This is a genomic window from Mesorhizobium sp. ES1-4, assembly GCF_020164745.1.
GTDB lineage: Bacteria > Pseudomonadota > Alphaproteobacteria > Rhizobiales > Rhizobiaceae > Mesorhizobium.
The window spans coordinates 398,078-487,080 of the sequence record NZ_JAIUGV010000002.1 but is presented as its reverse complement, the minus strand read 5'-3'; the positions used below and the strand labels follow the sequence as shown (position 1 = coordinate 487,080).

Sequence of the window (89,003 nt, the reverse complement as noted above, 5' to 3'; positions counted from 1 at the left end):
GGGGTGGAGCAGCCCGGTAGCTCGTCAGGCTCATAACCTGAAGGTCACAGGTTCAAATCCTGTCCCCGCAACCAATTCTCCCTTTCCATTTGAGTCATGAACGCACGAAGCCGTTCGCGACGGCACCGTGATGGGCCGGTCTCGCGCTCCGCCTTGATGCCGGTCTTGGTCTGTGCGAGCGGCGTGTTCGTTGTAAGCGCCAAATTTGCCCCCGTGTTTCGGCGACCGATGAAAGGCGCGACACTTCCGCGATGATTCTTCGCGGGAGGACGGATTGCAGCCTGCACCCAAGCCCAGACTTGAAAGCTTGCCCGTCATCGAAGGTGTGGCCGCTCGGCTGGACGCTCTGGGCGCCGGCCAAGGAAGGCTGGCAGCCCATGTTCGTCAAAGGCGACGGGGCCCGCGACCCGAGCAGGTGTCTTCCGCCGCACCGTGGCGCGGTGACCGAGGAGATCATGATCAGCGGTTGGGACGGGCTCGCCGACTGCGCCCACTTTTTTCGGGGTGGGACACGCAGGTGGAAAGAGGTGGAGACCGGCGGAAAGCCAGAAGCCAGCCAAAAAAGAGGAACTGGTCTGTCTATGTTCCGTTGAATATCGCTGGGTGAACACCGACTTTGACGCATTTGTTGCGACACGCTGCAAGAACAAGGAGAATTCGATGTCGGACCGCTATCGACCCCACCTCTTCGCCGTTCCGCTGATCGCGGTCATCTTCGCGCTTTACGGGACGGTCATGCCCTGACCGTGGTGACCGCAAGATCATCGTCCCTGGATCACGACTGGCCTCCCGACGGCGCCCTGCCGGGCCAACCCGCCATCTAGCCTGGCGCAGTCGTCGGGAGCAAGGCGACCCTGACCCACGGAGCAACGGATGACTATCGCATCCACCGGCACGCCCGATCTCTATCTCGGATTCACGCTGCTCGTTATTGTCCTGCTGGCGGTTGATTTTTTCGTGCTCAGGGCCCAAGGCGACCACCGGGTGAGCGTGAAAGAAGCGGGCGCTTGGTCGGTGGTGTGGATTGCTGTCTCATTCGCCTTCTGCGGCTGGTTCTGGTGGTACCTGGACGTGCGCTTTTCGCGAGAAGTGGCGAACGAAAAGGCGCTCGAATACCTCACCGGCTATCTGATGGAGAAGTCGCTCGCCCTGGACAATGTCTTTGTCTGGATCACTCTCTTCAACTTCTTCGCGGTGCCTATAGAATTTCAAAAGCGGGTGCTTCTCTACGGTGTACTCGGCGCAATACTGATGCGCGCCGTGCTTATCTACGCCGGCGCGCTGCTGCTCGCCGAGTTCCACTGGATACTTTACGTCTTTGGCGCGATCCTCTTGTTCACTGGTATCAAGATGCTGATTTTGGCTGAGCGGAAGCCCGACCTGGAGAAGAACCCGGTCTTGCGGTGGATGCGCCACCATATGAGGATCACCAACGAATACCGTGGGGAGAAATTCTTTGTGGTGAGAGACGGCCTGCGCCATGCCACACCCCTGTTCCTGGTGCTCGTCGTGGTGGAGGTGACCGATCTCATCTTCGCGGTTGACTCGATCCCAGCAGTCTTTGCGATAACCGATGATCCGTTTATCGTGTTCACTTCCAATATCTTCGCCATCCTTGGGTTACGGGCGATGTATTTCCTATTGGCTGATATGGCGGAGCGCTTTCACCTGCTGAAGTACGGTCTGGCAATCATCCTGATGGTTGTCGGCGTGAAGATGCTGCTGCTCGACGTTTACAAAGTTCCGGCCTGGATCACGCTGGGCGTCGTCTCGCTTATCTTGTTGGCGTCAGTGGCGGCGAGCCTTCTCACGTCGCGGCCCACCGAACGGGAAGCGGGGTCTGGCGGTGACTGACATGGTCCAAGCGCGGCAAAGCAAGTGTTTACAATAACAAGCGAGTTCCTGGTTCTCGCTGCAGTCGGCTTCCTTGCACAGCTCGTGGATGGCGGTCTCGGGATGGCGTTTGGCCTGATCACAACGACCGCGCTGTTGTCGCTCGGAATACCACCCGCGCCGACGAGTGCAGCGGTCCATTCGGCCGAAGTTGCAACCACAGGGGCGTCCGCACTATCCCACCTGTTCCACAAGAACGTCGACTACAGGCTTCTTCTGACGCTCGGCGTACCTGGAGTGCTCGGAGGGATTCTGGGAGCACACGTCCTTTCGAACATCGACGGGGGGACAGTCCGTCCCTTCATTTCGGCCTACTTGCTCGTGATGGGACTGTTCATCGTCCTGAAAGCGGCGAAATCGGGCCCACCCAAGACGGATGCGAAGATCGGATACGCCGGTCTGCTTGGTCTGGTCAGCGGGTTCTTGGATGCGATCGGGGGGGCCGGCTGGGGACCGATTGCGACCTCAACCCTTCTTGGATCAGGTCATTCGCCGCGGAAAGCCATAGGTTCGGTCAATGCGGCGGAATTCTTCGTCACCCTAGCGGTGGCGACGACATTCTTCATCGAGTTGGCAACGGCCCACGTCGAGCATATTGCCGCGCTGATCATCGGTGGTTTGCTTGCCGCTCCCTTTGGCGGTTACGTCGCGCGCCACGTACGCCCCCGTGCCTTGATGGCTGCCATCGGTGTGTTGGTGAGCGCGCTTGCTTTGTACCAACTTTTCGAAACGTTCGGCTAAGGCATCGTCAACCAACCAGGCTCATCTGCCATATGAGTGTTGGACGAGGTTTTGCAGGCGGTGGCTGACGTACTCGACAAGATCACGACGGCCGCTGCAAAGTAGACAGCGCGGATTGAGCACCCCCGTCACCGGTTCCATGTCGATTGCCCAGAGCCAGCAAATGGCATCACAGTGGACGATAGAGTGTTACACATTCAGTTGCACAGTCCTTGGTTTTCCGAATTTTATGCTATGATCGATAGATTCACTGATAGCTGGACGGACTCACAACCTGAAGCGCTGGTCGTCACCGGCGACAAGCCCGTCGGCAATAACTTAAAACGCGTCTGCGCGCTCTCCGCCATCGCCACCGGTCGCGAGCCGCTGCCGGCGCTGCGTACCGCCCCGGAAGCGGTGGAACGGAACCATGCATCGTCGCCGGCGGCAAAATTCGCTCTTCCCGATGTCTATGCGTCGCCAGCCATCGCGGCGCGAAGCCATACGACGATGGCATCGAGGTCGATCGGCTGCGTCGTGTCGACGTCGAACAGCGGCCCTCGCCGTAGTGGTTCGGCGCGCTTGGCCAGTTCAATCAGTTCAGGAATATAGGCGGCGCCGGGATGGCCGGGGAGACGCTCGCCGAGACGAGCGCCATAGCGTTCCGCCAGCACCTCGCCTGGCGCGTGGCACCAGATCTCGACTGTGTCTTGGACACCGGCGTCGCGCAGATGATCTTCGAGCACTTGCCGCGGCTGGAAACCGAACCACGCATCGACGATGAAGGTGCTGTCCGCCGGAGCGTCGCCGACAAGCGACCAGATGACCTGGTAGCTGGCACGGCCGAGCGTGCGGTTGAATTCGCGGTCGGCGCCGCCGAGGATTTCGAGGAACGGGTTCTTGACCGTATCAAGTGCAAGCAGCGGCCATCCCGTGCGGTCGGCTATGCCGCGTGACACGGTGCTCTTGCCGCTGGCCGGGATGCCGTTGACGAGCACGGCGCGCCTGGCGCGGCCAGGCTGAACGGAAAGCGATGTCGATGCCGGCGCCAAAAGCGCCTGCAGCGCGGCGCCGATCACACCGGCATCGTCGCCGAGCCGCGCCGGCTGCACCGGGCATTGGTACCATGGCGCCAGTGCCGGCGCGTGGCCGAGCGCTCGGTGCGCCGCCAGACCAAGCCCACCGCCAAGGAGGACGAGATCGGGGTCGAACATGGCGACGGTGGTGTCGATCGCGGCGCGCAGCGGTCTTGCCCAGGCTTCCAGTATGCCGCGCGCCTTCATGTCGCCGTCCGCGTCGCGGGCGAACAGCTGGTCGACCGTGACGTCGGGGCTCAAGCCGGCACGCGCGATGTGGCGGCCAAGTGCCGTGCCGGAACTGGTGGTTTCGACACAGCCGCGCCGCCCGCAGGCGCAGACCTCGCCGTCGACGTCAACGGTGATGTGGCCCAGTTGCCCCGCCGTTGCCCGGCCACGCGTGATCCGTCGGTTCTGGACGACGGCGCCGCCAATGCCAGTGCCGATGGTGAACATGGCGACGTTGTCGTGGCCCTTGCCGGCACCAAGCACCATCTCGGCGGCCAGAGCCATGTTGCAATCATTGTCGAGGATAACAGGCTTGCCGGTCATGCTCTCCAGACGCTGCGCGAGCGCGACCGAGGCGAGGTTGACGTAGCCCCCCGACAGCACTGCGTGGCGGTGCGCGTCGACGCGGCCGGGAACGCCGACGCCGATTGCCGCCACGTCGGGGGCGTCGAGAAGGCGCACCATGTCTGTGATGCGGCCAAGCACCAGTTCAGGGTCGGGCGCGCTTTTTTCGGAAAGGCGTTCGAGGATTTCCCCTGTGGCCGAGACGCGGGCGGCGCGCAAATTGGTGCCGCCGATATCGATCCCTACGGCCGTCGACTGTTGTGGCATGACGTCCTGCACGTGCCGGTGATCCAACGGATGTCAGGCAGCTGCTTTCTGCCGATAGTGCCCGATCACCGCCTGTATCTCGCGCAGCCGGGGCACCGCGATGGTCTTAAGCCTTTCGCGCTGAATGTCACGGTCGAGCGAAATGCAGTCTTTCCACAGCGAACGGCCGGCGATCACACCGGAGGCGCCATTTTGCATCGCGATCTCGACCTGCCCGAGGAAGGTGGCGTGGTTGACGCCAGCCGAAAGCACCGCCCACGGCACTTCGCCGGCCATTTTTGTGATGTTGGCGCAGGCTTCCGGCGTTCCGGGGTAGGGCAGCTTCAGCACCTTTGCGCCGCATTCCAGCGAAATCCTCGTACCCTCCTCGACCAGCCAGGGCGTCTTGGCCGCATAGTCCTCAGGGCTCTCCCCTTCGAGCTGATAGGTCAGGAATTCGACGACGAGCAGCAGGTCCTCCTTGCCGAAGTCGGCGATGCATTGGCGCAGGATGGCGATGTTGTGTTCGTTGGCGTGCGGCTTGTCGGCCCTGAGATACACCATGATCTTGCCGCCAGTGCCGCCCAGTTCGCGCACGCGTCGCGCATCGATGCCGGGAACCAGCCGCGACAGGCGGTAGCCTTCCGGCGAAACGTCGAAACCGGACGCATCGAGGCCGATGAGGAGTGCGGTATCCCGGTTCAGCACGCCCTCGTCGACCACCCTCGGCACCGCGCAGAGCGGATCGAGTAGGACGCAGGAGGCAGCGCTTGCGAGGTAGCGCGTGATGTCGGCCTTGGTGTCGCCGAGCATGTCGTTGGTGATCCTGGCTTGGTCAGCGGGGTCCGACGCCAGCAAGGTGCGCATGCCGCCGCGCTGGTCGCAAGCGATGGCCACCATGGCTCCGTCCTTGCCGCATATCTGCTGGTAGCCGCGCAGTTCCGCGGTGGTCATCTTCGTCATGGTTGTCTTCTGTCCGATGTTGGCGCTCTCTCGCCGAGGGCGCGGATCCCGTGGAAACCAATGGTAAGTTTGCCCGCCTGCCGGCAGGAAGCTCTTGCCGCCTGATGCATCGCTTGCTGCTGGGATAAGCAGCCTTGCCGGTGCGCGGCCTGGTATGGCCAAGTTGCGAGTTCACCGGATTTGCGCAATAACTCCCGTCGGCGTATGCGTGTGTAACACGTTGCTGAAAGGAATTGCAAGCTGTCTGTTCCCTCCGTCCAGGACGCGACCGCATCGCGCACGATGCTGCACACGGTTGCCAAGCTGCACTATGTGGAGGAGATGTCGCAGGTCGATATCGCGCGGCAACTCGGGGTGTCCACCGCGACGATTTCGCGCCTGCTGCAGCGGGCGCGGGCCGAAGGCATCGTGCGCATCGAGGTCATCGACCTTGCGACGCCGGAGGATATCACAAGGCAACTGGTCGACGGGTTGAAATTGCGGGATGCCGCCGTTGTCGAGACGCCGGCGGCAGGCGCGTTGACAGCGCTTTCGGCTCCGCTTGGCGCTTTGCTCAGGCAGGCGCAGCTGGTGGCCGGCTCCGTGGTCGCCATCGGCTGGGGGCGCGCCGTGCGCGAGGTCATTCGAGCCGGCCTGCCACGTATGCCGGGCGTGCTGACGGTGGCTGCAACCGGCGGCATGCAGCAGCACGCGGCGCATTTCCAGGTCAACGAATTCGTGCGGCTAGCCGCGGAAGAGTTCGGTGGCGCGCCACGTTTCATCCACGCTCCCTATCTGCCGTCGAGCGAGTTGCGTGAGGTCTTCCTGCGCGACACGGCTATTCGCGATGCCGTCGCGCTGTGGGAGAGAACGGATGTGGCGATCGTCGGCATCGGCCTGCCGCATGCCATCAACGCGCCCGAGGCGAGTGCCGCCACGCCGAGCGAGCAGGCGCTGGTTCACGCTGCCGGCGACGTGCTTCGTCATTACTTCGATGCGGAAGGCGCCCTGATCGGCTGGGAAGGGGAGAGCCGGATGATCGCCATGTCGCCGGCGCAGCTTCGCGCCGTGCCCCTGGTGATCGGCGTCGCCGCCTCGCCGGAAAAGGCGACGGCAATCATCGGCGCCGCTCGTTCCGGGCTCATCAACGCGCTGGTGACGGACACCAAGACGGCGCAGGCCATCCTGGCGGTTCTTGCAACGCGATAGCGGCAGACATGCCGGGCCTGATGCTGCTGGTCTGTGCCGGCGAAGCCCGTTGCGAAATCGATTGTGTCGGAGGGAAGTCGGGGCGATAGTTCGCCGGGGCTCCAAGGAGCAGTCAGATGGTGTCTGGAAAAGCCGGCGTTGCGGCTTCGCAAAAACCGAGTTGCAATTTATTTCTGCAAAGTGTTACAACCTATGGACCCGGCCTGCTGGCGTGCCGGGCGGTTCCCTGACCTCACGGAGGCGAGGAAAGAGAACGCGGCGATTGTGCCGGTCGACTCGACCGGCCGACATTTAGACTGAGGGCGCTTGGGAGGAGCTGCCCGCGAAGGCAAACAGGCGTACCCGGCCGTCGGCTCCTGCCTCGCGCGGATGACGGCCATCACAAAATCACCGCAAACGGCAGAACTGCCGACAATGAGGAGGATGTCATGAAGAAGATCGTTGCCGCGCTCGCGGCGTTTGCCGTCAGCGCCACGGTACTGATGGCGCCCGCGCAGGCGCAGGACAAGAAATACACCATCGCGCTCATTCCGGGCCTCACCACCGACGGCTTCTACATCACCATGCGCAAGGGTGCCCAGGCGGCCGCCGATGCGCTCGGCGTGAATCTGGTCTTCCAGGGTGCTCCGGACTTCAACCCGGTCACCCAGGTGCCGGTGCTCGACGCTGTCATCGCCAAGAAGCCCGACGCGATCCTGATCGCGCCGACCGACAAGGTTCAGCTGGTCGAACCGCTGCGCAAGGCCAATGACGCCGGCATTCCGGTCATAACCGTCGATACGTTCATCGGCACGGGCGTCTACCAGACGGGTGCTGGCGATGCCGACTTCCCGCTGGCCTATATTGCCTCGGATAATGTGCTGGGCGGCGAGATCGCGGCGCGCGCATTGGCAACCGCCATCGGCGACAAGGGCAAGGTCTACGTCTCGAACGTCAAGCCCGGCATTTCGACCACCGACCAGCGCGAAGAGGGCTTCAAGAAGGAGATGGCCAAACATCCGGGCATCACCGTGCTGGAGACCCAGTTCAATGACGATGATGCCAACAAGGCGGCCTCGCAACTGCAGGCTGTGTTCGCGCGCAATCCCGATCTCGTCGGCGTGTTCGGCGCCAATCTGTTCTCGGCCCTGGGCGCCGCCAACGGCGTGAAGCAAGCGGGACAGACGGGAACCATCAAGGTCGTTGCGTTCGATGCGCCGACCAGCATCGTCGACAACATCAACACCGGCCTGGTTGATGTGGCGATCGCCCAGCATCCGGCCGAGATCGGTTACTTCGGCGTCGTCTCGGCTTATGCCCACCTGACCGGTCATTCGATCCCGGTCACGATCGGCACCGGCTTCACGATTATGGACAAGTCCAACATCGCGGACCCGAACATCTCGAAGTATCTCTACTCCGAGTAGGTCCAGACGAGCTTGGCTCCTCCCGGTTTCGCCCGGGGGGAGCCCGTGCCGGTCCCCGAAAGGCGGGCCTGTTTGAAGGCAGCCGCGCCGCGGAGTACTCATGACCTCGACATCACCAGCCCAGCCGGCCGAGAAGCATGTCGCGCCCCAGGCCGATCATGGCGATCCGGCCACGAGCCTGATCGGACGCATCGCCGAAGGGCGCGCCTGGTTGTTCCTCGCCGGCCTGATCATCTGCTTCGAGATCTGGTCGAGGGTCGCCTTCGGCGCCACCTTCGTGCTCAACCCCTTCAACCTGCAATCCATAGCCATATTCGCCGTGGCGCCGCTGCTGCTTGCGACCGGACAGACCTTCGTCATCATCTCGGGCGGGATCGACCTGTCGCTTGGCTTCATCATGGGGCTTGCCGCCGTCATTGCCGCGCATGCCACCAACATGGCGGGCGCCGCCATTCCTCTGCCGCTGGCCATGCTGGCGGGTATTCTTGCAGCCGTGATCGTCGCCGGCGTGCCCGGCGTCATCAATGGTTTGCTGATCTCGCGGCTCAGGGTGCCGCCCTTCATCGGCACGCTCGGCATGTTCGGCGTCGCGCGCGGTGTGGCCTTCCTGCTTGCCGGCGGCACGACGGTGCCGGTGCGGAATTCCTGGTTCGCGCTGCTCGGCAACGGCAGGTTTTACGGCGTGCCTTATCTGGTCTTGATCGCCGCCGTCTTCGTCATCGTGATGCACTATCTGCTCAGCCAGACGCGGTTCGGACAGCACAATTATGCCATTGGCGCCAATGTGCAGGCGGCGCGGCGTGCCGGCATCGACATCAGGGGCCACATATTGCGGCTCTATGTGCTGTCGGCGATGTGCGCCGGCCTTGGCGGGGCGCTCTACGCGGCGCGCTTCACGGCCGGTGCGGCGCAAGCCGGCGAGCCGCTGCTGCTTGACAGCGTCGCTGCGGTCGTCATCGGCGGCGCCAGCCTGTTCGGCGGCTCCGGCACGATACTGGGCACGGTCGCCGGCGCGCTGGTGATCGCGGTCATCCAGTACGGGCTGGTCTTCGTCAATGTCGAGCCGTTCTGGCAGTTCATCGCCGTCGGCGTCGTCATCATCATTTCCGTGCTCATAGACCAGGCGCAGCGCCGGTTCAGTGGAGGCCGCCAGGATGAATAGCACCGACCAGAACGCCCCTTTGCTCGAAGTCCGCAACCTGTCCAAGCATTTTGGCGCCGTGCGTGCGCTCAACGATTTCTCCATGGCGGTGCGGCCGGGCGAAGTGGTGGCGCTTGCCGGCGACAATGGCGCCGGCAAGACGACGCTGATCAAGGCGATCTCGGGCGTGTTCCAGCCGACGGGGGGCGAAATCCTGCTCGGCGGCCAGCCGGTGGCCTTCGCGACGCCCCAGGAAGCGCGCGAAAAAGGCATCGAGACGATCTATCAGGATCTGGCTCTAGCCGACAATCTGTCGATCGGCGCCAACATCTTCCTCGGCCGCGAACCGATGCGCAAGGCGTTCGGCTTCCTGCCGGTGCTCGACCGCAAGGCCATGGCAGAGGCCGCCAGGGAGACGATGAAGCGGCTGGATTTTCACGTCAGCCGGATGAACGCCCCGGTCAGCAATTTCTCCGGCGGCCAGCGTCAGGCCGTCGCGATCGGCCGCGCCGTCTACTGGGATGCGCAGATCCTCATCATGGACGAACCGACCGCCGCGCTCGGTGTGCCCGAGCAGCGCAAGGTGATCTCGCTCATTCATCAGCTCAAGGCGCAAGGACGCGGCGTGATCTTCATCTCGCACAATCTGCAGGATATTTTCGCCGTATCCGATCGCATCGTCGTGTTGCGGCGCGGCGTCCAGGCCGGCGAGCGCAAGATTTCCGAGACCAACCATGACGAAGTCGTCAAGCTGATGGTCGGGGGATAGGTGGGTTCTCCGTGGATCCAGCTCGAAGAGCCGATCATGGTCTGTATCTGTTCAATCTGGGCGCGGCCGCCACCAGTGCCTTGCCGACGGCCGACTGCGGCAAGTCGATGACGGTTCGGGCATCGCCGCTCTCGGCAATCCGTCCTGCATCGAGAAGTATGACGCGATGAGCGACCGCCCGGACCACGCCAAGATCATGCGAAATGAAGAGAAAGGCGATCCGTTCCCGGCGCTGCAGATCGAGCAGGAGGTCGAGAATCTGGCCGCGCACCGAGACGTCGAGCGCCGACACAGCTTCGTCGAGCACGATCAGCGACGGCTTCGTGGCGATGGCGCGGGCGATCGCCACGCGCTGCCGTTGGCCGCCGGAGATTTCATGGATGGCGCGCGGTGCGAGGTCGACGGCCAGCCCGACGCGTTCGAGCAAGGCGGCGATGCGGCGCGGACGCTCGGTGCGCGGCGCGATGCCATGGACGCGCAAGGGGTCGTCGAGGACGCGCGCCACCGTGGCGCGCGGATTGAAGGCCGCCAACGGATCCTGGAACACCATCTGCAGGCGCGCGCGGCGGGCGCGCAGGGCGACCCCGCGCAAGGCGAGGAAATCGCTGCCCTCAAACTCGATGCGCCCGGCGTCCGGCTCGATCAGGCGCAGCACGAGCCGTGCGATAGTCGATTTGCCGCTGCCGGAGGGGCCGGCCAGCGCCAGCGTTTCGCCAGGCTCGATCGTGAATGAGACGTCGTCCACCGCCGCGACAGGCTTGCCGGTGCGGCGGTAATTCTTGGTGAGGTTGGAAACCGCGAGCAGGCTCATGCGGGGAGTCCGCTTCGGTTCAACAGCAGGTCGGCATCGAGGCCGATATGAGCATCGAGAAGAGTGCGCGTGTAGGCTTGCGATGGCGCATCAATGATCTGCCTGGTCGTGCCAAGCTCGACCAACGCGCCATGACGAAATACGGCGATACGTTCGGCAAGCTCGGCGGCCAGCGCAATGTCATGGCTGATGAACAGCAGCGTCATGCCGTCCTCGGTCACCAGCCGGCGGATCAAGGCGACGATCTCGGCCTGCACGATGGTGTCGAGCGCGCTGGTCGCCTCGTCGGCAATCAGAAGTTTCGGCCCGGCGGCAATCGCGGCTGCAATCGCCACACGCTGCTTCTGGCCGCCGGAAAGCTGGTGCGGGAAGGCGTGCAGGGCGGAGTCGGGATCGGGCAGGCGGACGCGTTCGAGGAGGGTTCTGGCCTTGGCACGAGATGCCGGCCAGCCGAGGCCGAGATGGGTGTGCACCACTTCGGCGATCTGTTTGCTGACGCTCATCACCGGGTCGAGGCTGGCCGATGGGTCCTGGAAGACGAAGCCGATGTCGCGGCCGCCGAGCGGCGGTGCAAACCATTCGATGCTCCCCCCGATCCTGGCAGACTTCGGCAACAGCCCAGCGATCGCAAGCGCCAGCGTGCTCTTGCCCGAACCGCTTTCGCCGATAATCGCCAGCCGCTCGCCCGCTTGGACATCAAGAGTAACGTTCTTCAGCGCCGCGACCTCGATGCCATCGCGGCGGTGGGTCACCGCCAGGTCGCGGATTGACGCCAGCACGGTCACGACAGGCCCCTGCGTACGGCCGTCGTCTCGACGATGCCTTCGCCTGCGAGATAGACGCCCAATACCGTCAGCACCAGCGCGATGCCGGGGACGATCGACAGGAAAGGCGCGGTGCGCAAGACAGTACGGCCCTCCGCGATCATGCCGCCCCAGGTGACGCGGTTGGGATCGCCGAGGCCAAGGAAGGACAAGGCCGCTTCGGTGAGGATCGCGGCTGCGACGATCACGGATGACATCGCCAGCACCGGCGGCAAGGCGTTGGGCAGCACTTCGCGAAAAGCGATCTCCAGCGGATGCATGCCGATGACGCGGGCACCGGCGACATAGTCGCGCTCGCGGATCGACAGCACTTCCGCGCGGGCAATGCGCGCCGGTCCCGTCCAGGTGCCGAGCGCTATCGCCGCGACGACGACGCCGAGCGAAGGGCCAACGACACTGACGAAGGCCAGCGCCAGCAGGAAGCCAGGCACGGTCTGGAAGGCGTCGGCGATGCGCATCAGCACCTCATCGACGAGGCCGCCGGCAAAGCCAGCCAGCGTGCCGACGACCGCGCCGATGACAAGGGCCGCGGCGGCTGCCGCGAGCCCGACCGCCAGCGAGGTGCGTGCACCGTGGAACAGTTCGGCCAGCACGTCGCGGCCGAGCCTGTCGGTGCCGAGCGGAAGCGACCAGTCCTGGAATGGCGGCAGCAGCGCGGGGCCGGCAATGGCCTGCGGGTCTCCGGGAAACAGCAGCGACGCCGACAGCGCCATGGCGAACAGCACCGCCAGAAGGATGGCGCCGGCAACCGCCTCGGGCGTGTGCAGAAAGCGGCGCAGACGGCTCACGTGCCCGCCTCGCTGGCGCCGACGCGTGGGTCGAGGAAGGCATAGGCGATGTCGACAAGAAGGTTGATGAGGATGACGAGGACAGCGCTTGTGAGGATGATGCCAAGCAGCAAGGGGGTGTCGCGCGCGGCCACGGCTTCCTGCGCCAGCCGGCCAAGGCCGGGCACCGCAAAGACGCTTTCGATGACGACGCTGCCGCCCAGCATCTGCGCCGATTGCAGGCCGAGCATGGTGACCAGCGGCAGCAGCGCATTGCGGGCGACATGGGCGAGCACGATGCGGCGGCGCGATAGTCCCCTGGCGCGGGCGGCCAGCACAAAATCCTGGCGCCAGGCCTCGGCCATGCCGGCGCGCATCATGCGCAGATAGAGCGCCAGGTAGATGAAGCCGAGCGCGGAAACCGGCAACACCAGATGGACAGCGATGTCGGCGGCGCGGTCGAGACCGGTCTTGTTGGAAGCGAGGGTCTCGATGCCGCCGATCGGCAGCCAGCGCAGGTCGACGGCGAAGATCACGATAAGCACCAGGCCGAGCCAGAAACCGGGCACCGCGTAGAGCGCCAGTGAAGCGACGGAGAGAAAACGGTCGCGCAAGCTGCCAGGCCTTGCGCCGGCATAGATGCCGAGCGCCGAGCCGAGGCCGAAGGAGAGCGCGGTGGCGCTGACCATCAGGATGAGCGTGGTCGGCAGGCGTTCCAGGATGACGTCGCGGATTGGCCTGGAGAACGTCACCGACCGGCCGAGATCGAGATGCAGCAGCGCCCAAAGATAATTGGCGAGCCGCGTCAGCTCCGACTGGTCGAGGCCCCAGCGGTGGCGTAGCAGTTCGATCATGCCGGCATCGCCGCCGGTGGAGACGATATAGGCGTCGACGGCATCGCCCGGGGCAGCTTCAAGCAAAAGGAAGGCGCCGATGACGACTATCAGCAGCACGAAGATGCTGCCGACGAGGCGACGGCGGACGAGCGTGAGAGTGCGGGTCATAGCAACCGGGCGCAGCTTGCAAACGACAGAGGGGGGCGCGAAGGAACTCTCACCGTGGAAGCTGAGCACCCGATTACGCGATGCGCAAGCCGGATAAAACGCTAGCCCGCCAAATACGTGTCCGCCCAGTTCGAGACCGCCCAGCGCGGATTGTTGGCGATGTTGCCGACCTTGTCACTGGCGACGCTGATAAAACTCCATTCGGCGACGTTGATCAGCGGCAGGTCGGCCGCGACTTGCCTCTGGAATTCCTTGTAGAGGTCGGTGCGGGCAGCGGTGTCGAGCGTTTCCGATGCCTTGGCGATCAGCGCATCGAGTGCTGGGTTCTTGTAGCCGCCCTGGTTGGAGAAGGGCACGCCGTCGGGAATGCCGCTCTGCACCAGGATGGTGGTCCAGATCGCCGGGTCGCCGCGGAAGACCGGCGGGCCGACGGCGAGGTCGAAGGCGTGGTCGGTGTAGACAGCCTTGATGTGCGCGGCCGAGTCGTTGTTGACCAGTTGCGCGTCGATGCCTACCGCCGCGAGCGCCTGGCGCAGATAGTCGCCGAACTGTTTTGTCTCGTTGAAATAGGGGGCGGGCAAGAGCTTGAGCGAGAAGCGGTTGCCGTCGGCGCCTCGTCTGTATCCAGCTTGGTCGAGCAGGGCGTTGGCCTTGGCGACGTCGAAGGGATAGGTCGGCACGTCGGCGGTGTAGAACTGCGGATCGTTCTTCGGCACCGGGCCGGTGGCGGTGGCGGCATAACCGAGGAATACCGTCTTGACGACGAAGTCCTTGTCGATGGCGTGCGCGATGGCCTGGCGCACCTTCAGATCGGCCAGCTCCTTGCGGCGATGGTTGATCTCGACGACGAGCTGGTAGGTCAGACCTTCATAGCCCTTGGTGATCACCTTCAGGCCCGGCACTTTGGAGATGCGGTCGAGGTCGGCCAGCGGTACGGCGGAGAAAGCTGCGAGCTGTATTTCTTCCGCCTCGAGCGCGGCAGCGGCCGAGGTACGGTCGGGCAGGACCTGATAAATGATCTCGTCGAGATAGGGTTCGTCCTTGCCCCAGTAGTCCGTGTTCTTCGTCAGCCGGTAATACTGGCCGGCCTTGTACTCGCCGAACTTGAACGGACCGGTACCGATCGGCGCGTTGTTGGCCGGATTATCCTCGATCTTGCCGACCTCGTAGACATGCTTCGGCACGACGCTGCTCAGCGCCGGCAGCGCGTTGCGGATCAGCTGGAACGGCGTCGGCTTGGCGAATTTGAACACGGCGGTCAGATCGTCAGGGGTGTCGACCGCGCTGAGATCCTTGAACACCGTGCGGCCGAGATTCTGCAGCGGCTTCCAGATCTGCAGCGCCGAGAAGGCGACGTCGGCCGAGGTGAATGGCTTGCCGTCATGCCATTTGACTCCGTCGCGCAGCTTGAACGTTGCCGAGAGCCCGTCGGCCGCCCCTTCCCAGCTCACGGCCAGCCGTGGCGCGAGCCCGTCCTTGCCGTCGAAGGAGGCTTCGGCCAGCGTCTCGACGATCTTGCTGGAGATGAAGAAAACGCCGTTGGAGGCGACGATCGCCGGGTTGAGGTTGCGCGGCTCGGAATCGGCGGCAAGCACGAGCCGGCCGCCCTTTTTCGGCGTCTGTGCCCAGCCCAATGTCGGCATGGCCGTGGAGGCCAGCAGCATTGCCGGGCCGGTAAGCATGGTGCGTCTGGAAATGGTGAAACCTGACATGATCGAACTCCGTCCTCTCCGCGCGACCCGACCGGGCGCGACAACACCCTTCGAATGCCGACGCGTGCATCGGCATCCTCGCGGCGGGGATTATGAGCTTTGCCGAGGGTTTCGCCAGAGATGGAATTGGCGCATCCTTGCTTGGCTTGGAAATTTTCGCCCGCTGGACCAGCTTAGCTCAGCTTGGCCAATGCGGCTTTCTGGTAAGACCAGAAATTGTGGATCGTGGACGAATGACGGTTGGGTGACCGGTAAGTCGCGCTTTCGAAATGTTTCTGGCTGGACCAGAGCGAGAAAAATGGTGCAGATTTAATCATGAGCCAGCGGATCGGGTGCGAAACAGCGCCGATCCCGGGGAATTCAGGGAGAGAGTGATGAACATTGCGCCGGGCAAGAATGCCGTCAGCAATATCCCGTTCGACCAGGCCAGGGTCGACCGGCTGATGGAGGAGGCCGGCATCGACGTGCTGGTCGCGACCTCAAAGCACAACACGCAATATCTTTTGGGTGGCTACAAGTTCATCTTCTTCGCCGCCATGGATGCGATCGGCCACAGTCGCTACCTGCCGATCGTCGTTTACGAGAAGGACGGCCCCGACCATGCGGCCTATATCGGCAATCGCATGGAAGGCGGCGAGCATCAGAACCATCCGTTCTGGACGCCGACATTGCATGCTGCCTGCTGGGGCACGCTCGATGCCGCCAATCTCGCGGTAGAGCATTTGCGCAAGATCGGCAAGGACGCTGCCCGCATCGGCATCGAGCCCGGCTTCCTGCCGTCGGACGCCTATGCGCTGATCCGCAAGGCGCTGCCCGACGCGAAGTTGATCGACGCGACCGGCATGCTGGAAACCATGCGCGCCATCAAGACCGATGCCGAGCTGGAAAAGCTGCGCACCGCCTCCGAGTTGATCACCGATTCCATGCTGGCGACGATCGGCTGGGCGCGCGAGGGCACGACCAAGGCCGACATCATCGAGCAGTTGAGGCGCGAGGAGACCAATCGCGGCGCGCATTTCGAATATTGCCTGCTGACGCTGGGCTCGAGCCACAACCGCGCTTCATCAAGCCAAGCGTGGAAGAAGGGCGAGGTGCTGTCGATCGATTCCGGCGGCAATTATCACGGCTACATCGGCGATCTTTGTCGCATGGGCATTCTGGGCGAACCGGACGCCGAGTTGGAAGATCTGCTGGCCGAGGTCGAGACGGTGCAGCAGGCTGCGTTCTCGAAGGTGAAGGCGGGCACGCTTGGCGGCGACATGATCGCGCACGCGCAGAGCGTTCTGAAGGCTTCCAAGGTCGCGCCCTACACGGATTTCTTCGCGCACGGCATGGGGCTGATAACGCACGAGGCGCCGTTCCTGATGACCAACCATCCGGTCGCCTATGAAGGCACTTACGCGGCCAGGCCGTTGGAGAAAAACATGGTGTTGTCGGTGGAGACCACCATGCTTCACCCGATGCGCGGCTTCATCAAGCTGGAGGATACGGTGGCGGTGACGGATGCCGGTTATGTGATGTTCGGTGATCGAGGCAGGGGCTGGAACAGGGGCGGGGTGGCTTAGCGCCGGCGGCGCGCGCCCTCACCCGGATTGCCAGCCGAATTGCGAAGGGCAATTCGGGCCAATCCGACCTCTCCCCGAGGGGAGAGGAGCCGGCGCTGGCGTTTTTCTCTTCTCCCCGCCGGGGAGAAGGTGGCCGCGAAGCGGCCGGATGAGGGGGTGTCAAACACTCAGATGGCGGCAAACATCACCTCCCGCCGGCCGGAATCAACCTGAAATCCGGTAGCTCCCTCAGCCCAAGCTCCGGCCCGGCCGGTGAATAGACGACGAACAGTTGCATCGGGCCGTCGCCGGTGTTGAGCGTCGAATGGAAGCGGCTCTCGGGGACGTAGATGGTGCAGCCGGGCCCGACCTTCTCGACCACCGGATTGCCTTGTCCGTCCTCGACCATCTGTTCGCCATGGCCCGAAATGACGAAGATGATTTCCTCGGCACCCGGGTGGTTGTGGCGGGTATGGCCCTTGCCCGAGGGCAAGTCGACCACGCCGCCGGAAAAGCGGACGGCACCATTCACTTCCGGTGCAACGGTCAGGGACAATTTCCCCCAGTCGAAGCCGAAGGCGCTGACATCCTTCGGATAGACAAACACCTTGCTCTTGTCAGTCATCGCTCCTCATCCCTTCTTTTCCCGGCGGTCTTTTTCACCGCCGAGCGTAACCGCCTTGAAGTCCGCCGTCTGCCTGGCGATCGCAGCTTCCGCCGGCAGCCGTTCCATCGAGCTCGCGCCATAGAAACCGTGCAGGCCCCTGGCATGGGAGAGGATGTAACGCGCATCGTCGGGCATCGAGATCGGGCCGCCATGGCAAAGCAGGATGACGTCCTTGCGCACCGAGCGCGCCGCTTCGGCGATGGCGTCGATGGCAACGACGCAGTCGTCGAGCGACTTGGCCGAGGTGGCTCCGATCGAACCGCCGGTCGTCACGCCCATATGGGCGACGACGATATCGGCGCCGGCCCCGGTCATGGCGCGCGCCTCTTCGGGGTTGAAGACATAGGGGGTGGTCAGGAGGTCGAGCTTGTGCGCCTCGGCGATCATGTCGACCTCGAGGCCGAAGCCCATGCCTGTCTCCTCGAAGCTCTGCCGCATGGTGCCGTCGAAGAGACCGATGGTAGGAAAATTCTGCACGCCGGAAAAGCCCATCGTCTTCAGTTCGGCCAGCAGCAGCGGCATGATGACGAAAGGATCGGTGCCGTTGACGCCAGCCAGCACGGGCGTGTGTCTGACCACCGGCAAGACCTCGTAGGCCATCTCCTTGACGATCTCATTGGCGTTGCCATAGGCCAGCAAGCCGGCGGCCGAGCCGCGCCCGGCCATGCGGTAGCGGCCGGAATTGTAGATGATGATCAGGTCGATGCCGCCGGCCTCCTCGGCCTTGGCCGACAGGCCGGTGCCGGCGCCGCCGCCGACGATCGGCACGCCCTTGTCGATCATTCCCCGAAATTTCTTCAATATGTCCTTGCGCGGTATGGCCGGCATGTCTGGGTCTCACTGTCTGGCGATGTCGAGGAAGGCGGCGGTTGCCGCCTGGGCGAATTCGGGATCGTTGATGTGCAGCGGCAGGCGGGTGACGCGGCGCGTCGCATCCGGCCTGATGGTGCGCTCGATGGCGTCGAACAGGATGGCGTCGGCTTCCGGGTCGAAGAAGGGACCGCCTTCGATGTCGAGCGCGGAGACGCCTTTTTCCGGGATCAGGAAATGCAGCGGACCTTTGCAATGGGCGAGCCTGGTGCCGATCCATTCGCCGATCGCGCGACATTCCCGCGCGGTCGTGCGCATCAGCGTGACGTTCGGATTGTGCTCGTAGAACAACCGGCCGCGATAGCGCTCCGGAATGGTCGACGGCGCCCAGAAATTGACCATGTCGAGCGCGCCGACCGAGCCGACGTAAGGCAGGCCGGTGCGGGCGATGGCGCCGAAGCGATCCTGTGTCGCCGGCAGCACGCCGCCATAGAGGAGGTCGCAGACCTCGGTCGTGGTGATGTCGACGACACCAGACAGCAGACCGCTGTCGGCCAGTTTCTCCATGCTGCGGCCGCCTGTGCCGGTGGCGTGGAAGACCATGCAGTCGTATCCGGAGCGGAGTTGATCGGCGATCGCGGTCACGCAAGGCGTGGTGACGCCGAACATGGTGAGCCCGATCGATGCCTTGCCGTCCGCTGCCGGTGCCGGACTGGCCGCCATGCCGGCTATCGCCTGGGCGGCGTTGTGCAGCACGACGCGAGACAGCCGGTTGAGGCCGGCCATGTCGGTCACCGATGGCATCATGATGATGTCGGATACGTCCACATAGGGGGCGGTATCGCCCGAAGCCAATGTCGAGACCATCACCTTGGGCAGGCCGAGCGGCAGCGCGCGCATGCCCGCGGTGATGATCGACGTACCGCCGCCGCCGCCAATGCCGATCACACCCGATATGTCGGTCCGCGATTGGACAAAGCGTGTGAATGCCTCGGCCATCGCCGCGACCGATCTGCCTCGGTCATCGATGCCGAGCACCGCAGGGCGGCCATCGGGATGACAGGCGGCGACCTCCTCAGCCGATATGTCGACCGGCACGGTTGCGGCTCGCGTTCCGATATCGACGCGGGAAACGGCGGCGCCCGTCGCGGCGACCGCATCGGCCAGGAAGGCGAGTTCCTCACCCTTGGTGTCGGCCGTGCCGGCCACATAGATGCGCTTCATCAAGGGTTCCCCCAATCCCGGCGGCAGCGATGCGTGTGCCTCATCGCCAGGGCCGTGCTAAGACGCCATTGCAATTTTTTGAGACGCGCGTATCGTATTGGCATGGATGTCTCACGTCAACAACCGGCAACGAACGACGATACCGGTGAGAGGGCCGAGCGTGGACCGCGCGCGCGTACGAAACGGCTGATGCTCGAGACGGCGACAAGGCTGATGCAGGCGGGTATCACGCCGTCGGTCAGCGAGGTCGCGGAGGCTGCGGAAGTGTCCCGCGCCACCGCCTATCGCTATTTTCCGAGCCAGGCAGCCCTGGTGCAGGCGGTCGTCGACGAGGGGCTCGGACCGATCCTCACCTGGAAATCCACCGCCGCCGATGCCGAGCGCCGCGTCGCCGAACTGTTCGATACGGCCATGCCGCGCATAGAGGCCTTCGAGGCGACATTCAAGGCAGCGTTGAAGTTGTCGCTCGATCAATGGGCGCGGCGCCAGGCGGGCACGCTGGGCGGCGAGCCCCCCTTCACGCGCGGCCATCGCATCGAATTGCTGACGGAGGCGCTCGCGCCGCTCAGGGGCCGCCTGCCGCCACGCGACTTCAAGCGACTGGCGCAGGCGTTATCGCTGATCTTCGGGGTGGAGGTGCTGATCGTGCTAAAGGATATATGGGGTCTGGACAGCCGCCGGACGATGTCGGTCGCGCAATGGGCGGCGAGCGCGCTGGTGCGCGCGGCGATCGCGGATTTGTCCGCCGATACGCTGGAACGACGCTGACGACGATGCAGAAATAGCGCGTATCTGGTTCTACCAGATTTGAAACCCAATTGCTGATAATACCTGCAATGCAAATGCCCCGATAAGATCGAAGCGTATCAATCAGTAGGAAAATCCAGATAAAACAGGCGGATAAGTCTGGAATTCGCCGACTTTGTCCGGCATTATCGCTCAAGAAAGAGCTTGACTGGCATTCACAATTGGTAATACCAGATTGGAAAGAAAAGCGGATCGAAAGCGAGGGCGGCGATCCATTTCCGGACAGAGCGAGGAGGCTCCGAATTCGGAAAGCGCGACCACGGGAGGAACTACCAGGGCCGGCTCCGTCGCCGGCTCGCAAGACAAGGTAGAATGCGCACAAGGGAGGAAAACATTATGCGCAAGTTAGTGACCAGCATGCTTGCTGGTATCGGCTTAACGCTTGCCTGCGGAACGTCCGTCTACGCGCAGGAAAAGTCGCTCACCATCTTCTGGGCGGAATGGGATCCGGCCAACTACCTGCAGGAACTCGGCAACGAGTACGAGAAGGAAACCGGCGTCAAGATCACGGTGGAGACCACGCCCTGGTCCGATTTCCAGACCAAGGCCTTCACCGAGTTCAACGCCCATGGCGACGCTTATGACCTTGTCGTCGGTGACTCGCAGTGGCTCGGCGCCGGCTCGACCGGCGGTCACTATGTCGACCTGACCGACTTCTTCAAGAAGCACGATCTCGGCAACGTCATGGCGCCGGCGACGGTGAAATACTACGCCGAATATCCCGGCAACAGCGGCAAATACTGGGCGATCCCGCTGGAAGGCGATGCCGTCGGCTGGTCCTATCGCAAGGACTGGTTCGAGGATCCCAAGGAAAAGGAAGCGTTCAAGGCCAAGTATGGCTACGACCTCGACGTGCCGAAGGACTTCAAGGCGTTGCGTGATATCGCCGAGTTCTTCCACCGGCCGGACCAGAAGCGATACGGCATCGCCATCTACACCGACAATTCCTATGACGCGATGGCGATGGGCTTCGAGAACGCGCTGTTCTCCTATGGCGGCGAGCTGGGCGACTATTCGACCTACAAGGTCGACGGCCACATCAACTCCGACAAGGCGGTGGCCGCACTCGACGCCTATAAGGAACTCTACAAGTTCACGCCTCCGGGCTGGGCCAAATCGTTCTTCGTCGAGGACAACCAGGCGATCACCGAGAACCTGGCAGCGATGAGCATGAACTTCTTCGCGTTCTTCCCCTCGCTGATCAACGAGGCGTCTAACCCGAATGCCAAGAACACCGGCTTCTTCGCCAACCCTCCCGGTCCAAATGGCGATCAGTTCGCTGCACTTGGCGGGCAGGGCATCTCCGTTATCTCCTACTCGCAGAAGCAGGACGAGGCGATGAAGTTCCTGGAGTGGTTCATCAAGGACGAAACCCAGAAGAAGTGGGCGGCCCTCGGCGGCTACACCTGCAGCCAGGCGGTGCTCAAGTCGCCTGAGTTCCAGAACGCCACGCCCTACAACAAGGCCTTCTACGAGACCATGTTCAAGGTGAAGGATTTCTGGGCGGTGCCTGAATATGCCGAACTGCTGCAGCAGCTCAACCAGCGCATATATCCCTACATGATCGGCGGCAGTGGCACCGCCAAGGAAACGCTGGACGCATTGGCTGGAGACTGGAACGCGACCTTCAAGAAATACGGCCGCGTCCAATAATCGTTCATATCCCGCGGAGGGGGCGGTGTCGCCTCCTCCGTTTCTTTTTCTTGAACCGGGAGCAGGGTCTTGGCGACCACGATGATCACCACCCTCGACAGGTCCACGCGCGCCGCGGCACGCGGCCTGAGCGACATCTCGATCCGCAATCTCTTCATCATTCCGACGGTTCTGTTCCTGATCGTCTTCAACATCTTTCCGCTGATCTATTCGCTCGGCTATTCCTTCACCGACTTCCGCGCGTCGACCAACGCGCCGGCCAATTTCGTCGGGCTGCAGAACTATCGCGACCTGCTCAACGACCCCTATGTCTGGTCGAACTTCGCCATCACCGCGAAATACGTCATTGTCTCGGTCGTCGGACAGTTGCTTGTCGGCTTCGGCGTGGCGATGCTGCTAAACCGGGATATTCCCCTCAAGGGTCTTATCACCACGCTGCTGCTGCTGCCGATGATGCTGTCGATGGCGGTCGTCGGGCTGTTCTGGAAACTGCTGTACGACCCGTCATGGGGTGTCATCAACTATGCGCTCGGCCTCGGTAATTTCGAGTGGCTGGCCGACCCCAAAATGGCGCTCTACGCCGTTGCGTTGACCGACATCTGGATGTGGTCGCCCTTCGTAATGCTGCTGTCGCTCGCCGGTCTGTCGGCGGTGCCGAAGCATCTTTACGAGGCCGCCGCGATCGACCGCGCCGGGCCGTTCTACACCTTCTTCCGCATCACGCTGCCGCTGGTGGCGCCGATCCTGATGATCGCCATCATCTTCCGCACCATGGAAGCGTTCAAAACCTTCGACCTTGCCTACATCCTGACCAGCCAGCCGACGGCGGAGCTGATCTCGATCCGGCTCTACAAGATGGCGTTTCAGGAATGGCAGACGGGGCGCTCCTGCGCGATGGCCTACATCGTGCTGATCATGGTGCTGGCGATCACCAACATCTACGTCAAATACCTCAACAAGGTGAAGGAGCGCTGAGATGGCCGCCGTCCGCACTTCTTCCGAGATCACCGTCAACCGCATCGCCATCGTTGCCGTGCTGCTGGTGACGATAATCTTCCTGGCGCCGATCTACTGGATCGCCTCGACCGCCTTCAAGCCGCGCAATCTCGCCACCACCATTCCGCCGACCGTCGTCTTTCAGCCGGAGATATCCCCCTTCGTCAAGCTGTTCACCAAGCGCTCTCAATTGCGCAGTCCGCCGTCGCCGGAAGAGTACGCGGCGGCCCCATGGTGGGAGCGCGTCGTCTTCGACGGCGGCGAGAAGATCGTGCGCGACGGCAAGGGCCAGGTGCAATGGTCGGGCTATCCGAGCCGCTTCATGAATTCGCTGATCATCGCCATCACCTCGACGGTGCTGGCGGTCGGCATGGGCACATTCACCGCCTATGGTTTCTCGAGGTTCAAGGTGAAAGGGGAGGCGGACCTGCTCTTCTTCATCCTGTCGACACGCATGCTGCCGCCCGTGGTGGTGGCGATCCCGATGTTCCTGATGTACCGCGCCGTCGGGCTCAACGACACCCATATCGGCCTGATCATCCTCTACACTGCCTTCAACCTGTCCTTCTCGGTCTGGCTGATGAAGGGTTTCATGGACGAGATACCGAAGGAGTATGAGGAAGCGGCGCTCGTCGACGGCTATACGCGCATGGAAGCCTTCTTCAAGATCGTGCTGCCCGAGGCCGCCACCGGCATCGCCGCCACCGCCGTTTTCTGCTTCATCACGGCCTGGAACGAATATGCCTTCGCACTGATCATGACCAACCGCCGCGCCCAGACGGCGCCGCCCTTCATCCCGAGCCAGGTCGGCTCCGGCCTGCCGGACTGGACGGTGATCGCCGCCGGAACCTTCCTGTTCCTGCTGCCGGTCGCCATCTTCACCTTCCTGCTCCGCAATCATCTGTTGCGCGGCATGTCCTTTGGAGCGATCCGCAAATGAGCTTTCGCGCCATCAATCAGAAGTATCTGGAGCCCGGTAGCCAAGTGCTGATGGTGCTCGGCATCGTGGCGCTGTGCCAGCCCTGGAACATGACGCTGCACACCTATGGCTTGACCATCATCCTGATCGGGCTGATCGGCTTCAACATCACCTCGAAGATAGCGCCTGAGGAAGAGGCCGGCACCGGTCATGCCGCGGATGCGCGAAATCCGGGAGCGCAGCATTGACCCAGATCGAGCTTCGCGGCATCCAGAAGTTCTTCGGCGCCGTCCAGGTCATCAAGGACCTCAACCTCAAAATATCGGACAATGAGTTCATCGTGCTGCTCGGCCAGTCTGGTTGCGGCAAGACGACGACCTTGCGCGCCATCGCCGGGCTGGAAACAATCGACGAGGGCGACATCCTCATCGACGGCAAGCCGGTTCAGCATTTGAAGGCGGCCAACCGCGACATCGCCATGGTGTTCCAGTCGTTCTCGCTCTACCCGCATATGAGCGTCTACGAGAACATCGCCTTTCCACTTCGCGCCACGCGCCAGAGCAGGGCGGAGATCGACTCGGAAGTGCGCTCGGTCGCCAAGACGCTGCAGATTTCAGACCTGTTGGCCAAGAAGCCGTCGGCGCTATCAGGCGGCGACATGCAGCGCGTTGCCATAGGTCGGGCGCTGGTGCGGCGGCCGAAGGCGATGCTGATGGATGAGCCGATCGGCGCGCTCGACGCCAAGCTGCGCGAGGAGATGCGGGCCGAGATCAAGCGGCTGCACATCAAGCAGGGGTCGACGACCATCTACGTTACGCACGACCAGATCGAGGCTATGAGCCTGGCGGACCGCATCGTCATCATGCATGAAGGGGTGCTGCAGCAGGTGGGAACGCCCGACGAGGTCTATTCGCGGCCGGCCAACCTGTTCGTGGCGCAATTCGTCGGCAGCCCGGTGATGAACGTCGCCGACGCGGCCGTCGCCGAGACGGCGTCCTCCGTTTCGGTCTCGGTCGGCGGAGTGGCTTCCGGCTTCGAGTTTCCCCGTGCATTGCTGTCGAAGCTCAATGGCCATGCCGGTGGAAGCCTGGCGCTCGGCATCCGGCCCGAGGGCGTGCTCCTTCGCCGTGCCGCGGCCGACGGCTTCGTGCCCGTCGAAACGCAGATCGTCGAACCGCTCGGTTCTTTCGACATCGTCGACCTCAGGGTCGGCTCGGAAATGCTGCGGGCCCGCACCAAGAGCGGCTTCATTTCGGGCCCTGGCGAGAAAGTCTTTGCCAGGATCGATCCGACGCAGGCGCATTTCTTCGACAAGGCAAGCGGCAAGTCGCTTGAGGTGAGGCTCTGATGGCCCATATCCAGCTCAAGAACATCTCCAAGACCTTCGGTAACCACACCGCGTTGACCGGGCTCGATCTCGACATAGCCGATGGCGAATTCTTCGTCCTGCTCGGCGAGACGGGCGCCGGCAAGACGACGACGCTGCGGCTGATCGCCGGCCTGGAGAAGCCGAGCCAGGGGCAGGTCCTCATCGACGGGGTCGACGTCGCCGACTGGGGCGCCGCCGAGCGCGACGTGGCGCTGGTGCTGCAGCAATATTCGCTGTATCCACGCTACACCGTGCGCGAGAATCTCGAATTTCCGCTGAAGCCGAAGATCCGTCGGCTGCCGGACGCCGAGATCAAGGATCGCGTTGACCGCGCCGCCCGCACGCTCCGGATCGAGCACCTGCTCGACCGCAAGACCGATCGCCTGTCCGGCGGCGAGATGCAGCGCGTTTCGATCGGCCGCGCCATCGTACGCAAGCCGCGCGTGTTCCTGATGGACGAGCCGCTGTCGGCGCTCGACGCCAAGTTGCGCGAGGCGCTGCGCACGGAGCTTAAGAACCTGCAGATACAGCTCGGCGCCACCTTCCTGTTCGTCACCCACGACCAGATCGAGGCGATGTCGATGGGCGACAAGGTCGGTGTGCTCAACCATGGCCGCATCGTCCAGACCGGCACGCCGCACGAGATCTACAACAATCCGCGCGACACCTATGTGGCGAGCTTCGTCGGCTCGCCGCCGATGAATCTCATCGACGGCAGGCTGGTGAACGGCCGCGCGGTCATGGCGCCATTGAATTTCGAACTGCCTTTTTCAGGGGGAGCCAGGACTTTCGCGGGGGCGGAGACGAGCGCGGCGACCGAGGGGCGCCCGCTCGTCTTCGGTATCCGTCCCGAGGACGTCTTTCTGGAGAGCGGCGCACCGGTCGAGGCGCATGTCCACGACGTCGAGAACCATGGCGTGGAAAAGATCCTGACTTTGCGTGTGGGCGAAACCACGTTGCGCGCCACGGTGCCGGCAAGGACCGATGTCGCGATCGAGCAGCCGGTGCGCTTTGCCTGGAACCCCGACAAGGTGGTGCTGTTCGACAAGGGCAGCGGCGTCAATCTGCGCCACGCCTCGTAGGCGCTACTTCGATTCAGCGGACGGGGCCTGAACGTCAATTGGCCTGGCGGATCTCCGCCTGCTCCACGGCGCGGAAATGGCTGGGAGCCGAGCCGATGACGCGCTTGAAGGCACGGCTGAAGGCGGCGTCCGATTCATAGCCGAGACGGGCGGCAACGATCGATATTTTCATCCGGTCGCGGACCAGCCACTGCCTCGCCTGGTGCATCCTGACCTGGGTGACGTATTTTGCCGGCGTCTGGCCGACGATGGTGGCGAAACGCTCGGCAAAGCCCGAGCGCGAGGCGCCCATCATCCTGGCCAGCGACTCGACCGTCCAGTCGTGGTCAGGCTCGAGATGGATGGCGGCCAGAACACGGCCGATGTCGCGATCCCGGACCGCCGCGATCCAGCCGGAGGCGTCGCCGCAGCCGCGCTCGACCCATGAGCGGATGACGGTCGCGGCGAGCACATCGGCCAGCCGCGCCAGAATGCCGCCGGAGCCGACGCGCTCCAGCGTCACTTCGCGCGCCATCGATTCCAGGAGATGCGGAATGCCCGGTTCATAGGCTTCCAGTTCGTGCGTTCGCATCACCTCCGGCATCATGCCGAGCAGGGGATGAAGGCCATCGAGGTTGAAATACATGCTGGCGCAGAACAGCAGCGTTCCCGGCTGGCAATTCTTGCCGCACATCTCCGCGTTCGACGTGCAGTAGACGTCCTTGCAGACTTCCTCGAGCTCGTAGCCATGGATAGGCCAGGTCCGCGCACCCGGCTCGCTGGCCAGCACATGAGCCTCGCCGCGCGGCAAAAGCACCGCATCGCCGGCATTGAGTTGCACCCATTCGCCGGAGGGCTGCTTCAGCCAGCAACCCTTGCGGCCGATGAAATGGAACCGGGCCCCGGGCTGGGCCGGAAACTGAATGCCCCACGGCTCCTTCATTTCGCAGCGTCCATACTCGACGCCGTCCAGACGCAGCCCGCGCAATATGTCAGTCAACGGGTCGCCGGTAACAGGTATTTTGGACGAACGGTCATGCATTGTGGGGTTTGTAACATGGAAACTCCAGCCTGTCACTCCCTATGTTGCGGTGCAGCCAAATGCTGCGCCGCAACAGACCGAAGGCCGGATCATAGCCAAGCCGAGACGGCAGGCGTGTAACGGGTGGCCCGAGCCGGTCATTTTCTATGTGGCGCTGCAAACAGATCGGAGACTGACCATGGCCGAACCCACGACAGGCGTCATCGACGCCGCACTTCTGAACCCCGCAGAATCCGATGAACGAACCGAACCGGCGTGGGGTGCCGTGGTTTCGCTCGCCCTTGGCGTTTTCGGTCTTGTCACCGCCGAATTCCTGCCCGCCAGCCTGTTGACGCCGATGGCGCACGATCTGGGCGTAAGCGAAGGCGTGGCCGGGCAGGCGGTGACCGCAACCGCCATCGTCGGCGCCATCGCCGCCCCCACCATGGCCATCATCACAAGGCGCATGGACCGCAGGGTGGTGATGTGGATGCTGACGATGTTCCTCATCCTGTCCAACCTTCTCGCCACCTTTGCCTCGTCCCTGCCCATGCTCCTGCTGGCCCGCGTCGTGCTCGGCGTGGCCCTTGGCGGCTTCTGGGCAATGTCGGCGGCCATGGCGCTGCGGCTGGTGCCGATGCGGCTGATGCCGCGCGCCATGTCGATCATCCTGACCGGCGTGTCGCTGGCAACCGTCACCGCGGCTCCTGTCGGCGCCTATGTCGGCGACGTCTGGGGCTGGCGAACGGCATTCATGATCGCGACCATCGTCGGGGCGCTGGCTCTGCTGGTGCAGGTGGCCACCATTCCGAAGCTGCCGCCGGTCGGCGTCGCGAGCTTCCGCACCCTGCTCGAGGTGCTGGAACGCCCGATGATCAGGATCGCGTTGCTGGTTGTGCTGCTGGTCGCGTCCGGGCACTTTGCCGGCTTCACCTACGTCCGCCCTTTCCTCGAAAAGGTGCCGGCGCTCGACATCGAGACGATCTCTCTCGTGCTTTTGGCGTACGGCATCGGTGGCTTCTTCGGCAATCTTGCCGGCGGCTTCCTGGCTGAGCGCAACCTCAAGGCAGCCGTCGCCCTGGCGCCCTTGCTGATCGGGCTGGCGGCCGTCTCGCTGCTGGCTCTGGGTGCTTCGCCATTGGCGTCGGCAGCGGCAGTCGCCGTCTGGGGCTTTGCCTTTGGCGCCGTGCCTGTCGGGCTACAGACGTGGCTGGTGCGTGAGGCGCCGGATCAGGCGGAGAGCGCCGGCGGACTGATGGTCGCGACTTTCCAGGTGGCCATTGCGCTCGGCGCCATCTTTGGCGGCCTGCTGGTCGACCATACCGGCGTGGCAAGCGCCTTCGCCTATTGCGGCGCAGCGACGCTGGCGGCGGCTGTCGTGGTGTTCGTGATGGGACCGAAGCGCGCCCAATAGCAGCTCCAACAGCCATCCCTGACATATCCCGGCGGCCCGAGAAACCATCACGGTTTCGGGCCGCCGGATATGTTGTGATGGGCAAATAACGGCTGATGGGTGGGTTATCGGGACGGCTAGACCGCGCGCCCGTCGAAATCGAAGATCGACAAGGTGGCAGGATCGATGTCGGCAACGCAGTTGATATTGACGTAGGCGCTGCGTTCACTGCCTTCGCGGACGTCCTCGGCGAAAGGGTGGATGCCGCAGGTGCGGCAGAAGCGGTGCGCGATGGCGTGATTGCCGAATGTGTAGCTGCCTAAGTCATCGCCCCAGGCCAGGACCGTCATGCTCTCATGCGGGATGGCACACAAGAGCGTGCCCTTGCGCGCGCAGATCGAACAATTGCACCTGATGGCCCCGGTCAGTTCCGCCTCGAACTCGAAGGCGACCTTGCCGCAGTGGCAGCTGCCTTTGTGGAGCATCAATGTCTTCCTATGGCTGGCAGGTGCAAAGGCACGCTGGCCGGGTTATTCCTTCGGCAGGCTTAGCGGCTACCTGCCCTAAGGACGTTCTATCCTGGCGGAGTCCGACATCGACATGCAATCCATCCGTGACCGTCTCGAAATCATCCTGTCACGTCTTGCCAATCGTGCGGCCGACGAGAAGGTCTATGCCAAGCTCTATACCGACGCCGCACGCGCGGCAGCCGACGCCAGCGATGCCCGCAAGCGGGCCGGCGTGACGTTCGGCCCGCTCGACGGCACCATCGTCTCGATCAAGGATCTGTTCGATGTCGCCGGCGAGGCGACTATGGCGGGCTCGCTGATGCTCAGGACCGCCGCGCCGGCGCTGCATGACGCGGCCATCGTCAGCCGGCTGCGGCAGGCCGGCGCGGTCATCATCGGCAAGACCAACATGACCGAATTCGCCTTCACCGCGATCGGCGACAACATGCATTACGGAACGCCCGGCAATGCCGTCGACGCTAGGCGTATTCCAGGCGGCTCGTCATCCGGGGCCGGTGTGTCTGTCGGAGAGGGGACGAGCGAAATCTCCATCGGCTCCGACACCGGGGGCTCGATACGCATTCCGGCGGCGCTCAACGGCGTCGTCGGGTTCAAGCCGACGGCGCGGCGCGTACCGCTGACCGGCGCCTTTCCGCTTTCGGTTACGTTGGATTCGATCGGGCCGCTCGCCCGAACCGTCTCGCAATGCGCCGCCGCCGACGCCGTCATGGCCGGCGAGGTGCCGAGCGAACTGGCGGCCATACAACTCGCCGGGCTTCGTGTCGGTGTCCCGAGGGGCGTTCTTTTCGGCGACACGGAAGACAGGGTTTCCGCGGCCTTCGAGCTCTGCCTTGGCAAGATCGAACAGGCCGGCGCGCGCATTGCGGATCTGTCGATCGACGACATGATCGCGGAGCTGCGCGCGGCCACCAAGCGCGGCTCGATCGCCGCGATGGAAGGAGCCGAGGTGCACGCCGATTGGCTGGCGACCGGCGCATCGGTGCCGGTCGACCCGCATGTCAGCGGCCCTCTGTCGCGTGCCGCCCTTCTGCCGGTGCCGGTCTATGTCAGGGCGCTACGCCGCCGTGCCACGCTTGTCGCCGCCATGGACGAGCGGCTGGCGTCGGTTGACGTGCTGGCGCTGCCGACCACGCCGGTGACGGCGCCGGCCATCGCTTCGCTGGCCGAGGATGCCGAACTGCGCAATCGCATCGAAGGCCTGCTTTTGCGCAACACGCAAATTGCCAACCAGTTCGACCTCTGCGCGATCTCGTTGCCGATGCCCGATACGGCGATGCCGGCCGGTTTGATGCTGGTGGCGCGCAGCGGCCATGACCGGTATCTGCTGCGAGTTGCCGCCGAGGTGGAGAGACTGCTGGATGCCGATCGGCCGTGAGCAGCGAATTGCCGGATCAGTGCGATCAGCAGGGTTGCCTTCGCTGTCTTGGCGGTGCGCACGATGAGGCGAAGACCGGACATGGGCGGAACCTCGCGGAAAGTCGGGGGCGAAACCGCGCTGCGCTATATCTCGGTTGGAAACCGCCGCCGGTAGCGGTCGACCACTTCCGGATTGCGCAGATTGACCGGCAGCTTGCCTGCCAGCACGAGCAAGGCTTCGCCTGCCGCGCCGACGCCCATGCGCATCATCGATTCCTCGGTAATCCCTGCCATATGCGGAGTGATGATGACGTTGTCGAAGCCGAAATAGGGATGATCTGCCGCTAGCGGCTGCGTCGAGAAAACGTCAAGCGCGGCACCGCCGATGCGGCGCTCCCGCAAGGCCTCGATCAGCGCGTCGTCGTCGACCACCGGCCCGCGCGACACGTTGATCAGCAGTGCGTTGGGTTTCATGCGGGCGATGCGCTCGCGGCTGACAAGGCCACGCGTCTCCGGCGTCAGCGGACAGCAGAGCACGATGATGTCGCTCTGCTCGACCAGCGCATCGATCGACAGGAAGCCGACCTTGTCGGGCGCCGGCTGCATGCTGCGCGTGGTGGCCACCACCTTGAGGTCGAAGCCGTGCGCGGCGATGTGGCCGACGGCTTGCCCGACAGCACCAAGACCGACGATGCCGATGGTCTTGCCGGCGAGTTCGATGTTGGCGTTGGCATGCTCGCGGCCGGCCAGCCAGCCTTTCGTGCGCAGGTCGCGGTCGATCCTACGGAATTGCCGCAGCAGTGCAAGCGCTGTGAACATCACATGTTCGGCGACCGAGCGGGCATTGACCGCCGGCACGTTCGCCACCAGCACGCCGGCCGCAGCGGCTGCTTCCATCGGGATCATGTCTAGCCCGGCGCCATGGCGGATCGCGGCCCTCAGCTTCCAGGCGCCCTCGAACAATGCCGGCGGCAACGGCGCCCGCACGATGACGATATCGGCGTCTTTTGCTTCGGTGGTCAAGGTGGCGGCATCGAGCGCCGAGGCGACCACGAGCTGACCGGCGCCCGCCAGCTTGGCCGATGCCTGCGGGTGCAGCGGGTGTGTCGACAGGATCTTGGGCACGGTCTGGGCCACGCTCAGGCCTTTTCGAGCGCCGGACTGGAGGGCGCAACCTTGCCGCCCTCGATCAGCCCTTTCCAATAGCTTTCCGCGCCCTGCAGGTGGGCGCTCATCAGCGCCTGTGCGAGATTGCCGTCGCGGCGCAGCAGCGCCTCATAGATCTGCACGTGTTCGGCATGCGAACGCACGCTGCGTTCGGGATCGTTGAAGTAGATCGGCAGGCGCTGCTCGCCCATCAGATAGTAGACGCTGCAGATGTTGTGGAAGACGCCGTTCTTGGTGGCACGCACAATCTCGAGGTGAAACTCGCGGTCCTCCCTGGCGAGGCCTTCGCCTGCGGCGATGCGCTCCTCGGAGGCCTTGAGGATTTCGCGCAGCCTTTCGAAATTCTCCTCGGTCGCGCGCGAGCAGGCAAGCTCGGCGGCCTTGATTTCGTGAATCTTGCGCAACTCGACCGTTTCATAAATCTGCAAGGGATCGAGCGGCAGGCCGGCGCGTGCGAACAGCGCCAGCGCCTCGACGCTCGCCTGCTTGGTGTCGATGTAGATGCCTGATTTGGCGCGGCGCTCGAGGATGCGCATGGCTTCGAGGATGGCGAGCGCTTCGCGGATCTGACCACGGCTGACGGCGAAATGCTCCGCCAGCTCACGTTCCGAAGGCGTGCGTCCGCTCTCCTTGTCCGAGTGGGTGAACAGATAGGCAGCGAGTTCCGCGAGAAGGTTCTTTTCTTTCATCTTCAATTGCGTTGCGCGTGCGCCTCCAGGAATCGCTCGGAAATGGTGAATCCCAATCCGGGCTTTTCCGGGATCGCTATCATACCGTCCTTTGCTTCGACAGTCTCTTCGACCAGATCGTGGATCATCGGGTTGGCGCCGAGCGAATATTCGACCGTGAAACTCGAAGGCGATGCGGCACAGACATGCAGCCCGGCAAAGAAGCAGGGCGCGCCGGCCCATAGATGCGGCGCAAAGCGCAAATTGAAGGCACTGGCGATGGTGCCGATCTTCATCGCCTCGCTGATGCCGCCGCAGAAGGCCGGGTCCGGCTGGAAGATGTCGGCGGCCTTGAGCACGGCGAGGTCGCGGAAAGCATAGCGCGTCGCCTCGCTTTCGCCGGTGGCGATCGGAATGCGGCCGGAGGCGCGCACTTCAGCCATGCCCGGCTTGTCGTCGGCGATCACGGGCTCCTCGAACCAGGCGAGGTCGAGATCGCCGACGAGGTGGATGAAGCGTTTGGCTTCGGCGACCGTATAGGTGCCATGGGCATCGACCATGAGCTCGACGTCAGGGCCGAGCGCCTGGCGCGCGGCGCGCACGCGAGCCGCGGAAATGTGCGCCGCACCATCCATGGCGCCGACACGCATCTTCAACGCCTTGAAGCCGCCCCTGGCCATATAGGATTTCAATTGCTCGCCAATGGCATCGGCGGAGGCCCAGCCACCAGAGGCGTAGGCCTGCATGCGATCGACCTTGCGGCCGCCGAGAAGTCGCCAGACCGGCTGGTCCAGCGACTTGCCAAGGATATCCCAGAGCGCGATGTCGACGGCGCTGATGGCGGCAATGCTCATGCCGCGCCGCGCCAGTTGTGGCATGGCGTGGCCGGCGCGTGCCGCGCTGTCGTGGCGCACGCCATTGTAGAGCATCTCCCAGATAACGCCGATATCGGCCGGATCGCGGCCGATCAATTGCGGGCCGACCTCGTGGTTGAGCATATGGACGAGAGCGCCGTAGCTGCCGGCACTGCCGGCGGCGTTCTTGCCTTCGCCCCAGCCGACCAGCCCGTCATCGGTCCCGATGCGCAGGATGGCGGCGTCGAAGGTCGTCACCTGGCCGAAGTCGCTGCGATGCTGCTTCGCGGCTTCGATCGGGACGCGGACCCACCAGGCCTGGACTGTCTTGATGCGCATATTTTTCCCCAGCCCTGCCGCCGGCCAGGGCGGAAGGACAAAATCCCAGAGGCAGTCGACTACTTGATCAGCGGCAACAGCGTTTCGGCGGTGATGCGCATCTGGTCGGTGTAGAATTTCTCGGTGAGCACGCTGGAGCCGTGATCCTGGATGAACTTCAACTGCTCGGGCGAGATATCGACCGGGTGGCGCTCGACCATTTCGGGATAGGGGGCTGCCGGCGTGCGATCGACGGGAGCGACGAACTCATTGGTCAGCGCGCCGTCATAGCCAACTTCCTTCAAGGTCGCGACGATCCTGGGCCAGTCGATCTGGCCGAGGCCGGCGGCGAAGCGGTTGTTGTCGGCGACATGGAAGTCGAACAGCCGCTTTCCGACCTGCCGGATCGCGTCATGGACGTTAAATTCCTCCATGTGGATGTGGTAGGCGTCGAGGCAGACGCCACATTCGGGGCTGACCGCGTCGGCCAGTGCCAGCGCCTGGGCGCCGCGGTTGAACAGATAGGTCTCGAAGCGGTTGAGCGGTTCGACGGCGATCTTGACGCCGACCTTCTTGGCGTGGGTAAAGCATTCTCGGGTCGCGTCGACGACCCATTTCCACTCTTCCTCCTCGGTGCCGTCCGGCACCACCTTGCCGACGGTCGCCGGAACCAGCGTGATGATCTCGCCGTCGAGTTCGCTGACCATGGTCAGCACATCCTTGACATATTGCACGGAGCGCTCACGCTGGCCCTGGTTCCTGGCGGCAAGATTGCGCTCGCCCAGCATCAAGGTCACCGCGCCCCAGCAGCGGATGCCATGCTCCTTCAACAGCGCCCGCGTCTCCTTGGTCTTGTACTGCGCGGGCTCGCCGGAAATCTCGATCGACTCATAGCCGAATTTCTTGATGCGCTTGAGCGTCGTCTCCAAGGGTTCCGCGCGCATCCAGTTGTGCGTCGAAAGATGCATGGTCTATCCTTCCCAAATTCGTCCGTATGGTTTGCCTGCGACATGCATCGCCAAAAGGCGACGCAAGGGTTCCTCCCCAAGGCATCCCCAGCCATCTTCTTGCAAACTGGTTCGACCAATTGGGCCTGAGTTGAGGTCTACAGCAAATTCCATGGAACGGCAAGAAGTGTGGCAGCGCAGCTATGGATGCGAGTTACCAGATTGATTATGCTGCGATATATGTCGGCGCACCGAATACGCAAAGCACCTCGCCATTGGATTGTGAGGCTTGACCAAATTCCCCCATTTGGTAATACCAGAATGGCAGTGCCTGCAAGCGCCCGATGCGAAAGACCAAAGTGGCTGGCCCTGCTTCCAATCGGCGCTATGCTTGGTCGGAGAAATGAGGGAGGATGCCGATGCCGACGACAATGAAGGGGCCGGGACTGTTTCTGGCGCAGTTCGCGGGCGATGCCGCACCGTTCAATTCGCTGGCCTCGATCACCAAATGGGCCGCCGGTCTCGGCTACAAAGGCGTGCAGATCCCGACCTGGGACGCGCGCCTGTTCGACCTCGAAAAGGCGGCGTCTTCCAAGGCCTATTGCGACGAGGTGAAGGGCATCTGCACCGACGCCGGCGTCGAGATCACCGAACTGTCGACGCATCTGCAGGGGCAATTGGTGGCGGTGCATCCGGCCTATGACGCGCAGATGGACGGGTTCGCGCCTGCTTCGGTGCACAACAACCCGAAGGCGCGACAGAAATGGGCGGTCGAGCAGATGAAGTTCGGCGCCAAGGCGTCGCGCAATCTCGGGCTGAATGCCTCGGTGTCGTTCACCGGCTCGCTGGCATTCCCCTACCTCTACCCCTTTCCGCAGCGGCCCGCGGGACTGATCGAGGAAGCCTTCGGTGAACTCGGCAAACGCTGGAAGCCGATCCTCGATGCCTATGAGGACAATGGTGTCGATGTCGGCTACGAGATTCATCCATCCGAAGATGTGTTCGACGGGGCGACCTTCGAGATGTTCCTCGATGCGGTCGGAGGCCACAGGCGCTGCAACATCAATTACGACCCTTCGCACTTCCTGCTGCAGCAACTCGACTATCTCGACTTCATCGATATCTATCACGAGCGGATCAAGGCCTTCCACGTCAAGGATGCCGAGTTCAACCCGACCGGACGGCAGGGCGTGTACTCCGGTTATCAGAGCTGGACGAACCGCGCCGGCCGCTTCCGCTCGCTCGGCGACGGGCAAGTGGATTTCGGTGGCATCTTCTCCAAGCTGACACAGTACAACTACGATTCCTGGGCGGTGCTGGAATGGGAATGCTGCCTGAAGCATCCGGAGGACGGCGCGGCCGAAGGGGCGCCCTTCATCCAGCATCACATCATCCGGGTGACGGAAAGGGCATTCGACGATTTCGCCGCTGGCACCACGGATAAGAAACTGCTGCGCGCCATGATGGGAATTTGACACCGCTTTCGCATCCCCTCGGGGGAGGGTTGTCTCATATGAGGGAGAAAAACATGGTTGGCGCATCGAAGTCGGAAACGGGAAGCGGCCCGATTCGTTACGGCATGGTCGGCGGCGGGCAAGGCGCCTTCATCGGCGCGGTGCACCGGATCGCGGCGCGCATGGACAATGATTTCGTGCTGGTCGCTGGCGCCCTGTCCGCCGATCCGGCCCGTGCCAAAGCTTCGGCCGCCGAACTCGGCCTCGATCCGGACCGCAGCTATGCGTCCTACGCCGAAATGGCCAGGGCCGAGGCGAAGCGCCCGGATGGCATCGAGGCCGTCGCCATCGTCACCCCCAACAACGTCCATGTGCCGGCGGCCAAGGCCTTCCTGGAGGCCGGCATCCACGTCATCTGCGACAAGCCGCTGGCGACGACGCTGGCCGAGGCGAAAAAGCTTGCGGCGATCGTCGAAAAGACCGGCAAGGTGTTCGTGCTCACACACAATTATACAGCCTATCCGATGGTGCGGCAGGCGCGCGAGATGGTGGCCAAGGGCATGCTCGGCGACATCCGCATCGTGCAGTCGGAATATCCGCAGGACTGGCTGACGGAGGACCTCGCCGCGACCGGCCAGAAGCAGGCATCGTGGCGGAGCGACCCCAAGCAGGCGGGTGCCGGCGGCGCGCTCGGCGACATCGGCACCCATGCCTATAACCTCGCCCGCTTCGTCTCCGGGCTCGAACTCGACTCCCTGTCGGCGGATCTCGACGCCTTCGTGCCGGGCAGGCTGCTCGACGACAACGTCAACGTCATGCTGCGGTTCAAACCGACGGGAAAAACCCATTCGGCCAAGGGCATGATCTGGGCAAGCCAGGTGGCGCCCGGTCACGAGAACGGCCTGAAGCTGCGCATTTATGGTTCGAAGGGTGGGCTTGAATGGGTGCAGGCCGATCCGAACTATCTCTGGTACACGCCGTTCGGCCAGCCGAAACAATTGATCACCCGCAACGGGGCAGGCGCGCTACCGGTGGCAGGCCGTGTCAGCCGCGTTCCATCGGGCCATCCCGAAGGTTATCTCGAAGGCTTCGCCAACATCTACCAGGAAGCGGCACGCGCCATCCGCGCGGCGCGCCGCAAGGGTGGTAAGCCGGCAAAGGACGTCGTCTTCCCGACCATTCAGGATGGCGTCGAAGGCATGGCTTTCATCGAAGCCTGCGTGAAGTCGTCGAAGAAGAATGGGGCGTGGACGAAGCTGTAGTTTCGACTTCGCTGGGGGAAGACCCCTCACCCGGATTGCCAACCGAATTGCGAAGGGCAATTCGACCTCTCCCGAGGGGGGACAGGAGGCGCCGGCGCATATCTCTTCTCCCCCTCGGGGAGAAGGTGGCCGCGAAGCGGCCGGATGAGGGAAGTGGCGAAAACCGGCGGAGCCACCAGCCGGGCGCCAAAAGGGGAGAGCGTCGATGAAAATCGGCATGTGCATGTTCTTGTGGACGACCGCGGTGTCGAAGAAGCACGAACCGCTGCTTCGCGACATCAAGGCGACCGGCTTCGACGGGGTCGAGATACCGATCTTCGCCGGCACGCCGGACGACTACAGGAAGCTGGGCGAACTGCTCGACCGTATCGGGCTGGAGCGGACCGCCGTTTCAGCGATGGGCGATCCGGCGATGAACCTGATCTCGGCCGATGCGGCAACGCGCAAGACCGGCGTCGATTACATGAAATGGGCCATCGATTGCGCCGATGCGCTTGGTGCCGGCACGCTGAGCGGCCCTCTGCATTCGACGCTCGGCGCTTTTTCCGGCAGCGGACCGACGGCCGCCGAGAAAAAGCGCTCCATTTCTTCGCAACGCGCCATCGGCGACCATGCCGGCAAGAAGGGCATCACCATCGGTCTTGAAGCCCTCAACCGCTTCGAATGCTATCTCCTCAACACCATGGCCGACCTGTCGGAGCATATCGACGCCATCGACCGGCCGCACATCAAGGCGATGTACGACACTTTCCATGCCAACATCGAGGAGGCCGACCCGATCGGCGCCTATACCAGGCACCGGGGCAATGTCGTGCATGTCCATATTTCGGAGAACGATCGCGGTGTGCCGGGGCGTGGCAACATACCATGGAAGGAGACATTTTCGGCCATCCGCAAAAGCGGTTATGACGACTGGCTGACGATCGAGGCCTTTGGCCGCTCCCTGAAAGACCTGGCCGCGGCAACCAAGGTGTGGCGCGATTTCTCCGAGACGCCGGAGGCTGTGTATCGGGACGGTTACAGGCACATCAAGAACGGGTGGAGGAAGGCGGCTTAGCCGCCCTGCGCCTTGTCCATTTCCAATTTGCGTTCGCGGCGGTTGCAAGGTGGTTCCCCCACTCCGTCTCGGCTTCGCCGAGCCACCTCTCCCCCGTCGATCGGGAGAGAGGTGTCGAGCGAAGCTCGACGGAGTGGGGGTCGACCCTTTGGCGCAGAGGCGCACGCATCGTCTCGCCCGGCGGCTAACCCTGCCGGGCCTGGATCCTGTTGTAGTCGTGGATCGTGCGGCTCAGCCGGCGGCGCAGGAAGTTCGAGATGTTGTCGAAGATGAAGACGACCATCAGGATCAGCAGCACCATGTAAAAGACGTTGGCCCAGTTCGAGTTGGTGCGCATCGCTTCCCACAGTTTCAGGCCGATACCGCCGGCGCCGACGGCACCGATGATGGTGGCGCCGCGGGTGTTGGATTCCCACTGGTAGAGCGTCTGGCTGATAAAGACGGGTATCACTTCGGGCATCACGCCGTAGCGCTGCACAAGCAGACCGTTGGCGCCGGTCGAGAGCACGCCCTCGCGCGGCTTGTCGTCGATGTTCTCCAGCGCCTCGGAATAGGTTTTGCCAAGCGTGCCGATCTCGGTGAAGAAGATCGCCGCGCTGCCGGCCAGGGGTCCGGGACCGAAGGCGCGGGTGAAGAACAGCGCCCAGATCAGCATGTCGACGGAGCGCATGAAGTCGAAGAAGCGCTTGAGCACCTGGCCGAGCGCGCCGCTCGGCGTGATGTTGCGGGCGGCGAAGAAGGCGAGCGGGAAGGCAACAATGCCGCCGAGCAGCGTGCCGAGAAACGCCATGACGATGGTCTGCAGCAGCTTGGTCCAGACGTCACCGTGCTGCCACTGGGCGTTGTTCCAGATGTTGTCGCCGGCAAGTGCGAGGTTCGAGGTGCCCGGTTTCAGTTCGGGGCCCGACACGATTAGCGAGATCACTTCGCCGGCTGGCTTGCCGAAGAAGGGCGAGCGTGTGTCGAAGACGAAATTCGCCCAGCCGAGGAAGCGCTTGCGCACCTTGACGCGGTCGACGGTGACGCGAACCTCGCCGACGAAGCCCATCCTGGCCACCACCTCGTCATCATGCGCAGTGATCCAGTCCGGCACCTGGCCTTCGACCAGGGGTTTGCCGCTGGTCAACGAGACAGGGACCGTCTGCCCGTGGGCAACAATCGTCGCTTGCGCCTTGTTGAAAGTGACGGATCTCGCAGGTCCGTCGATCAGCACGGTGAAACTGCCGTCCGGATTCTTAATGACCCAGTCTGGGTTCGGGTTATCGCCAAGGGCTGAGAAGCGCGGATATTTCGGCGTGATCTCGGGTTGGTCGAGGCGGAATTCCGGCTGCAGATCGTAGCTGATCCACTGCGTCAGGAAGAGCGGCAGGCGGTCCCAGTGCGATTCCCTCAGCACCTGAGGCAGGCTGAAGAACCACATGGCATAGACGAGATACAAGATTGTTCCCAGGACCAGGAACAGCGGGCCGTAGCGCTTGTAGGCCGGGCGACGGAACACCTGTGGGTAGCGTTCCTCGATCGACAGCATCTCGTCGGCAGTCATTGTCGACATTATCTATGCTCCCATCAGGAAGGCTTGCTCACCGACCAGCTTACGGCGAAGCCAGGCGGAAAACTGGTCGATGATGAAGATCGTCGTGAACAGCAACAGCACCAATGCCAGTGTCTTGGCGCCGAAACCGCGCGAAATGGACAGTTTGAGTTCCTCGCCGATGCCGCCGCCGCCGACCGCGCCAATGATGGTCGACGCACGGACATTGATCTCGACGCGCAGCAGCGTGTAGGACACGAAATTTGGCAATACCTGCGGGAGGTCGGCGAAGCGCACCCGCTCGAACCAGTTGGCGCCGACCGCTCGAAGGCCCTCCTCGGCGCGCATGTCGATGTTCTCGTTGATCTCGTAGAACAGCTTGCCGAGGGCGCCGATGGAATGCAGACCGATGGCGATGATGGCAGCGATCGGTCCGATCGAAACGATGGCCGCGAACAGGCCGGCGATGACGATCTCGGGAAAGGCGCGCAGCAGTTCCATGAAGCGCTTGACGAGGAGCCTCAGCGCCGGATGCGGCGTCAGGTTGCGCGCGGCGATGAAAGAGAACGGCACTGCGAAGATGAACCCGACGAAGGTCGAGACCAGCGCCACATTCACCGTGATCAGCATCAGCTCGAAATATTCGGGGACATAAAAGGCGCCCCAGACATAGACGCGACCGAGTGGGAAGTTGAATTCCTGTGTGCCGGTGTCATGGGGCGAGGCGATGTCGAATAGTGCCCGCCAGACGTCGTTCCAGTCCTTGGGAACGAGCCAGCTCAGGAAATCCAGAAGGTGGGGGAGCCGGTCGAAGAAATGCCCGGCATTGGCTTCGTCGGCGAACCACATGCTGCCGAACATGGCGGCCAGCAGCAATCCAACGCCGAGCACCGTATAGAGGCGGCGCAGCGATGTCTGGCGCCGCCAGGCGTCGGCCACCGTGTGCGGCGTGCCGGAAGGGGCGGGAACGGAAAGGGTCATGATCGGACAAACAGAAAGGGCGGCGTCATTTCAACGCCGCCCTTTCCAATCTCGCCATTAGCCGCCGATGGCCGCCTTACGGGCTTCGACGATGACGCTGTAGAAGTCCGGCTTCACCGGAACGTAGCCGGTGAAATCGCCGCCTTCGACGCCTTCGAAGCAAGCTTTGTCCTTCTTGGGCAGATCGGTGAAGAACGCCGTGAGCTTTGCGGTCATGTCGTCGCCGATCGCAGTGCGCACGACCAGCGGGCCGTTCGGGATCAGGCCCGAGCGCCAGACTTCCACAAAGTCGTTAGGGTCGACGGCGCCCTTGGCGACTTCCTTGTGGAAGGTGCCGGAGGAGTAGCCGTTCTTGAAGTCGCCGATGCCCGAGGAATCGTCCACCGCGACATCGACCTTGCCGTCGCGCACGGCGAGCATGTTGTTCTCGTGGCCGCCGTTGAACTGGGTCGAAGCGAAGAACTTGTCGTTCGTCATGCCGGTGGTCTTTGGAATCTGCGTCAGCGGGATCAGGTAGCCCGAGGTCGAATCCGGGTCGGCGTAGCCGAGTTTCTTGCCCTTGGCCGACATGATGTCCTTGATGCCCGAGGACTTCAGCGCCATGCCGATCGAGTAGTAGCCGGTAGCGCCGTCGGTCTGCTGGGTGGTGAGGATCGGTGTGACGGCCTTCGGGTCCTTGATGTAGACGCTGGCATAGCCGGAAGCGCCGAGCTCGGCGAAGTCGAGCGTGCCGCCGAGCAGGCCCTGGATCACGCCATCATAGTCGGCGGCGGGGAACAGCGAGACCTTCTCGAAGCCGAACTCGGTCTTCAGGTGGTCGGCCAGGCACTGGTAGTTGCGCAGGCGGTCGGCCTCGTTCTCACCGCCGAGAATGCCGACGCGGAATTCTTTCATGTCGGCGGCATGGGCCATGCTGGTGGCCATCGCGAGCACCGAAACGGCGCCAAAAATCATTTTCCTGAACATATGACATCTCTCCTGTAGGTTCCGGCCCCGCGCCGGCAGCGTTCTTGATCTTGACGGTGCCCTTGACGCGGGCGGACGATCCAGTACGGCTTTTCTTGGCCCATGATCTTTCCCGAGAAGCGAAATTCCACTTTTTCGGGATATTGGGCTCAGTATCCCGGGAAAGCGGGTTCGAGCGGTCCGGCGGATGTGGCAATCTTTTGTTTGTAGGCAACGCTGGTCGAGGTGATGGCCTCGGAGATTTCGCTGCCATTGCTGTCAGCGCCATAGACAAGACGCACGGCGTCGCGGTCGAGCTCTTCCGGGGGACCGTCGAAGACGACCTTGCCGGCGGCCATGCCGATGATGCGGCTGCAGTAGGCGCGGGCGGTATCGAGCGTGTGCAGGTTTGTGACGACGGTTATGCCTTCGCGCAGGTTGATGTCCTGCAGCGAGTCCATCACCACCTTGGCGTTGAGCGGGTCGAGCGAGGCGATCGGCTCGTCGGCAAGGATCACCTTGGGCTGCTGCATCATGGCGCGGGCTATCGCGACGCGCTGCTGCTGTCCGCCCGACAGCGTGCCGGCAGGCTGAAGGGCCGTACGCGCGATGTCGAGCCGCTCCAGCGCCGCGACCGCTTCGGCGCATTCGGCGCGCGAGAACATGCCCAGAAGATTGGACAGGGTCGAACGGTGGTTCAATTTGCCGAGCAGCACGTTGGTCAGCACGTCAAGGCGCGGCACCAGGTTGAACTGCTGGAAAATCATGGCGCAGTCCCGCTGCCAGCGCCGCAGCGGCGAACCGCGGAGCGCGGAGACCTCGGCGCCGTCGAAAAAAATCGACCCCTGGCTCGGATCGACAAGACGGTTGATCATGCGAAGAAGAGTGGATTTGCCGGCACCCGAACGGCCGATGACGCCGACCATCTGACCCTGCGGGATCGAGATGTTGACGTCGCTGACGGCGGTATTCTTGCCAAATCGTCGGCTGATACCGCGAATTTCGAGCGTGGCAGAGGCTTCTGGCATTGCAGGTTCCAGTGCGGACCTATTGATCGTCAGGGCTCTCGCTAACGCAATCACATGAACCTGCCATGTCGCCACCATGTCAGTTTTGTTACGCTCCACAGGCGTGGAGACTGGCACCTTGCGGGCCCTTAGCCGAGCACAAGCAACTCCTCGAAATGCTTCATGTCGCGGAAGGCACAGAAGGCGGGGGGCTTGATCTCGATCACCGGCGCCTGGCGTGCGAAAAGCGCCAGGCAATCATCAGACAATGTCTGCCATGCGGCGGCCCGATCATCCGCAAGGCGCTGGACCTGATAGGCGAAGGTGATGTGGAAGACGTACGCGTCGTGATCGGGATGCCGGTAGCCGAACGGCACCGCGAGCGCGTCACGCCATTGGCGCATGATGCGCACATCCTCGTCCGTCGCGCCGGCAACGGTGAGACCGCTCGGCACGATCTCGACCACCTTGATGTTGAACGGGCCGGCGCCCTGGAAACCTTTCAGCCGTTCCAGATAGAGGCGGGTCATGGCGTCGATGCTGGTGTCGAGCGGTACGTCCCGCGGCCAGTAAGGCAAACGGCGGCGATATTCGATGATGCCCTGGAACAGTGTCATGTGCAGGCTGGAGACGGGCGTGAAGGCGAGGCGGTCGGCGTCCGGCATCGCCATCATCCGGTCGCGCACGGCGAGCACCACGGCTTCGGATGGCGAGCCGCCGACCAGATGGCTGACGACCGTGTTGCCGGGCTCCAGGAGAAAGTTGCCTGACGCGTCGTAGCGGGTGCCGAGATGCGCCGACGGTGCCGGATTGAAGCCGGCAAAGAATCCTGTGAGCGAGGGTCTGACTGTGTCGAGCATGGCGATCTCCTTGGGAGATGGCGTCCTGTCCGAATCGTGTGTCAGGGATATGAACAGGCCTGCCCCATGACGGCAATGTGAGAGCCATGTCTCCTTGCCTGACGCAGCTGCGAACGGACCACTTTTTCCTCGAATTGCCCTATCCCTCGTACTTCTCCAGGAACGCCGGGGCCGACAACTCGCGAAAGTCGTCGAGCGCGATGCGTAGCCTCGCATGGTCCCAGTCCCACCAGGCAAGTGCCTGGTAGCGTTCCGCGGTGCGGCGGTCGAAGCGCTCGCGGATCGGTCTGGCCGGCACGCCGGCGACGATGGTGTAGGGCGCGACATCCCTGGAGACCACAGCGCCGGCGCCGACGACGGCGCCATCTCCAACGCTGACGCCGGGCAGAACGGTCGAGCCGTGGCCGAGCCAGGTGTCGTGGCCGATGGTGACGCGCTTGGCGCGGCGCTCAGCGAAGAATTCGCTCTCATGCTCGGCGTCGTCCCAATAGTCCGACGCGCGATAGGTGAAATGATGCAGTGTCGGCCGCCAGGTCGGGTGGTTGGTGGCGTTGAGGCGCACGCTGGCCGCGATGTTGGCGAACTTGCCGATCGTCGCGCACCAGACGGCGCAGTCCTGCATCATGTAGGAATAGTCGCCGAGTTCGCTTTCCGAGACCCGGCTGCGGTCGGCGATCTCGGTCCAGCGGCCGAGCGTCGAGTTGTGGACCTCCGCAGTCGGGTGGACCAGCGGTGTCTCCGACAGTTTCCTGCTCATGCGGCGAGTTTTCCAGGCGCGAAGGCGGTGACGTCGACGATGCGGTCGGCCACCGCCTCGCGCACATCGTGGTCGTGGAAGATGCCGAGCAAGGCGACGCCCGCCCGCTTCTTGGCGGCAATGAGTTCGATCACCACGTCGCGATTGGTGGCGTCGAGCGAGGCAGTCGGTTCGTCGAGCAGCAGGATCGGATGTTCCGTGATGAAGCCGCGCGCGATGTTGACGCGCTGCTGCTCGCCGCCGGAGAAGGTTGCCGGAGGCAGCATCCAGAGTTTTTCCGGCAGGTTGAGCTGGGCCAGCAAGGCGCGGGCCTTGGCGCGGGCTGCCTCGCGCTCCTCGCCGCGTTCGACCAGCGGTTCGGCGACGACATCGAGAGCTGAAACCCGCGGCACGGTGCGCAGGAACTGGCTCACATAGCCGATCGTCTGCCGGCGAACGGAAAGCACGGTGCGCGGGCTGGCACGGGCGAGATCGATCAGCCCGTCCTGGTGCGTGACGATGATCTGCCCTTCGTCGACGGCGTAGTTGCCGTAGAGCATCTTCAGGATCGAGCTCTTGCCGGCCCCGGAGGGGCCGCCGAGAACCGTGCATTCACCGGTCTTGATCGAGAACGAGACGCCGGCGACGACAGGCAATTTGATGCCGTCGCGCAGATGCATGGTGAAGCTTTTGGCGACGTCGGAGACAACGAGTGGGGTCGGCATCGTTACACCTGCAAAATGGAAGAGACGAGCAATTGCGTGTAGGGCGCGCGGGGGTCGTCCAGCACGCGGTCGGTGAGGCCGCTTTCGACGACGCGGCCGTCCTTCATCACCATCATGCGCTGCGACAGAAGACGCGCCACGGCGAGGTCGTGGGTGACGACGATGGCGGCAAGGCCAAGATCGGTGACAAGGCCACGCAAGAGATCGAGCAGGCGCGCCTGCACCGAGACATCGAGGCCGCCGGTCGGCTCATCCATGAACACCAGGCGCGGTCCGGTGACGAGATTGCGGGCGATCTGCAGGCGCTGGCGCATGCCACCGGAAAAGGCGCGGGGTTCGTCGTCGATGCGGTCCTGCTCGATCTCGACGCGCGACAACCAGTCGACAGCCGTGGCGCGGATCTTGCCGTAGTGGCGGTCGCCGACGGCCATCAGCCGTTCGCCGACATTGGCGCCGGCCGAAACCGTCATGCGCAGGCCGTCCGCCGGGTTCTGATGGACAAAGCCCCAGTCGGTGCGCATCAGGAAGCGGCGCTCGGCTTCGCTCATGCGGTAGAGTTCGCGGAACTGGCCGTCGCGCATGCGGTAGCTGGCGGTGCCGGAGGAGGGCAAAAGCCGCGTCGACAGGCAGTTGAGCAGCGTCGTCTTGCCGGAACCGGACTCGCCGACGACCGCCAGAACCTCGCCCGGCCACAGATCGAAGCTGACATTGTCGCAGCCAACGCGCGAGCCGTAGAATTTGGAGAGCGCCGAGACGCGCAGCAGCGGTTCGTCGGTCATTGTGCCGGCTCCAATTTTTCGGAAGCAAGATCGGTTTCGGGGGCAAGATGGCCGCGATGGCCTTCTTCGCGCCGCTTCTCGCAGTAATCGGTGTCGGAGCAGACGAACATGTGGCCGCCATGGTCGTCGAGGATGACCTCGTCGAGATAGACGTTCTCGGCTCCGCACAGCGCGCAGGGCTGGTCGAAGGTCTGTATCTCGAACGGATGATCCTCGAAGTCGAGGCTGACGACGTCGGTGAAGGGCGGCACGGCGTAGATGCGCTTTTCGCGGCCGGCGCCAAACAACTGCAGGGCCGGCGAACGGTGCATTTTCGGGTTGTCGAATTTCGGCGTCGGCGAGGGGTCCATCACATAACGGCCCTCGACCTTGACCGGATAGGCATAGGTGGTGGCGATGCGGCCATGCTTGGCGATGTCCTCGTAGAGCTTGACATGCATGAGGCCATATTCTTCCAGCGCGTGCATTTTGCGCGTTTCGGTCTCGCGCGGCTCGAGGAAGCGCAGGGGTTCGGGGATCGGCACCTGATAGACAAGCACCTGGCCGGCGGTCAGCGGATGCTCGGGGATGCGGTGGCGGGTCTGGATGATGGTCGCCTTCGCCGTCTCGGTGGTGACGGCGACATTGGCGACCTTCTTGAAGAAGGCGCGGATCGAGACCGCGTTTGTGGTGTCGTCGGCGCCCTGGTCGATGACCTTCAGGACATCGTCGGGGCCGATGATCGAAGCGGTCACCTGGACGCCGCCGGTGCCCCAGCCGTAAGGCATCGGCATTTCGCGCGAGGCGAACGGCACCTGATAGCCGGGAATGGCGATGCCCTTGAGGATGGCGCGGCGGATCATCCGCTTGGTCTGCTCGTCGAGATAGGCGAAGTTGTAGGTGGCGATGTCGGTCGATTGCGCGGTCATTCCGCTGCCTCTTTCTTTTCTTCCGCCTTAGCGGGATTTTCGCGGGCCTCGTATTCGGCGCGCATGCGGCGCACGAGGTCGAGTTCGGCCTGGAAGTCGACATAGTGCGGCAGCTTCAAATGCTCGACAAAGCCGGTGGCCTGGACATTGTCGGAATGCGAGATGACGAATTCCTCGTCCTGCGCGGCGGCAACGATATCCTCGCCGAGCTCAGAAGCACGCAGTGCCCGGTCGCAGAGCGCCATGGCCATCGCCTTGCGCTCGCTCTGGCCGAAGACGAGGCCATAGCCGCGGGTGAATTGCGGCGGCGCCTTGGCCGATCCCTTGAACTGGTTGACCATCTGGCATTCCGTGACCCGCACCGTCCCGAGCGGCACGGCGAAAGGCAGTTCGGGGACGTCGAGCTCCAGCTCGACCCCGCCGATGCGGATCTCGCCGACAAAGGGATGATTGCGGGCATAGCCGCGCTGGGTGGAATAGCCGAGCGCCAGCAGAAAACCCTCGTCGCCGCGCGACAGCGCCTGCAGGCGGATATCGCGCGCCATCGGAAATTCCAGCGGCTCGCGGGTGATGTCGCCGGGGACATGGTCCTGCGGCATCTCGCCGTCCGGTTCGATCAGACCTTCGCGGGCAAGGATGGCCGAGACACGCGGCATGGCCTGCGCTTCGGTCTCGCGCCGCAAAGGCTCGGCGACATCGGCGCCGGCGGCAAGCTCGGGATCGAGCAGGCGGTGGGTGTAGTCGAAGGTCGGGCCGAGCAACTGGCCGCCGGGCAAGTCCTTGTAGGTCGCCGAGACGCGCCGCTCGACCAGCATGGTGCCGGTATCGATCGGGTTGGTGTAGCCGAAGCGCGGCAGCGTGGTGCGATAGGCACGTACCAGGAAGATCGCCTCGATCATGTCGCCGCGTGCCTGGGCGATGGCGAGCGCGGCGAGTTCACGGTCGTAGAGCGAGCCTTCGCTCATCACCCGGTCGACGCCGAGCGCCAGCTGCTCGACGATCTGGTCGAGGCGCAGCGCGGGCACCGAACGGTCGCCGCGCCGGCGATCGGCTAGCAGGCAGTGGGCGTTGGCGATTGCGGCCTCGCCGCCCTTTACCGCGACATACATCTTCAGGCCTCCATCGTCTTGATGCGCGTCGTGCGCGGCAGGCAGGCTATGCCGTCGGCAGCGGCGAGGATGATGTCGACGCCACGCGGAAAGCGCTTGGCATTCTGCTTCCACTGCTCGATGAAATGACGCGGCATCCGCGCCGGCGCGATCGTGGCGCTGGTTTCGATGCCGGGGCCTTCGAGCAACAGCGGAGGCCCTGAAGCGAGGTCGCCGACCTGGAGGATCAACGTCGTCGAGCGGTCGGGATAATCCTGGGTGCCCTGCGAAAAACCGTCGAGCGCCATCATCTCGGCGGGCGTGGCGACAAAGGCGAAATGCGCGTCGGCGGGCGTGTTGGCCAGTGGCGCGCCCGTGTGGAAGCCGAGCCAGGAGATGACAGCGGCGGAGGCGTGAAGGGCCGGATCGAGCCAGAGCGGCGTGTCGTTGTCGCACAGCGCCAGCGCCACGGCGCCAGCGGTTGGCGAGAGCGGCGCCGGCGGGCGGGCCAGGGTCGGTAACAGCTGCACGCTGCCAGGCCGTGCCATGGCCTCCATCACCGCGCGGAACACGGTCTGGGCGTTGAAGACCGGATCGGCGAAGCCGCCCTCGATCGATTGCGCTGCGATATCCATCAATCTTCTCCGCGAACCATGGTGAAGAAATCCACCTTCGTTGCCGCCGTCTCGGCACGGCGTTTCTCATGGGCGGTGGTGAGCGCTGCCCGCAAAGGCGCGATCAGCCCTGTCTCGACCTCCTTGCGGCGGGCAGGGTCCTGCCACAGCGCGTCGGCGATGGCCGCGAGCTTCGCCTTCTGCTTGTCGCGGCCAAGCGCGTAGCAATGGCCGACCTGTCCGGACGGCAGCCGGACCGTGGCCCGGGTGACGGTTGCTTCGCCGACATTGAATGGGGCGCCGCCGCCGCCGATACGGCCGCGCAGCGTGACCAGTCCGGTCTCGGGGCCGCGCAGCAGTTCAGCCTGGGAAGGCAGGCCGGCCTCGTTCCAGAGCCGGACGATATCGTCGCCGCTCGATTGCGCCAGGGTCGCCATGGCGGCTTTGCGCTCGGCCTGGTCCCGGGCTTCCTGTCCTCGCATCGCCTGTCTTCCTCGCTGCTAATTTGTCTATTGATATAGACGACTATACAAATTATACTGATTATCTAGCGTGAGTCCATGACGGGTGGATGACAAGCGACACAGAGGGTGGGGCAAGAAATGATTGGCCGGCAAATGGCGGACAGCATAGAGCGGCGTAGCGGTGTTTCGTTGTGGCGCCAGATCGCCGACAAGATTCTGCAATCGATCGCGGCCGGCGATTTTGCCGAGAATGCCGCGCTGCCACCCGAGGTGGCGTTGGCCGAGCGTTATGGCGTCAACCGCCACACCGTGCGCAGCGCAATATCGGCGCTTGTGCAGGATGGGGTACTGCGGGCCGAGCAGGGGCGCGGCACCTTCGTGCTGTCGCGCAAGCGGCTGTCCTATCCCATCGGCGCGCGCACGCGCTTTTCGGCTGGCCTGCAAGGACAGACGTCGGAACGGCACATTGTGCTGCTCTCCTCATCGGTCGAGCCCGCAAGCCAGCGTGTCGCCGAAGGGCTTGGCCTCGCCCGCGGCGCCGAGGTGATAAGGCTGGAGACACGCGGCGAAGCCGACAGCCGGCCGGTGTCGCGTGCCGCCGGCTGGTTCGAGGCCAGACGCTTTGCCGGCATCGACAGGGCCATGGCCGAGACAGGATCGGTCACCGCATCGCTGGCGCGTTTCGGCATAGACGATTATCTCCGGCAATCGACCGTGCTATCGGCGCGCCATGCCGATGCGGCTGACCTTGCCGACCTCGACCTGCAGCCCGGCGCCATCGTGCTGGTCACGGTGGCCGTCAACGTCACGCCAGACGGCCAGCCGATCCAATTTTCCGAGTCGCGCTTTCCGGCCGAACGGGTCGAGCTGAAACTGTCGGCGCTATAGGGAGTGCCGACCTTATAAGAAACCGTCTGATTCACGCCGATGTCAGACCAGTTCGGTCGCGCTCATTTTGTCAGCGGCTTGGCGTCTGAGGACCGCCTTCGATCTTCGCGGGGCGTCAACACGGGCCGGGTTCACGGCCTGCCATGTTATGACCGCACCTCGATCACGGCCTTGATCAGGCCCGATTTCTCGTGCGCCCAGCGCGCGAGATCACGCGGCGTATCGGCCAAAGTGGTGCGGTGGGTGACGAGCTTGGCCAACGGCACGGCGCCGCTGCGGATGGAGGCAGCGACGTGAACGAAGTCGGCGCGCAAGGCGTTGCGGCTGCCGATCAGCGTCATCTCACGCTTGTGAAATTCCGGGTCGGAAAAGACGATGTCGTCCTTCACGACGCTAACGAGAACAAGCGTACCGCCATGGGCGACATGGGCGAAGGCCGACTGCACGGACTGGGTGTTGCCGGTTGCATCGAAGACCATATCGTAACCTTCGCCTGATGTCGCCTGCCCGACAAGTTCGGGCACCGCACCGCGTGATCCGTCGAGGGTCGGGAAACCGAGCTCGGTTGCGGCGAAATTCAACCTTTCGCTGCTCATGTCGAGCAGCGTCACGTCGAGCCCGGCGATGCGGGCGAAGATCGCCGTGCCAAGTCCGATCGGACCGGCGCCGATGACCAGTGCGGGGGTGCCGGGATCGGCCCGCGCACGCCGCACGGCATGCGCACCGATGGCCAGGAATTCGACGGCGGCGGCGTCGGCGAGCGACAGGCCGTCGGCTGCGTAAAGGTTTTGCGCAGGCACCAGGATCTGGTCGCACATGGCGCCGTCGCGGTGTACGCCGAGCACTTCGATCCGCACACAGCAATTTGGCTTGCCGTGCCGGCAGGCGATGCATTTGCCGCAGGAAAGATACGGGTTGATGATCACCGGCTCGCCGATGTCCAGATTGACGCCTTCCCCGGTTTCGATGATCGTCCCCGAGACCTCGTGGCCCATGATGCGGGGGTAGGCGAGGAAGGGGTGCTTGCCCTCGAAGATATGATAATCGGTGCCGCAGATACCGACATGGCTGACCGCTACCAGCGCCCAGCCGGGAGCCGGTCGGGAGGGGGCGGGACGGTCTTCCAGAACGAGTTCGCCGGGCGAGCGGCAGACGACGGCTTTCATGTTTCAGTCCATTTGAGTTCACGAACACGCCGGCCCGTTCCGATACCGGGCCGGCGATCGCTTTTCGGTTCGTTGGCTACTTGCCGCTGCGGCGGCGCAGACCGTCGAAATAGACAATGACGATGATCAGCACGCCGGTGATGACACGCTGCCAGAAGGCATTGACGTTGAGCAGGTTGGCGCCGTTGTTGATGGTGGCGAGAATGAAGGCGCCGAGCAGCGGCCCGTGCACCGAGCCGACCGCGCCGAACAGTGAGGTGCCGCCGATCACCGACGAGGCGATCGCCTGCAGTTCCCAGCCCTCTGCCTGCGTCGGATTGCCGATGCCGATGCGCGACGCCAGCAGCACGCCGACGAACGCCGCGCAGAGACCCGACAGCGTGTAGGCCATGAAGATGGTGCGCTGGACATTGACGCCGGACAGGCGCGAGGCCTCGGCGTTCGAGCCGACCGAGAACAGGTAGCGGCCCCAGCGGCTGTGATGCAGGAAGACGTAGGCGGGTATCCCCACCAGCAGAACCATCCAGAACAGATTGGGGATGCCAAGGAAGGAGTTGCGGGAGAATTCCTGGAAAGCATCGTTGTTGATCGAAATCGAATTGCCGTTGGTCATCAAAAGGCCGATGCCGCGCAGCGACGTCAGGGTCGCCAGCGTGATGATGAAGGGCGGCAGGCCCATCTTGACGATACCAAAACCATGGAAAAGGCCGATGGCGACGCCGACCAGCAGGGTGAGCAGGATGGCGAGGAAGACCGGGATGCCGGCATTGATCAGCATCGCGGCGATGACGGTGGCAAAGCCGACCACGGCGCCAACGGACAGATCGATGCCGCCGGTGATGATGACGAAGGTCTGGCCGACAGCCAGAATGGCGATCATCGAACCCTGACGCAGCAGGTTAGAGATGTTGTTGGCCGACGCGAAGCTCGATGTGGAGAACGACAGGAGGACCCAAAGCAGCACCAACAGCGCCAGCAGCGTAAGCCCGAACAGGGCGTTGTAATTGCGCCTCGGTTTTTCGGCGGGAATCGCCTCGGTGCTCATGTCTTTCCTCCCAGCTTTTCTTGTTTCTCGGCGAGCGCCTGTGTGAGAATGTCCTCGTGATCGGCGGTGTGGAACCCGTGCGTGGCCACCAGCTTGCCGCGGCGGAACACATGCAGCGTGTCGGCCAGTTCATAGACTTCCGGCAAATAGGACGAGATGAGGATGATGCCGGCGCCCTTCGACAAGAGCGCGCTGAACAGGCGGTAGATTTCGGCCTTGGTGCCGACATCGACGCCAACCGTCGGCTCGTCGAAGATGAACAGCTTGGCGCCATGCGCCAGCCATTTGCCGATGACGATCTTCTGCTGATTGCCGCCCGACAGGCTGGAGGCCAACGCATTGCGGGTCGGCGTCTTGATCCTGAGATCGGCGATCTGGCGGTCGGCCTGGGTCCTTTCCTGTGCTCCGGAGATCAAGAGATTTCTGGAAATGCGCTTGTAGATCGGCAGGTTGAGGTTGAGGCCGACCGGCAAATTGAGGCAGAGGCCCTGGTCGCGGCGGCTCTCCGGCGCAAGCGCCATGCCGAGCTTGATGGCGTCATGCTCGGAATTGATCTGGACGTCCTTGCCCTCCCAAAGAACATGACCGGCCGATTTGCGGTGGCGCCCGTACAGAGTGGTGACGAATTCGCTGCGTCCGGCGCCGATCAGGCCGTAGAGTCCGACGATCTCGCCGGCGCGGACTGTCATCGACACGTCTTCGAAGCCCTTGCCGGACAGGTTCCTTGCTTCGACGATCGGAGCGCCCGGAGTGAGATGCTCCTTGTGGTAGATCTGCTCGATCGAGCGGTTGATCATCATCCTGACCAACTCGGCGTCGTTTGTTTCGGCGATGTCGCGGGTGCCTACTAGCGTGCCGTCGCGCAGCACCGAGACCCGGTCGGCGAGTTCGAACACTTCCTCCATGCGATGGCTGATATAGATGATCGTGACGCCTTCGTCCTTCAGCCGGCGGATCAGGGTGAAGAGCTGGTCGGCCTCCTTGCGGGTCAGGTAGGCGGTCGGCTCGTCGAAGATCAGGAATTTGGTGCCGCGCACGGTGGCGCGGGCGGCAGCGATCAGTTGTTGCTGGCCGATGGTGAGGTTGCCGAGAATGACGTGCGCGGGCAGGTCGAAGCCGAGACCGTCGATGATCTTCTGCGCCTCCCTGACCATGGCCCGCTGCTGCAGGATGCCGAAGCGCGAATTCTCCTCGCCGAGGAACATGTTGGCGGCGACGGTCAGATGACGGCAGAGCACAACTTCCTGGTGGACGGCGTTGATGCCCAGTGCCATCGCCTCGTGCGGGGTTGCGAGCGCCGCCGGCTTGCCTTCCCAGATCACCTCGCCGGAGGTGCGCGGCATGACGCCGGTCAAGAGCTTGATCAGGGTGGATTTGCCGGCCCCATTCTCGCCGACGATGGCGTGAATCTCACCGGCCTTGAAGGCGAGGGTCACCGGCTTCAGCGCGTGGGTGCCCGGATATTTCTTCTCGAGGCCGCGCAGTTCCAGGATCGTCCTGCCGGGCGCCACCACGGGGGTGTCGTGCAGGTCTTGCGCCGTCGATGTCATGACAATCCTCCCAGATTGGCCTCACGATTTGGCACGCTGCGAGGCTTTGAAACTCTCGCCAAGCAGTCTAGCCCAAGGCGACGGATTTCCAATGCGTTCGGTTTCCGGGGCACGAGACCCCGGAAGCCATGTTTCCGTGCTGATGCTCAGTTGAGTTTCGGATTGAGCAGCGCGTCGATCTTCGGTTCCTTCATATTGGCCTTGGTGACGAGGTTTGCGCCGGTGTCGACATTGGCTTCGACCTTCTCGCCTTTCGAAGCCGCGAGCGCGGTCTTGATGCCGTCGTAGCCCATCCGGTAAGGATCCTGCACGACGAGGCCGGAAATGACGCCGTCATTCAGGAATTTGATCAGCTTCTCGTCGCTGTCGAAACCGATCAGAGCGACCTTGCCGGCCAGCTTGTTCTCGGCGACCGCCTGGCCGACGCCCTGCGCCATGATCAGGTTGGACGCGAAGATACCCTTCAGATCCGGATTGGCGGTGATCAGGTCGGTGGCGATGTTGAGGCCGGTGGTGGCCTGACCATCGGCATATTTGTCGGCGATCAGTTCAAGTCCTGGATACTTGGCCTTGAGTTCTTCCTTGAATCCCTGAGCGCGCTGCTCGAGCGAGCCGGCGCCAGGAAGCGCGGTGATCAGGGCAACTTTGCCTTCGATCTTGCCGCCATTGGCCTCGCCGATGGCAGCCGCAAGACCGTCCGCCGCGACGCGGCCGCCCTGCACGTTGTCGGTGGTGAGGAACGAGGTGAACGCCTTGGAGTCGGCGCTGGAGTCGATGCCGATGATCTTGACCTTGGTGGCGGCCTCGTCGATCGGCTTGCCGAGCGCCTTGGCTTCGGTCGGCGCGATGACGATGGCGGCCGGATTGCCGGCGACGGCGTTCTCGAGGATGGAGATCTGGCCGTTGACGTCGGTTTCAGCCTGGGCGCCGAGTTCCGGCACGTTGACGCCGAGGTCCTTGCCGGCCTTGCGGGCGCCGGCCAGAACGATCTGCCAGTAGAAGGACGTCGTGTCCTTGACGATGATCGGAATGGTCACATCAGCCGCCGAAACCGGTGCGGTATGCATGACGCCGGCGAGCATCGAGGCTGCCGCCACGGCCATGACGGCGCGGCGGTTAAGAATGCTGGTCACGAATTTCATAGGATCCTCCCTAAGTCGCCTGGTGAACATTCACGGAAGCCCGGTTCGGATAGGCGTGGCCCAAACAGAACTTTATCAATAAAAAACAGTTGCACCGTTTTGATAGTGCATCGGTCCAGCTGATGCAAGCGGTGTTTGCGGCCAGCGTATCCGTGGCCTGAGAACCGGCCGACTACCAGCGCAATTCCTCCTTTTTGTTGGTTGAGCGCTCCCGTTTCCGTTCCGCATTTATGGAATATTAATTCCACAACTACGTCAACATGGAATGTTCATTCTTTTCCAGGATCGCGACATTGTGAAGGAATCGCGCGGCTTGTAGCGGAGGAAATCGCCGAAGCGCCGTTCAGGCAAGCCGAACAGGCGCCGTAGAGGCCGCCGAGGCTGATCTCGTTGACCTCCAGTGCTGTCTGGCCAATGCGGCGTCTTTCCATGCACAACCTCCCTGTTGCCCGCCGCTGCCGGCGGATCCCGGCGGCTTCGGGAATGCGCGAATACAAAGCTAGAGCGTTGCGCCGAGATGCCAGGGCACGAACTCGTTGTCGCCGTAGCCAAAATCCTCGCTCTTGGTCTTGCGGCCCGAAGCCGTCTCGACGATCAGCTCGAAGATCTCGCGGCCCATGCCGGCAATGGTCTTTTCGCCGGAGGCGATGACGCCGCAATTGACGTCCATGTCCTCTTCCATCTGGTGATACATTGTCGAGTTGGTGGCGACCTTGATCGACGGTGTCGGCCGGCAGCCGAAGCAGGAGCCGCGACCGGTGGTGAAGACGATGACATTGGCGCCGCCCGCGACCTGTCCGGTGGCCGAGACCGGGTCGTAGCCGGGCGTGTCCATGAACACCAACCCGTTGCCGGTGACCTTCTCGGCATAGCCGAACACGCCGTTGAGCGGCGTCTGGCCGCCCTTGGCGACGGCACCGAGCGACTTTTCCAAAATGGTGGTGAGGCCGCCGCGCTTGTTGCCGGGGGAGGGGTTGTTGTCGATCGAGGCGCCGTGCTTGGCGACGTGATCTTCCCACCATTTCACATAACCATCGAGCTTCCTGGCCACCTCGGGCGTTGCCGCTCGATAGGCGAGCAGGTGTTCGGCGCCATAGATTTCCGTCGTCTCCGAAAGGATGCCGATACCGCCGACGCCGGCCAGGATGTCGACGGCCGCACCCAGCGCCGGATTGGCGGTGATGCCCGACATGCCGTCGGAGCCGCCGCATTGCAGGCCGACGACGATCTCGCTGACCGGGATCGGCTCACGCTTCAACTGCCCGACTTCCTCGGCAATCTCGGCCAGCACGCCCATCGCCTTTTCCACCGATTTGCGCGACCCGCCGGCATCCTGGATGTTGAAATGGCGTTTGCCGGCGGCGGCTCCCTTCTGGCCGTAGAGGGTGAGCTGGTTGACCTCGCAGCCGAGGCCGACCATCAGCACGCCACCGAAATTCGGATGGCGGGCATAGCCGGCCAAGGTCCGATGCAGCACCATCATGCCATCCCCGGTGCCGCTCATGCCGCAGCCCTGGCCATGGACGATCGGCACGAAGCCGTCGATGCCGGGATATTTCGGCAGCAAGGTCCTGTTGGCCGTGTCGGCGATCGAATGGCAGACGGTGGCCGAGCAATTGACGCTGGCGATGATGCCGATGAAGTTGCGCGTGCCGGCGCGGCCGTCGGCACGGCGATAGCCCATGAAGGTGCGGGCGCGGTCGGCTTCGGTTGCGTGCTCGGCCTCGTTCGGCGGCACCACGGGCAACCGGCCGGCCTCGAAGACCAGATTGTGTGAATGGACATGCTCGCCCGGCGCGATGTCCTGTGTGGCGCGGCCGATCGCCTGGGCATATTTGACCACGGCTTCACCGGAGGAGATCGGCTTGATCGCCACCTTGTGGCCAGGCTCGATGATAGCGGCGGCGAGCGCGCCACCCGGCAGTGCGGTGCCGACCTCGATGCGGCCATTGGCAACGGCGACATTGTCGGCGGGAGACAGAAGGATGGTGTTCGAGACGTTCACGGGCGTTTCCTGGGTGATCTGGGATGCGCGGATTGACACGCGCCTGTTAAGAGTTAATGTCTTTTATCGGGAAAAAACAGTTTTGCGTCAATTGTTTTTTCGCTGTCGTTCCGGCCTTGGGAAAATGATGGCGCTGGAAACAGTGAACCGGGCCTGATGAAAGCGTTTCCTGCTTTTCAGGGTCGTGGGAACGTCATATTGCGCTTCAAGCCGGCCACCGCAAGCGCCGGCATGAGTGGGGCAGGGATGTCGAAGAGCAACAACGTCTACAAGGACGCCTACAACCGCTGCCTCAGGCTGCTCGACGAAACGCGCAGCCTGCCGTCGGAACCGGAACTGGGCGCGCTGCTTGGCGTCAGCCGCACGACCGTGCGCAGCATCCTGGCGCGCATGGAGGAAACCGGCCTGATCGCCTGGAACAAGCGTGCCAAGACGGTGCTGCGCGACCCGCGTTCCGACGATTTCTTTCCCGAGGAAGAAACCGACACGCTGGCCGAGATCATCGAACGGTCGTTCATGCGCAGGCTGCTGGCCGGCGGCGCAGAGGCCGGCATGCAGATCAACGAGCTCGAACTGGCGCGCGAGATCGGTGTCGGCACCACCAGCGTGCGCGAGTTCCTCATCCGCTTCTCCCGTTTCGGCCTGATCGAAAAACGCCGCAACAGCCATTGGGTGCTGAAAGGCTTTACACGGGCCTTCGCGCTGGAACTGACCGAAATCCGCGAAATGTTCGAATTGCGTTCGGCGGCCGCCTTCACCGCGCTGCCGCAGGACAGTCCGGTCTGGGGCGATCTAGACCGCCTGGAAGAGGAACATCGTTTGCTGCGGCGCGAGATCGCGACGCGCTTCAATGAGTTCTCGGAACTCGACGAGCGCTTCCACCGGCTCATCCATCGCGCTTCGCACAACCGTTTCATCGTCGATTTTTACGATGTCATCGCCATGATCTTCCACTACCACTACCAGTGGAACAAGGCACAGGAACGCGAGCGTAACGAAGTCGCGATCGGCGAGCATCTAACCTATATCGAGGCACTCAAGTCGCGCGACCTAGGCAAGGTCGATGCCGCCTGCCGCAAGCATCTGAAGTCGGCACGCCAGACCTTGCTGACCTCGATACCGGAAAGCCGGCCGTCCCAAAAGAGCTGATCCTGCCGCGTTGCCGCAGCGTCGATTTGGCGATTTTCGACCACTGGCTGCCGTGTTAAGTGTCTTTCCGGTGGTCGCCTGAAGAGGCGGATGTTTTGAGCAGGCAAGTCCTTTGAACAAGAAGGGTAAGCGGTGGAATATGCCGGTCGCGCTTGTCGCGGCCTATCTGCTGTTGCTCCAGTCGACTTTCGGTGCGCTCGCCTTCGGCACAGGGCCGAATGTCGCGCAGCTCGATGCCTTCGGCAACGTCATCTGTACCCACGACGGCGCCACCCGGCTTCCCGGCGGCGACCAGCACCCGTCACATCTGCCGGCCTGCTGCACGCTCGGCTGCAGCATGTTTTCGCCGGCCTATGCGCAGCCGCCCGAGGCCGGGCTCGCGCTTTCGTCTCTTTCCTTCGAGACCGTCGCCTTCGTCTTCCCGGCGACCACGCATCTCGACTTCGCCCGCGAACGCTCGCCGTCGAACCCGCGCGCGCCGCCACTGGCGGCTTGAGCCTGCTTGCTTGCGGAACCTTTCGCGAGCGTACTCATCCAACATCAAGCCATTCGCGACCGGAGACGGCGCGATCATCACGTCATGGAGCAACCATGTCCCATTCTTTCCGTATGTCGGCGGGCACCGTGTTCAGCCTCGCCCTGTCTCGTTTCAAGGCGCGTATCGGCATTATCACGCTGGTCTTTGCCCTGCTGTTCGTAGGCGCCCAGTCGGTCCTGGCGCACGAATTCAAGGTTGGCGATCTCGAAATCGAACACCCCTGGTCACGCGCCACGCCGGCCGGCGCCAAGGTGGCCGGCGGCTATTTCACCATCCTCAACAAGGGCGGCGCCGCGGACCGGTTGCTATCGATCTCCTCCGATGTCTCCGAAAAGGCCGAACTGCATGAAATGGCCGTCAAGGATGGCGTCATGACCATGCGGCCGGTCGCCGGTGGCCTGGAGATACCGGCGGGAGGCAAGGTGGCGCTGGCGCCCGGCGGCTATCACCTGATGTTCATCGGCCTCAAGCGGCAACCCAAGCAGGGCGAAAAATTCGCCGCCACGCTGACCTTCGAGAAGGCCGGCACTGTCAGCGTCGAGTTCGCCGTCGAGGGCATGGGCGAAATGGGCGGCATGGACGACCACGCCAATTGATCGCGCCTATCCACCAATTTTGAAATCAGAGGGACGATCATGAACAAGTATCTTTTGGCGGCCGGCGCGTTTCTCGTGCTGGGGACAAATGCCGCCTTCGCGCACATCACGCTCGAAACCCAGGAGGCGGCCATCGGCTCGACCTACAAGGCCGTCTTGCGCGTTCCGCATGGCTGCGACGGCAAAGCCACAACCGCCGTCCGGGTCCAGATCCCGGAAGGTGTGATCGCGGTGAAGCCGATGCCGAAGCCAGGCTGGACGCTGCAGACCAAGAAGGGCAAGTACGAAAAATCCTACCAGCTCTATGGCCAGGCGGTGGCCGACGGCGTGAAGGAGGTCGACTGGAGCGGCGGCAATCTGCCGGATGAATTCTACGATGAGTTCGTCTTCCGGGCGGTGCTGGCGGCGGATCTGCCCCCCGGCCAGATGCTCTACTTCCCAGTGGTGCAGGAATGCGGCGATGCAGCCGTCCGCTGGATCGAGATTCCGGCGGCTGGACAGGATGAGGACGCGCTGGAGAACCCGGCGCCCGGCATCAAGCTCAAGCCGAAGAAGTGATTTTCCGGCGGCGCGCCCTGTCCGCAAGGTGCGCCGCCAATTCCATGGCGACAGCATGAACGCGACCCCCTTTCTTCAAAGGCCCGCAACGATCGGCAAGCGCTTCGGCTGGGCCGGTGGGCTTTTCGCGATGGTCATCGCGCTCATCGTCATGGCCTCGACAAATCAGGCCTTTGCTCATGCGGCGCTGATCAAGACCGATCCGGTCGACGGCGCCGTGATGGCGCAGGCGCCGGCGCGGTTCTCGCTGACCTTCAGCGAGCCGGTCTCGCCGCTGGTGCTGACGCTGGTGACGCCCGACGGCACGCCGGTTACGCTGACGTCCTTCCGCCTGAGCGACCAGACGGTCGAGATCGACAATCCGCGGCCGCTCAAGTCGGGCACGCATGTGCTGAGCTGGCGTGTCGTTTCCGCCGATGGCCATCCGGTCGGCGGCTCGCTCCTGTTTTCCATCGGTGCGCCAAGCGAGCCGCCGGCCGTCTCCGAAACGGTTGACTGGCCGCTGCGCTCGGCGATCTGGATCGGCAAGGTCCTCCTCTACATCGGTCTTTTCCTCGGTGTCGGCGGCGCTTTCGCCCTTGCCTGGCTGGCCGGAGGCGGCCGTGCCGGTCAGCGCTTGGTTGCCGTGTCGATCCTGTGCGGGCTGGTGGCGGCGCCGCTGTCGCTGGGCTTCCAGGGTCTCGATGCGCTTGGTGCGCCGCTCTCTCATCTGGCGCAGCCGGTTGTCTGGCGCACCGGGTTCGGCACCAGCTTCGGCTGGACGGTGCTGATCGCCCTGATCGCGCTGGGGCTTGGCCTGTTGTCGCTGGCCGGACCGCGCGCGGCCGCCAGGCTTCTAGCCCTTGCCGGACTGGCCGGTGTGGGCGCGGCGCTTACCGCGAGCGGCCATGCCAGTGCGGCCGAACCGCAATGGCTGACACGGCCGCTGGTCTTCGTGCATGGCGCCGGCATCGCCTTCTGGGCGGGCGCTCTGGTGCCGCTCGGCCTCGCGCTGAAGCGTCAAGCGGCGGGCTCCGTCGATTTCCTGCGCCGCTTCTCACGGGCAATCCTGCCCGTGGTCGCCTTGCTTGCCGCGGCAGGCGTGGTGCTGGCCGTGATCCAGGTGCGGACGCCCTCGGCACTGATCGACACTGCTTATGGCCGATTGCTGCTGCTGAAACTCGGGTTGCTGGTCTTTCTGTTCACGTTGGCCGCCGTCAATCGCTGGAAGCTCACCGCCTCGGCCGAGGCGGGAGCGACCGAGGTGCAACGCAGGCTCGCCCGCTCGGTGGGCGTCGAAGTGCTGATCGTGCTGGCGATCCTCGGGGTCGCCGCGTGCTGGCGCTTCACGCCGCCACCACGGGCGCTGGCGATCGCGGCGGCGCAGCCGGTTTCGGTCCACATCCACGCGCTGCAGGCCATGGCCGATCTCAGCATCACGCCAGGCCACGCCGGGCCGGTCTCCGCATCGATGATCATCATGACCGGCGATTTCGGGCCGCTCGACGCCAAGGAAGTGACGCTGGTGATGTCGAAGCCCGATTCCGGCATCGAGCCGCTGAAGCGTGCGGCAACCAAGCCCGGCGACGGCAGCTGGCGTGTCGACAACCTCATCATTCCGGTCCCCGGCCGCTGGACGGTGCGCCTCGATATCCTGGTCTCGGACTTCGAGATGGTGAAGATCGAGGCGCCAGTCGACATCAGGCGGTGATGGTCCCAGCAACACAATTGGGCGAGGCGGTTGACGCGAGCCGGAAGGCCCGTCAATCATCGAAGCAATAACGGGCATCCAGGCAAGAACGGGCGCGAGCTCGAAACACCAGATCCGGAAACAGGGAAGAAACGATGGAAAAAGCCGAAATCGGCCTGATCGGCCTTGGCACGATGGGCTCCAACCTGGCGCTGAACATCGCCGAGCACGGGCACCGCATCGCCGTCTTCAACCGCACGCGGGCGCGCACGGACGCTTTCGTCGAGAATGCCGGTGCCCTGAAGGACATGGTCGTCCCTTGCTACAGTCTGGAGGAACTCGCCGCCGCGATCCGGCCGCCGCGCCCGATCATCATCATGGTGCTGGCCGGCAAGCCGGTGGACGAGCAGATCGAAGCCTTGCGCGGCGTGCTGTCCGACAACGACATTATCATCGACGCGGGCAATGCGAATTTCCGCGACACGATGCGGCGCTTCTCCGAACTGTCCGGCTCGGGCCTTACCTTTATCGGCATGGGCGTCTCCGGCGGCGAGGAGGGCGCACGCCACGGACCGTCGATCATGGTTGGAGGCACGGAGGAGTCGTGGAAGCGTGTCGAGAAGGTGCTGACCGCCATCTCCGCCAAGTTCAAGGACGAGCCCTGTGCGGCCTGGCTCGGCACCGATGGCGCCGGCCATTTCGTCAAGACCATCCACAACGGCATCGAATATGCCGACATGCAGATGATTGCCGAAATCTACGGGATCCTGCGCGACGGAATGGGCATGGGGCCGAAGGAGATCGGTACGGTATTTTCCAACTGGAACAAGGGCCGGCTCAATTCCTACCTGATCGAGATCACCGCCAAGGTGCTCGCCGCCGACGATCCCAAGACCGGCAAACCCGTGGTCGATGTCATCCTCGACCGTGCCGGCCAGAAGGGCACCGGCAAATGGTCCGTCATCGAGGCGCAGCAGCTCGGCATTCCGGCAACCGCGATCGAGGCGGCTGTGGCGGCGCGCGTTCTGTCGTCGATCAAGGACGAGCGGCAGGCGGCTGAAAAGGCCTATGGCGATATCGGCGTGTCGAGGATTTCCGGCGACAAGGATGCATTGTTGAAGGACCTCGAGCTGGCGCTATTCGCCGGCAAGATCGCCGCCTACGCGCAGGGTTTCGCCGTGATGAGCGGCGCCTCGAAGGAGTTCCACTGGAATCTGCCGATGCCGACCATCGCCAAGATCTGGCGCGCCGGCTGCATCATCCGCTCGCAGATGCTGGACACGATGGCCGAAGCGTTCGGCAGCGGCGGCGCTTCGACCAACCTGTTGATGGCGCCGGCTTTCATCACCATGATGCAGGAGGCGCATCTGTCGCTGCGGCGTGTCGTGGCGAGAGCTTCCGAAGCCGGCGCGCCGGTGCCGGCGCTGTCTTCCGCGCTTGCCTATTTCGACAGCTACCGCCAGGGCCGCGGGACCTCGAACCTGATCCAGGCGCAGCGCGACTTCTTCGGTGCGCATGGTTTCGAGCGTATCGGCGAGCAGGGTGCGTTCCACGGCCCTTGGGGCAGCGGCCGGCTAGAACCGGATGATTTCAGGTCGAGTCGACCTGAAATCTGAATCCGTCTCTAGATCAAAGGGAGGAGCATGATGTCGGCCGAAAACCGCTTCACACTTTTCGGCATCATGCTCTAATCGCCTCAGCGCCGGTAGGCCACGACGCCCTTCGGCTCGCTCAGGCTCTGCAGCGAGCCGGGCGCGGCACCGCCGATCCAGCCGAGCACCGAGCGCGCAAGCTCGGAGCCGGCCAGCCGGAAATCTTCGTTGACCACCAGCAATTCATGCCGAAACAGGTGCAGCAGATCCGACGACTGCTTCGACACCACGTCGACGTCGCGGCCGAGCTTCAGGCCGGCGTCCTCGATGCCGGCGACGATGGCGAGGGTCGCGGCGGCGGCGCTGCTGACGAAGCCGTCCGGCCTGACATCGCGCCGCATCAGCTGCGCCGTCCTCATCCTGATCTGCTCGATCGAATGGTCTATCGACACGGTGCTAAACGGGATCTCGCTGGCGCCGACGTCTCTCAGCGCATCGGCGAAGCCGTTGACCGTATGGCTGTGATAGGTCAGCCCCACAGGCGGCGAAAGCAAGGCGAGCTTGCTGCGCCCGATATCAGCCAGGCGCCGCACGGCTTCCGCCGCAAACGCGTAATTGTCGAAATCGTGATAGGGATGCACCAGCCCCATCTCGGTGCGGCCGTGCGTGGCGAAGGGGATGCCGCGCTCCAGCATGTATCGGGCCCTGGCATCGTTCGGCTGCGTGCGTGAAATGATGACGCCGTCGGCGGAGCCTGTCTCGACCAGATAGCGTATGGGATCCAGCGGGTCCTGCGAGCGCGAATAGGGCGTGACGATCAGATGATAGGGCGTGTCGGCAATAACCTCCGAGACGCCGTAGATGATGTCGGAGACGAAGCTCATGATCTCCTGCTCCGTGTTGAGCACGAGGCTGATGACATTGGTCTTGCCTGTCCTGAGGCGCACGCCGGCACGGTTGGGCCGGTAGCCGATCTGCTTGGCGACGAGCTGGACGCGGCGCCTGGTCTCGGCGCCGATCTCCGGCGCATCCTTCAGGGCGCGAGACACGGTGGTGACACCGAGCCCGGTCATGAAGGCGAGCGTCTTCAGCGTCGGCCGCTCCCGCGTCGACGCGTCTTCGTTATTTTCCGTCCGCTGTCTATCCATTCGTCCCGCCCGTCAGGCGCATAGCAGCCGCAAGCCGGGTCGGCAATCGCCGGGATCCGCAATATGGCGTGATTTCAAGCCTGGCGGTGCCGCAATATACTGAAACGTTACAGATTGCCAGTTTCGCCTTATCGTCCGGCAACATGACTGCGGTCCGCTGGCGGGCCAATTTCCCTTGAATCCAAAGGCGGGATGCATTTCTTGTCGGCAAATCGCCTTTTGCGCTGCGATAGTGGCATGCTGCAGCGCAGCACGTTTGGTGGACGACAAGGATTTGTTCGCGTTCCGAAAAAAATGCGAAGCCGCCGACGGGTCGGGGTTGCACCATCTGCGCAATTGCCGTATCGAAAATCTGTAACGTTTCAGATTTCTGGGAGGAAGCCGAAATGCGATACAAATTCCTGACCGCTGCATTTGCCGCGACGGTTGCGCTCAACGTCGCCGGGCCGGCGGCCGCGACTGATCTGGAAGTCACCCATTGGTGGACATCCGGCGGCGAGGCGGCGGCGGTCGCCGAACTCGCCAAGGCATTCGACGCCACCGGCAATCACTGGGTCGACGGCGCCATCGCCGGATCCGGCGGCACGGCGCGGCCGATCATGATCAGCCGCATCACCGGCGGCGATCCGATGGGCGCCACCCAATTCAATCATGGCCGGCAAGCGGAGGAACTGGTGCAGGCCGGCCTCATGCGCGACCTCACCGATGTCGCCACCAAGGGCAAGTGGACGGAAGTGGTACGGCCCAAGAGCCTGCTCGACTCGTGCACGATCGACGGCAAGATCTATTGCGTGCCGGTCAACATCCATTCCTGGCAATGGCTGTGGCTGTCGAACACGGCCTTCGAGAAGGCCGGCGTGCCGGTGCCGAAGAACTGGAATGAATATGTGGCCGCGGCTCCGGCGCTGGAGAAGGCAGGCATCGTGCCGCTCGCGGTCGGCGGGCAGGCCTGGCAGGCATCGGGCGCCTTCGACGTGCTGCTTGCCGCGGTCGGCGGAACCGACACCTTCCTCAAGGTCTACAAGGACAAGGATGCCAAGTTCGCCGCCGGTCCCGAGGTCGCCAAGGTCTTCAAGGCCGCCGACGACGCGCGCAAGATGGCCAAGAATACCAATGTGCAGGACTGGAACCAGGCAACCAACATGGTCATCACCGGCAAGGCCGGCGGCCAGATCATGGGCGACTGGGCGCAAGGCGAGTTCCAGGTCGCCGGCAAGACCGCCGGCAAGGACTATACCTGCCTTCCCGGCCTTGGCCTGAACGAGGTCATCGCCACAGGCGGCGACGCCTTCTACTTCCCGCTGCTCAAGGACGCCGACAAGGCCAAGGCGCAGGAGGTGCTGGCCGAAACCCTGCTCGATCCCAAGACCCAGGTTGCCTTCAACCTCAAGAAGGGATCGCTGCCGGTGCGCGGCGATGTCGATCTCAACGCGGCCAATGACTGTATGAAGAAGGGCCTCGCCATTCTGGCCAAGGGCGCCGTCATCCCGTGGACGGACCAACTGCTCTCGCAAGACAGCCAGAAGCAGAAGGAGGACCTGTTCTCCGAATTCTTCGCCAAGCCGGACATGAGCCTCGAGGAGGCGCAGAAGCGCTTCGCCGACATCATTGCCACGGCCGACTGACGACTGACGAGCCGCCTCGCTCCCGACCTTGCCAGGCAGGGCCGGGAGCCCGGGCGTGCTGACTTTCCGCCCTTACCCGATCCAGCACGGCTGCAGTGATGAGCAAGAGCGCGCGCCCCAACCAGCTCTTCCGTAACCTCAATGCGAAGGTTGCCTCGATCCCGATGGTGCTTACCGCCCTGGTGGTGTTCGCCGGCGGGACGGCGTGGACGGTGCTTTATTCCTTCACCAATTCAAAGCTTTTGCCGCGGCTGAATTTCGTCGGGCTCGACCAGTATTACCGGCTGTGGGCGACGCCACGCTGGCTGATCTCGATCGAGAACCTGTTGATCTACGGCGTGGTCTCACTGGTGTTCTCGCTGGTGATCGGCTTTCTGCTCGCTGCCCTGCTCGACCAGAAGATCCGCTTCGAGGACACGTTCCGGACCATCTTCCTCTACCCCTTCGCGCTGTCCTTCATCGTCACCGGCGTTGTCTGGCAATGGCTGCTCAATCCGGATTTCGGCGTTCAGGGCGTGGTACGAAGCCTTGGCTGGACCAGCTTCGATTTCAATCCGCTCTATAACTCCAGCATCGTCATCTACGGCATATCGATCGCGGCGCTTTGGCAGGGCACCGGCCTCATCATGTGCCTGATGCTGGCGGGCCTGCGCGGCATCGACGAGGACATCTGGAAGGCCGCGCGGGTGGACGGGATACCCATGTGGAAGACTTATCTGTTCATCATCATCCCGATGATGCGGCCGGTCTTCATCACCACGCTGGTGATCATCGCGTCCGGTATCGTCAAGGTCTACGACCTCGTCGTCGCGCAAACCAGCGGCGGGCCGGGCATCGCCTCCGAAGTGCCGGCCAAGTACGTCTACGACTACATGTTCTTCGCCCAGAACCTCGGCCAGGGTTTTGCCGCCTCGACCATGATGCTGCTGTCGGTGATGATCGTCATCGTGCCCTGGGCCTATCTCGAATTCGGGGGCCGCAAGCGTGTCTGACCATGCCGTGACCTTGTCCGCCGCGTCGTCAAACCCGCGGGCTGGCGCCTCCGGACCGAGCGGACCGAAGCCGCGGCACATGTTTTCGCGCCGTAACATTTTCCTCTACGGCACGCTTGTCGTGGTCGCACTCTACTACCTCCTGCCGCTCTATGTGATGGTCGTCACCTCGCTCAAGGGCATGCCGGAGATCCGCCTCGGCAACATCTTCTCGCCGCCGCTCGAGATCACCTTCGAGCCATGGGTCAAGGCATGGTCGCAGGCCTGCACCGGCCTCAATTGCGACGGGCTTTCGCGCGGTTTCTGGAACTCGGTGCGCATCACCGTTCCTTCGGTGATCCTGTCGATCGCCATCGCTTCGGTGAACGGCTACGCGTTGGCCAACTGGCGCTTCAAGGGCGCCGACACCTTCTTCGTCATCCTGATCGTCGGCGCCTTCATTCCCTATCAGGTGATGATCTATCCGATCGTCATCATCCTGCGCGAGATCGGCCTCTATGGCAGCTTGAGCGGCCTTGTCATCGTGCATTCCATTTTCGGCATGCCGATCCTGACGCTTCTGTTCCGCAACTATTTCACTTCCATGCCGGAAGAGCTGTTCCGGGCGGCGCGCGTCGACGGAGCCGGCTTCTGGGGCATCTACCTGCGCATCATGCTGCCGATGTCGCTGCCGATCTTCGTCGTCGCCATCATCCTGCAGGTGACCGGCATCTGGAACGACTTCCTGTTCGGCGTCGTCTACACCCGCCCCGACACCTATCCGATGACGGTGCAGCTCAACAACATCGTCAACTCGGTGCAAGGTGTGAAGGAGTACAATGTCAACATGGCCGCCACCATCCTGACCGGGCTGGTGCCGCTGATCGTCTACTTCATTTCCGGCAAATTGTTCGTGCGCGGCATTGCCGCCGGCGCGGTGAAAGGATGATGGCGATGGCGGCGAACGGCACCAGCGTTTCGATCCAGGACCTGTCGCTGAATTTCGGCGCGGTCTCCGTGCTGAGGACGCTCAACCTCGATGTCGCCGAAGGCGAGTTCATCGTGCTGCTCGGGCCGTCCGGTTGCGGCAAGTCGACCCTGCTCAACTGCATCGCCGGCCTGCTCGACATTTCCGAAGGGCGCATCTTCATCAAGGGCAAGAACGTCACCTGGGAAGAGCCCAAGGACCGCGGCATCGGCATGGTGTTCCAGTCCTACGCGCTCTATCCGCAGATGACGGTGGAGAAGAACCTGTCCTTCGGCCTGCGTGTCGCCGGCATCGCCAAGGACGAGATCGCCAAGCGCATTGCCCGTGCCGCCGAAATCCTGCAGATCGAGCCGCTTTTGCAGCGCAAGCCAGCGGCACTCTCGGGCGGCCAGCGCCAGCGCGTGGCGATCGGGCGGGCGCTGGTGCGCGATGTCGATGTCTTCCTGTTCGACGAACCGCTGTCCAATCTCGACGCCAAGCTGCGCTCGGAGCTGCGCGTCGAAATCAAGCTTCTGCACCGCAAGCTGCAGAACACGATGATCTATGTCACTCATGACCAGATCGAGGCGATGACGCTGGCCGATCGCATCGCGGTGATGAAGGGTGGCGTCATCCAGCAGCTCGACGCGCCGCAGACGATCTACAACCGTCCGGTCAACCGGTTCGTTGCAGGGTTTCTCGGCTCGCCGGCGATGAATTTTCTCGAGGGCAGGCTTGAAAAGGACAATAGCGGTTGGCGGTTCGCGGCCGAGGATGTTCGCATCCCGCTTTCGACCTATGCCTTCGAGAGCGAACCGGAGCCAGGTCCGGCGGTGTTCGGCATCCGGCCTGAGCATGTCGCCTTGAACAGTGGCTCAGGCTGGCCGTTCACCGCCACAGCGGCTGTCGAGGTCGTCGAGCCCATGGGCTCCGACACACTGGTGTGGTTGAAGCTCGGCAAGCAGAATTTCACGCTGCGGGTGACAGCCGAGTGTACGCCGCGCAATGGCGAGACCGTCAGCATCGGTTTTGATCCGATGCGCGCTTCGCTTTTCGACATCGCTGCGGGCAACCGCATCTAGCTCCCGAGAATCACCACCTGAACGATCCCCAAGCAGAACGGACAGAGACGATGAACTGGTCATTCCAACTTTACAGCGCCCGCAATTTCTTGCCCTGGACCAATGTGCTCGAGATGCTGGGCAAGCTTGGTTACGCCGAGGTCGAAGGCTTCGGCGGCGTCTATGACGATCCAAAGGCCTTCCGCGCCGAACTCGACAAGAACGGCCTTTCGATGCCGACCGGGCACTTTTCCATCGATGCGCTGGAGAGGGATTTCGGCGGCGTGCGCCGGATCGCCGAAGCGCTCGGCGTCAAGCTTCTGATCTGTCCCTATCTGATGGCCGAGGACAGGCCATCCGATACCGCTGGCTGGCGCGGCTTTGGCGAGCGTCTGGCCAAGGTCGGCGAGGTTGCCTCGAAGGCCGGCTACGGCTTTGCCTGGCACAACCATGATTTCGAGTTCAAGGCGCTCGCCGACGGTTCGGTGCCGCAGGATCATATCCTGTCGTCCGCGCTCAATATTGGCTGGGAGATGGATATTGCCTGGGTGATACGCGGCGGCGCCGATCCGCTGCCCTGGATCGAAAAACACGGCCAACGCATCAGCGCCGTCCATGTCAAGGACATGGCTAAGCCGGGTGAGGGGCTGGATGAGGACGGCTGGTCGGATGTCGGTCACGGCACGATCGACTGGGCCGGCCTGATCAAGGTGCTGCGGGCAAAGAGCGCGGCGAAATACTTTGTCATGGAACAGGACAATCCCAACGACATCGAGCGCTTCGCCCGCCGCTCGATCGCAACCGTCAAGAGCTACTAGGAACAAGCACCATGGCAAAGAAGCTGAGTAATGGGAAACTGGGTATTGGCGTCATTGGCTGCGGCAACATCTCGAAGGCGTATTTCTCGCTGGCGCCGCTGTTTCGCGGCATCGAGATGCGCGCCTGCGCCGACATCAACATGGATGCGGCCAAGGCGCGGGCGAAGGAGTTCAAGCTGCGCGCCGAGACGGTCGAGGATATTCTCAAGGCCGACGACATCGACATCATCGTCAACCTGACCATTCCGGCCGTGCACTACGAGGTGTCGAAGCAGGTGCTCGATGCCGGCAAGCATGTCTATTCGGAAAAGCCGTTCGTGCTGTCGCTCAAGGAGGGCCAGGACCTCAAGGCGCGGGCCGGGAAGAAAGGGCTGCGCATCGGCTCGGCGCCGGACACGTTCCTTGGCGGCGCGCACCAGCTTGTGCGCGAACTGATCGACGAGGGGCAGCTAGGCAGGATCACCAGCGGCACCTGCCATGTCATGGGCCACGGCATGGAACACTGGCACCCCAATCCAGACTTTTTTTTCCAGCCCGGCGCGGGACCGGTGCTCGACATCGGACCTTACTACATTACCAATCTGATCCAGCTGATCGGGCCGGTGAAGCAGGTGGTGGCCTTCGCGACGACGCCGGCCAAGGAGCGGACCATTAGTTCCAAGCCGCGCGCGGGTGAAAAAATCCCGGTCAACACGCCGACGACCATTCACGGCCTGATGGAATTCGAAAACGGCGCCGTGGTGACGCTGAACACAAGCTGGGATGTCTGGGCTCACGGTCACGCGCCGATGGAGCTCTATGGCGAGGCCGGAACGGTGTTCGTGCCGGATCCGAACTTCTTCGGCGGCGACGTGCGCTTCACCGAAGAAGGCAAACCGGTCAAGAAGCTGCCGAAATGGAAGCACCCGCTTGGCGTGCCCAACGAGATGCATGGCCACGGCATGATGGCCAACTACCGCACGGCGGGCCTCGCCGACATGGCACTGGCGATCGTCGAAGGACGGCCGCATCGCTGTTCGATGGAACTCGCGCTGCATGCCGTCGATGTCATGACCGGTATCCTGCGTTCCGGCGAGACCGGCAAGTTCGTCGCCATGCAGACGACCTGCGAGCGGCCGGCCGCTCTTGGCGTCAAGCAGGCCAAGGAACTCCTGGCCAAGAAGAAGTAGGCCGCGGAGATTATCGATAATTTTGCCTGCCCCTCTCCCCGTTCTTCCGGGGAGGAGGTAAGGATGGGTACGGGGCATAGTCGTCGTCTGTGCGATGACGGTGCCTTGTCCATTCAGATTCGAGGATTTCCCATGCCCTATATCGCAGCTGAAAACCGCTACGAGAAAATGATCTACAACCGTTGCGGTCGCTCAGGCCTCAAGCTACCGGCGATCTCGCTCGGGCTGTGGCACAATTTCGGCGACGACACGCCACATCGGACCAAACAGGCGATCGCCCGCAAGGCCTTCGACCTCGGCATCACCCATTTCGACCTCGCCAACAATTATGGGCCGCCGCCCGGATCGGCGGAGACCGCCTTCGGCGAGATCCTGCGCACCGATTTTGCCGCCTACCGTGACGAAATGATCATTTCGACCAAGGCCGGCTACGAGATGTGGGCAGGCCCGTACGGCGAATGGGGCGGGCGCAAATACATGCTGGCCAGCCTCGACCAGAGCCTGAAGCGGATGGGGCTCGACTATGTCGACATCTTCTATTCGCACCGTTTCGATCCAGATACGCCGCTCGAAGAAACCATGGGCGCGCTCGACCATGCGGTGCGTTCGGGCAAGGCGCTCTATGCCGGCATCTCTTCCTACAATTCGCAGCGCACCCGCGAGGCCGCCGACATATTGAAGCAACTCGGCACACCATGCATCATCCACCAGCCGAGTTATTCGATGTTGAACCGCTGGGTCGAGGAGGACGGCCTGCTCGACACGCTCGAGGGCTTGGGTGTCGGTTCCATCGTGTTCTCGCCGCTTGCCCAGGGCATGCTGACGGACAAATATCTCGGCGGCATCCCTGAAGGCAGCCGGGCATCCCAGGGCAAGTCGCTGAAGACAGCTTTCATCAACGACCGCACCATCGCCAACATCAAGGCGCTCAACACGATCGCCGGCAAGCGCGGCCAGACGCTGGCGCAGATGGCTTTGGCCTGGGTGCTGCGCAGGGGCCGGGTTACTTCGGCGCTGATCGGCGCCAGCCGGCCCGAGCAGGTCGAGGACTGCGTCGGGGCGCTGAAGGTGCTCGATTTCAGCGATGCCGAACTGGCGGAGATCGACACATACGCACGCGAGTCCGACATCAATCTGTGGGCGGCCTCCGCCGAACGCAAAGGTCCGCCAAGGAAATAGGCTTGTCCGGTTGGCAAGGTCGACGGAATGATACCGCCGGCCTCAATCCTGCCATCACCAATGTGCCGGCACGTCATCGACCGGATCGGGACAACAACACAGTAGTAGCAAAGACCTCGGTTCGTCGCTATCTGAATGGGATCAGGCCGTTTGCACGCGCAAACGGTCTTCAGGTGTGGGACAGGTTGGAACAGGACCATGGCGGCCAGGGATGTGCTGACGAAAAACCAGCTGTGCGTGCTCGAAAAGCTCGAGACCGCCAGCGGACCGCTCAGCGCCTACACCTTGCTCGACCAGTTGCGCGAACGCGGCTTCCGCGCGCCGCTTCAGGTCTATCGGGCGCTCGACACGCTGGTGAAATCAGGCTTCGTGCATCGGTTGGAAAGCATCAACTCCTTCGTTGCCTGCGCCGAGCCGCACGACCACAACCACTCGATGACCGCCTTTGCCATCTGCGACAATTGCGGGCAGGTGACCGAAATGTCCGATCACGACATCGATCACCGGCTGAACGAATGGGTCAACTCAACCGGCTTCGCCGCCAAGAAGGCGGTGATCGAGTTTCGCGGGATATGCGCGAAGTGCCGGCACGAGGTCGCGTAAGGTCTTTCTCTTCGTCATCCTAGAGCCCGCCCGGCGCCGCTTCGCTGCTTGCTACGTCCCTCGATGTCAAAGCGGCTGAGCTTCAGTGCGCCTCATCCCAGTTGTTCGCCGCTCGAGCGTCGACATGCAGCGGCACCGACATCGACACCGCCGGCATTGCCGCGTTTTCCATGACATGGCGCACCACGGGGATCGTCGCCTCGACTTCGCCCTCGACCGTCTCGAAGATCAGTTCGTCATGAACCTGCAGGAGCATGCGGGCCGACAGGCTTGCCTTGTCCAGCGCCTCCTCCATGCGCACCATGGCCCGGCGGATGATGTCGGCGGCGGTGCCTTGCAGGCGGGCGTTGATCGACGCGCGTTCGTTGAACGCGCGGACCGACGGGTTCGACGATCTGATGTCGGGGTAGTGAATGCGGCGACCGAAGATCGTCTCGACGAAACCGTGCTCGCGGGCATAGGCCTTGGTCTCCTCGATATAGTCGCGGATGCCGGGGAAGCGCTCGAAGTATTTCTTGATGTAGGCGCTCGCCTCCTCGCGCGGGATCGACAGCTGGTTGGCGAGGCCAAAGGCCGAGATGCCATAGATGATGCCGAAGTTGATCGCCTTGGCGCGGCGGCGCACTTCCGACGGCATGCCCTCCACCGGCACGTTGAACATTTCAGACGCCGTGATGGCGTGGATGTCGGCGCCATCGGCAAAGGCCTGCCGCAATTGCGGGATTTCGGCGACATGGGCGAGCACGCGCAGTTCGATCTGGCTGTAATCGGCCGAAACCAGCCGGTGGCTCTTGTCGGTGATGAAGGCGGTCCTGATCTTGCGGCCTTCCGCCGTGCGCACCGGGATGTTCTGCAGGTTCGGGTCGGAGGACGACAGACGGCCGGTCGTCGTCGCGGCCAGCGCGTAGGAGGTGTGGACGCGCTTGGTATCGGGATGGATGAAGCCCGGCAGCGCGTCGGTATAGGTCGATTTCAGCTTGGTCAGCTGGCGCCAGTCGACGATCTTGCGCGGCAGCTCATGGCCTTCGGCGGCAAGGTCTTCCAGCAATTGCGCCGAGGTCGACCACTGGCCGGTCTTGGTCTTGGAACCACCGGGCAGCCCCATGCGGCCGAACAGGATATCGCCGAGCTGCTTGGGTGAGCCGATGTTGATGCGCTCGCCGATGAGCTGGTAGATTTCCTCCTCGAGCCGGGCGGCACCTTGCGCCAGTTCCCCAGACAGCCGCGACAGGATCTGCCGGTCGACCGAGATGCCGCGCTGTTCCATGCGCGCCAGCACCGGCACCAGTGGCCGCTCCAGGCGTTCATAGACCGATACCAGGCCCTTGGCGGCAAGCCGTGGCTTCAGCACCAGCCACAGCCGCAACGTCACGTCGGCATCCTCGGCGGCATGGGCGGTCGCCTTGTCGACGTCGACCTGGTCGAAACCGACAGAGCTCTTGCCGGAGCCGGTCACGTCCTTGAGCTGGAGGGGTGTGTGTCCCAGCCATTTCTCGGCAAGGGCATCCATGCCGTGACCATGGGGGGTGCCGGCGTCGAGCACGTAGGAGATCAGCATAGTGTCGTCGAAGGGCGCGACATCGACGCCATAGCGGCTCATGATGACCAGATCGTATTTCAGGTTCTGCGCGATCTTCAGCACCGACCTGTCCTCAAGCAAGGGTTTGAGCACCGCCAGAGCTTCGCGAAGCGGAATCTGGTTCTCGAGCATGCCGCCGCCGAGCAGGTCGCCGTTGCCGCTCTTGTGGGCGAACGGAATGTAGCCGGCACGGCCGGGCGCCGTGGCCATTGCCATGCCGATCAGTTCGGCCCGCATCGGATCGGTCGAGGTGGCCCTGACGTCGAAAGCCACGATACCGGCCTCCCGCGCTTCGGCGACCCAGGCTTTCAGCGTCGCAATATCGCGGATGCACTGATAGGCCGACGTGTCGATCTTGCGTGTCGCCGCGCTCTCCAGCCGCAACGCGGCGAGCAGGGAAGGGGTGTCACCTTGTTTCGGCTTCTCAGCCGCTGCGGTTCCGGTGGCCTGGCCAGGCTCGGTGCCCGCTCCGTTTCGGGCAACCGGCGGTGCTCCGGCGCCGACATCGGGGCCATGCGCGTTGTCGGCGCGTTCGACGGTCACCGCGACGGCCTGAATGTCGCCGGCCTCCGTGCCGGTCGCTTCCGCCACACGGCGGGTCAGCGAGGTGAATTCCATGGTCTTGAGGAAGCCGATCAGCTTCGGTCCGTCAGGGGCATGCAGCACGAAATCGTCCAACCTGTCAGCCACCGGCACGTCGTCCTTCAGCGTCACCAACTGGCGCGAGATGCGCGCCTTGTCGGCGTTGGCGATGATCGATTCCCGCCTTTTCTCCTGCTTGATCTCACTGGCGCGGGCGAGCAATCCGTCGAGGTCGCCGAACTGCTCGAGCAGTTGCGCCGCGGTCTTCGGTCCGATGCCGGGCACACCTGGCACATTGTCGACGGAATCGCCGGTCAGCGCCTGGAGGTCGATCATCTTTTCCGGCGGCACGCCCCATTTCTCGATGACTTCGGGGATGCCGATCTGGCGATCCTTCATCGGGTCGTACATGCCGACCGTGTCGCCAACCAGTTGCATCAGATCCTTGTCGGAAGAGATGATGGTGGTGTCGCCGCCGGCCTCGCAGGCCAGCCGGCAATAGGTGGCGATAAGGTCGTCGGCCTCGAAGCCTTCCATCTCGACGCAAGGCAGGTTGAACGCCCTGGTTGCCTGGCGGATCAGGCCGAACTGCGGGATCAGATCCTCCGGCGGCGCCGAGCGGTTGGCCTTGTATTCGGGGTAGAGGTCGTTGCGGAAGGTTTTCGAGGAGTAGTCGAAAATAACGGCGAAATGCGTCGGCACGATGCCCACATCGGTGTTGCGGGCATCCTGCATCAGCTTCCACAGCATATTGCAGAACCCGGAAACAGCGCCGACGGGCAGGCCGTCGGATTTGCGGGTCAGCGGCGGCAGTGCGTGATAGGCCCGGAAGATGTAGCCAGAGCCGTCGATGAGGAAGAGATGATCGCCTTTTTTCATGCCGGCAGGGATAGCGCGGCGCGGTGGCTTGGTCCATGCCAAAGACATCGCCAGACATGGGTTCCGTCAACACCCTGACAGATCGGGACCCTGACAGATCGTTCCGCAAGCCCGCTCACGCGTACGTTACAAAAGTGTAACGTTGGTGCCCTTGAATCGCCACGTTCACAGTCCCAGATACACGTCATCGGCAGTTTTCGCCGAAGTCCGGAGCAAGGCCCGTCCCCCGCCTATTCCGGGCAATTGCGGCAGCCTATCCCCCCTCTCCGGGCTGCCGCATCGTTTCGAGTAAAAGGCCGCCGTGGTTCCCCCTCCACCACGGCGGCATTTTTTTTGCCTTGCGGCGGCCGACTGGCGCCTTGGTCCAATGGTCACGGGCTTTTCGTTTCGCCGCTCTGCCTTTACGGTTCCGGCACTGAATCGAAAGGCTTCGCAAATGTCCGCAGTTTCCCCTGTCCTCGACCGCCTCGACAAGAATCTCGACCAGAGCCTGGAACGGCTGTTCGGCCTGCTCAGGATCAAGTCGATCTCCACCGACCCGGCCTACGCCGCCGACTGCCTGAAGGCGGCGGAATGGCTGGTGGCGGAACTCAAGCTGATCGGTTTTGACGCCAGCGTGCGCGACACGCCTGGGCACCCGATGGTCGTTGCGCATCACGAGGGGCCGGCGGGCGCGCCGCATGTGCTGTTCTACGGCCACTATGACGTGCAGCCCGTGGACCCGATCGAACTGTGGGAAAACGATCCTTTCGCCCCCGCCATCAAGGAGGTCGGACCTGGTCACAAGGTCATCACCGGGCGCGGCTCGGCGGACGACAAGGGGCAGTTGATGACCTTCGTCGAGGCATGCCGTGCGTGGAAACAGGTGCACGGCAGTCTGCCATGCCGGGTCACCATCCTGTTCGAAGGCGAGGAGGAATCCGGTTCGCCATCGCTGAAGCCGTTCCTCGAAGCCAATGCCGAGGAACTCAAGGCCGACTTCGCGCTGGTCTGCGATACCGGCATGTGGGACCGCGACACGCCATCGATCTGTGTGGGACTGCGCGGGCTGGTCGGCGAGGAAATCACGGTGAAGGCCGCCGACCGCGACCTGCATTCGGGCCTCTATGGCGGGGCTGCCGCCAACCCGATCCGCATCCTGGCCAAGGTGCTGGCCGACATCCACGACCAGGACGGTCATATCACAATCCCGGGGTTCTATGACGGCGTCGAGGAGACACCGTCGCAGGTGCTGCAATCCTGGGAGACGCTGGGCGAGACCGCCGAGACTTTCCTTGGACCTGTCGGCCTGTCGATCCCAGCGGGCGAGAAGGGCCGTTCGGTGCTGGAGCTGACCTGGGCGCGGCCGACCGCCGAGTTCAACGGCATCATCGGCGGCTATACCGGCAAGGGCTTCAAGACTGTCATCGCGGCGGAAGCCTCGGCCAAGGTCTCGTTCCGCCTTGTCCACAAGCAGGATCCGAAGAAAATCCGCGCCGCCTTCCGCAAATTCGTCGAGGAGCGCATCCCGGCCGATTGTTCGGTCGAATTCCATTCGCATGGCGGTTCGCCGGCCATCCAGCTCTCCTACGACTCGCCCTTCCTGGCCAAGGCCAAGACCGCGCTTTCGGACGAATGGCCAAAGCCGGCGGTGACGGCGGGCAGCGGCGGCTCCATACCGGTGGTGGGCGATTTCCAGACCTATCTCGGCATGGAATCGCTGCTGGTCGGGTTCGGCCTCGACGACGATCGCATCCACTCGCCCAACGAGAAATACGAGCTCAGCTCCTTCCACAAGGGTCAGCGCTCCTGGGCGCGCATTCTCGACGCGCTGACGCGCTGAGCCGCGGAAAACAAGTTTTCTTGTTGATTTTTCACCGGATCGCGGCAAGGACGAGTAACGCCGCGACCGGAGAAGACAATGGCCGACATCCGTTTTCACAAAAATGACCTGCCCGACCTTTCGCACTATGGTGTCGGGGCGGTGGCCATCGATACCGAGACGCTGGGATTGAACCCGCATCGCGACCGGCTCTGCGTGGTGCAGATCTCGCCGGGCGACGGCACAGCCGATGTCATCCAGATCGCATCGGGCCAGAAGAAGGCGCCGAACCTCGTCAGCCTGCTGAGGAACCGCACCATCACCAAGCTGTTCCATTACGGTCGCTTCGACCTTGCCGTGCTTTACAATGCGTTTGGCGTGATGCCGGAGCCGGTCTTCTGCACCAAGATCGCCTCGCGGCTGACGCGCACCTATACCGACCGGCACGGGCTGAAGGACATCTGCTTCGAGCTTCTCGGGGTCGGTCTTTCCAAGGCGCAGCAATCGTCGGATTGGGCGGCCGAAACGCTGTCGCCCGAACAGCTCGAATATGCAGCCTCCGATGTGCTCTATCTCCATCGTTTGCGCGAGGTGCTGGCCGGGCGGCTGGCGCGCGAGGGGCGCACGAAGGAGGCGGACGCCTGCTTCCGCTTCCTGCCGACACGCGCCAAGCTCGATTTGATGGGCTGGGCCGAAGAGGATATCTTCGCCCATAGCTGATAGGCTGGTGGCAATCCTGCCGGACGGCCGCCTATCGGGGAACCGGACGCACGCTGATGCGTTCTGGCGGCTCGACTCTATCATGCGCATTTCCGACGGAAAACCGCCGCACACTTTTGCTGGAATTGCTTGAAGAGGGGATGACATGGCAGACCGAAAGCCAATATCGACAGCGCCGACCGACGGCTCCAAAGTGTCCGTGACCTGGAAGGACAGTGACGGCGTAATCAACGAATCCATCGCGCAATATCGCGAGAATGGCTGGTGGGTCTACACCGACAGCGACACGCAGAAGAAGGTGCAGCCGACCAGCTGGCGGCCTGCCTCCGGTGACGAAGACGACGAATAGGCGTGGCGCTGGCGAGGCCGGGTGCTTTCGAATAGCCTGAAGCCGGTGATACCGGGGCCGATTCGGAGCCTTCCGCTCCGCGCTCGCCCGCTTGCTCGGAGGGAAATCGCTATGGGTGTCGAAAGCCTGCTCGTCTTCATCATCATTGGTGCCATTGCCGGCTGGCTCGCCGGTCTCATCGTCTCGGGATTCGGCTTCGGCCTGATCGGCAACATCATCGTCGGCATCGTCGGTGCCTTCATCGCCGGCTGGCTGTTGCCGCGGATCGGTTTCTCCATCGGCGGGGGCATCATCGCCTCGATCATCCATGCCACGATCGGCGCCATCATCCTCTTGGTGCTGGTCAGGGTCTTGAAGCGAGCCTGAGGCTCGACACGACTGGAACGGTTCAGCGTCCGTTGGAGTCGTTGGTCCGCTCCAGCTCTTTGTTTTTATGCAATCCCGGAGTGGCAAACCGCTACGCCTTTTCCTGGGATTGCTATGGGGGGCACGCGCCATGAAACAGAATACGCTCTATCTCGTCATCGGCGCGCTCGTCGTCGTGGTCATCGCGCTCGGGGTTTATGTCTACCGCGAGCAGAGCAAGCCAAAGGGCGTCGAACTCAAGATCGACGACAAGGGCATTTCAATCCAGCAGAACTGAGGCTGCTCTTGTCGTTTGATTTCCAGATCGCGGGCCGCCTTGACCGATAGACGCGAGGAGCATGGCTGGCGGCCCGAAATCCAGGGGTTGCGCGGCGTTGCCGTAGCCATGGTGGTGATCTTCCACCTCTGGCCCCAGGCTCTTCCCGGCGGCTATGTCGGGGTGGATGTGTTCTTCGTCATCTCCGGCTTTCTCATCACCGGTCTGCTTGTCCGCATGGCTACCGCCGGTGGCCATGCCTGGCTGATCACATTCTATTCGCGACGGGTGCGGCGACTGCTGCCGGCGGCGATCCTGGCGCTTCTGGTCACGCTGGCCGGAACGCTGGTCTTCCTGTCCAAGGCGCGATGGGAAGAGACGGCTATTCAGGTCGCGGCCAGCGCGCTTTATGTGCAGAACTGGCGGCTTGCCTTGCAGGCGGTCGACTATCTCGGCGCGGCGGAAGCGCCAAGCCCGGTGCAGCACTACTGGTCGCTGTCGATCGAAGAGCAGTTCTACATCGTGTTGCCGCTGCTGGTAGCGGTCGTCATCTGGCTGGCGCGGCGCTTCCGGCGATCGCCGAAGAACGTGCTGCTCGCGGCGCTGGGCGTTGTTTTCGCCGGGTCTCTGGCCGCTTCGGTGGCGACGACCCGGGCCGACCCGGCTTGGGCCTATTTCGTCACCCACACCCGCCTCTGGGAACTGGGGCTGGGAGGGCTGCTGGCGCTGGTCCGGCAGCGGTTCTCGCCAGGCCTCCTGTCACGCCTGGCGATGATGGTGGTTGGCATGACCGCCATTCTGGTTTCGGCGGTCTTGTTTTCCGGCGCGACACCGTTTCCGGGCATGCACGCCTTGCTGCCGACGCTGGGCGCCGTGCTGGTCATAGCAGCCGGCGATATCAGGCTTGGCCGGTTTCGCGGCCTCGATGTCGCGGCGCTGCGCTATATCGGCGACCGTTCCTATTCGATCTATCTCTGGCATTGGCCGCTGATCGTCTTCTACACGGCGCATCATCCCACCGTCGGATTGCTTGCGGGCCTCGGCCTCGTGGTTTTGACGCTCGCCATCTCGCACCTTTCCTACCGCCATGTCGAACAGCGGTACCGCTGGCCGCGACCGCAGACGGAATGGCGGCCCCTCATCTACGGTTCGGCGGCGATTGCCGCCTGCGTGGTGGCGTCCGGTGCCCTTGGCTATGCGCTCGATCGTCAAGGCGTCGACATCAGCCTGATCGGTACTCCCAACTATCCGGGACCCGCAGCGCTGCTTGCCGATGCCGAGGTTCCGGTCGGCGTTGCACCGCTGCCACCGCTCGGCAAGCTGAAGCGCGACGTTCCCATCGTCTATCGCCTCAAATGCCACCAGGAGCAGGACAGCATGGAGCCGGTGGGCTGCCATCTTGGCGATCCCCAGGGAACCAGGACCGTCGTGGTCGTCGGGGATTCGCACGCGGCGCAGTGGATCCCGGCCATCGACAGGATCGCCAAGGACCACAAATGGAAACTGATCACCTTCACCAAGGCGGCTTGCCCTTTCACCCGTGCCCCTGTCATGGACAATGGCAAGCCCTATGAGGCCTGCGCGCAATGGCGCGATAATGTTCTGACCGAGATCAGGCAGCTGCGGCCGGAGCTCATGTTCACCAGCCAGTCGCGCTATTCCGATACACCGGAGCCGGACATGATCGAGGGTCTGCGCAGCATCTGGGGCGTGTTGAACATGGCAGGCGTGCGCATCATCGCCATCCGCAACACGCCCTTCGTCAAATTCGATCCCGGCGATTGCCTGGCCGCCGACCCCGACAAATGCGTGACCGTGCGAAGCGAAGTCGAGGCCAGAAACGTTCTTGCGCTCGCCGCCGGACCGTTGCCAAATGTGCGGGTCGTCGACATGAACGATGCGCTGTGCGGCAGGCAAACCTGCGCGGCGGTCGTCGGCAACATCATTGTCTGGCGCGATTATCATCACATGACCGCGACCTACGCGCTGGCGCTCGCGCCCTATCTGGCGAAGGCAGCGGGTCTCTAGCTCCGGCAAGACTGCGAATCCATGCTTCGCGCTTGACCGTCGAGTGCGCCGTCAGGCTTAGTCGCCAGGATCGAGGCGGGGCAAACAGATCATCGATGGGGCCGGGGGCAGGATAATTCTCGCTTCCTGCCATCGCGCGATCTCCCGAGCGGAGAACGGATGATTTCCGGCATAGACTTCAAAGCCAGCGATGGGGTGAGAGCGGCGCTTTCGGCGATCGGACGCACGGAAGACCTGCGTTTTTCACCGGACAATCGATTGTTGGTGATCGCGGGCTATGCGCGCAGGCGCCTGCTGGTCCTGCGCATCGATATCGAGGCCGGGGCTCACGGCCCTGGCGTCACGATTCGGGGCTTCATGGAGTTGACGTCCGACAAAATGGGCGAAATCCATGGCCTGGATTTTATCGACGACCGCACGCTGGTGCTCGGTAACCGCGATGGAATGGTTGTGATATTCGGCCTGCCCCGCGAGGAGCCGGCCGGCCAGAGCCGCGAGATATCAGCCATTCGCCGGGTGAAGGGCAAAGGCCTCTGCAAACTGAATTCGCCAGGGTCCATTGCCGTGCGCCCCGAGTCGCGCGGCCGAGTCGGCCTGCTGGTCTGCAACAACTACACGCACATGGTCACCCGGCACGTGGTCAACCGGTGGCTCGGCTATCGCACGACGAACAACCAGCGGCTGCTGGCGCGCGGTCTCGACATACCTGACGGCATCGCGCTCAGCAATGACGGCCGGTGGATCGCGGTCAGCAGCCATGGCACCCAGGACGTGAAGCTTTATCGTACGGCCGCTTCGCTTGGGCCGGAGACCGAACCAGCCGGCGTCCTGCTGAACGCCGGCTATCCGCATGGCGTGCGCTTTAGCGCGGATGACCGGCACATCCTTGTCGCCGACGCGGGCAGCCGGGTGGTGAATGTCTACGCCGCCGGCGGCTGCTGGAACGGGCATAGGGCTCCCGCGCGCTCGGTTGCGGTGCTGGACGAGGAAACGTTCCTGCGCGGCCGGGACAATGTCGAGGAGGGAGGGCCGAAAGGCCTCGACATCGACCGGACGAACAGCGTCCTGGCAATGACCTGCGAACAGCAGACGCTGGCATTCTTCTCCCTGGCATCGATGGTCGGTTCGCAGGGTGGCGGCATCACTTCAGCTTAACCCGCCCTTAAATCGCCGCATCTACTCTTCAACCCGAACGCCATTGGCACCGGGGACAGTAAGCGCAACGCATGGCGAACCGCAGAGACAGCCGCATCGAACCCAGCTTCGAGGGCCCGCCACGGGCGAAGTCCTCGGCGGGTCTTTCGGTGAGCGAGGAGGACCGCGTCGTGCCGAGCAACCGCAAAGCCTCCGCCAAACGCAAATCGTCAAAGGCGAAATCGTCGCGCGGCGGACGCGGCAGAAGCCGGCGTGGCTTGTTCGGCGTGCTTGGCCGGCTGTTCTACTGGTGCTTCGTGCTCGCCATCTGGGGCGGCATCGCGGTGGCCGGCGTCGTCATCTACTACGGCGCCAAGATGCCGGCAGCGACGACCTGGTCGATCCCAGACCGTGCTCCCAACATCAAGATCGTCTCGGCCGATGGCCAGTTGCTCGCCAATCGCGGCATGAGCGGCGGCGAGGCCGTCGGTCTGCACGAAATGTCGCCCTATATTCCCGAAGCGGTCATCGCCATCGAGGACCGCCGTTTCTATTCGCATTTCGGCGTCGATCCGATCGGGCTATCGCGCGCCATGGTCACCAACCTCATCGGCGGGCACTTCTCGCAGGGCGGCTCGACGCTGACGCAGCAATTGGCCAAGAACCTGTTCCTGAAGCCCGACCGCACGCTGGAGCGCAAGGTGCAGGAAGTGCTGCTGGCGCTGTGGCTGGAGCACAAGCACACCAAGGACCAGATCCTCGAAATGTACCTCAACCGGGTCTATTTCGGCTCCGGCGCCTATGGCGTCGAGGCGGCTTCGCGGCGTTATTTCGGCAAGAGCGCGCGCGACGTCACCTTGTCGGAAGCCGCCCTTCTGGCTGGCCTGCTGAAGGCGCCCTCGCGGTTGTCGCCGGCGCGCGATCCCAAGGCGGCCGAGGAGCGTTCGCAACTGGTGCTCGCTGCCATGCGCGAGGAGGGCAAGATCAGCGAAAAGGAACTGAAGACGGCGCTCAGCGCGCCGGCGACGCGCTCGCCCTCCTACTGGACCGGTTCGGAGAACTATGTCGCCGACACCATCATGGAAGAACTGCCTGACCTGATCGGCGACGTGCGCGGGGATATCGTCATCGACAGCACCGTCGACCTGAACCTGCAGAAGCTCGCCGAGAAGTCGATCCGCCAATTGATCGATGAAAACGGCAAGAAGCTCAACGTCACCCAGGGCGCGCTGGTGTCGATCGACGATTCCGGCGCGGTGCGCGCCATGGTCGGCGGCTACGATTATTCGACCAGCCAGTTCGACCGCGCCTCCGAGGCGCGCCGGCAACCCGGTTCGGCGTTCAAGCCGTTTGTCTACATGGCGGCGCTCGAGGCCGGCCGTACCCCCGACAGCATCCGCAACGATGCCCCGATCAAGATCGGCAACTGGACGCCCGACAATTACGGCGGCAAGTATTTTGGCAAGGTCACCCTGGCGACCGCGCTCGCCAAGTCGCTGAACTCGGTTGCCGCGCAGTTGACCATGGAAGTCGGACCGAACGCGGTTGTGGAAGCCGCGCACCGCATGGGCATCCAGTCCGACCTTCAGTCCAACACCTCGATCGCGCTCGGCACGTCGGAAGTGACGCCGCTGGAGCTGACCTCGGCCTATGTGCCTTTCGCCAATGGTGGCTACAAGCCGGACATCCATTTCATCCGACGCATCACAGCCGCCGACGGCAAAGTGCTCTATGACAGCGCCGGCGGCAGTGCACCGCGCGTGATCAAGCCCGAGATCGTCGGCATGATGAACTCGATGATGACCGGCACGGTGGAGATCGGCACCGCCAAGAAGGCGGCTTTCGCCTGGCCGTCGGCCGGCAAGACCGGCACCAGCCAGAATTCGCGCGATGCCTGGTTCGTCGGCTACACCGCCAATCTCACCACCGGCGTGTGGTTCGGCAATGATGACGGCACGGCGATGAAGAAGGTCACCGGCGGCGCGTTGCCGGCACAGGCCTGGCATGAATTCATGGTCGCCGCGCATGAGGGCGTGCCGGTGCGGCCGCTGCCGGGCACCTGGAAGTCGACGCCGTCGGACAGGATCGTGCCCGACGATGTTCCGTCGGCCGACAACAACCAGCCGGCACCTGTTCCGTCAGTGTCGGTTGGCAGGCAGGCGCCGGCCGCGCAGGCGGCGGCACCGGCGACGCCAGCGCCGGTCCGCCCGGCGCGGCCTGCCCAGACCGTCGATGCCGATGGCTTCAACATGCCGGCGGATGACGGCACCACCGCTTCGGTCGGGCATCCGGTGCCGCCGGGCAGCGTCGGCGGTCCACTCAAGAAGCGGCAGACCTCGATCCTCGATATTCTTGGCGGCGGCTGACGCTTCTCATCCAAGCGGCGTCAATCCGCCTCTCGCCAGCGCCACGGTGTTCGGCTACATCTCCGGCCCGGAGACCGTGACATGGCTGAACTCGACACCAGAAAAACCATCGTGCTGACCGGCGCCAGCCGGGGCATCGGCCATGCGACGGTCAAGCGCTTTTCGCGCGAGGGCTGGCGCGTCATCACCTGCTCGCGCCAGGCCTTTGCCGAGGACTGCCCCTGGCCGGCCGGACCGGAAGACCACATCAAGGTCGACCTCGCCGATCAGGAAGACGTCGGTATCGCGGTGTCCGAGATCCGCCGCCGGCTGGAATCGCATGGCGGCCAGCTGCACGCCTTGGTCAACAATGCGGGCATCTCGCCGAAGCTCAAGGACGGCAACGGCCGCATGGACTCGATCGACACGCCGATGCATGTCTGGCGCGACGTCTTCCAGGTCAATTTCTTCGCGCCGATCATGCTGGCGCGCGGCCTGTTCAAGGAGCTGGCGACGGCGAAGGGCTCGATCGTCAACGTCACCTCTATCGCCGGCACCCGCGTGCATCCCTTCGCGGGCACCGCCTACGCAACGTCGAAGGCGGCGCTCGGCTCGCTGACGCGCGAGATGGCGCATGATTTCGGCCCGCACGGCATCCGCGTCAACGCCATCGCGCCTGGCGAAATCGACACCGCGATCCTGTCGCCGGGCACCGAAAAAATCGTCGAGACCATCCCGCTGCGGCGCCTGGGCACCACGGCGGAGGTCGCCGACATCATCTTCTTCCTGTGCTCCGGGCAGGCGTCCTATGTGACCGGCTCGGAAATCCACATCAATGGCGGTCAGCACGTGTGAACCGGTCGGGCCCAGGCCCGCTCATCTGGTCAGGGTGAGAACCGCCTTGCCGCTGATGCTGCGCTGGCGCAGTGCGTCCAGGGCCCTGCCGATGTCCGTCCACGGCGCTGACCGGCGACCAAGATGCCGCCGGCCTGTTTGAGACCGCGATGGAATTGCCCTGATGGCCGCCCCGTTGCGGCGATCAGGCTGCCTGCAGCAGAGCCTCGATCTCGGGGATGGCGTGATTGGTCATCGTCTTTGGAATTTCCCCCGCTATCTTCTCCTCGACCTCCTTGTGCAGCTTCTTGCGCATGGCGCCGAGCACCACCGGCGGAGCGACAAGCACGATGCTGTCGAATGCGCCGCCGTGGGCGAGCTTGTAGAGCCGGCCGGCGATCTCGTCGGCGAAACGCTCCTTGCCGATGCGGTGCCAGTCGGTATCCTCGACCGCGCTGCGGTGCATGGAGGGGCCGTCATTGTATCGGCCAGGGCTATCGGCCCCTTGTTCGCGCGTGGGCGGATTTTCCTGTTCCAGCACCTGCACGACTTCAAGATTGGGGAACTTGGTGTCGCCGACGTTCTTGAGGAAGAGCGCCTTTTCGCCATCGGCCACCAAGACCCAGATACCGTGCTTCAGCCTGATCGTATTCATGATAGCGCTCCTCTTGAGTATGAGACTATTCGGAACGCGTTCCAGGCCGGCATCGTTCCAACCCAAGGCGAACCGAAGGCCATGCCGGCGGACACCAAAGCGGCCGGATACCTTTAATCTACAAAAATAGTAGAAATTGGAAAAACTGTTTTGCGAGACAGGGCGCCGACGGTAAAATCCGCTGAAATCAAGCCCCGAACCGGCTGCCTGACGCTGCCCACACCCGTCATGCGGAATATTTTTCTCCTGCCCTTCGCGGTTGCGAAAAAGCGATTGCCTGCCATCGCCGGATGCGCGAGTGCTTTGCTTCTGGTTTTCCGCGGCCGGGCGTACAACCGCGAAACTGTTCCGGGATTGCTTTTCTCATGCCGCAGGCCACCACCAAGCTCAACGCATTTCCCGTCTTCATGCGGGTCGAGGGCGAAGCGGTGGCCATTGTCGGTGGCGGCGAGGCTGCGCTGGCCAAGGCGCGGTTGATCGCCCAGTCGAGTGCCGTCCTGCACGTTATCGCCGAGAATGCCGAACCGGAACTGCTGGCGTTTATCGCCGAAGCCGGCGCGAAGCATGTGGCCGCCACGTATCATGCCGCCCTGCTCGACGGCGCCGTGATGGTGTTTGCCGCCAGCGGCGACGAGGCGCTCGATCATCGCGTGGCCGCCGACGCGCGCCGGCTGGGCATTCCCGTCAATGCCGTCGACCGGCCGGACCTCTGCGATTTCTTCACCCCGGCACTGGTCAACCGCGCACCGGTCGCCGTGGCGATCGGCACGGAAGGCGCCGGCCCCGTGCTCGCCCAGATGCTGCGCAGCCGCATCGACCGCATGCTGTCGCCATCGCTCGGGCCGCTGGCGGCGCTTGCCGCGTCGTTCCGTAATGCCGCCGAGAGCTTGCCAAGGGGCAATGTGCGCCGCCGTTTCTGGAGTGACTTCTTCGGCGGCGCGCCGGCGCGCGCCCTCGAGGCCGGCGAATTTTCGCAGGCGCGCGAAGCCGCCACCGACCTGCTGTCGTCCGACGCACCGGCTCGCGGCCACATCGCCCTGGTGGGCGCAGGTCCCGGTGCCGAAGACCTCCTGACGCTGCGGGCGCATCGTCTGCTCATGGAGGCCGACGTTATCGTCCATGACGCGCTGGTGCCGGAGGCGGTCGTCGCAATGGGCCGCCGCGATGCCGAACGTGTGCCGGTGGGAAAGCGCAAGGGCTGCCATACCAAGAGCCAGGCCGAGATCAATGCGTTGCTGGTGGCGCTTGGGCGTGAGGGCAAGCGCGTCGTGCGGTTGAAATCGGGCGATCCGCTGGTGTTTGGTCGCGCCGGTGAAGAGATGGCAGCACTTCGCGATGCCGGCGTCGCCTATGAGGTGGTTCCGGGCGTCACCGCGGCCTTTGCCGCAGCCGCCGATTTCGAACTGCCGCTCACCTTGCGCGGCGTTTCCTCGTCGATGGTCTTTACCACCGGTCACGATCTCAAGGGCAATTCGCTGCCCGACTGGGCCAGGCTCGCCATTTCCGGCGCCACGGTTGCCGTCTATATGGGCCGCTCGGTCGCCGCCGAAGTTGCCGGCCGGCTGATCGAAGCCGGCCTGTCGCCGGATACGGCGGTTGCCGTGGTCGAGAACGCCAGCCTTGTCAACCGCCGCCGTTTCCATGGCACGCTGGCCGACCTGCCGTCGCTGGAAGCGCGCGCCGATCTGTCCGGCCCGGTCATGACCATCATCGGCGATGCCGTCGCCGGTGCCAATTTCGAGCGATCCGAGCCGCTCGCGGCACACAGGCACGAGGGCGCTCCCGTAGCGGCCGTCGAGGGAGTTCAGCGATGAAGATACTGACCGCCAATCGCCTCGGCGACGGCATTGCCGTCTGGTACGCCGATGGCGGCTGGGCCGAGACGGTGGACTATGCGGACCTTGCGCGTGACAAGGCGGCAGAGGATCGGCTGGAGGAAATCGGCACCAAGGCTCTCGCCAACAATGAAGTGGTCGACGTCAATCTGATCGACGCGGAAGTCGTCGGTGGCGTTGTCGAGCCGGTGCGGCTGCGGGAGAAAATTCGCGCCGCCGGCCCCACCATCCGCAACGATATCGGCAAGCAGGCCGGGCGGGCGGCATAGCCGCGACACCCAAGTGAACGGGCGGACGCGCCCTGAAAGACGAAGCATGTACCGTTACGATGAGTTCGACCACGATTTTGTCCAGGCCCGCGTCGCCGAGTTCAGCGATCAGGTCCAGCGCCGGCTGTCCGGCGAGATCACCGAGGACCAGTTCCGGCCGCTCAGACTGATGAACGGCGTCTACCTGCAACTGCACGCGTATATGCTGCGTATCGCCGTGCCCTACGGCACGCTCAACGGCAAACAGTTGCGCATGCTTGGCCACATCGCCCGCAAATACGACAAGGGCTACGGTCACTTCACCACGCGCCAGAACATCCAGTTCAACTGGCCGGCGCTGTCGGACATTCCAGCGATCCTGGCGGACCTGGCCAGCGTGGAAATGCATGCCATCCAGACCAGCGGAAATTGCATCCGCAATGTCACCGCCGACCATTTTGCCGGCGCCGCCGCCGACGAGGTCGCCGATCCGCGTCCCTATGCGGAAATCCTGCGGCAGTGGTCGTCGGTGCATCCGGAATTCTCTTTCCTGCCGCGCAAGTTCAAGATCGCGGTGACGGGAGCCGAGCGCGACCGCGCCGCCATCCAGACGCACGACATCGGCCTGCACCTGAAGAAGAACGCCGCCGGCGATCTCGGCTTCGCCGTCTATGTCGGTGGCGGCCAGGGCCGCACGCCGATGGTGGCGAAGAAGATCCGCGATTTCCTGCCGGAAGCCGACCTCCTGTCCTACTGCACGGCGATCCTGCGCGTTTACAATCTCCATGGCCGCCGCGACAACAAGTACAAGGCGCGCATCAAGATCCTCGTCCACGAGACCGGCGTCGAGGAAATCACCCGACAGGTCGAGGCCGAGTGGCAGGAGTTGAAGGACGCGGAGCTGAAGCTGCCGGAGGCGGACATCCGCGCCATCGAGGCCTATTTCGCACCGCCGGCGCTGACCGGACGGCCGGACGGCGACGCGGCCGTCAGGGTGGCGCGGCTGGATTCCAAGGCCTTTTCGGACTGGCTCGACCAGAACGTGGTGACGCATCGCCACCCCGATTACGCGGCGGTGACGATCTCGCTCAAGGGTATCGGCGAGGTGCCGGGCGATGCGACCGACAGCCAGATGGAAGCGGTCG

Annotated in this window: 85 protein-coding genes (1 of these 85 cut by a window edge); 48 read left to right on the top strand and 37 right to left on the bottom strand. The window is 63.6% G+C overall.

The window, feature by feature from the left end:
• Positions 1–603: 603 nt before the first annotated feature.
• The 3 genes from LB556_RS05995 to LB556_RS05985 all read left to right on the top strand — a co-directional run bounded on the left by LB556_RS05995 (position 604) and on the right by LB556_RS05985 (position 2,634).
• Positions 604–744 carry a hypothetical protein gene (locus LB556_RS05995; protein ID WP_224565039.1) on the top strand — a complete coding sequence of 47 codons (141 nt, stop codon included), beginning with the start codon at positions 604–606 and terminating at the stop codon, positions 742–744.
• 129 nt (positions 745–873) lie between these two features.
• Entirely contained in the window at positions 874–1,854 is a 981-nt protein-coding gene (locus LB556_RS05990; RefSeq protein WP_263485096.1) for a TerC family protein, read from the top strand.
• Positions 1,855–1,878: 24 nt separating this feature from the next.
• Complete coding sequence (locus LB556_RS05985; protein WP_224565037.1) at positions 1,879–2,634, top strand: sulfite exporter TauE/SafE family protein; 756 nt, start codon at positions 1,879–1,881, stop codon at positions 2,632–2,634.
• Between the two features lie 449 nt (positions 2,635–3,083).
• On the opposite strand, the gene LB556_RS05980 is transcribed toward LB556_RS05985, so the two are convergent.
• Positions 3,084–4,529, bottom strand: coding sequence for an ROK family protein (locus LB556_RS05980; protein WP_224565035.1), 1,446 nt, complete (start codon positions 4,527–4,529; stop codon positions 3,084–3,086).
• A gap of 33 nt (positions 4,530–4,562) precedes the next feature.
• A complete protein-coding gene (locus tag LB556_RS05975) occupies positions 4,563–5,471 on the bottom strand; it encodes a tagatose-bisphosphate aldolase (protein ID WP_224565034.1) in 909 nt (302 codons plus the stop codon).
• 282 nt (positions 5,472–5,753) lie between these two features.
• Between LB556_RS05975 and LB556_RS05970 the strand changes: the two genes are divergently transcribed.
• The 4 genes from LB556_RS05970 to LB556_RS05955 all read left to right on the top strand — a co-directional run bounded on the left by LB556_RS05970 (position 5,754) and on the right by LB556_RS05955 (position 9,975).
• On the top strand, positions 5,754–6,659 hold the full coding sequence (locus tag LB556_RS05970) for a sugar-binding transcriptional regulator (RefSeq protein WP_224565032.1): 906 nt from the start codon (positions 5,754–5,756) through the stop codon (positions 6,657–6,659).
• A 428-nt stretch (positions 6,660–7,087) separates the two neighbouring features.
• Positions 7,088–8,065 carry an ABC transporter substrate-binding protein gene (locus tag LB556_RS05965; protein ID WP_224565030.1) on the top strand — a complete coding sequence of 326 codons (978 nt, stop codon included), beginning with the start codon at positions 7,088–7,090 and terminating at the stop codon, positions 8,063–8,065.
• A 100-nt stretch (positions 8,066–8,165) separates the two neighbouring features.
• Positions 8,166–9,227 (top strand): ABC transporter permease subunit, encoded by a 1,062-nt coding sequence (locus LB556_RS05960; RefSeq protein ID WP_224565028.1) that lies wholly within the window; start codon positions 8,166–8,168, stop codon positions 9,225–9,227.
• Positions 9,220–9,975, top strand: coding sequence for an ATP-binding cassette domain-containing protein (locus LB556_RS05955; protein ID WP_224565026.1), 756 nt, complete (start codon positions 9,220–9,222; stop codon positions 9,973–9,975). The genes LB556_RS05960 and LB556_RS05955 overlap by 8 nt, the downstream gene beginning before the upstream one ends.
• A gap of 34 nt (positions 9,976–10,009) precedes the next feature.
• On the opposite strand, the gene LB556_RS05950 is transcribed toward LB556_RS05955, so the two are convergent.
• The 5 genes from LB556_RS05950 to LB556_RS05930 all read right to left on the bottom strand — a co-directional run bounded on the left by LB556_RS05950 (position 10,010) and on the right by LB556_RS05930 (position 15,093).
• On the bottom strand, positions 10,010–10,786 hold the full coding sequence (locus tag LB556_RS05950; protein WP_224565024.1) for an ATP-binding cassette domain-containing protein: 777 nt from the start codon (positions 10,784–10,786) through the stop codon (positions 10,010–10,012).
• On the bottom strand, positions 10,783–11,571 hold the full coding sequence (locus LB556_RS05945) for an ABC transporter ATP-binding protein (RefSeq protein WP_224565022.1): 789 nt from the start codon (positions 11,569–11,571) through the stop codon (positions 10,783–10,785). The genes LB556_RS05950 and LB556_RS05945 overlap by 4 nt, the downstream gene beginning before the upstream one ends.
• Positions 11,568–12,398: an ABC transporter permease gene (locus LB556_RS05940; RefSeq protein ID WP_224565020.1), complete on the bottom strand. Its 831-nt coding sequence runs from the start codon at positions 12,396–12,398 to the stop codon at positions 11,568–11,570. Before LB556_RS05940 ends, LB556_RS05945 begins: the two co-directional genes overlap by 4 nt.
• Entirely contained in the window at positions 12,395–13,381 is a 987-nt protein-coding gene (locus LB556_RS05935; RefSeq protein WP_224565018.1) for an ABC transporter permease, read from the bottom strand. The genes LB556_RS05940 and LB556_RS05935 overlap by 4 nt, the downstream gene beginning before the upstream one ends.
• Positions 13,382–13,482: 101 nt before the next feature.
• On the bottom strand, positions 13,483–15,093 hold the full coding sequence (locus LB556_RS05930; protein WP_224565016.1) for an ABC transporter substrate-binding protein: 1,611 nt from the start codon (positions 15,091–15,093) through the stop codon (positions 13,483–13,485).
• Positions 15,094–15,467: 374 nt separating this feature from the next.
• On the opposite strand from LB556_RS05930, the gene LB556_RS05925 reads away from it, so the two are divergent.
• The gene (locus tag LB556_RS05925) at positions 15,468–16,658 is read left to right on the top strand and encodes a M24 family metallopeptidase (protein ID WP_224565014.1); all 1,191 of its coding nucleotides are present in this window, start codon (positions 15,468–15,470) and stop codon (positions 16,656–16,658) included.
• Between the two features lie 184 nt (positions 16,659–16,842).
• Here LB556_RS05925 and LB556_RS05920 read toward each other — a convergent pair whose 3' ends face one another.
• The 3 genes from LB556_RS05920 to LB556_RS05910 are packed head-to-tail and all read right to left on the bottom strand — an operon-like array spanning position 16,843 to position 19,338.
• A complete protein-coding gene (locus LB556_RS05920) occupies positions 16,843–17,262 on the bottom strand; it encodes a cupin domain-containing protein (RefSeq protein ID WP_224565012.1) in 420 nt (139 codons plus the stop codon).
• Positions 17,263–17,268: 6 nt separating this feature from the next.
• On the bottom strand, positions 17,269–18,132 hold the full coding sequence (locus LB556_RS05915) for a phosphoenolpyruvate hydrolase family protein (RefSeq protein WP_224565010.1): 864 nt from the start codon (positions 18,130–18,132) through the stop codon (positions 17,269–17,271).
• 9 nt (positions 18,133–18,141) lie between these two features.
• Positions 18,142–19,338: a Tm-1-like ATP-binding domain-containing protein gene (locus tag LB556_RS05910; protein WP_224565008.1), complete on the bottom strand. Its 1,197-nt coding sequence runs from the start codon at positions 19,336–19,338 to the stop codon at positions 18,142–18,144.
• Between the two features lie 102 nt (positions 19,339–19,440).
• On the opposite strand from LB556_RS05910, the gene LB556_RS05905 reads away from it, so the two are divergent.
• The 7 genes from LB556_RS05905 to LB556_RS05875 all read left to right on the top strand — a co-directional run bounded on the left by LB556_RS05905 (position 19,441) and on the right by LB556_RS05875 (position 26,164).
• Positions 19,441–20,106 (top strand): TetR/AcrR family transcriptional regulator, encoded by a 666-nt coding sequence (locus tag LB556_RS05905; protein WP_224565006.1) that lies wholly within the window; start codon positions 19,441–19,443, stop codon positions 20,104–20,106.
• Positions 20,107–20,481: 375 nt separating this feature from the next.
• Positions 20,482–21,798, top strand: coding sequence for an ABC transporter substrate-binding protein (locus tag LB556_RS05900; RefSeq protein WP_224565005.1), 1,317 nt, complete (start codon positions 20,482–20,484; stop codon positions 21,796–21,798).
• Positions 21,799–21,867: 69 nt separating this feature from the next.
• Positions 21,868–22,773, top strand: a complete 906-nt coding sequence (locus tag LB556_RS05895) for a carbohydrate ABC transporter permease (RefSeq protein ID WP_224565002.1) — start codon at positions 21,868–21,870, stop codon at positions 22,771–22,773.
• A 1-nt stretch (position 22,774) separates the two neighbouring features.
• A complete protein-coding gene (locus LB556_RS05890; RefSeq protein ID WP_224565000.1) occupies positions 22,775–23,734 on the top strand; it encodes a carbohydrate ABC transporter permease in 960 nt (319 codons plus the stop codon).
• Positions 23,731–23,961 carry a hypothetical protein gene (locus tag LB556_RS05885; protein WP_224564998.1) on the top strand — a complete coding sequence of 77 codons (231 nt, stop codon included), beginning with the start codon at positions 23,731–23,733 and terminating at the stop codon, positions 23,959–23,961. Before LB556_RS05890 ends, LB556_RS05885 begins: the two co-directional genes overlap by 4 nt.
• Positions 23,958–25,061 (top strand): ABC transporter ATP-binding protein, encoded by a 1,104-nt coding sequence (locus LB556_RS05880; RefSeq protein WP_224564996.1) that lies wholly within the window; start codon positions 23,958–23,960, stop codon positions 25,059–25,061. Before LB556_RS05885 ends, LB556_RS05880 begins: the two co-directional genes overlap by 4 nt.
• The gene (locus tag LB556_RS05875) at positions 25,061–26,164 is read left to right on the top strand and encodes an ABC transporter ATP-binding protein (protein ID WP_224564994.1); all 1,104 of its coding nucleotides are present in this window, start codon (positions 25,061–25,063) and stop codon (positions 26,162–26,164) included. The genes LB556_RS05880 and LB556_RS05875 overlap by 1 nt, the downstream gene beginning before the upstream one ends.
• A 34-nt stretch (positions 26,165–26,198) precedes the next feature.
• On the opposite strand, the gene LB556_RS05870 is transcribed toward LB556_RS05875, so the two are convergent.
• Complete coding sequence (locus LB556_RS05870) at positions 26,199–27,185, bottom strand: AraC family transcriptional regulator (RefSeq protein WP_224564992.1); 987 nt, start codon at positions 27,183–27,185, stop codon at positions 26,199–26,201.
• Positions 27,186–27,363: 178 nt separating this feature from the next.
• On the opposite strand from LB556_RS05870, the gene LB556_RS05865 reads away from it, so the two are divergent.
• Positions 27,364–28,578 carry an MFS transporter gene (locus LB556_RS05865; RefSeq protein ID WP_224564990.1) on the top strand — a complete coding sequence of 405 codons (1,215 nt, stop codon included), beginning with the start codon at positions 27,364–27,366 and terminating at the stop codon, positions 28,576–28,578.
• Positions 28,579–28,694: 116 nt separating this feature from the next.
• Here LB556_RS05865 and LB556_RS05860 read toward each other — a convergent pair whose 3' ends face one another.
• Positions 28,695–29,042 (bottom strand): GFA family protein, encoded by a 348-nt coding sequence (locus LB556_RS05860; RefSeq protein WP_224564988.1) that lies wholly within the window; start codon positions 29,040–29,042, stop codon positions 28,695–28,697.
• Positions 29,043–29,157: 115 nt separating this feature from the next.
• On the opposite strand from LB556_RS05860, the gene LB556_RS05855 reads away from it, so the two are divergent.
• Complete coding sequence (locus LB556_RS05855) at positions 29,158–30,462, top strand: amidase (protein ID WP_224564987.1); 1,305 nt, start codon at positions 29,158–29,160, stop codon at positions 30,460–30,462.
• Positions 30,463–30,587: 125 nt separating this feature from the next.
• On the opposite strand, the gene LB556_RS05850 is transcribed toward LB556_RS05855, so the two are convergent.
• From LB556_RS05850 to LB556_RS05835, 4 genes are read right to left on the bottom strand one after another with little or no spacing between them, the layout of a single operon-like run.
• On the bottom strand, positions 30,588–31,568 hold the full coding sequence (locus LB556_RS05850) for a hydroxyacid dehydrogenase (protein ID WP_224565084.1): 981 nt from the start codon (positions 31,566–31,568) through the stop codon (positions 30,588–30,590).
• A gap of 14 nt (positions 31,569–31,582) precedes the next feature.
• A complete protein-coding gene (locus LB556_RS05845) occupies positions 31,583–32,299 on the bottom strand; it encodes a FadR/GntR family transcriptional regulator (protein WP_224564985.1) in 717 nt (238 codons plus the stop codon).
• A 2-nt stretch (positions 32,300–32,301) separates the two neighbouring features.
• A complete protein-coding gene (locus LB556_RS05840) occupies positions 32,302–33,471 on the bottom strand; it encodes a mandelate racemase/muconate lactonizing enzyme family protein (protein WP_224564982.1) in 1,170 nt (389 codons plus the stop codon).
• A 59-nt stretch (positions 33,472–33,530) separates the two neighbouring features.
• Positions 33,531–34,418: a sugar phosphate isomerase/epimerase family protein gene (locus LB556_RS05835; protein WP_027144650.1), complete on the bottom strand. Its 888-nt coding sequence runs from the start codon at positions 34,416–34,418 to the stop codon at positions 33,531–33,533.
• Positions 34,419–34,816: 398 nt separating this feature from the next.
• Between LB556_RS05835 and LB556_RS05830 the strand changes: the two genes are divergently transcribed.
• The 3 genes from LB556_RS05830 to LB556_RS05820 all read left to right on the top strand — a co-directional run bounded on the left by LB556_RS05830 (position 34,817) and on the right by LB556_RS05820 (position 38,170).
• A complete protein-coding gene (locus tag LB556_RS05830; protein ID WP_224564980.1) occupies positions 34,817–35,872 on the top strand; it encodes a sugar phosphate isomerase/epimerase family protein in 1,056 nt (351 codons plus the stop codon).
• A gap of 53 nt (positions 35,873–35,925) precedes the next feature.
• Positions 35,926–37,113, top strand: coding sequence for a Gfo/Idh/MocA family protein (locus LB556_RS05825; protein ID WP_224564978.1), 1,188 nt, complete (start codon positions 35,926–35,928; stop codon positions 37,111–37,113).
• Positions 37,114–37,318: 205 nt separating this feature from the next.
• Positions 37,319–38,170, top strand: a complete 852-nt coding sequence (locus tag LB556_RS05820; protein ID WP_224564976.1) for a sugar phosphate isomerase/epimerase family protein — start codon at positions 37,319–37,321, stop codon at positions 38,168–38,170.
• A 184-nt stretch (positions 38,171–38,354) separates the two neighbouring features.
• Here the strand turns inward: LB556_RS05820 and phnE (LB556_RS05815) are convergent, their stop codons facing one another.
• From phnE (LB556_RS05815) to phnG, 12 genes are all read right to left on the bottom strand, one after another.
• The gene (gene phnE / locus LB556_RS05815) at positions 38,355–39,722 is read right to left on the bottom strand and encodes a phosphonate ABC transporter, permease protein PhnE (RefSeq protein ID WP_224564974.1); all 1,368 of its coding nucleotides are present in this window, start codon (positions 39,720–39,722) and stop codon (positions 38,355–38,357) included.
• A gap of 3 nt (positions 39,723–39,725) precedes the next feature.
• Complete coding sequence (gene phnE, locus LB556_RS05810) at positions 39,726–40,682, bottom strand: phosphonate ABC transporter, permease protein PhnE (protein ID WP_224564973.1); 957 nt, start codon at positions 40,680–40,682, stop codon at positions 39,726–39,728.
• Positions 40,683–40,739: 57 nt separating this feature from the next.
• Complete coding sequence (gene phnD, locus LB556_RS05805) at positions 40,740–41,648, bottom strand: phosphonate ABC transporter substrate-binding protein (protein ID WP_224564972.1); 909 nt, start codon at positions 41,646–41,648, stop codon at positions 40,740–40,742.
• A gap of 149 nt (positions 41,649–41,797) precedes the next feature.
• Complete coding sequence (gene phnC, locus LB556_RS05800; protein WP_224564970.1) at positions 41,798–42,655, bottom strand: phosphonate ABC transporter ATP-binding protein; 858 nt, start codon at positions 42,653–42,655, stop codon at positions 41,798–41,800.
• A 128-nt stretch (positions 42,656–42,783) separates the two neighbouring features.
• The gene (locus LB556_RS05795) at positions 42,784–43,494 is read right to left on the bottom strand and encodes a DUF1868 domain-containing protein (protein WP_224564968.1); all 711 of its coding nucleotides are present in this window, start codon (positions 43,492–43,494) and stop codon (positions 42,784–42,786) included.
• Positions 43,495–43,633: 139 nt separating this feature from the next.
• Complete coding sequence (locus tag LB556_RS05790) at positions 43,634–44,251, bottom strand: DapH/DapD/GlmU-related protein (protein ID WP_224564966.1); 618 nt, start codon at positions 44,249–44,251, stop codon at positions 43,634–43,636.
• Entirely contained in the window at positions 44,248–44,955 is a 708-nt protein-coding gene (gene phnL, locus LB556_RS05785) for a phosphonate C-P lyase system protein PhnL (protein WP_224564964.1), read from the bottom strand. Before phnL ends, LB556_RS05790 begins: the two co-directional genes overlap by 4 nt.
• 2 nt (positions 44,956–44,957) lie before the next feature.
• A complete protein-coding gene (phnK, locus tag LB556_RS05780; RefSeq protein ID WP_013892928.1) occupies positions 44,958–45,734 on the bottom strand; it encodes a phosphonate C-P lyase system protein PhnK in 777 nt (258 codons plus the stop codon).
• A complete protein-coding gene (locus LB556_RS05775; RefSeq protein WP_224564962.1) occupies positions 45,731–46,642 on the bottom strand; it encodes an alpha-D-ribose 1-methylphosphonate 5-phosphate C-P-lyase PhnJ in 912 nt (303 codons plus the stop codon). The genes phnK and LB556_RS05775 overlap by 4 nt, the downstream gene beginning before the upstream one ends.
• Positions 46,639–47,751, bottom strand: a complete 1,113-nt coding sequence (locus tag LB556_RS05770; RefSeq protein WP_224564960.1) for a carbon-phosphorus lyase complex subunit PhnI — start codon at positions 47,749–47,751, stop codon at positions 46,639–46,641. Before LB556_RS05770 ends, LB556_RS05775 begins: the two co-directional genes overlap by 4 nt.
• Positions 47,752–47,753: 2 nt before the next feature.
• Positions 47,754–48,365: a phosphonate C-P lyase system protein PhnH gene (phnH, locus tag LB556_RS05765; protein ID WP_224564958.1), complete on the bottom strand. Its 612-nt coding sequence runs from the start codon at positions 48,363–48,365 to the stop codon at positions 47,754–47,756.
• The gene (phnG, locus tag LB556_RS05760; RefSeq protein ID WP_224564956.1) at positions 48,365–48,826 is read right to left on the bottom strand and encodes a phosphonate C-P lyase system protein PhnG; all 462 of its coding nucleotides are present in this window, start codon (positions 48,824–48,826) and stop codon (positions 48,365–48,367) included. Before phnG ends, phnH begins: the two co-directional genes overlap by 1 nt.
• 120 nt (positions 48,827–48,946) lie before the next feature.
• Here phnG and phnF point away from each other — a divergent pair, with 120 nt between their 5' ends.
• Positions 48,947–49,696 carry a phosphonate metabolism transcriptional regulator PhnF gene (phnF, locus tag LB556_RS05755; RefSeq protein WP_224564954.1) on the top strand — a complete coding sequence of 250 codons (750 nt, stop codon included), beginning with the start codon at positions 48,947–48,949 and terminating at the stop codon, positions 49,694–49,696.
• Positions 49,697–49,842: 146 nt separating this feature from the next.
• Here phnF and LB556_RS05750 read toward each other — a convergent pair whose 3' ends face one another.
• From LB556_RS05750 to LB556_RS05725, 6 genes are all read right to left on the bottom strand, one after another.
• Entirely contained in the window at positions 49,843–50,862 is a 1,020-nt protein-coding gene (locus LB556_RS05750) for a zinc-binding alcohol dehydrogenase family protein (RefSeq protein WP_224564952.1), read from the bottom strand.
• Positions 50,863–50,938: 76 nt separating this feature from the next.
• On the bottom strand, positions 50,939–51,907 hold the full coding sequence (locus tag LB556_RS05745; RefSeq protein ID WP_224564950.1) for an ABC transporter permease: 969 nt from the start codon (positions 51,905–51,907) through the stop codon (positions 50,939–50,941).
• Complete coding sequence (locus LB556_RS05740) at positions 51,904–53,457, bottom strand: sugar ABC transporter ATP-binding protein (RefSeq protein WP_224564948.1); 1,554 nt, start codon at positions 53,455–53,457, stop codon at positions 51,904–51,906. Before LB556_RS05740 ends, LB556_RS05745 begins: the two co-directional genes overlap by 4 nt.
• A gap of 146 nt (positions 53,458–53,603) precedes the next feature.
• Positions 53,604–54,599 (bottom strand): ABC transporter substrate-binding protein, encoded by a 996-nt coding sequence (locus LB556_RS05735; RefSeq protein ID WP_224564946.1) that lies wholly within the window; start codon positions 54,597–54,599, stop codon positions 53,604–53,606.
• Between the two features lie 269 nt (positions 54,600–54,868).
• On the bottom strand, positions 54,869–55,030 hold the full coding sequence (locus LB556_RS05730) for a hypothetical protein (RefSeq protein ID WP_411908567.1): 162 nt from the start codon (positions 55,028–55,030) through the stop codon (positions 54,869–54,871).
• Positions 55,031–55,098: 68 nt separating this feature from the next.
• The gene (locus tag LB556_RS05725) at positions 55,099–56,604 is read right to left on the bottom strand and encodes a UxaA family hydrolase (protein ID WP_224564944.1); all 1,506 of its coding nucleotides are present in this window, start codon (positions 56,602–56,604) and stop codon (positions 55,099–55,101) included.
• On the opposite strand from LB556_RS05725, the gene LB556_RS05720 reads away from it, so the two are divergent.
• From LB556_RS05720 to gndA, 7 genes are all read left to right on the top strand, one after another.
• Positions 56,585–56,761, top strand: a complete 177-nt coding sequence (locus tag LB556_RS05720) for a hypothetical protein (protein ID WP_224564942.1) — start codon at positions 56,585–56,587, stop codon at positions 56,759–56,761. The two genes, LB556_RS05725 and LB556_RS05720, sit on opposite strands and share 20 nt — an antisense overlap.
• 89 nt (positions 56,762–56,850) lie before the next feature.
• On the top strand, positions 56,851–57,753 hold the full coding sequence (locus LB556_RS05715) for a GntR family transcriptional regulator (protein ID WP_224564940.1): 903 nt from the start codon (positions 56,851–56,853) through the stop codon (positions 57,751–57,753).
• Positions 57,754–57,892: 139 nt separating this feature from the next.
• Positions 57,893–58,249, top strand: coding sequence for a DUF2946 family protein (locus LB556_RS05710; RefSeq protein WP_224565082.1), 357 nt, complete (start codon positions 57,893–57,895; stop codon positions 58,247–58,249).
• A gap of 95 nt (positions 58,250–58,344) precedes the next feature.
• Complete coding sequence (locus LB556_RS05705; RefSeq protein WP_224564938.1) at positions 58,345–58,887, top strand: copper chaperone PCu(A)C; 543 nt, start codon at positions 58,345–58,347, stop codon at positions 58,885–58,887.
• A 39-nt stretch (positions 58,888–58,926) separates the two neighbouring features.
• Positions 58,927–59,445 carry a YcnI family protein gene (locus tag LB556_RS05700; RefSeq protein ID WP_224564936.1) on the top strand — a complete coding sequence of 173 codons (519 nt, stop codon included), beginning with the start codon at positions 58,927–58,929 and terminating at the stop codon, positions 59,443–59,445.
• Between the two features lie 55 nt (positions 59,446–59,500).
• The gene (locus LB556_RS05695; protein ID WP_224564934.1) at positions 59,501–61,135 is read left to right on the top strand and encodes a copper resistance CopC/CopD family protein; all 1,635 of its coding nucleotides are present in this window, start codon (positions 59,501–59,503) and stop codon (positions 61,133–61,135) included.
• Between the two features lie 134 nt (positions 61,136–61,269).
• Positions 61,270–62,730, top strand: a complete 1,461-nt coding sequence (gndA, locus tag LB556_RS05690; RefSeq protein WP_224564932.1) for an NADP-dependent phosphogluconate dehydrogenase — start codon at positions 61,270–61,272, stop codon at positions 62,728–62,730.
• A gap of 80 nt (positions 62,731–62,810) precedes the next feature.
• Here the strand turns inward: gndA and LB556_RS05685 are convergent, their stop codons facing one another.
• Entirely contained in the window at positions 62,811–63,854 is a 1,044-nt protein-coding gene (locus LB556_RS05685) for a LacI family transcriptional regulator (RefSeq protein WP_224564930.1), read from the bottom strand.
• Positions 63,855–64,240: 386 nt separating this feature from the next.
• Between LB556_RS05685 and LB556_RS05680 the strand changes: the two genes are divergently transcribed.
• The 8 genes from LB556_RS05680 to LB556_RS05645 all read left to right on the top strand — a co-directional run bounded on the left by LB556_RS05680 (position 64,241) and on the right by LB556_RS05645 (position 72,247).
• Entirely contained in the window at positions 64,241–65,479 is a 1,239-nt protein-coding gene (locus LB556_RS05680; RefSeq protein ID WP_224564928.1) for an ABC transporter substrate-binding protein, read from the top strand.
• Positions 65,480–65,577: 98 nt separating this feature from the next.
• Entirely contained in the window at positions 65,578–66,471 is an 894-nt protein-coding gene (locus tag LB556_RS05675) for a carbohydrate ABC transporter permease (protein ID WP_224564926.1), read from the top strand.
• The gene (locus tag LB556_RS05670) at positions 66,464–67,399 is read left to right on the top strand and encodes a carbohydrate ABC transporter permease (RefSeq protein WP_224564924.1); all 936 of its coding nucleotides are present in this window, start codon (positions 66,464–66,466) and stop codon (positions 67,397–67,399) included. The genes LB556_RS05675 and LB556_RS05670 overlap by 8 nt, the downstream gene beginning before the upstream one ends.
• Positions 67,400–67,404: 5 nt before the next feature.
• Complete coding sequence (locus tag LB556_RS05665; RefSeq protein WP_224564923.1) at positions 67,405–68,499, top strand: ABC transporter ATP-binding protein; 1,095 nt, start codon at positions 67,405–67,407, stop codon at positions 68,497–68,499.
• Positions 68,500–68,549: 50 nt separating this feature from the next.
• Positions 68,550–69,296, top strand: coding sequence for a sugar phosphate isomerase/epimerase family protein (locus tag LB556_RS05660; RefSeq protein WP_224564921.1), 747 nt, complete (start codon positions 68,550–68,552; stop codon positions 69,294–69,296).
• Between the two features lie 11 nt (positions 69,297–69,307).
• The gene (locus tag LB556_RS05655; RefSeq protein ID WP_224564919.1) at positions 69,308–70,465 is read left to right on the top strand and encodes a Gfo/Idh/MocA family protein; all 1,158 of its coding nucleotides are present in this window, start codon (positions 69,308–69,310) and stop codon (positions 70,463–70,465) included.
• Between the two features lie 132 nt (positions 70,466–70,597).
• On the top strand, positions 70,598–71,644 hold the full coding sequence (mgrA, locus tag LB556_RS05650) for an L-glyceraldehyde 3-phosphate reductase (RefSeq protein WP_224564917.1): 1,047 nt from the start codon (positions 70,598–70,600) through the stop codon (positions 71,642–71,644).
• Between the two features lie 198 nt (positions 71,645–71,842).
• Positions 71,843–72,247, top strand: a complete 405-nt coding sequence (locus LB556_RS05645) for a Fur family transcriptional regulator (RefSeq protein WP_224564915.1) — start codon at positions 71,843–71,845, stop codon at positions 72,245–72,247.
• An 82-nt stretch (positions 72,248–72,329) separates the two neighbouring features.
• Here the strand turns inward: LB556_RS05645 and polA are convergent, their stop codons facing one another.
• Positions 72,330–75,287: a DNA polymerase I gene (gene polA, locus LB556_RS05640; protein ID WP_224564914.1), complete on the bottom strand. Its 2,958-nt coding sequence runs from the start codon at positions 75,285–75,287 to the stop codon at positions 72,330–72,332.
• A gap of 436 nt (positions 75,288–75,723) precedes the next feature.
• Here polA and LB556_RS05635 point away from each other — a divergent pair, with 436 nt between their 5' ends.
• The 9 genes from LB556_RS05635 (at position 75,724) to LB556_RS05595 (ending at position 85,141) form a co-directional block, all read left to right on the top strand.
• Positions 75,724–77,109 (top strand): M20/M25/M40 family metallo-hydrolase, encoded by a 1,386-nt coding sequence (locus tag LB556_RS05635; protein WP_224564913.1) that lies wholly within the window; start codon positions 75,724–75,726, stop codon positions 77,107–77,109.
• A gap of 78 nt (positions 77,110–77,187) precedes the next feature.
• A complete protein-coding gene (locus LB556_RS05630; protein WP_224564912.1) occupies positions 77,188–77,808 on the top strand; it encodes a ribonuclease D in 621 nt (206 codons plus the stop codon).
• Between the two features lie 145 nt (positions 77,809–77,953).
• Positions 77,954–78,157: a hypothetical protein gene (locus tag LB556_RS05625; protein WP_224564911.1), complete on the top strand. Its 204-nt coding sequence runs from the start codon at positions 77,954–77,956 to the stop codon at positions 78,155–78,157.
• A gap of 111 nt (positions 78,158–78,268) precedes the next feature.
• A complete protein-coding gene (locus tag LB556_RS05620) occupies positions 78,269–78,523 on the top strand; it encodes a GlsB/YeaQ/YmgE family stress response membrane protein (RefSeq protein WP_224564910.1) in 255 nt (84 codons plus the stop codon).
• Between the two features lie 130 nt (positions 78,524–78,653).
• On the top strand, positions 78,654–78,800 hold the full coding sequence (locus tag LB556_RS05615; RefSeq protein ID WP_224564909.1) for a hypothetical protein: 147 nt from the start codon (positions 78,654–78,656) through the stop codon (positions 78,798–78,800).
• A gap of 39 nt (positions 78,801–78,839) precedes the next feature.
• Positions 78,840–80,807, top strand: a complete 1,968-nt coding sequence (locus tag LB556_RS05610) for an acyltransferase family protein (protein WP_224564908.1) — start codon at positions 78,840–78,842, stop codon at positions 80,805–80,807.
• Positions 80,808–81,071: 264 nt separating this feature from the next.
• Positions 81,072–81,962 (top strand): hypothetical protein, encoded by an 891-nt coding sequence (locus LB556_RS05605; protein ID WP_224565080.1) that lies wholly within the window; start codon positions 81,072–81,074, stop codon positions 81,960–81,962.
• A 71-nt stretch (positions 81,963–82,033) separates the two neighbouring features.
• Entirely contained in the window at positions 82,034–84,307 is a 2,274-nt protein-coding gene (locus LB556_RS05600; protein WP_224564907.1) for a transglycosylase domain-containing protein, read from the top strand.
• A gap of 81 nt (positions 84,308–84,388) precedes the next feature.
• Positions 84,389–85,141: an SDR family NAD(P)-dependent oxidoreductase gene (locus tag LB556_RS05595; RefSeq protein ID WP_224564906.1), complete on the top strand. Its 753-nt coding sequence runs from the start codon at positions 84,389–84,391 to the stop codon at positions 85,139–85,141.
• Between the two features lie 184 nt (positions 85,142–85,325).
• Here LB556_RS05595 and LB556_RS05590 read toward each other — a convergent pair whose 3' ends face one another.
• Positions 85,326–85,775 carry a host attachment protein gene (locus LB556_RS05590; protein WP_224564905.1) on the bottom strand — a complete coding sequence of 150 codons (450 nt, stop codon included), beginning with the start codon at positions 85,773–85,775 and terminating at the stop codon, positions 85,326–85,328.
• Positions 85,776–86,140: 365 nt separating this feature from the next.
• Here LB556_RS05590 and cysG point away from each other — a divergent pair, with 365 nt between their 5' ends.
• The 3 genes in view from cysG to LB556_RS05575 are tightly spaced (at most 46 nt apart) and all read left to right on the top strand, a layout consistent with a single transcriptional unit that may run on beyond the window.
• A complete protein-coding gene (gene cysG, locus LB556_RS05585; RefSeq protein ID WP_224564904.1) occupies positions 86,141–87,589 on the top strand; it encodes a siroheme synthase CysG in 1,449 nt (482 codons plus the stop codon).
• A complete protein-coding gene (locus LB556_RS05580; RefSeq protein ID WP_224564903.1) occupies positions 87,586–87,879 on the top strand; it encodes a DUF2849 domain-containing protein in 294 nt (97 codons plus the stop codon). The genes cysG and LB556_RS05580 overlap by 4 nt, the downstream gene beginning before the upstream one ends.
• Before the next feature lie 46 nt (positions 87,880–87,925).
• Positions 87,926–89,003, top strand: partial view of a nitrite/sulfite reductase gene (locus tag LB556_RS05575; protein ID WP_224564902.1) — the 5' portion only. Its footprint extends 593 nt past the window's final position; the window shows 1,078 of its 1,671 coding nt (coding positions 1–1,078); its start codon is at positions 87,926–87,928; the stop codon falls past the right edge of the window.

Coding starts and splice junctions, on each gene's coding strand:
- LB556_RS05990 (WP_263485096.1), top strand. CDS start 874: ATGACTATCGCATCCACCGGCACGCCCGATCTCTATCTCGGATTCACG.
- LB556_RS05980 (WP_224565035.1), bottom strand. CDS start 4,529: ATGCCACAACAGTCGACGGCCGTAGGGATCGATATCGGCGGCACCAAT.
- LB556_RS05975 (WP_224565034.1), bottom strand. CDS start 5,471: ATGACGAAGATGACCACCGCGGAACTGCGCGGCTACCAGCAGATATGC.
- LB556_RS05970 (WP_224565032.1), top strand. CDS start 5,754: ATGCTGCACACGGTTGCCAAGCTGCACTATGTGGAGGAGATGTCGCAG.
- LB556_RS05965 (WP_224565030.1), top strand. CDS start 7,088: ATGAAGAAGATCGTTGCCGCGCTCGCGGCGTTTGCCGTCAGCGCCACG.
- LB556_RS05960 (WP_224565028.1), top strand. CDS start 8,166: ATGACCTCGACATCACCAGCCCAGCCGGCCGAGAAGCATGTCGCGCCC.
- LB556_RS05955 (WP_224565026.1), top strand. CDS start 9,220: ATGAATAGCACCGACCAGAACGCCCCTTTGCTCGAAGTCCGCAACCTG.
- LB556_RS05950 (WP_224565024.1), bottom strand. CDS start 10,786: ATGAGCCTGCTCGCGGTTTCCAACCTCACCAAGAATTACCGCCGCACC.
- LB556_RS05935 (WP_224565018.1), bottom strand. CDS start 13,381: ATGACCCGCACTCTCACGCTCGTCCGCCGTCGCCTCGTCGGCAGCATC.
- LB556_RS05930 (WP_224565016.1), bottom strand. CDS start 15,093: ATGTCAGGTTTCACCATTTCCAGACGCACCATGCTTACCGGCCCGGCA.
- LB556_RS05925 (WP_224565014.1), top strand. CDS start 15,468: ATGAACATTGCGCCGGGCAAGAATGCCGTCAGCAATATCCCGTTCGAC.
- LB556_RS05920 (WP_224565012.1), bottom strand. CDS start 17,262: ATGACTGACAAGAGCAAGGTGTTTGTCTATCCGAAGGATGTCAGCGCC.
- LB556_RS05915 (WP_224565010.1), bottom strand. CDS start 18,132: ATGCCGGCCATACCGCGCAAGGACATATTGAAGAAATTTCGGGGAATG.
- LB556_RS05910 (WP_224565008.1), bottom strand. CDS start 19,338: ATGAAGCGCATCTATGTGGCCGGCACGGCCGACACCAAGGGTGAGGAA.
- LB556_RS05905 (WP_224565006.1), top strand. CDS start 19,441: ATGGATGTCTCACGTCAACAACCGGCAACGAACGACGATACCGGTGAG.
- LB556_RS05900 (WP_224565005.1), top strand. CDS start 20,482: ATGCGCAAGTTAGTGACCAGCATGCTTGCTGGTATCGGCTTAACGCTT.
- LB556_RS05890 (WP_224565000.1), top strand. CDS start 22,775: ATGGCCGCCGTCCGCACTTCTTCCGAGATCACCGTCAACCGCATCGCC.
- LB556_RS05885 (WP_224564998.1), top strand. CDS start 23,731: ATGAGCTTTCGCGCCATCAATCAGAAGTATCTGGAGCCCGGTAGCCAA.
- LB556_RS05875 (WP_224564994.1), top strand. CDS start 25,061: ATGGCCCATATCCAGCTCAAGAACATCTCCAAGACCTTCGGTAACCAC.
- LB556_RS05870 (WP_224564992.1), bottom strand. CDS start 27,185: ATGCATGACCGTTCGTCCAAAATACCTGTTACCGGCGACCCGTTGACT.
- LB556_RS05865 (WP_224564990.1), top strand. CDS start 27,364: ATGGCCGAACCCACGACAGGCGTCATCGACGCCGCACTTCTGAACCCC.
- LB556_RS05860 (WP_224564988.1), bottom strand. CDS start 29,042: ATGCTCCACAAAGGCAGCTGCCACTGCGGCAAGGTCGCCTTCGAGTTC.
- LB556_RS05855 (WP_224564987.1), top strand. CDS start 29,158: ATGCAATCCATCCGTGACCGTCTCGAAATCATCCTGTCACGTCTTGCC.
- LB556_RS05845 (WP_224564985.1), bottom strand. CDS start 32,299: ATGAAAGAAAAGAACCTTCTCGCGGAACTCGCTGCCTATCTGTTCACC.
- LB556_RS05840 (WP_224564982.1), bottom strand. CDS start 33,471: ATGCGCATCAAGACAGTCCAGGCCTGGTGGGTCCGCGTCCCGATCGAA.
- LB556_RS05835 (WP_027144650.1), bottom strand. CDS start 34,418: ATGCATCTTTCGACGCACAACTGGATGCGCGCGGAACCCTTGGAGACG.
- LB556_RS05830 (WP_224564980.1), top strand. CDS start 34,817: ATGCCGACGACAATGAAGGGGCCGGGACTGTTTCTGGCGCAGTTCGCG.
- LB556_RS05825 (WP_224564978.1), top strand. CDS start 35,926: ATGGTTGGCGCATCGAAGTCGGAAACGGGAAGCGGCCCGATTCGTTAC.
- LB556_RS05820 (WP_224564976.1), top strand. CDS start 37,319: ATGAAAATCGGCATGTGCATGTTCTTGTGGACGACCGCGGTGTCGAAG.
- phnE (WP_224564974.1), bottom strand. CDS start 39,722: ATGTCGACAATGACTGCCGACGAGATGCTGTCGATCGAGGAACGCTAC.
- phnE (WP_224564973.1), bottom strand. CDS start 40,682: ATGACCCTTTCCGTTCCCGCCCCTTCCGGCACGCCGCACACGGTGGCC.
- phnD (WP_224564972.1), bottom strand. CDS start 41,648: ATGTTCAGGAAAATGATTTTTGGCGCCGTTTCGGTGCTCGCGATGGCC.
- phnC (WP_224564970.1), bottom strand. CDS start 42,655: ATGCCAGAAGCCTCTGCCACGCTCGAAATTCGCGGTATCAGCCGACGA.
- LB556_RS05795 (WP_224564968.1), bottom strand. CDS start 43,494: ATGCTCGACACAGTCAGACCCTCGCTCACAGGATTCTTTGCCGGCTTC.
- LB556_RS05790 (WP_224564966.1), bottom strand. CDS start 44,251: ATGAGCAGGAAACTGTCGGAGACACCGCTGGTCCACCCGACTGCGGAG.
- phnL (WP_224564964.1), bottom strand. CDS start 44,955: ATGCCGACCCCACTCGTTGTCTCCGACGTCGCCAAAAGCTTCACCATG.
- phnK (WP_013892928.1), bottom strand. CDS start 45,734: ATGACCGACGAACCGCTGCTGCGCGTCTCGGCGCTCTCCAAATTCTAC.
- LB556_RS05775 (WP_224564962.1), bottom strand. CDS start 46,642: ATGACCGCGCAATCGACCGACATCGCCACCTACAACTTCGCCTATCTC.
- LB556_RS05770 (WP_224564960.1), bottom strand. CDS start 47,751: ATGTATGTCGCGGTAAAGGGCGGCGAGGCCGCAATCGCCAACGCCCAC.
- phnH (WP_224564958.1), bottom strand. CDS start 48,365: ATGGATATCGCAGCGCAATCGATCGAGGGCGGCTTCGCCGATCCGGTC.
- phnG (WP_224564956.1), bottom strand. CDS start 48,826: ATGCGAGGACAGGAAGCCCGGGACCAGGCCGAGCGCAAAGCCGCCATG.
- phnF (WP_224564954.1), top strand. CDS start 48,947: ATGATTGGCCGGCAAATGGCGGACAGCATAGAGCGGCGTAGCGGTGTT.
- LB556_RS05750 (WP_224564952.1), bottom strand. CDS start 50,862: ATGAAAGCCGTCGTCTGCCGCTCGCCCGGCGAACTCGTTCTGGAAGAC.
- LB556_RS05745 (WP_224564950.1), bottom strand. CDS start 51,907: ATGAGCACCGAGGCGATTCCCGCCGAAAAACCGAGGCGCAATTACAAC.
- LB556_RS05740 (WP_224564948.1), bottom strand. CDS start 53,457: ATGACATCGACGGCGCAAGACCTGCACGACACCCCCGTGGTGGCGCCC.
- LB556_RS05735 (WP_224564946.1), bottom strand. CDS start 54,599: ATGAAATTCGTGACCAGCATTCTTAACCGCCGCGCCGTCATGGCCGTG.
- LB556_RS05730 (WP_411908567.1), bottom strand. CDS start 55,030: ATGGAAAGACGCCGCATTGGCCAGACAGCACTGGAGGTCAACGAGATC.
- LB556_RS05720 (WP_224564942.1), top strand. CDS start 56,585: ATGGTGTTCGAGACGTTCACGGGCGTTTCCTGGGTGATCTGGGATGCG.
- LB556_RS05715 (WP_224564940.1), top strand. CDS start 56,851: ATGTCGAAGAGCAACAACGTCTACAAGGACGCCTACAACCGCTGCCTC.
- LB556_RS05710 (WP_224565082.1), top strand. CDS start 57,893: ATGCCGGTCGCGCTTGTCGCGGCCTATCTGCTGTTGCTCCAGTCGACT.
- LB556_RS05705 (WP_224564938.1), top strand. CDS start 58,345: ATGTCCCATTCTTTCCGTATGTCGGCGGGCACCGTGTTCAGCCTCGCC.
- LB556_RS05700 (WP_224564936.1), top strand. CDS start 58,927: ATGAACAAGTATCTTTTGGCGGCCGGCGCGTTTCTCGTGCTGGGGACA.
- LB556_RS05695 (WP_224564934.1), top strand. CDS start 59,501: ATGAACGCGACCCCCTTTCTTCAAAGGCCCGCAACGATCGGCAAGCGC.
- gndA (WP_224564932.1), top strand. CDS start 61,270: ATGGAAAAAGCCGAAATCGGCCTGATCGGCCTTGGCACGATGGGCTCC.
- LB556_RS05685 (WP_224564930.1), bottom strand. CDS start 63,854: ATGGATAGACAGCGGACGGAAAATAACGAAGACGCGTCGACGCGGGAG.
- LB556_RS05680 (WP_224564928.1), top strand. CDS start 64,241: ATGCGATACAAATTCCTGACCGCTGCATTTGCCGCGACGGTTGCGCTC.
- LB556_RS05675 (WP_224564926.1), top strand. CDS start 65,578: ATGAGCAAGAGCGCGCGCCCCAACCAGCTCTTCCGTAACCTCAATGCG.
- LB556_RS05665 (WP_224564923.1), top strand. CDS start 67,405: ATGGCGGCGAACGGCACCAGCGTTTCGATCCAGGACCTGTCGCTGAAT.
- LB556_RS05660 (WP_224564921.1), top strand. CDS start 68,550: ATGAACTGGTCATTCCAACTTTACAGCGCCCGCAATTTCTTGCCCTGG.
- LB556_RS05655 (WP_224564919.1), top strand. CDS start 69,308: ATGGCAAAGAAGCTGAGTAATGGGAAACTGGGTATTGGCGTCATTGGC.
- mgrA (WP_224564917.1), top strand. CDS start 70,598: ATGCCCTATATCGCAGCTGAAAACCGCTACGAGAAAATGATCTACAAC.
- LB556_RS05645 (WP_224564915.1), top strand. CDS start 71,843: ATGGCGGCCAGGGATGTGCTGACGAAAAACCAGCTGTGCGTGCTCGAA.
- polA (WP_224564914.1), bottom strand. CDS start 75,287: ATGAAAAAAGGCGATCATCTCTTCCTCATCGACGGCTCTGGCTACATC.
- LB556_RS05635 (WP_224564913.1), top strand. CDS start 75,724: ATGTCCGCAGTTTCCCCTGTCCTCGACCGCCTCGACAAGAATCTCGAC.
- LB556_RS05630 (WP_224564912.1), top strand. CDS start 77,188: ATGGCCGACATCCGTTTTCACAAAAATGACCTGCCCGACCTTTCGCAC.
- LB556_RS05625 (WP_224564911.1), top strand. CDS start 77,954: ATGGCAGACCGAAAGCCAATATCGACAGCGCCGACCGACGGCTCCAAA.
- LB556_RS05620 (WP_224564910.1), top strand. CDS start 78,269: ATGGGTGTCGAAAGCCTGCTCGTCTTCATCATCATTGGTGCCATTGCC.
- LB556_RS05615 (WP_224564909.1), top strand. CDS start 78,654: ATGAAACAGAATACGCTCTATCTCGTCATCGGCGCGCTCGTCGTCGTG.
- LB556_RS05600 (WP_224564907.1), top strand. CDS start 82,034: ATGGCGAACCGCAGAGACAGCCGCATCGAACCCAGCTTCGAGGGCCCG.
- LB556_RS05595 (WP_224564906.1), top strand. CDS start 84,389: ATGGCTGAACTCGACACCAGAAAAACCATCGTGCTGACCGGCGCCAGC.
- LB556_RS05590 (WP_224564905.1), bottom strand. CDS start 85,775: ATGAATACGATCAGGCTGAAGCACGGTATCTGGGTCTTGGTGGCCGAT.
- cysG (WP_224564904.1), top strand. CDS start 86,141: ATGCCGCAGGCCACCACCAAGCTCAACGCATTTCCCGTCTTCATGCGG.
- LB556_RS05580 (WP_224564903.1), top strand. CDS start 87,586: ATGAAGATACTGACCGCCAATCGCCTCGGCGACGGCATTGCCGTCTGG.